Annotated in this window: 66 protein-coding genes, 1 other RNA gene and 3 pseudogenes (1 of these 70 cut by a window edge); 33 read left to right on the forward strand and 37 right to left on the reverse strand. The window is 59.9% G+C overall.

From position 1 onward, the window contains the following. From carB to grpE, 6 genes are all read right to left on the reverse strand, one after another. Positions 1-1,054 carry the 5' portion of a carbamoyl-phosphate synthase large subunit gene (carB, locus tag HX821_RS28500; protein WP_003212212.1) on the reverse strand. Its footprint begins 2,168 nt before the window's first position, so only the first 1,054 of its 3,222 coding nucleotides appear in the window; its start codon is at positions 1,052-1,054; the stop codon falls past the left edge of the window. Between the two features lie 105 nt (positions 1,055-1,159). Beyond that, positions 1,160-2,296, reverse strand: a complete 1,137-nt coding sequence (gene carA / locus HX821_RS28505; RefSeq protein ID WP_177037064.1) for a glutamine-hydrolyzing carbamoyl-phosphate synthase small subunit — start codon at positions 2,294-2,296, stop codon at positions 1,160-1,162. Positions 2,297-2,555: 259 nt separating this feature from the next. Further along, on the reverse strand, positions 2,556-3,362 hold the full coding sequence (gene dapB / locus HX821_RS28510) for a 4-hydroxy-tetrahydrodipicolinate reductase (protein WP_087693401.1): 807 nt from the start codon (positions 3,360-3,362) through the stop codon (positions 2,556-2,558). 10 nt (positions 3,363-3,372) lie between these two features. After that, complete coding sequence (gene dnaJ, locus HX821_RS28515; protein WP_003212219.1) at positions 3,373-4,497, reverse strand: molecular chaperone DnaJ; 1,125 nt, start codon at positions 4,495-4,497, stop codon at positions 3,373-3,375. Positions 4,498-4,813: 316 nt separating this feature from the next. Next, the gene (dnaK, locus tag HX821_RS28520; protein ID WP_003212222.1) at positions 4,814-6,730 is read right to left on the reverse strand and encodes a molecular chaperone DnaK; all 1,917 of its coding nucleotides are present in this window, start codon (positions 6,728-6,730) and stop codon (positions 4,814-4,816) included. Between the two features lie 102 nt (positions 6,731-6,832). Further along, the gene (gene grpE, locus HX821_RS28525) at positions 6,833-7,393 is read right to left on the reverse strand and encodes a nucleotide exchange factor GrpE (RefSeq protein ID WP_003212224.1); all 561 of its coding nucleotides are present in this window, start codon (positions 7,391-7,393) and stop codon (positions 6,833-6,835) included. A gap of 253 nt (positions 7,394-7,646) precedes the next feature. Between grpE and recN the strand changes: the two genes are divergently transcribed. Further along, positions 7,647-9,320: a DNA repair protein RecN gene (gene recN, locus HX821_RS28530; RefSeq protein ID WP_087693402.1), complete on the forward strand. Its 1,674-nt coding sequence runs from the start codon at positions 7,647-7,649 to the stop codon at positions 9,318-9,320. 97 nt (positions 9,321-9,417) lie between these two features. Here recN and fur read toward each other — a convergent pair whose 3' ends face one another. Further along, entirely contained in the window at positions 9,418-9,822 is a 405-nt protein-coding gene (gene fur, locus HX821_RS28535; RefSeq protein WP_003212228.1) for a ferric iron uptake transcriptional regulator, read from the reverse strand. Positions 9,823-9,920: 98 nt separating this feature from the next. On the opposite strand from fur, the gene HX821_RS28540 reads away from it, so the two are divergent. After that, entirely contained in the window at positions 9,921-10,448 is a 528-nt protein-coding gene (locus HX821_RS28540; protein ID WP_003212232.1) for an outer membrane protein assembly factor BamE, read from the forward strand. Positions 10,449-10,510: 62 nt separating this feature from the next. Here the strand turns inward: HX821_RS28540 and HX821_RS28545 are convergent, their stop codons facing one another. Together HX821_RS28545 and HX821_RS28550 are read right to left on the reverse strand one after the other, a co-directional pair. Further along, on the reverse strand, positions 10,511-10,825 hold the full coding sequence (locus tag HX821_RS28545) for an RnfH family protein (RefSeq protein ID WP_177009217.1): 315 nt from the start codon (positions 10,823-10,825) through the stop codon (positions 10,511-10,513). After that, positions 10,818-11,252 carry a type II toxin-antitoxin system RatA family toxin gene (locus HX821_RS28550; protein ID WP_177037066.1) on the reverse strand — a complete coding sequence of 145 codons (435 nt, stop codon included), beginning with the start codon at positions 11,250-11,252 and terminating at the stop codon, positions 10,818-10,820. The genes HX821_RS28545 and HX821_RS28550 overlap by 8 nt, the downstream gene beginning before the upstream one ends. A 168-nt stretch (positions 11,253-11,420) precedes the next feature. Here HX821_RS28550 and smpB point away from each other — a divergent pair, with 168 nt between their 5' ends. Then, positions 11,421-11,903: an SsrA-binding protein SmpB gene (gene smpB, locus HX821_RS28555; RefSeq protein WP_003212238.1), complete on the forward strand. Its 483-nt coding sequence runs from the start codon at positions 11,421-11,423 to the stop codon at positions 11,901-11,903. 55 nt (positions 11,904-11,958) lie between these two features. On the opposite strand, the gene HX821_RS28560 is transcribed toward smpB, so the two are convergent. Beyond that, a complete protein-coding gene (locus HX821_RS28560) occupies positions 11,959-12,726 on the reverse strand; it encodes an FCD domain-containing protein (protein WP_003212240.1) in 768 nt (255 codons plus the stop codon). Positions 12,727-12,987: 261 nt separating this feature from the next. On the opposite strand from HX821_RS28560, the gene HX821_RS28565 reads away from it, so the two are divergent. The 8 genes from HX821_RS28565 (at position 12,988) to HX821_RS28600 (ending at position 23,206) form a co-directional block, all read left to right on the forward strand. After that, positions 12,988-14,682: a lactate permease LctP family transporter gene (locus tag HX821_RS28565; RefSeq protein ID WP_134325713.1), complete on the forward strand. Its 1,695-nt coding sequence runs from the start codon at positions 12,988-12,990 to the stop codon at positions 14,680-14,682. Between the two features lie 70 nt (positions 14,683-14,752). Beyond that, positions 14,753-17,563 carry an FAD-binding and (Fe-S)-binding domain-containing protein gene (locus tag HX821_RS28570; protein ID WP_177037068.1) on the forward strand — a complete coding sequence of 937 codons (2,811 nt, stop codon included), beginning with the start codon at positions 14,753-14,755 and terminating at the stop codon, positions 17,561-17,563. A gap of 186 nt (positions 17,564-17,749) precedes the next feature. Continuing rightward, positions 17,750-18,034 carry a hypothetical protein gene (locus HX821_RS28575; RefSeq protein ID WP_003212250.1) on the forward strand — a complete coding sequence of 95 codons (285 nt, stop codon included), beginning with the start codon at positions 17,750-17,752 and terminating at the stop codon, positions 18,032-18,034. A gap of 102 nt (positions 18,035-18,136) precedes the next feature. Next, positions 18,137-18,530, forward strand: a transfer-messenger RNA (tmRNA) gene (gene ssrA / locus HX821_RS28580). Between the two features lie 187 nt (positions 18,531-18,717). Next, entirely contained in the window at positions 18,718-19,974 is a 1,257-nt protein-coding gene (locus HX821_RS28585) for an integrase domain-containing protein (RefSeq protein ID WP_177037070.1), read from the forward strand. Positions 19,975-20,920: 946 nt separating this feature from the next. Then, the gene (locus HX821_RS28590; RefSeq protein ID WP_177037072.1) at positions 20,921-21,901 is read left to right on the forward strand and encodes an integrase domain-containing protein; all 981 of its coding nucleotides are present in this window, start codon (positions 20,921-20,923) and stop codon (positions 21,899-21,901) included. Beyond that, positions 21,898-22,164 (forward strand): hypothetical protein, encoded by a 267-nt coding sequence (locus tag HX821_RS28595; protein WP_103308917.1) that lies wholly within the window; start codon positions 21,898-21,900, stop codon positions 22,162-22,164. The genes HX821_RS28590 and HX821_RS28595 overlap by 4 nt, the downstream gene beginning before the upstream one ends. 106 nt (positions 22,165-22,270) lie before the next feature. Continuing rightward, the gene (locus HX821_RS28600; RefSeq protein WP_177037074.1) at positions 22,271-23,206 is read left to right on the forward strand and encodes a restriction endonuclease; all 936 of its coding nucleotides are present in this window, start codon (positions 22,271-22,273) and stop codon (positions 23,204-23,206) included. Between the two features lie 149 nt (positions 23,207-23,355). Here HX821_RS28600 and HX821_RS28605 read toward each other — a convergent pair whose 3' ends face one another. From HX821_RS28605 to HX821_RS28620, 4 genes and pseudogenes are all read right to left on the reverse strand, one after another. Next, positions 23,356-24,630, reverse strand: coding sequence for a restriction endonuclease subunit S (locus HX821_RS28605; protein WP_177037076.1), 1,275 nt, complete (start codon positions 24,628-24,630; stop codon positions 23,356-23,358). Then, complete coding sequence (locus tag HX821_RS28610; RefSeq protein WP_177037079.1) at positions 24,623-26,257, reverse strand: class I SAM-dependent DNA methyltransferase; 1,635 nt, start codon at positions 26,255-26,257, stop codon at positions 24,623-24,625. Before HX821_RS28610 ends, HX821_RS28605 begins: the two co-directional genes overlap by 8 nt. Next, on the reverse strand, positions 26,251-29,361 hold the full coding sequence (locus HX821_RS28615) for a type I restriction endonuclease subunit R (protein WP_177037081.1): 3,111 nt from the start codon (positions 29,359-29,361) through the stop codon (positions 26,251-26,253). Before HX821_RS28615 ends, HX821_RS28610 begins: the two co-directional genes overlap by 7 nt. Before the next feature lie 16 nt (positions 29,362-29,377). Further along, positions 29,378-30,395, reverse strand: a pseudogene (locus HX821_RS28620) (Fic family protein). 488 nt (positions 30,396-30,883) lie between these two features. Between HX821_RS28620 and HX821_RS28625 the strand changes: the two are divergent. From HX821_RS28625 to HX821_RS28640, 4 genes are all read left to right on the forward strand, one after another. Continuing rightward, entirely contained in the window at positions 30,884-31,171 is a 288-nt protein-coding gene (locus HX821_RS28625; protein ID WP_177037083.1) for a DUF6124 family protein, read from the forward strand. 111 nt (positions 31,172-31,282) lie between these two features. Then, entirely contained in the window at positions 31,283-31,792 is a 510-nt protein-coding gene (locus HX821_RS28630) for a hypothetical protein (RefSeq protein ID WP_102370220.1), read from the forward strand. Next, entirely contained in the window at positions 31,789-32,337 is a 549-nt protein-coding gene (locus HX821_RS28635; protein ID WP_177037085.1) for a nucleotidyltransferase family protein, read from the forward strand. The genes HX821_RS28630 and HX821_RS28635 overlap by 4 nt, the downstream gene beginning before the upstream one ends. A gap of 111 nt (positions 32,338-32,448) precedes the next feature. Beyond that, positions 32,449-33,906: a glycosyltransferase family 39 protein gene (locus HX821_RS28640; RefSeq protein WP_177037088.1), complete on the forward strand. Its 1,458-nt coding sequence runs from the start codon at positions 32,449-32,451 to the stop codon at positions 33,904-33,906. A gap of 6 nt (positions 33,907-33,912) precedes the next feature. Here HX821_RS28640 and HX821_RS28645 read toward each other — a convergent pair whose 3' ends face one another. Continuing rightward, entirely contained in the window at positions 33,913-35,136 is a 1,224-nt protein-coding gene (locus tag HX821_RS28645; protein ID WP_177037089.1) for an OprD family porin, read from the reverse strand. Positions 35,137-35,308: 172 nt separating this feature from the next. Between HX821_RS28645 and HX821_RS28650 the strand changes: the two genes are divergently transcribed. The 6 genes and pseudogenes from HX821_RS28650 to HX821_RS32135 all read left to right on the forward strand — a co-directional run. Next, positions 35,309-36,205, forward strand: a complete 897-nt coding sequence (locus HX821_RS28650; RefSeq protein ID WP_177009231.1) for a LysR family transcriptional regulator — start codon at positions 35,309-35,311, stop codon at positions 36,203-36,205. A 108-nt stretch (positions 36,206-36,313) separates the two neighbouring features. Next, positions 36,314-37,753, forward strand: coding sequence for a YfcC family protein (locus tag HX821_RS28655; protein WP_177037090.1), 1,440 nt, complete (start codon positions 36,314-36,316; stop codon positions 37,751-37,753). Between the two features lie 19 nt (positions 37,754-37,772). Beyond that, positions 37,773-39,575, forward strand: coding sequence for a CocE/NonD family hydrolase (locus tag HX821_RS28660; protein ID WP_177037109.1), 1,803 nt, complete (start codon positions 37,773-37,775; stop codon positions 39,573-39,575). A 64-nt stretch (positions 39,576-39,639) separates the two neighbouring features. After that, entirely contained in the window at positions 39,640-45,384 is a 5,745-nt protein-coding gene (locus tag HX821_RS28665; RefSeq protein ID WP_177037091.1) for a membrane-targeted effector domain-containing toxin, read from the forward strand. A gap of 217 nt (positions 45,385-45,601) precedes the next feature. Continuing rightward, positions 45,602-46,633, forward strand: a pseudogene (locus HX821_RS32130) (methyl-accepting chemotaxis protein); the annotation flags it as partial. Between the two features lie 258 nt (positions 46,634-46,891). Continuing rightward, positions 46,892-47,488, forward strand: a pseudogene (locus HX821_RS32135) (methyl-accepting chemotaxis protein); the annotation flags it as partial. Between the two features lie 651 nt (positions 47,489-48,139). Here the strand turns inward: HX821_RS32135 and HX821_RS28675 are convergent. From HX821_RS28675 to HX821_RS28690, 4 genes are read right to left on the reverse strand one after another with little or no spacing between them, the layout of a single operon-like run. Further along, positions 48,140-48,508 (reverse strand): glyoxalase superfamily protein, encoded by a 369-nt coding sequence (locus tag HX821_RS28675; protein WP_177009234.1) that lies wholly within the window; start codon positions 48,506-48,508, stop codon positions 48,140-48,142. 29 nt (positions 48,509-48,537) lie between these two features. Further along, complete coding sequence (locus HX821_RS28680; protein ID WP_177037094.1) at positions 48,538-50,001, reverse strand: amidohydrolase family protein; 1,464 nt, start codon at positions 49,999-50,001, stop codon at positions 48,538-48,540. A 1-nt stretch (position 50,002) separates the two neighbouring features. Beyond that, positions 50,003-50,863, reverse strand: coding sequence for a MurR/RpiR family transcriptional regulator (locus HX821_RS28685; RefSeq protein ID WP_102604479.1), 861 nt, complete (start codon positions 50,861-50,863; stop codon positions 50,003-50,005). 15 nt (positions 50,864-50,878) lie between these two features. Continuing rightward, a complete protein-coding gene (locus tag HX821_RS28690) occupies positions 50,879-52,282 on the reverse strand; it encodes a gluconate:H+ symporter (RefSeq protein ID WP_017478510.1) in 1,404 nt (467 codons plus the stop codon). 193 nt (positions 52,283-52,475) lie between these two features. On the opposite strand from HX821_RS28690, the gene HX821_RS28695 reads away from it, so the two are divergent. Beyond that, positions 52,476-52,868 carry a lysozyme inhibitor LprI family protein gene (locus HX821_RS28695; protein WP_003212286.1) on the forward strand — a complete coding sequence of 131 codons (393 nt, stop codon included), beginning with the start codon at positions 52,476-52,478 and terminating at the stop codon, positions 52,866-52,868. Positions 52,869-52,997: 129 nt separating this feature from the next. On the opposite strand, the gene HX821_RS28700 is transcribed toward HX821_RS28695, so the two are convergent. The 5 genes from HX821_RS28700 to HX821_RS28720 form a co-directional block, all read right to left on the reverse strand. Beyond that, positions 52,998-54,443, reverse strand: coding sequence for a SulP family inorganic anion transporter (locus HX821_RS28700; RefSeq protein WP_087693438.1), 1,446 nt, complete (start codon positions 54,441-54,443; stop codon positions 52,998-53,000). A 207-nt stretch (positions 54,444-54,650) separates the two neighbouring features. Then, complete coding sequence (locus HX821_RS28705) at positions 54,651-55,544, reverse strand: NAD-dependent epimerase/dehydratase family protein (RefSeq protein WP_102605600.1); 894 nt, start codon at positions 55,542-55,544, stop codon at positions 54,651-54,653. Positions 55,545-55,648: 104 nt separating this feature from the next. After that, entirely contained in the window at positions 55,649-56,545 is an 897-nt protein-coding gene (locus HX821_RS28710) for a LysR family transcriptional regulator (protein ID WP_177037096.1), read from the reverse strand. Between the two features lie 41 nt (positions 56,546-56,586). Continuing rightward, complete coding sequence (locus HX821_RS28715) at positions 56,587-57,177, reverse strand: NAD(P)H-dependent oxidoreductase (protein WP_008436691.1); 591 nt, start codon at positions 57,175-57,177, stop codon at positions 56,587-56,589. A gap of 115 nt (positions 57,178-57,292) precedes the next feature. Continuing rightward, a complete protein-coding gene (locus HX821_RS28720) occupies positions 57,293-58,057 on the reverse strand; it encodes a sulfite exporter TauE/SafE family protein (protein ID WP_177037097.1) in 765 nt (254 codons plus the stop codon). Between the two features lie 190 nt (positions 58,058-58,247). Here HX821_RS28720 and HX821_RS28725 point away from each other — a divergent pair, with 190 nt between their 5' ends. Then, the gene (locus tag HX821_RS28725) at positions 58,248-59,144 is read left to right on the forward strand and encodes a LysR substrate-binding domain-containing protein (protein WP_177037099.1); all 897 of its coding nucleotides are present in this window, start codon (positions 58,248-58,250) and stop codon (positions 59,142-59,144) included. On the opposite strand, the gene HX821_RS28730 is transcribed toward HX821_RS28725, so the two are convergent. Beyond that, positions 59,090-60,496 carry an amino acid permease gene (locus tag HX821_RS28730; protein ID WP_087693446.1) on the reverse strand — a complete coding sequence of 469 codons (1,407 nt, stop codon included), beginning with the start codon at positions 60,494-60,496 and terminating at the stop codon, positions 59,090-59,092. The genes HX821_RS28725 and HX821_RS28730 overlap by 55 nt on opposite strands. 165 nt (positions 60,497-60,661) lie before the next feature. Then, on the reverse strand, positions 60,662-61,912 hold the full coding sequence (gene kynU, locus HX821_RS28735; RefSeq protein WP_134325689.1) for a kynureninase: 1,251 nt from the start codon (positions 61,910-61,912) through the stop codon (positions 60,662-60,664). A gap of 142 nt (positions 61,913-62,054) precedes the next feature. Between kynU and HX821_RS28740 the strand changes: the two genes are divergently transcribed. Continuing rightward, positions 62,055-62,528, forward strand: coding sequence for an Lrp/AsnC family transcriptional regulator (locus HX821_RS28740; protein ID WP_003212305.1), 474 nt, complete (start codon positions 62,055-62,057; stop codon positions 62,526-62,528). Between the two features lie 124 nt (positions 62,529-62,652). Here the strand turns inward: HX821_RS28740 and catA are convergent, their stop codons facing one another. The 3 genes from catA to HX821_RS28755 are packed head-to-tail and all read right to left on the reverse strand — an operon-like array spanning position 62,653 to position 65,056. Beyond that, complete coding sequence (gene catA / locus HX821_RS28745) at positions 62,653-63,582, reverse strand: catechol 1,2-dioxygenase (RefSeq protein WP_008436682.1); 930 nt, start codon at positions 63,580-63,582, stop codon at positions 62,653-62,655. A gap of 42 nt (positions 63,583-63,624) precedes the next feature. Further along, positions 63,625-63,915: a muconolactone Delta-isomerase gene (gene catC, locus HX821_RS28750; protein ID WP_003212310.1), complete on the reverse strand. Its 291-nt coding sequence runs from the start codon at positions 63,913-63,915 to the stop codon at positions 63,625-63,627. A 16-nt stretch (positions 63,916-63,931) separates the two neighbouring features. Further along, positions 63,932-65,056 (reverse strand): muconate cycloisomerase family protein, encoded by a 1,125-nt coding sequence (locus tag HX821_RS28755; protein ID WP_008436677.1) that lies wholly within the window; start codon positions 65,054-65,056, stop codon positions 63,932-63,934. Between the two features lie 114 nt (positions 65,057-65,170). Here HX821_RS28755 and HX821_RS28760 point away from each other — a divergent pair, with 114 nt between their 5' ends. Next, positions 65,171-66,046 (forward strand): LysR family transcriptional regulator, encoded by an 876-nt coding sequence (locus HX821_RS28760; protein WP_003212314.1) that lies wholly within the window; start codon positions 65,171-65,173, stop codon positions 66,044-66,046. Positions 66,047-66,185: 139 nt separating this feature from the next. On the opposite strand, the gene HX821_RS28765 is transcribed toward HX821_RS28760, so the two are convergent. After that, positions 66,186-67,184 carry a helix-turn-helix domain-containing protein gene (locus HX821_RS28765; RefSeq protein WP_008436676.1) on the reverse strand — a complete coding sequence of 333 codons (999 nt, stop codon included), beginning with the start codon at positions 67,182-67,184 and terminating at the stop codon, positions 66,186-66,188. A gap of 313 nt (positions 67,185-67,497) precedes the next feature. On the opposite strand from HX821_RS28765, the gene antA reads away from it, so the two are divergent. From antA to HX821_RS28785, 4 genes are all read left to right on the forward strand, one after another. Then, entirely contained in the window at positions 67,498-68,889 is a 1,392-nt protein-coding gene (gene antA, locus HX821_RS28770; protein WP_003212318.1) for an anthranilate 1,2-dioxygenase large subunit, read from the forward strand. Next, entirely contained in the window at positions 68,889-69,380 is a 492-nt protein-coding gene (gene antB, locus HX821_RS28775; RefSeq protein ID WP_102368034.1) for an anthranilate 1,2-dioxygenase small subunit, read from the forward strand. Before antA ends, antB begins: the two co-directional genes overlap by 1 nt. Before the next feature lie 170 nt (positions 69,381-69,550). Then, complete coding sequence (antC, locus tag HX821_RS28780; protein WP_177037101.1) at positions 69,551-70,558, forward strand: anthranilate 1,2-dioxygenase electron transfer component AntC; 1,008 nt, start codon at positions 69,551-69,553, stop codon at positions 70,556-70,558. A gap of 71 nt (positions 70,559-70,629) precedes the next feature. Next, entirely contained in the window at positions 70,630-72,030 is a 1,401-nt protein-coding gene (locus HX821_RS28785; protein ID WP_003212324.1) for an amino acid permease, read from the forward strand. Between the two features lie 177 nt (positions 72,031-72,207). Here HX821_RS28785 and kynA read toward each other — a convergent pair whose 3' ends face one another. Beyond that, the gene (kynA, locus tag HX821_RS28790; protein ID WP_008436669.1) at positions 72,208-73,065 is read right to left on the reverse strand and encodes a tryptophan 2,3-dioxygenase; all 858 of its coding nucleotides are present in this window, start codon (positions 73,063-73,065) and stop codon (positions 72,208-72,210) included. Next, positions 73,062-73,712 (reverse strand): arylformamidase, encoded by a 651-nt coding sequence (kynB, locus tag HX821_RS28795; protein ID WP_087693454.1) that lies wholly within the window; start codon positions 73,710-73,712, stop codon positions 73,062-73,064. Before kynB ends, kynA begins: the two co-directional genes overlap by 4 nt. 389 nt (positions 73,713-74,101) lie before the next feature. Here kynB and HX821_RS28800 point away from each other — a divergent pair, with 389 nt between their 5' ends. The 3 genes from HX821_RS28800 to HX821_RS28810 all read left to right on the forward strand — a co-directional run bounded on the left by HX821_RS28800 (position 74,102) and on the right by HX821_RS28810 (position 78,497). Next, positions 74,102-74,446, forward strand: a complete 345-nt coding sequence (locus HX821_RS28800) for a cupin domain-containing protein (protein ID WP_003212331.1) — start codon at positions 74,102-74,104, stop codon at positions 74,444-74,446. Between the two features lie 557 nt (positions 74,447-75,003). Beyond that, a complete protein-coding gene (locus HX821_RS28805; protein ID WP_003212332.1) occupies positions 75,004-75,204 on the forward strand; it encodes a hypothetical protein in 201 nt (66 codons plus the stop codon). Positions 75,205-75,443: 239 nt separating this feature from the next. Next, complete coding sequence (locus tag HX821_RS28810) at positions 75,444-78,497, forward strand: UDP-N-acetylmuramoyl-tripeptide--D-alanyl-D-alanine ligase (RefSeq protein WP_177037103.1); 3,054 nt, start codon at positions 75,444-75,446, stop codon at positions 78,495-78,497. Here HX821_RS28810 and HX821_RS28815 read toward each other — a convergent pair. The 5 genes from HX821_RS28815 to HX821_RS28835 all read right to left on the reverse strand — a co-directional run bounded on the left by HX821_RS28815 (position 78,494) and on the right by HX821_RS28835 (position 86,343). After that, positions 78,494-79,357: a S9 family peptidase gene (locus tag HX821_RS28815; protein WP_177037112.1), complete on the reverse strand. Its 864-nt coding sequence runs from the start codon at positions 79,355-79,357 to the stop codon at positions 78,494-78,496. The genes HX821_RS28810 and HX821_RS28815 overlap by 4 nt on opposite strands. Before the next feature lie 35 nt (positions 79,358-79,392). Then, positions 79,393-80,583 (reverse strand): HlyD family efflux transporter periplasmic adaptor subunit, encoded by a 1,191-nt coding sequence (locus HX821_RS28820; RefSeq protein ID WP_087693464.1) that lies wholly within the window; start codon positions 80,581-80,583, stop codon positions 79,393-79,395. 26 nt (positions 80,584-80,609) lie between these two features. After that, a complete protein-coding gene (locus HX821_RS28825) occupies positions 80,610-82,793 on the reverse strand; it encodes a type I secretion system permease/ATPase (RefSeq protein WP_177037106.1) in 2,184 nt (727 codons plus the stop codon). Beyond that, the gene (locus HX821_RS28830) at positions 82,790-84,187 is read right to left on the reverse strand and encodes a TolC family outer membrane protein (protein ID WP_173406114.1); all 1,398 of its coding nucleotides are present in this window, start codon (positions 84,185-84,187) and stop codon (positions 82,790-82,792) included. The genes HX821_RS28825 and HX821_RS28830 overlap by 4 nt, the downstream gene beginning before the upstream one ends. Before the next feature lie 182 nt (positions 84,188-84,369). Next, positions 84,370-86,343 carry a BapA/Bap/LapF family large adhesin gene (locus HX821_RS28835; RefSeq protein ID WP_238544250.1) on the reverse strand — a complete coding sequence of 658 codons (1,974 nt, stop codon included), beginning with the start codon at positions 86,341-86,343 and terminating at the stop codon, positions 84,370-84,372. On the opposite strand from HX821_RS28835, the gene HX821_RS28840 reads away from it, so the two are divergent. Then, a partial coding sequence (locus tag HX821_RS28840) for a hypothetical protein (RefSeq protein ID WP_177037107.1) occupies positions 86,293-86,949 on the forward strand: 657 nt, incomplete at its 3' end. The genes HX821_RS28835 and HX821_RS28840 overlap by 51 nt on opposite strands.

The raw sequence follows: 86,949 nt of genomic DNA on the forward strand, positions 1-86,949 counted from the left end.
TCGACGGCTCGAAGGAAGCCGGTGTTGCGCCGCCGGTGATTTCGTTCTGCAGCTCGTCCAGGGTGTAACCGATCGCCAGCTTGGCGGCGATGCGCGCAATCGGGAAGCCGGTAGCTTTCGATGCCAGCGCCGAAGAACGCGATACACGCGGGTTCATCTCGATCACAACCATGCGGCCAGTGTCCGGGCAGATGCCGAACTGGACGTTGGAGCCACCGGTTTCCACACCGATCTCACGCAGCACCGCCAAAGAGGCGTTACGCATGATCTGGTATTCCTTGTCCGTCAGGGTCTGTGCCGGCGCAACGGTGATCGAGTCACCGGTGTGCACGCCCATCGGGTCGAAGTTTTCGATCGAGCAGACGATGATGCAGTTGTCCTTCTTATCGCGGACAACCTCCATCTCATATTCTTTCCAGCCGATCAGGGATTCGTCGATCAGCAGCTCTTTGGTCGGAGACAGGTCCAGGCCGCGGGCGCAGATTTCTTCGAACTCTTCACGGTTGTAAGCGATACCGCCGCCGGTGCCGCCCATGGTGAAGGACGGACGGATGATGCACGGGAAGCCCAGGCGCTCCAGGACCGCGTTGGCCTCTTCCATGCTATGGGCGATACCGGAACGCGGGCAATCAAGGCCGATGGACTTCATGGCCTTGTCGAAACGCGAACGGTCTTCAGCCTTGTCGATGGTGTCGGCATTGGCGCCGATCATCTCTACGCCGAACTTCTCCAGGACGCCTTCGCGCTCCAGGTCCAGTGCGCAGTTCAGGGCAGTCTGGCCACCCATGGTTGGCAGCAGGGCGTCCGGACGCTCTTTCTCAATGATCTTGGCAACGGTCTGCCACTTGATCGGCTCGATGTAGGTGGCGTCGGCCATGTCCGGGTCGGTCATGATGGTGGCCGGGTTGGAGTTCACCAGGATGACGCGGTAGCCCTCTTCGCGCAGGGCCTTACAGGCCTGGGCGCCGGAGTAGTCGAATTCGCAGGCCTGGCCGATCACGATCGGGCCAGCGCCGAGAATCAGGATGCTTTTTATGTCTGTACGTTTTGGCATGGGTTTGTCACTCAAATCCGCAGGTCAGTCGGCAAGCCGTCTTGAACAATCTTTGAAGAGCCCGAGGGGGCCGCCGGTTTCCCGGGCCGCCCTCAGGCCGCTCAGTTAGCGTCGCTTGGCCATCTCATTGATGAAACGGTCGAACAGCGGCGCTACGTCGTTCGGGCCCGGGCTTGCTTCAGGGTGGCCCTGGAAGCTGAACGCGCTCTTGTCGGTGCGCTCGATACCTTGCAGGGAACCGTCGAACAGCGACTTGTGAATCGCCCGGACGTTGCCCGGCAGCGTCGCTTCATCCACCGCAAAACCGTGGTTCTGGCTGGTGATCATCACGACGCCAGTGTCCAGGTCCTGCACCGGGTGGTTGGCACCGTGGTGGCCGTGACCCATTTTCAGGGTCTTGGCGCCGGAAGCCAGGGCCAGCAGCTGGTGGCCGAGGCAGATGCCGAACACCGGGATCTCGGTTTCCAGCACTTCCTTGATCGCCTTGATGGCGTAGTCGCAAGGCTCCGGGTCACCCGGGCCGTTGGACAGGAACACGCCGTCCGGCTGCAGGGCCAGTACGTCGTTGGCCGGGGTCTGCGCAGGCACCACGGTCACGCGGCAACCGCGCTCGACCAGCATGCGCAGGATGTTGTGCTTGATACCGTAGTCGTAGGCCACGACGTGGTACGGCAGTTCGGAAGCTTCGATGGTCGCGTGGCTGTCGGTCTTCAAGTCCCAGACGGTGGAGCGCCACTCGTACGTTTCCTTGGTGCTGACGACTTTCGCCAGATCCATGCCTTTCAGGCCAGGGAAACCTTGGGCCGCTGCGATCGCTGCTTCTTCGGAGATGTTGTCACCGGCCATGATGCAGCCGTTCTGCGAGCCTTTTTCACGCAGGATACGTGTCAGGCGACGCGTATCGATACCGGAGATCGCCACAACGTTGTTGGCTTTCAGGTAATCGGACAGGGACATCGTGTTACGCCAGTTGCTCGCTACCAGTGGCAGGTCACGAATGACCAGGCCAGCCGACCAGACACGATCAGACTCGGCGTCTTCCGGTGTAGTACCGGTGTTGCCGATGTGCGGATAGGTCAGGGTAACGATCTGTTGGGCGTAGGAAGGATCAGTAAGGATTTCCTGATAGCCGGTCATGGCGGTGTTGAACACCACCTCTCCAACGGTCTGACCGTCGGCTCCAATGGCTTCGCCGCGAAAAATGCTGCCATCAGCAAGGGCGAGTATGGCTGGCTTAGTCAAGAAGACCTCCCGTAAATAAAGCCTGAAAGGGCGATCGCAGGTTGTAAAAAAGCGGAGTGACGTATGGACACGTCACCCCGCTTCTTCACTGAATTATTCTGCGCGCTTTTAGTGGACACACTAAAGCTGTAGCTTACAGAAAAAGGCTTTTTTGGTCCACCGCTAATGAGCCTTAAAGGCAGGGGAATGCGACAGGACGTCGCCTAGCGGGTAAAAACGGGGCCTCAGCATATTCCTGAGACCCCGTTTTAGCTACTTCTTAATGCAGGTCCAGCACGTCGCGCATGTCGTACAGGCCCGGCGCACGACCCTCAAGCCACAGCGCCGCACGCACAGCACCCTTGGCGAATGTCATGCGGCTAGACGCCTTGTGGGTGATCTCAAGACGCTCGCCCTCGGTTGCGAACAGCACGGTGTGATCGCCCACCACATCACCGCCGCGAACGGTGGCAAAACCGATGGTGTCGTGGGCGCGGGCACCGGTATGGCCTTCGCGGCCATACACCGCCACCTTCGACAGGTCACGACCCAGGGCATCGGCAATCGCCTCGCCCATACGCAATGCCGTACCGGACGGCGCATCGATCTTGTGCCGGTGATGAGTCTCGATGATCTCGATGTCAGCCTCATCACCCATCACCCGCGCCGCCATGTCGAGCAGCTTCAGCGACAGATTGACGCCGACGCTGAAATTGGCCGCGAACACGATTGGAATATCCTTGCCCGCCTCCACCAGCAGCTGCTTTTGCTCGGCGCTCAGGCCCGTTGTGCCGATCACCATGGCCTTGCCCGCCTTGCGGCAGAACGCCAGGTTTTTCAGCATCACGTCCGGCAGGGTGAAATCGATCAGCACGTCGAACTCGTCGGCAACCTGCTCCAGATTGCCGGACAACGAAACGCCGATCCGCCCCAGGGACGCCAACTCACCGGCGTCCGCACCAATCAAGGTGCTGCCGGGACGAACAATCGCCGCCGTCAGCCCGGAGGCCGGCGAGCGCGCCTGCACGGCCTCGACCAGGGTCTTGCCCATGCGCCCGGCAGCGCCCATCACCGCGATACGTCGCATACTCACTTCCTTACAGGTCGCCGAAGAAGCGCTTCACGCCTTCGAACCAGCCGGTGGTTTTTGGCGAATGAGTGTCATCGCCGGCCAGGGAGCTGCGGAATTCTTCCAGCAGTTCGCGCTGACGACGCCCCAGGTTCACCGGCGTCTCTACCGCCACACGGCACATCAGGTCACCAGCACCGCCACCGCGCACCGGCGCAACGCCTTTGCCACGGATACGGAACTGCTTGCCGGTCTGCGTACCCTCAGGGATCTTCAGCTTGACCCGACCGTCCAGCGTCGGAATCTCAAGCTCGCCACCCAGGGCCGCATCGACAAAGCTGATCGGCACTTCACAGAACAAATGCTTGCCGTCGCGCTGGAAGATCGAGTGCTCGCGCACATTGATCACCACGTACAGGTCGCCCGTCGGGCCGCCCTGAGTGCCCGCCTCGCCTTCGCCCGACAGACGAATGCGGTCGCCGGTATCAACACCCGCCGGCACTTTCACCGAGAGGGTCTTGTACTCTTCGACACGCCCTTCGCCGTGGCACGAGTCGCACGGATCGGAAATGATCTTGCCCTGGCCGTGGCAGCGCGGGCAGGTTTGCTGCACCGAGAAGAAGCCTTGCTGCATGCGTACCTGGCCGATACCGCCGCAAGTCGGGCAAGTGATCGGCGAGGAGCCTTTCTTGGCGCCCGAACCGTCGCACGGCTTGCAGTTGACCAGCGTCGGAACACGGATATTGACGCTGGTGCCGCGCACCGCTTCTTCCAGGTTCAGCTCCAGGGTGTAGCGCAGGTCGCTGCCACGCTGGGCACCGCCACGCTGGCCACCGCGGCCGCCGCCAAAGAAGTCGCTGAACACGTCGCCGAAAATATCGGAGAAGTTCTGCCCGCCGAAACCGGCACCGCCGCCACCCATGCTTGGGTCGACACCGGCATGGCCATACTGGTCGTAAGCGGCGCGCTTGTTCGGATCACACAGGCATTCGTAGGCCTCATTGGCCTCTTTGAACAGCTCTTCGGATTCTTTGCTATCCGGATTACGGTCCGGGTGGTGCTTCATCGCCAGGCGACGGTAAGCCTTTTTCAGGTCCGCCTCGCTGGAGCCACGCTCCACACCCAACACTTCGTAATAGTCACGCTTTGCCATAAGTCTTTGCACTCTTAAGGACGTCCGGCAAAACCCTCCTGAGCCTTGCCAAACTCGTTGAGCCCCAATACAGGCCCGGACCCAACTCACGTCAATTCAACGATCCTGGTCGTTACTGCTTTCAACCGGAAACCGGCCAAAAACGCGGTGACTGTCGTCCGGAAAGCAGGAGCATTCCCGATCACACCGCCAGCATCCGAGCGTTGTCGCATGCTGTAAAAATTCGCGTACCCCAGACACGCCAACGCGGGAGCAAGCTCCCGCGCGGCGACATCCTACCAGTCACCGCTTGTGAGCGGTCAACCGGGCGACCAAGTTACTTCTGGTCTTTGACTTCTTCGAACTCGGCATCGACAACATCGTCGTGCTTGGCTTCAGGTTCTGCCTGGTGTGCAGCACCATCAGCCGGCTGGCCTTGTTCGGCGTACATTTTCTGAGCCACTGGCGCAGAGACTTTCGACAGCTCTTCAACCTTGGCTTCGATAGCAGCCTTGTCGTCGCCTTTAACGGCGGCTTCCAGGGCAACTACTGCGGCTTCGATTGCAGTTTTCTCTTCGGCAGTCACTTTGTCGCCAGCGTCAGCGATCATTTTGCGAGTCGAGTGAACCAGTGCATCACCCTGGTTACGGGCAGCGGCCAGCTCTTCGAACTTGCGGTCTTCGTCAGCGTTGGCTTCAGCGTCACGGATCATCTGCTGGATTTCTTCCTCGGACAGACCCGAGTTAGCCTTGATCACGATCGACTGAGTCTTGCCGGTGGCCTTGTCTTTGGCGCCTACGTGCAGAATGCCGTTGGCGTCGATGTCGAAGGTCACTTCAATTTGCGGCACGCCACGTGGTGCTGGTGGAATCTCGGCCAGGTCGAACTTGCCCAGGGACTTGTTCTGACCGGCTTGCTTACGCTCACCTTGCAGCACGTGAATGGTCACGGCGCCCTGGTTGTCATCGGCAGTCGAGAACACTTGCGATTTCTTGGTAGGAATCGTGGTGTTTTTCTCGATCAGCGCAGTCATCACGCCGCCCATGGTTTCGATACCCAGGGTCAGCGGGCTTACGTCCAGCAGCAGAACGTCTTTCACGTCGCCGGCCAATACCGCGCCCTGGATGGCAGCACCCATGGCAACTGCTTCGTCCGGGTTCACGTCTTTACGCGCTTCTTTACCGAAGAACTCGGTCACCAGCTTCTGAACCAGTGGCATACGGGTCTGACCGCCCACCAGGATCACGTCGTTGATCGCGCCAACGTCGATACCCGAGTCTTTCAGCGCAATGCGGCAAGGCTCGATGGTGCGTTGAACCAGGTCTTCTACCAGCGCTTCCAGCTTGGCGCGGGAGATTTTCACGTTCAAGTGCTTAGGACCGGTAGCGTCTGCAGTGATGTACGGCAGGTTCACGTCGGTCGAATTGCTCGAAGACAGTTCGATCTTGGCTTTCTCAGCGGCTTCTTTCAGGCGCTGCATGGCCAGCGGGTCACCCTTGAGGTTCATGCCGCTTTCTTTCTTGAATTCGTCAACGAGGTAGTCGATCAGACGAATGTCAAAGTCTTCACCGCCCAGGAACGTGTCACCGTTGGTGGCCAACACTTCGAACTGGTGCTCGCCATCGACTTCAGCGATTTCGATCACGGAAACGTCGAAGGTACCGCCACCCAGGTCGTAAACGATCACAGTGTGGTCGCCCTTGGCCTTGTCCATACCGTAGGCCAGAGCGGCTGCGGTTGGTTCGTTGATGATACGTTTCACGTCCAGGCCAGCAATACGGCCGGCGTCTTTGGTCGCCTGGCGCTGGCTGTCGTTGAAGTAGGCCGGAACGGTGATCACCGCTTCAGTCACGGCTTCACCGAGGTAGTCTTCGGCGGTTTTCTTCATCTTTTTCAAGATTTCAGCCGAGATTTGTGGCGGCGACATTTTCTGGCCGTTCACTTCAACCCAGGCGTCACCGTTGTCAGCCTTGGCGATTTTGTACGGGACCATCTTGATGTCTTTCTGTACGACTTCTTCGTCGAACTTACGACCGATCAGACGCTTCACCGCGTACAGGGTGTTATGCGGATTGGTCACAGCTTGACGCTTGGCGGACTGGCCCACCAGGATTTCGCCGTCGTTGGCATAAGCCACGATGGACGGAGTGGTGCGTGCGCCTTCGGCGTTTTCAATAACTTTGGATACGCCGTTTTCCAGCACGGAGACGCAGGAGTTGGTAGTCCCCAGGTCGATACCGATAATTTTGCCCATGATTTACTCTCCCGAAACTTAGATTTTTTTGCCGCAGCAGTGGTGGCTAACTGCGGCAGTACTTAAACGCTTGACTTATAGATGGGGCCGTTACGACTTATTTCAAGCCTGCTCATCAATAGAAGGTGCAACCGGTGCAGGAGCCTTGCTCACCACAACCATTGCCGGGCGCAGCAAGCGACCGTTGAGCTGGTAACCCTTCTGGAACACCTTCAATACGCTGTTCGGCTCAAGATCAGCGTTTTCCTGCATCGCCATTGCCTGGTGATGCTCGGCATTGAACGGCTCGCCGCCTTGCGGATCGATGGCTTCCAGCTGATAACGCTTCAGGGTGTCCTGGAACATTTTCAGGGTCAGTTCGATCCCTTCGCGCATTGGGCGGATGTTTTCGTCGTCCGGGTTGGACAGCTCAAGGCCACGCTCCAGGCTGTCGATGATCGGCAACAGATCACCGGCAAATTTTTCCAGGGCGAATTTGTGAGCTTTTTCTACATCCTGCTCGGCGCGGCGGCGGACGTTCTGCAGATCGGCGGCAACACGCAACGATTGATCCTGTGCGCCTGCCAATTGCTCTTCGAGCACTTGCACACGAGCGGCCAGGTCTTCACCTGCGGCCTGGTTGGCGTCTGGATTTTGCGTATCCTGCGTCTGTTCGTCAGCCATAGATTTCTCCTTTCAAAATCATGCGCGAACTCGACTCGCGCTTCTGTTCCGGTATATGGGGCCACAATTTTCAGGTTCAAGGGTCGAGGCGTTACCAAAAGTCTTTCACTTGTCCTGGATCAATTCTTATCAATCATTCCCTGTTGCGCTTAAAAAGCGATTTATTCAAGCAAATCGGACTAAGCATCAGGATTGTCACCTTCAAACAAAACACTGTATAAATAACCAGACCTAAAGCCTGGGAGCGGCCGTCATGCTGGTGCACCTGTCCGTACATAACTACGCCATCGTTGAACATCTGGATCTTGAACTGGATCGCGGGATGAGCGTAATCACAGGCGAAACCGGCGCCGGCAAGTCGATCATGCTCGACGCTCTGGGCCTGACCCTGGGTGATCGCGCCGACAGCGGGGTGGTACGCCCGGGCGCCGACAAGGCCGACATCCTCGCCACCTTTGACCTGGCCGATATCCCGGAAGCCGAGGCCTGGCTTGCCGAGCGCGACCTTAACAATGAAGGCCCGTGCATCCTGCGCCGGGTGATCACGGCCGAAGGGCGCTCCCGCGGCTATATAAATGGCACGCCCTGCCCGCTCGGCGATTTGAAAGCCCTGGGCGAACTGCTGATCGATATCCACAGCCAGCATGAACACCAGTCCCTGCTGAAAACCGACACCCATCGCCGACTCCTCGACGAATACGCCGGTGCCACCGATCTTGCGCGCCAGGTGCAATTGGCTGCGCAGCGCTGGCGCCAGACCCGCCAGGAGCTGGAGCGCCTTTCCAACTCCGGCGATGAGCAGCGTGCCCGCCACCAATTGCTTAGCTACCAACTGGAAGAGCTGGAAAGCCTGGGGCTCGGCGAGACGGAACTGGAGCAACTGGAACAGGAACACAAGAACCTCACCAACGCCGAAACCCTGCTGGGCATCTGCCGACAAGTGGTGGAGCAGTGCAGCGAAAGTGATTCCGGCAATGTGCTCAACGCCCTGACTGCAAGCCTGAACCGACTATCCAGCGTGAATAACGCATCAGGCTCGCTGAACGAAGCCACCACCTTGCTGACCAGCGCGCAAATCCAGGTAGAAGAAGCCGTGGGCGAGCTGAACCGTTTCCTCGATCACTTCGATGCCGACCCAGCCCGCCTGCAGGATATAGAAGAGCGCCTGGACACCATCTACACCCTGGCGCGCAAACACCGGATCCAGCCGACCGAAGTCGCAACCATGCAGCAAAAGCTGCTGGATGAAATTGAAACCCTGAACGCCAACGACGAATCCATCGAGCGACTGGGTGAAGAGCTGGCGTCCTTTGCTCGTCATTATCACGAGAAAGCCCGAGAGCTCAGCGACCTGCGCCATCAGGCAGCGACCGGCCTGGCCAGTGCGGTAGAGCAGGAAATCCAGCGCCTGGGCATGCCCGGCGGGCGCTTCACCATCGAGTTGCACACCAACACCAGCAATGAACTGCTGCCCAACGGCCTTGAACAGGTAGAACTGCTGGTCAGCGCGAACCCGGGCCAGCCACTCAAGGCACTGGCAAAGGTAGCTTCCGGCGGCGAGCTGTCGCGGATCAGCCTGGCGATTCAGGTGATCACCGCCCAGACCTCTCGCGTGCCAACACTGGTATTCGATGAAGTGGACGTAGGGATCGGCGGCCCGACTGCCGAGATCGTGGGCCAGTTGCTGCGCCGGCTGGGCGATCGCGGCCAAGTACTGACCGTCACCCACTTGCCACAAGTAGCCGCCCAAGGGCATCAGCACTTGTTCGTGCACAAGGTGCGAGGCAGCGATGCGACCCATACCGCCGTGTCCAAGCTGAACAAGACTGAACGGGTAGAAGAAGTGGCGCGGATGCTCGGCGGCATCGACCTGACCAAGGAGTCCTTGGCCCACGCGAAAAAAATGGTGGTAACCGCGAAGGTCTGAAGCCTGGCTTACCGAGCACTTTTCTTTCTATAGAAAGCACGAAGGCGACCCTAGGGTCGCCTTCGATCGTTTCGCAGAGCGAATCTGCGTAGCTTTCTTACTTTTTCTTACGTATGTAGAGAACCAGATTGTGGTCCACCAAATCGAATCCATGCTGCTCAGCGATCATGTGCTGGAGCTTCTCGATTTCCGGACTGGTGAACTCGATAACCTCATTGGTATCCAGGTCAACCATGTGGTCGTGATGACCGCCGTCGGCCAGTTCGAACACTGCATGACCGCCGTCGAAATTATGACGAACCACCAGTCCTGCTGCTTCAAACTGGGTCAGAACACGGTAAACCGTGGCCAGGCCGACGTCCTCGTTAGACTCCATCAGCGCCTTGTATACATCCTCGGCACTCATGTGGCGCTGCTCAGCAGAATCGAGCATTTGTAGAATCTTGACTCGTGGCAGAGTCACTTTAAGACCGGCTTTGCGTAGTTCGCTATTTTCAACCATGGTTAGCTTTCTCGCGGATGCTGCTTCGCAGCTTCTCTTAATACGGGTATGATCGGCGTTTACGTTGTCCCAGCCAAGATAGTGGAAGTCGCCCACCGATGCAAAACACCAAGCTCTTGCTAACCAGTTTCACCTTTGTGGGACTGCTCGCACTCGCCGGTTGTTCATTCCCCGGGGTTTACAAAATCGACATCCAGCAGGGCAATGTCGTCACGCAGGACATGATAGACCAGTTACGCCCGGGAATGACCCGACGGCAAGTACGGTTTATCATGGGCAATCCCCTGCTGACCGACACATTCCATGCCGATCGCTGGGATTATCTCTATAGCATCCAACCTGGTGGCGGTGAACGCCAGCAGGAGCGGGTCAGTGTCATCTTCAATGGCAATGACCAGCTCGTCAGCCTGTCGGGGGACTTCAAACCGGGCGTAAGCCGCGATGAAGCCTTGCTGGGCAAGGACAACGGCACCACCGCTCCTGCGCCCGCGCAGAACGAGGAGAAGCCGAAGTCCGAAGTACCGGCCAAGCCTGGCTCGTTGCTGGACGAGATCCAGAAAGGCGTCGACGGCGTACAAACCGTTCCGGTGCCGACTCCAGAACCCCTGGATGCCAGCCCGCAATAAGTTTGCAGCGCTCGATAAAAAGCCCGGCATGCCGGGCTTTTTGTTGCCTGCTGTTTCGCAAGCTATGAATTCTGCTGCTTTGCCTTGGCAGCCTTGGCTGCACGCAAACGACGTATCTCCATCGGATCTGCCAGCAATGGCCGATAGATCTCGATTCGGTCTCCAGCCTGCACCACACGCACGTCAGCGTCTGCCACCACCTTGCCGAAAATCCCCAAGGGGCAATCCTGCAGATTCAGCTCCGGAAATTGCGCAGCCATCCCCGAGCCCAACACCGCGGCCCTGAGGGTTGAGCCCGGTGCTACTGCCAGGCTCATCAACACCTGGCGATCCACCGCGGCATACACCACCTCGATTTCAACCAATGGCTCAGCCATGCATTTGCTTGGCGCGCTGGCAAAACGCGTCCACCAGAGTATTCGCCGCCTGATTGAACAGTGGCCCCAGGGTGGCACGCACGATAGGGCCGGCATAGTCGAACGACAGGTCCAGGCTGATCTTGCAGGCTTTCTCGTTCAACGCCTTGAACACCCACACACCGTGCAACTGAGTGAACGGACCTTCTTCGAGATTCATCTCGATGGACTGCCCGGGCACCAGCGTGTTGCGCGTGACAAAGTGCTGGCTCAAGCCGCCCTTTGCCACCCCCACGCTGGCAACCATGTGCGCATCACTGCTCTCCAACACCTCGGCAGTCGAACACCAAGGCAGGAACTCCGGGTAACGCGCCACGTCGTTGACCAGGTCATAGAGCGCCTGTGCCGGATAAGGCAGCAGGGCCGAACGTTGAATATGCGTCGTCATGTGAGCGTTATTTCCACAGCTGAGCGGCAAACATCGCGAAAGGACAACAGGATTCGCGAAAGAAAAAAATCAAAAACCAGCCTGCATTGTCCGGGATTCATTCAACACGCTCAAGCACGCAGGTTGACCGTAGCCGACGCGCTCGCAACTCCCTATAATGCCGCCCCTATGGCTAAACAAAAGAAACACCCAACAGGGACCATCGCGCAAAATAAAAAGGCGCGACACGATTACTTCATCGAACATCGTTTCGAGGCTGGTCTGGTCCTGGCCGGCTGGGAAGTAAAAAGTCTTCGTGCCAGCAAGCTGCAGCTGGTCGACAGTTATGTGCTGCTCAAAGACGGCGAGGCATGGCTGCTCGGCAGTCATATCACGCCGCTGATGACCGCCAGCACCCACGTAATCGCCGACCCGGTGCGCACGCGCAAGCTGTTGCTCAATGCCCGCGAGCTGGAAAAGCTCCACGCCGCCGTGCAGCAAAAGGGCTACGCCTGTGTCTGCCTGTCGTGGTACTGGAGCAAGCACCTGGTCAAGTGCGAGATCGCACTGGGCAAGGGCAAGAAGGAATACGACAAGCGTGATACCGAGCGCGAGCGCGATTCCAACCGGGAATTGCAGCGTGCCGTGCGCAACAAGGGCAAGGAAGACTGACTTTCTTGTGACTTGATGTGGATGACGGAGCCCGCTCCCTCATCCACAGCATTTGCTACATCCCTTTGCGCCGTTCCGCCCGGGCCATGCGCTGAACCTCCTGCCGCACTTCCTCCAGAACTTCCTGCACATACAGCAGGTGACGTGTTGAGACTTCCCGTGCCTGCTCGGCACGCCCCTCGATAATCGCCAGGTAAAGGTCCCGGTGCTGATTGATCAGCATGTCGCGGGTCTCCGTACGCTGCTGGTACATGCCGCCAATGTTGGTCACCACGTTGCGCTTGAGCAGATCAAACAGGCCGCGAATGGTGTGCAGCAATACTGCATTATGGCTGGCCTCGGCGATGGCTAGGTGAAACCTCGCATCCGCCGCCCCCTCTTCCGCCCGACTCACTTCATCCGACCGCGTGTAGCAATCCTGCAACTCCTCGAACGCCGCGGTCAGTCGCTCGCGGTCCACCTCAGTGGCACGCAACGCTGCGTAATACGCGCACGAGGCCTCCAGGGTCTGGCGAAACTCCAGAAGATCACGCTGAGCCTCCGGATTATTTTCCAGCAGATGCAGCAGCGGATCACTGAAGGTTGAACCCAGCGACTCCACCACATAATTGCCACCACCCTGGCGACTGATCAGCAAACCTTTTGCCACCAGCTTCTGGATCGCCTCACGCAACGACGGACGCGACACCCCGAACTGCTCGGCCAGTGCGCGCTCGGCCGGCAAGCGCTCGCCCGACTTCAGCGTGCCCTCAAGGATCATGCCCTCAAGCTGCTCGACGATGTCATCAGACAAACGGCGCTGACGCACCTGATCAAACCCCATAACTCACTCTCCACCATCCCGACCACTCGCCGGGGCCCCTATTCTGGCCTATCGCCGCGTATCCGGCACCTATCAGAACGCCCTCGTTTAAGCCAATCAGCACCCACCAACCCCGACCTACGACCAAAGATTCACAAGCGGCAAATTGACACATCCCCCAGAAGGCTTTTAACCTAGCCAACGGTGATTGTAAATTGGTAATACCAATTACCCAAATCATCCAAGCAGTGCCTGACCAACAACAATTAGGGGCCACCCCATATGCAAACCTGGCAACAGCTCTACAGCCCGCTCGGCAGCCTCGGCCTGTCCGCACTGGCCGCCGTCATTCCCATCGTATTTTTCTTCCTGGCCCTGGCGGTGTTTCGCCTCAAAGGCCACGTTGCGGGCAGCATCACCCTGGCACTGTCGATCCTGGTGGCGATCTTTGCCTTCCAGATGCCGGTCGACATGGCGCTCGCCGCCGCCGGTTATGGCTTCGCCTACGGCCTATGGCCAATCGCCTGGATCATCGTCGCCGCCGTATTCCTGTACAAACTGACGGTCAAGAGCGGCCAGTTCGAAATCATCCGCAGCTCCGTGCTGTCGATTACCGACGACCAGCGCCTGCAAGTGCTGCTGATCGGCTTCTGCTTCGGCGCGTTCCTGGAAGGCGCCGCCGGTTTCGGTGCACCGGTGGCGATTACTGCCGCACTGCTGGTAGGCCTGGGTTTCAATCCGCTGTATGCCGCCGGCCTGTGCCTGATTGCCAACACCGCCCCCGTTGCGTTCGGCGCACTGGGGATTCCGATCATCGTGGCCGGGCAAGTGACCGGGATCGACGCGTTCAAGATCGGCGCCATGGCCGGTCGCCAATTGCCGCTGCTGTCGTTGTTCGTGCCGTTCTGGCTGGTGTTCATGATGGACGGGCTGCGCGGCGTCAAGGAAACCTGGCCTGCCGCGCTGGTTGCGGGCCTGAGCTTCGCCGTTACCCAGTTCTTCACCTCGAACTTCATCGGCCCGGAACTGCCGGACATCACCTCGGCCCTGGCCAGCCTGATTTCCCTGACCCTGTTCCTGAAAGTCTGGCAGCCCAAGCGCAGTGCCGGCGCGCAAATCGTTGGCGCAACGTCCGGCACTGCCGTCACTGCCAGCGCCGGTGGCTTTGGCCTGCCGCGCAACACCCTGGCTTCGCCTTACAGCCTGGGGGAAATTTTCAAGGCCTGGTCGCCGTTCCTGATCCTGACCGTGCTGGTCACCATCTGGACCCTCAAGCCCTTCAAGGCGATGTTCGCCGCCGGCGGCGCGATGTACAGCTCGGTATTCAACTTTGCGATCCCGCACCTGGATCAACTGGTGATCAAGGTTGCGCCCATCGTTGCCACCCCGACGGCAATCCCGGCGGTATTCAAGCTTGATCCGATTTCCGCGACCGGCACGGCGATTTTCTTCTCCGCCCTGGTTTCGATGCTGGTGCTGAAGATCGATTTCAAAACTGGTCTGACCACCTTGAAAGAAACCTTTTATGAGCTGCGCTGGCCGATCCTTTCCATCGGCATGGTGCTGGCCTTTGCCTTCGTCACCAACTATTCGGGCATGTCATCAACCATGGCCCTGGTGCTGGCGGCTACCGGCGCAGCATTCCCGTTCTTCTCGCCATTCCTTGGCTGGCTCGGGGTATTCCTGACGGGTTCTGATACTTCATCCAACGCCCTGTTCAGCTCGCTGCAAGCCACCACCGCGCACCAGATCGGCGTCAACGACACCTTGCTGGTAGCGGCGAACACCAGCGGCGGCGTGACCGGCAAGATGATCTCGCCGCAGTCGATTGCCGTGGCATGCGCCGCGACTGGCCTGGTGGGCAAGGAATCCGACCTGTTCCGCTTTACCCTCAAGCACAGCCTGTTTTTCGCGACGATCGTCGGGCTGATCACCTTGGCCCAGGCTTACTGGTTCACCGGTATGCTGGTGCACTAAGACCTGCACGCGATAGGGTAAGAACCGACGCCGGGCAGCGATTCCGGCGTCTGCTATTTCTGGAGGACCGATGAGCCTGCCTGCTGCTTTTCTGAGCGACGCCGCACAACTGATCCCGAAAGATCGTCGTTTCGACGATCCACTTTCCACCCTCGCCTTCGGCACCGACGCCAGCTTTTACCGACTGATCCCACAACTGGTGATCCGTGTCGAGTCGGAAGATGAGGTGGCGGCGCTGCTGCAACTGGCTCAACGCGATCGCGTGCCGGTGACCTTTCGTGCGGCGGGCACCAGCCTTTCCGGACAGGCCATCAGCGACTCGGTACTGATCGTGCTGGGGGACAATTGGAACGGGCGCGAGATTCGCGGCCAGGGCACACAAATTCGTCTGCAGCCCGGCGTGATCGGGGCGCAAGCCAACGCCTGGCTGGCGCCATTCGGGCGCAAAATCGGTCCGGATCCGGCGTCGATCAATGCCTGCAAAATTGGCGGCATCGTCGCCAACAATGCCAGCGGCATGTGCTGCGGCACGGCCCAGAATACCTACCACACCCTGGCGGGCATTCGCTTGGTGCTGGCCGACGGCAGCCGCCTGGACACGGAAGATCCGGCCAGTGTCGCGGCCTTTCGCCAACGCCATGGCGAGCTGCTTGACCGCCTGGCGGCACTCGGTCGAGAAACCCGGGCAAACGCTGAACTGGCTGCAAAAATCCGCCACAAATACCGTCTGAAAAATACCACCGGGTTGTCACTCAACGCCCTGGTGGATTTCGACAAGCCACTGGATATCCTCAGCCATTTGCTGGTCGGCTCCGAAGGCACCCTGGGCTTTATCAGCGCAGTGACCTACGACACGGTGATCGACCACCCGAACAAAGCCTCGGCCCTGATCGTGTTCCCGGATGTGGAAACCTGCTGCAACGCGGTGACCGTACTCAAAACCCAACCTGTTTCAGCGGTTGAACTACTGGACCGGCGCAGCATGCGTTCGGTGCAGGACAAACCCGGCATGCCGGCTTTCGTACAGCAGCTATCGGAAAATGCCTGCGCCCTGTTGATCGAATCCCGCGCCGCCTCGCCCTCATTGCTGCATGAGCAACTGGCGCTGATCATGGCTTCCCTGGCCAGCTTCCCAGTGGAGAAACAAGTCGACTTCACCGAAGACCCAGTGGAAAACGCCCGCCTGTGGGCGATCCGCAAAGACACCTTCCCCGCCGTGGGCGCCGTGCGTAAAACCGGCACCACCGTGATCATTGAAGACGTGACCTTCCCGGTGGAACAATTGGCCATCGGCGTCAATCGCCTGATCGAGCTGTTCGACAAACATCACTACGATGAAGCGATCCTTTTCGGACACGCCCTTGAAGGCAATCTGCACTTCGTCTTCACCCAAGGCTTCAACAGCGCGGAAGAAGTCGCACGCTACCAGGCGTTCATGGACGACGTCGCCCAGTTGGTGGCCGTGGAGTTTGGCGGCTCGCTGAAGGCCGAGCACGGTACCGGTCGCAACATGGCGCCCTTTGTCGAGCTGGAATGGGGCAGCGATGCCTACCAATTGATGTGGCAGCTCAAGCGCCTGCTCGACCCCAATGGCATTCTCAACCCGGACGTGGTGCTCAGCGAAGACCCGCAAATCCACCTCAAGCACCTCAAGCCCCTGCCTGCCGCCGACGAGCTTGTGGATAAGTGCATCGAGTGCGGCTTCTGCGAACCTGTATGCCCGTCGAAAGGACTGACCCTGAGCCCGCGCCAGCGCATTGTGATCTGGCGCGATATCCAGGCCAGGAAACGCGCCGGTATCGACACCACTGAACTGGAAGCGGCGTATCAATACCAGGGCATCGATACCTGCGCGGCCACCGGGCTTTGCGCCCAACGCTGCCCGGTAGGCATCAATACCGGCGACCTGGTGAAAAAGCTGCGCGGCCGCGACGCCGACCGTACGAAAACCGCCGAATGGTTGTCGACGCATTTCGCCACGGCACTGCAAGGTGCGCGCTTCACCCTGCACGTAGCCAACGGCGCGCGCATGCTGCTGGGCGCGCCGCGACTGGCGAAGCTCTCGGCCACGGTAACCCGGCTGTCCAAGGGGCAAATCCCCCAATGGACCAACGCCATGCCGCAACCGGAAAAGGCCATTCGCTTCAGCCCCGCCGTGAGCGATGAGCGACCCCGCGTGGTGTACCTCGCCGCCTGCGTATCACGCGCGATGGGCCCGGCAGCCGGCGACCACGAACAGATGTCGCTGTACGACAAAACCCGTGGCCTGCTGGAAAAAGCCGGTTATCAGGTAGTCTTCCCCGACAATCAGGACAACCTCTGCTGCGGCCAACCATTCGCATCCAAGGGCTACGCCGAACAAGCCGAACACAAACGCCAGGAACTGATCGGCGCCCTGCTCCACGCCAGCCGTGGCGGCCTCGACCCGATCTACTGCGACACCAGCCCGTGCACCCTGCGCCTGGTCCAGGACCTGGCCGAAACCCGGCTCGACCTCTACGACCCCGTGCGTTTTATCCGCACCCACCTGATGGACCGCCTCGACTTCACCCCCCAGGAAGCCCCGATCGCCGTGCACGTCACCTGCAGCACCCAACACCTGGGAGAGAGCCAGGCGCTGATCGACCTGGCCAGGCAGTGCAGCAAAAACGTGGTGATCCCCGAAGGCATTCATTGCTGCGGGTTTGCCGGCGACAAAGGCTTCACCACGCCAGAGCTGAACGCCCACTCACTGCGCAGCCTGAAGGACGCCGTGCAGTATTGCAGCGAGGGCATCTCCACCAGCCGTACGTGTGAGATTGGCCTGACACAACACGGTGGAATTGATTACCACGGCCTGGTGTACCTGGTGGATCGAGTAACCCAGGCGCGCGCCCACTAGGGCCGCCCTCTTTGGGTGCAAAACCTAATGATTTCGGGGTTTTTCGACTAATCCAGCGACAAAACAGAACCCCTGCGCGCCGGCGTAGTCATCTGCATAGGCCTCGACAAACGAGGCTCATCAGTGACCTCGCTGGCTGCACGGAAAACCGGCAGCATCGAGCCCTATTTGCACAAGGAGATACCCATGAAGCGTTCCGCTCTTGCTGGTTTGTTCATTACCGCTGCGATGCTGGCGTCCCCCGCGTTTGCGGCCGGAACAAAAGACGATCTGTGCCAAATCAACCTGGACAAAATCAACAACGGTAAAGCGTTGCTCGCCACCGACACCAGCGGCAAATCTGGCGAAATCGACACCGCCGTTTCCCAAGCCAAGGCAGCCCATGCGGCAGGCGATGACAAGAAATGCATCGAGATCACCTCCAAGGCCCTGCAAAGCCTGCAAGACACGGACAAAGGCGGCAATCAGTAACTCGCTGATTGCTCAGGCCAACCTTCGGGTTGGCCTTCTGTGACCGATTGACGTACACTGCACAGGCTTGTCACTCACTAAGAAACAACGAGTTATAAGCACGGGGCCGTTTAGGATTCGACGCCGGTTGCGAAACTTTAGGTGCATGCCGAGTTGGTAACAGAACTCGTAAATCCACTGTTGCAACTTCTTATAGTTGCCAATGACGAAACCTACGGGGAATACGCTCTCGCTGCGTAAGCAGCCTTAGCCCTTCCCTCCTGGTACCTTCGGGTCCAGCAATCATCAGGGGATGTCTGTAAACCCAAAGTGATTGTCATATAGAACAGAATCGCCGTGCAGTACGTTGTGGACGAAGCGGCTAAAACTTACACAACTCGCCCAAAGCACCCTGCCCTTCGGGTCGCTGAGGGTTAACTTAATAGAAACGGCTACGCATGTAGTACCGACAGCGGAGTACTGGCGGACGGGGGTTCAAATCCCCCCGGCTCCACCACTTCATCATCTAAAGACGTCCACGGACGTCTTTTTTTGTGCCTGCGATCCAGTAAATCCGCGGCCTCCAGCGCTTTTTCGGTCTTTTGAGAGTTTTTGAGTTCCAGCCATTCGGGTATTCCAGACAGTATTCCAGCTCATCCGGTGCTAATCTTTGGAATACCGAATCAGTGCCTGAGGACAATCTCATGCCGGCTCAAAATCTCCGCCTCTCCGATCGACAGCTCAAGGGAGTCAAACCCGCGTCCAAGGATTACGTCCTCACCGACGGTGACGGTTTGCAGCTCCGCGTACGCAGCAACGGCTCGTTGCTGTGGAATTTCAACTACCGCGAACCGGTGACCAAAAAGCGCATCAACATCGGCTTCGGGACCTACCCCGAACTGTCACTAGCGAATGCACGAAAGATGGCAGTCGATGCGCGCGAGCTGCTTGCACAGGGCATTGATCCGAAGGTGCAGCGCGATACGCTGAATGAGGCGAAGCGCGCAGAAACGGAACATACCTTCGAGAACGTGGCCACCGCCTGGTTCGAGCTTAAGAAAGACTCGGTCACCCCGGCCTACGCCGAGGACATCTGGCGGTCGCTCACGCTGCATGTGCTCCCCGACTTGAAAACGACACCACTGGTGAAAATCACCGCGCCGATGGTGATCGGATTACTGCGCCCTATCGAAGCGAAAGGCAGCCTGGAGACGGTCAAACGTCTTAGCCAGCGGCTTAACGAGATCATGACCTACGGGGTGAACTCCGGTCTGATCTTCGCCAACCCACTCAGCGGCATCAGGGCAGTATTCAAGAAGCCCAAGAAAGAGAATATGGCTGCGCTTCCGCCCGAAGAGCTCCCCGAACTCATGCTGGAGATCGCGAACGCCAGTATCAAACGCACCACCCGCTGCCTGATCGAATGGCAGCTGCACACGATGACTCGCCCCGCCGAGGCGGCGACTACTCGTTGGGCAGACATCGACTTCGAGAGGCGTGTTTGGACTATCCCACCGGAGCGGATGAAAAAACGCCGCCCTCACAGCATCCCGTTGAGTGATCACGCGGTCGCACTGTTGGAGTCACTGAGGACTCACAGCGGTCATCGCGAGTACGTCTTCCCGGCCGACAGAAATCCACGCACCCACGCCAATAGCCAGACCGCCAACATGGCGTTAAAACGTATGGGCTTCCAAGATCGGTTGGTCAGCCACGGCATGCGTTCGATGGCAAGCACCATCTTGAATGAACATGGCTGGGACCCGGAGCTCATCGAGGTGGCCCTGGCGCACGTCGACAAGGATGAGGTGCGGAGCGCCTACAACCGAGCCGACTACATCGAGCGACGGCGCCCGATGATGGCTTGGTGGAGTGAGTACATCCAGAAAGCCGCGACCGGCAGCATGCTCGCCTCTGCATACGGCCAAGCCAGAGACAAGAACGTGGTGCCGATCCGCTAGCGCTGTACAGGCTCAATAACGGTAGCAACAACAACTGAGCGCTCGAGATTCAGGGCAAGCAGTCTCGTTTATCCGCTTGTAAGCGCGGGTCCTTCCAAACAGGGCTGCAAAGCCGCCCTGTTTGGAAGGACCTCACTTTGAAAAACTAAAAGCCACGACGTTGTCCGGGGTTTACCACGGAATTCCATATGTGGATAACCTCACTCCAAGTCCAGAGTAACGCTGAATTTCGGCCCTTGACCGGATTTATTCACAAGCGTAGAACTGGCCGTGCAAGCGCTGTCGTTGACAGCACCCCAGGTGGCCCGAACCTTCAAGGTCACGCCGCTACCGCGGTGGTTCTCCCCTAATGGCGATTCGCGTCCGGCAGCTCGCCCGGTCACCTCCCCGGTGATGGATGCCTACTTCAGATCATGGCCCTCATGCGCCAGACGACTACTCCGCTGCCCTGCAGCAACCTATCCGCTTGGCCGAATCTTGCGCCAACCTGCGCCCGTCTCTTTCTCCTGGAAAGAGACGGGCGCTTCTAACACTGCTGCAGCCCACATCGCACTTGGCTTTGCGGCAACTCCCCTCGTGACAATTGGCGTGACAAACGCCGATGTCACCAGCAACAGCCATGCAGATGATGGTGCCGCGGACCACGGAATGGACTGTACCTGACTGACAGTCAGGCATGCCCCGGTCATCGCATCGCTGCTTTCACCCGGCTCAGGATCTCGCGGCACTGGTCTCGTCAGCCAATGCAGCCTCCACCCGCCCACCTGTAACGGTGCTCAGGAGACCAGATCATGAGATGCCCTTGCTCCCGGTCGTAAGGAGCCGCCAGTCCTGCGTGAGTGGACACCCCCACAGGCCGCAGGGGCCTTGATCCCTGATAACACTCAGCACTCTTGGCGGGAAGACGTGGGGTGAGGACGGGAGAACGAAACGTGAGGTGACCGACATGGCATTAGTGGGTAGGCGCGATGGTCGTAATTTCGGTTACGGCAGGCAGTTGAGCTATGCAGCACCGCAGGCGCTAAAAGATATGTTCGGCTGTGGCCACTACGGCACGGTTAAAGCGCACTGTGATCGGTGGCTGGCATTCGTGAAGTGGTGCCGCTCCGAACAGGGGCCCGGTATCAATGATGCGCGGCAGATTGATCGGAAGGTGTTGGCCGACTATGCGGCGTATCTTCGCGACGTGGTTAGGCGCGGTGACCTCGCCGTCAGCACCGCTCAAAACCGGCTCTCCAGCGTTAACAGGACCATGGCAGCGCTACGCGGTGATCAGTGCGTGAAGTTGCCCAATCCGAGCAAGGCGTTGGGTATGCAGCGCACCGGGGTTCGTCACACGATCCCGCAGGGCCAGGATCGCGAACAGGTTAAGCAGATCGTCGATGCGCTTTGCCGCCACCATCAGCTACGCGCCGCCGCTGTCGTCCTATTGGCGCGAGCCACCGGCATGCGCTTACGTGAGGCCATCTTGGCTGACCTGCCACGGTTGAGCCATGAGGCTAATGTCCTAGGCAGGATTAACATTCAGGATGGCACCAAAGGCGGTCGCGCCGGCGCCTCGGCACCAAGTTGGATTGCGGTGGACGACCATGTTCGAGGTGCACTTGGGTTTGCACGGCAGGTGTCACCTGCGGGTAGCCGCAACCTGATTGCACCAAACGAACGTTACCTGGAGGTTCTGCAAGAATTCGTCCGACCTGCGCAGGGCATCCTCCATGAGCACAACCTCAAAGGCTTTCATGAGCTACGAGCGGCGTACGCATGTGAGCGCTACGAGCACATAACCCAATACCCCGCGCCAATCAATGGCGGCCAATGCTGCCAGGTAGACAGGAACCTTGATCGAGAGGCCCGACGACAAATTAGCTATGAGCTGGGGCACGGGCGGATCGACGTGGTCGCTGCCTACATTGGAGGGTGCGCATGAGCAAGTCATTCGACATGGAGCTGTTCTTGTCTGCGGTGTTGACGGGCTCGCACGCAACTCGACAACGCCATGTACGACAGGCGAAAATCATTCAGGCTGAGATTGCAGAGCGCTGGCAGCGAGAAACGCCTTGGACTTGGCAGCGGAAGCATGTGATTTGGTTCCTAGAAAAGCGTCTAGCCCGGCGCAGCAATGCAACGCGGTATTACTACCTCCTAACCCTGCGACTGCTCGCTCGTCGCTTAGAAAAGTCATGGGTATGAATATGGTAGGCAGCGCGTTGAGATCAGCAATTTGGCTCACTAAGACAAAGCGCAGTCGCTGAGCTGCTACGTTGGACTAAGCCTCTCATCAGGAATAGAAAGAGCCATGTCAGTCCCGACCTACGACCAGTTCATAGAGCCCATCCTACGTTTTCTCGCCACACTCCCTGACGGTTCCTCCGCGAGCGAGGCTCACGAAGCCGCCGCCATGTCTCTTGGCCTGAGCGAGTCACAGCGGCAGGAGACCATCGCAAGTGGCCAGGCCACCTACAAGAATCGATCAGGCTGGGCGCATGATCGGCTAAAGCGTGCTGGCTACTCCAGCAGCGCCAAGCGTGGCTACTGGCAGCTGACCGACACCGGCCGCGCATTCGCCCAGGCCAACCCACCCCCGTTGAGCCCAGAGCAAGTCGAGCACCTAGCTGTGAACTTCATGAGCGTGAAGCTGAAGACAGCACCGGACGCCGCCTCGCTGGATGAAAGCAGCGACACGTCAGAGCCTATTGCCAAAGCCGGCCTCGCCACTAGCAGCCCGCAGGAGCGCCTAAACCAAGCCATCCTTGAGCTGCGCACCAGCGTCGCGGGAGACCTGCTGGACAATTTGCTGCAAGCCAGCCCTACGCGCTTCGAGCACATCGTACTCGACGTGCTGCACAGCCTGGGCTATGGCGCGAACCGGCAGGCTCTGCAACAAGTCGGCGGCAGTGGCGACGGTGGCATCGACGGCGTCATCTCACTGGACGCACTGGGGCTGGAAAAGGTCTACGTGCAGGCCAAGCGCTGGCAGAACACTGTCGGGCGTCCCGACCTGCAAGCGTTTTATGGCGCCCTGGCCGGGCAGAAAGCCAAACGCGGTGTATTCATTACCACCTCTGGCTTCACCGCCCAGGCCGTTGACTTCGCGCACTCGGTCGAGGGGCTGGTACTGGTCGACGGTAAACGCTTGGTAAACTTGATGCTCGACCACGAGGTGGGGGTCAGCTCGCAGCTTTGCAAAGTGCCCAGGCTCGATAGCGATTACTTCGACGAATCGCTCGTCTAAGCCGACGCTCGACAGCCCAAATCCATTGTAAGCAATTCATAGACCCCGTTACATGAAAAATCAAAAGAGGCAACTTCAAAAAATAGGGGACAAGATTTATTGCTCATCATCAAGCGCAGACCAAATAAAACTCTCCCGTTGTTGTTCCGTCATATTACTTTGACCTGGCCATTCATTAGCATAGGGAGAAGCCAGTCGCGAAGTCTTGCCAATCCAGCATTCTCTCTTTGGTTCATTATTATTGCTTTAATCATGGAGTCTAATTTTTCGCCAAGAGCCTTAGCCACTTCGAGATTGAACGGAACTGGAAAGCGCATCATGACACCTGGATTTACCCGTTTATGGCTGTTGGAGGTGCCCGTTGCTGATTGTGTACAGTGCGCGATAAATTGTGGCGACGTGGCCACCATGTACAGAAAGTTCTTGATATTACTACTTGGTGTTCGCCACACGACAAATTCCGTGGAACAAATCAAGCCCTCTTCTTCCATGGCGTAAATAACTCGGCTGAACCACGGATTCAGCTTTGAGACCAAAACATCACTATCTTTGACAGTGAATTTGTTACTCCCAATGGTTTCGCCAGCCTCAATTCCAAAGTTATTAGTGGCGTCATATACTGGGATACTAAAGTGCCTGAAGACCTTATCAGGATAGTTCGCTGGATTTACTGACTGACTGCTAACAGGAGTGATTTTCGACAACGTTGTGGCATCCCATCCCTCCGGGATTTCCCGCTTCAGAGTTTGGTTGTAGGCCATTTTGCCGCCGGAGGTCTTGTAGGGCTTGCCATTAATGTCAGGGAAGTCGAACTGAACAAACCAGTAGTCGTAAAGTGTTTTGACAATAGCTTCTAGCTCGGAGTTGATGCGATTGTTCGTCTTGATCTTGTCAGTAATTGCTTTTAGTGCTGCCGCAATATTGCTAGTATTTTCTAAAATAGGTATTTCTAGCGCTCTCAGATCCGGCAGACACAAATTGCTAACAGTCGAGCCGGTTCTGTCACTCTTCCTGATTTGTTTCTGCACAAATTCAGACTGTAGCGCAAAGAGCAAATATTGGCTCGATATTTTCTTTTGGTTGACTTTAAGCAACACCATGCGTTGGCCAAGGCAACATTCTAGACCAGCTGGGATTAAGCAAACCTCTCCCATTGGGGCCTCTCTAGTTATAATTATGTCGCCTGGTTCTGGCGCGGCTCTTTTAACCCTCTCTTTAAATGAAATTTGGTCTGTAAAGGACGGCGAGGACAGATCAAGCTCACCGCCCTTTATGTTAAAGTTTCTTATGACGATCGCACCTTCATCAGCCCACTTAGGGGTTGAGTGAGGGCAGTCCGTAATTGAAGTGCACAGATCATCTAATGGAATGGTTTTTCCTGGAAAACCTTTTAAATACGACGATACTGGATGACTATTACTCATACTTCAACCCCGCCAGCTGTTTCTTTATTTCAGCCTCCAGCTCATGTGACTGCCCAAATAGGCTTTCTAGATTTACGGTAAAGCTGTTCATCTTCTCGGCGAATTGATCTGGCGTGATATCAATATATTCAACCTTAACATCGAAATACTGACCTGCACTCAGACTGTAGTTTTTATCTTCGAGCTGCTCATAACTAACAGTCACGGAAAAATCTTCTACGGCCTCTCTGGAGTTAAAGGTATCGATAATGCACTGCTCTTCCTTCGGACTGAGAACGGTCCTCTGATTTTTACCGTCCTTGATTTTTCCGCCGAGATTAGACGCGTCAATCAGCACTACCTTGTCTTTGCTGCTGGCATCTATAAATAGAATGGAGACGTTTGTGCCGGTGGTAGCAAAAATATTGGAGGGCATGGATACCACACCGGCCAGCATCTTGTGTTCGACAAGATATTGTAAGATGCCCTTGTCGATACCTGATTTCGCGGAGATAAAGCCGGTGGGCACTACCACGGCAGCCTTTCCACCGGGCTTGAGCGAATAGATGATGTGCTGCAAGAACAACTGGTAGATTTCCATTTTGTCCGTTGCTTTCGGTTTTACCTTGGGAATACCGGCAAAGAAGCGTGACTTGTTTTCCTTGCTGTCCAACGCATCGCGAAAATCGCTGAAGTCCAGTTTAAAGGGAGGGTTGGAGACGATGTAATCAAATTTCTTCAGGTCTTTGCCATCACGGTGATAGGGGTGCAAGACGGTATTGCCCTGAATCACATTGGGGATGGAGTGCACTAGGTTGTTCAGAATCAAGTTCAACCGCAGCAGGCTGGAGGATTTTTGCGAAATATCCTGGGTATAAATGCTACAACGGTTTTCACCGATGGCATGTGCGACGTTCATCAGCAAGGTACCGGAACCTGCGGAGGGGTCGTATACGCTGACGTTGCGTACGTCGCTGCGGGTGCCCTCCGGCACCAAGATTTCCGCCATGATGCGCGCTACCGCATGGGGGGTGAAGTATTCGGCGTATTTGCCACCTGAGTTGCTGTTGTAATCCTTGATCAGGTATTCAAACAGGGTGGCATAGAAGTCAAATTTCTGAGTGAAAATACGCTCGAAGCTGAAGTCCACTAGCTTGTTGATAATGGCCCGGCAGAAATCATCACGCTTGGATTCGTCGGCAATGTACTGGCTCAGACGGTCAAACAGCACAACTTTTGTCCCGCGATCGGTTTTTACTGCGAACACGTCGTTGTTGCTGATGGCTATATCCAGCAGGGTATCGTCAAATAGCTTGGCGAAATCAGCGGTGGCCTGCCTATTGTAGAGGTAACCGATGAAGTGCACTGGTTTCAGCCGAGCCGTGTCACCGCCCATCCGCCGTTGCAGCATTTCCAGTTCGTTTTTTGGCATCTTTGCCAGTGCGTCCTCCAAGCTGGCTTCGGCAACCAAGATAGGTTTGATTCGTTTCGCCTCGTAGGCGAATTTGTCGTTGAGAAACTTGTACAGAAATGCTTGGGTGATGATCTTGAATTCGTTGCCATCATTGCCCAAACCATAGTTGGCGCAAATACTTTTCAGGCTGTCGATCAATGCCTTGGCTTTCTGTTGAAACTCAAACTCTACCACGAACGTGCTCCACTGTTGTATTCATTCAGGTATTCGGTGACGACCAAATGATTGATGTAATCTGAGGTGTCGGGGTTAAGTTGTATCTGTTGCTCATCCAGGAATCGGACTATGACTCGTGGCATCATTTGTCGCTCAAAGTAGTTTTCATTGAGCAATATCTGATGGTTATTCAGCGCCTGTTCGTCGGCGTCCTGTTTTACCCCGGTAAGTGCCGCAAATATTTTGCGTTCTGATTCATTTATGTCGTTTTTACTGTTTTGACGCTCTTGCAAGCGCTTATGGATGCGGGTGTATTTGGCATCGCCCAGATACTTCTGCCGGAGTTGGTTATTCTGGCGGTTTAGCTCTTTTACACGTACATGTATTTTTTCCAATGCGCCGATATTGGCGACCATTTCATCTTGGGTGACTTCGCTGAGGTTCTTTTTCTTGAACAAGCGTTCCAGCTCTTCCTTGAGACTGATGAACTGCGGGTCTTGCTGGTCAAAGTTGCTGGCCAGCGCCTCGCGGGTTTGGCGCAGGGTGTTCTTCAACTGGTCGGCCAGTACCAGTTCTTCTTCGCCGATCTTGATGAATTTGAAGATGACATCCTCAAGGGCGACATTCAGCAGGTTAGTGGTGTCCGCACCTTGCTCGATGCTTTCCTTGAGGTTGAGCATGTCCAGGTGGTTGCAGGTTTCCCGATACAGAATGTTCAGCTTGGCAAAATCCAGCTCATCAAGAGCGCCATACTCGCCTTGCAGGCGGATCAGGTTATAGAGGCTTCTGGCATTTTCCAGTGCCTTTTTCAGTGCCAGGATGGTGTGCCGATCTTGTATCTGGTTGATCTGGTCGGCAAAGACTTCGGCGTTTTCAATATCGAAGCGGAACAGCACATCTTTGATTTGCTCAATTTCCTGCTGAATTTCTTCGCGGGATTTGAACAGCTTGGAGTAGTGCTCCATTTCGTCGCCGAGTTCATCGTTCAACTCTTTTAGGTAGCGTTGGTTGGTTGCCTCGAACTCTTTGCTGATGTCGGCAAAGTCCACCACGTAGCCATAACGGAAATCCTTGTAGGTGCGGTTGACTCGGGTTAACGCCTGCAGCAGGTTGTGTTTGCGAATCACCCGGCCCAGATACAGCTTTTTCAGGCGCTTGGCATCAAAGCCGGTGAGGAGCATGTTGTAGACGAACAGGAGGTCTATTTTTCCTGCCTTGAAGTCTTCCACCCAGTCTTTGCGTTCTTCCTTGGTGCCGATGTCGTGCAGGATCAGCGCTGCGCTTTTGACCTTGTTATCCAGCCTGACTCTGGCGGCATAGCTGTTTGGTTTGGCGGCAGCAATCAGGATTTGTGCGGAGTCCTTGACTTCATAAGGTGCGCTGGAAGTTTGTGCATAGACCGCGTTGAAGATGTCGAACATCTGCTTGGCTTGTTCCGAGCTGTCGCAGATCACCAGGCCACCAATGCTGGCATCGTTAAGCGTGCCCCGGCTTTTTTCAAAGTCGGTGACGATGTAGTCCAGCATCGGCTCGACAAAACTTGCATGGGCATAGATGAGCTTGCGGTCTACGTCGCCCATTTTGACTTCCACGTCTTCCAGCGCCTGTTGCAGCACCATTTTGTAGTTAGTGGCGATCTCTTCCCGGATCAGGCGTAGCGTGTAACCGTCGGCAATGGAGGCGTTGTAATAGTATTTGTGGATGTAGCCGCCAAAAAGCGCCCGCGAGTTGTAGTCGTCGCCCAGCAGTGGTGTGCCGGTAAGACCGATCTTGATGGCGTTGGTGTCCGACTGGCCAAGGTTGGCAAGGAAACTGCCCGTCGGGTTGTAGCTGCGGTGTACTTCATCAAGAAAGTACACGCGCTGGATGGCGACGTCGTAGTCATTGGTCGAAACGACATCCGGGTCGTCCTTAAATTTCTGGATGTTGACCACGGTGATTTCCGGTTTGCCCGAATGGTTGTGGATCACCTGGGTTGCCTTGATGGCACGGGTAAAGGCTTCGCGCGAATCGATGGTGTAAACCGTCAGGCCGCGTGCGATGAATTCCCGCTGTGCTTGTTGTAGTAGATCAAGCCGATCGACGATGAAGTAGAACTTGGGAACGATCTGCCGCTTCTGAAAATGGTCGGTCAGAAAGCGAACGTTGTAGAAGGTCAGTGCGGTTTTGCCGCTGCCCTGGGTATGCCAGATAATCCCCTTCTTGATGCCGTTATCGAGTGTTCTTTCGATGGCCTTGGTGGCGAATAGCTGCGGGTAACGCATGATGTGCTTGTGCAGCCCGTCAGCCTCCGACACATAGGCGAGCGCGTAACGCAGGATAAATGCCAGCCGCTCTTTGCCAAGCAATGAGGTGCAGATACGGTTGGTTGGCCGGTTCGGATCTTTGTTGGTCTGGAACTCGGGATTGTTACGGATCACTTCGAGGTTGTTGTCTTTCAATACCCTGATCTCTTCCGCTTCCGGCAGCGGCTTGAGCAGGGCCGTCAGGTTCAGTACTTCTTCTTCGCGGAAGTAGTTGAAGACCGGCTTATGGTAGGAGCTGCTGGCATAGAAGGCACCTTGTACAGGCTCCGGGTCGCCGTCGTCGTACTCCATGTTGTTGGAGAAGATCATGAACTGGGTGGTGTTGGCAAAGCGTCTGAATTTGGGGTTTTGAAAGCGCTTGTTGATGCGATCACGCTCGGCCAGTATGCCTTCCCGATTGTTGGGCTTCTTCACCTCAATAAAGACCAGCGGAATGCCGTTGATCAGCAAGGTGATGTCTGGCCGGAATTCTTCATCGCCATTCTGGCAGGTCAGTTCCGTGACGACATGGAAGCTGTTGTTGTTGAAGTTTTCGAAATCAATCAGCCGGATATTGGAGCGAGCGCTCAGGCGTTCAAAGAAAGCGCGGCCGAGGTCTTCGTTATCCAGCAGCAGTTTGGTGTCTTCCAGCAGGCGATGCACATCATCCGGTTTGATGCCTGGGTTGATTTTGCTTATGGCGGCAAAAAAAAGCGTTGGGAAGATATTGGTATTCTGATCCCAGGTTTGATCCTTGAGTGACAGGTACTGATAGCCCAGCCGCATCAGATGGAGGATGACTGGGATTTTGACTCGGGTGTCTTCATTGAACTTCATGCTAAGTCCCTATTTTTTACGTCGTGCGACGCCATTTCGCGCCACGCCCTTTGCCAGTCGATTCGATCAACTCCTCCGATTTCATTGTCGGCAGCCCCAGCCGCACCACGTCCCGGCTGACGCCTGGGCAGGTTTCCTCGATCTCCGAAATAGAAAACAGCAGGGCTCGATCCAAGATTTCCGTGCGAACCCGGTGGCATTTGCTACCTCGAAAGCGCTCAATGGTGCCGACGCTCTTCAAACTCGCGGTAGGCCCGCAGCAGAGCTCACCAGAAGTAGTCGAGTCAGAGTTTGACGTCGTGTTGCCCTTGATGCCAGCCCTGTGAGCTTGCTTCCAGTGTCTGGTATAGCCTTCCTTGGCGTCCTCGAAGATGCGCTCTAGGCTGATATAGCGACCCACGGCGTAGTCGAGTTGGTAGAGCAGCACAGACTCAGCAAGCGAGAGATGCGGCCATTGCCGTCTTGGAAGGTGTAAATACATAGGAGGTCAAGTATCGCCAGCGGTATTGGCCCCAGTGGGTCGGCCAGGTGCTGATCCAGTGCGGTGGAGAGTACCGAGTCAAGTCGGCCACGGCCATCGGCGTCAAATGAGCGGCTACTGGCTGGACGCGCGGCCGTGACGTGCCGTCCGGAAGGTGTTCGATGATATCATTTTTTGGCGGCTTTCCAGCGTCCGCTGGGCAGCGGCATGCACCGATACATCATGCTGTGCAGTTACAGCGCCGCGCCTTCGTTGAAGGTCATGTGTGCGGCCGATTCGTGGATCAACGCCAGGGCATCGCGGTAGCCGGCGATCTGCTGTTCAAAGCGACTCTTCGGTGCTGCATTGCGGATCCAGAGACTTCAGTCGTGAGGACGCGACAACAACACCTTCCAATCGGTTGCATATCTTGCTGAATTCGACCAAGGCGATCTGGTGCAGGCCCTTGAGGGCTTCGGGGGACTGCGACGTATAACTGTTGCTTGCCCTGAAACTCTGTTACTGCCACCAAACCTGAGCACTCAATCTTCTCACTGGGGAGAAATGGTAGCACTGAAGCATTCCAGCTGGTATTCCAACCGATCACTATAACCAGAGTTTTTATATTAAAAACAATACATTACGGATTTAATTCAACTTACCCCGACACCAAATCCGAAGCACCGCCAAAACCCGCCTTGTGCGGGTTTTGTTGTTTCTGTTCTCCTGGAAACACACAGCAGATTAGCCCTTCGGATTTTTCCCGCAAGACATCGCGCCCTTGGTGAACTGGTGCTCATCAATCGACACGACTAGCCTTGAAACGTCGCTGCAAAATCAGCGACCGGGTTTAGCAGCTCGGTTAATATCAAGGCATGCAATGCCACCATCCGTTCAAGCGAAGCATCTTGCGTTCGCTAGTCCACGTTATGGCGGCTGTGCGTGGGGCACTTTCGAGTGCGCTGGGTTCCTTGATTCCTGGTCTGCTAACCCGCGTACAGTCGCCACCCTTTTCGTTTAGCAGCGATGTCTGGCGACTCCACCAATCAAGGAGTTGCAGTCATGAAAAAGCACAGCCCCAACCCTCCAAGCCCCAGCCAATCCGGCACGGATATCTTCTGTATCGCCCAAAACATCGACCCCGAAACCCTGCTCGTACAGGCCTGCGAAACCCTCGCCTCACTGAACGCGCTCACTACCGACCTGGCTTTCGAGTTCGATGGCGCCTTTCGCCATAAACTCCTGGCCACCCAGCAATTGAGCGTCCTGGGTGAGTTGCTGGTGACGCGCGCACTGGACATTCTTGCGCCAACGGCAGACTCAGAAGCTGCGGGAAGGACCGTTTCCTGACAGAAAACATGACGATCCGTTTGAGCCCCCCCAAAAGTAAGAAAAAGGTGAAGGTCTATTTTCTTTTAAAATAAACCCCACCTTTTTTGAAACATAAGGATGTGTGCCGCAGTGAACAAGAATTCCTACGCCTACCTGATACCTGTCGTGCTGGGCGTACAGCTTCTGTTGGCCGTGCTGTTTATATGGCAGTTCAGCATCTCACCGGCCATCCACTTCAAACCGGTCGCGGAGAAAGCCTGTTTATCCGTATCTCTCGTCCTGACCCTGGCTGCGTCCGTGATTGTCTGGCGGGTAAGAAAACCTCAGCTGCGGCTCGAAAAAAAATGGACACTGCTTAAGGCGTTTGCCGGGATGTTCATCCTATGCACGCTGTTCTCGGTGACGCTGTTTTCGTTGGCCATTTTATGTTCGGGCGGCACCCGCAGCAGCTATACAGCTCACTACGAATATTCGTCAGGCGGCAGTAAAAGCTGCAGCGGAATCACGGTCTTCGATGCTGAGCTGAATAATACGATTAAAATCTGCCGCCCCACGTGGATCGGTTATCGCGATGAAGTGAGGGTGGTGAAAGTCAGCAATGACCTGGGGATCGTTGTGAAAGAGGCCGTTATCCTTTGAGCGAGAAAGCCCTCCAGACCCTGATCAGCAGCGATGCCCAACGCTGGCACCTACTGGACATCGTCCGCTCCCTCGCCCTCCCCGACTGCTGGATCGGCGCCGGCTTCGTACGCAACGCGGTATGGGATCACCTGCACGGTCGCCCCCTATCACCACCGACCGGCGACGTCGACGTACTGTGGTTTGACGCCTCCTGTACCGACCCCAACGAAGACCGCCGCCTCGAAGCCCTGTTACACGCAGCCGAACCCTCCATCATCTGGTCCGTCAAAAACCAGGCCCGCATGCACCTGCGAAACGGCGACGCACCTTACCGCAACGCCAGCGACGCCATGCGCTTCTGGCCCGAGACCGCCACCGCAGTAGCCGTCAGGAGAACCGCAGAAGACCTATGCGAAGTTTCAACCCCTCTCGGCCTGGAAGACCTGTTCAATCTCCAACTCAAACCCACGCCCCGCTTCACCCAGGAAAAACACGCCATCTACCAACAACGCATCACCTCCAAACGCTGGCTAACCCACTGGCCATTGCTGAAACAATCCTGACCCTACAAAAACCTCACATTCATTCACGAATTATTAAGAATCGCCCTCGTATACTCGCCGATCGCCCGGGCCGTTCCCCCGAATGGCCCCCTGCCCCGGTAGCCAGAATCCATGACGCGTTCCGCTCCTCTGCTGCTCCTGCTCGCTGCGCTGTTGTTTTTCTTTGCCCTTGGCAATCACGAGTTGCAAGGCTCGACCGAGGCCCGTGTGGCCGGGATCGCCATGGCCATGCACCTGGATAACGACTGGGTGGTGCCGCGACTGTTCCGTGAACCCTTCCTGGAGAAACCGCCGCTGAGCCTGTGGCTCGACGCCGGGGCGATCCGGCTGTTTGGCGGTACCACTTGGGCAGTGCGCCTGGCGTCGGCGTTTGCCGGGCTGTTCAGCGTGATGCTGCTGTACGGGATGCTGCGCAAGTTTGGCCGGCCCAAGGCGCTGGCGTTTGTCGCGGGCCTGATGCTGGCGACCATGGCCAGTTACTGGAGCAATGTGCGCGGCGTCGGTGAGGATTCGCTGCTCACCCTCGGGGTTACCATGGCCCTGCTGGCGTTCTATCAGGCCAACCGCCCCGAGTCGGAGCGCGACCGTTCCAACCTGAGCACCTGGTTGCTGTTCACCTTTGGGATGGTCATCGCCACCTTGAGCAAAGGGGTTCTGGGCCTGGCCATGCCTGGCGTGGTGATCTTCGTCTATCTGGCCAGTACCAGCCTGATGGACAAACAATTCAAGCTGGGCGACTGGATCAAGCCCGGGCTGTTCACGCTGCTGGCGCTGGTGCCGCTGATGATCTGGCTGGGTTTCCTGTACCAGCGCGACGGGTTGCAGGGGGTACGTGAAGTGCTGCTGACCAATAGCGTCGGGCGCTTCAGCGGTTCGTTCGTCGAAGCCGGCCACTACGAGCCGTTCTATTACTACATCGTCAAATTGCCCGAAGCGTTTTTGCCGTGGAACATCCTGGTGTACCTGGGGCTGTGGCACTTCCGCAAAAGCCTGGTGCGCAACCGCTACCGGTTGTTTTTCAGCGTATGGCTGGTGGCGCAGTTCACCCTGCTGACGTTTGCCTCCAGCAAGCGCACGGTTTATCTGATGGCCTTGACGCCCGCCGCAGCAGTGCTGGCCGCCGAGTATGGCGGCGTGCTGCTGGGCTGGCTGAAAAGTCGTGGGCAGGTTTCACACGTTGCCGAACACGTTTATGAAAACCGACGGGGTCTGGTAGGTGGCTTCTTCACCGTGGTAGTGGCCTGCTACCTGATTGCAGCTTTCTGGTTCGCGCCCAAGGCCGATGTGCGCCAGTCGTTTGTGCCGGTAATCAGCCAGATCCAAGCGATGCAGGCGCAGGGCAAAGAGGTGGTGTTGTATCAGGCCAACGAGCGGATCGCCGGCGCCGGGGTGTTCTACATGCAGGGTTACTTGACGATCCTGCAGACGCCGGAGGAGCTCAAAAGTTACCTCGCGGCCAAGCCCGGCAACGTGGCCCTGGTGGACAATACTGACCGGCTGAACGTCCCGGTGAGGGTGGTCAAGGAGATGGCGATCAACCGTCAGCCGTACTATTTCGTCGAGCAGTAGGGCCTGTCACCACAGTGCCAGGTCGTACGTGAGGTAGATCCGGTAGTTGTCACGATCGCTCGCATAGGTCGAGCGATACGTGGCCTTGCGCAACTCGATGCCTACGCCTTTGAAGGTGCTGTCCTGGATCACGTAGCGCAGGTTGGTGTCCGACTCCCACTCACGGGCTTCGCGGCCCTTGAAGTCACCGTTCTGGCCCTTGTAGTAACGGGTCATGAAGGTCAGGCCCGGCAGCACGGCGGCAAAGTCGTAGTCATAACGCAGCATCCAGGTTTGCTCACCGGCCTGGATGAATTTGCCGACACCTGCGTTGCTGAAGGAATACACCGTCGACACGCTGGCGTAGGGCAACGCGGTATTGCCGGTGACTTTCTGATAACCCACGCCCAGCGCCTGCGGCCCTAGCCGGTAGGTGAACAACCCGCTGAACATGTCGCTGTCGACCTTGCCGTTGCGTGCCTCGCCCGCTTCGTTGCTGATGAAGTAACGCAAGTCGCTGGTCAGGCTGCCGGCACCCACTGGCTGTTTATGCACCAGGCCAAAGAACTGCTGGCGATAGAATTCACGCATTTCGCCGTAGTACCAGGTACCGCTTAGCTTGGGCGTGAAGGCATAGGTAGCGCCGGCAAAATCAAAGTCGCTGCCCTTTTTGCCGCTGTAGCCCTGGGGATAAATGTCCACGCTGTCGGTCGAGTTTCGCAGCTTGAACTTGTCCAGGTGCCCGGCGTGCACGTACAGGTTACGGACGCCGCTGTACTCGACTTGAGTGCCCTGGAATGTTTGTGGCAACAGCCGGCCATCGTTGTATACCAGCACTGGAATCTTCGGCAGCAGCGTGCCGGTTTTCACCACGGCTTCACCGATGCGCATCTTGGCGGTCACGCCCAGGCTTGAGAATTCGCTGGCCGCGCGGCCATCGTCGTGCACGGGCAATAAGCCGGTGCCAGCATGGGCGCGGCTGGAGTCGAGCCGGATCCCCGACAACCCCAGCGCATCGAGGCCGAAACCCACCGTGCCTTCGGTATAACCCGATTGCAGGTTGAGCAAAAAGCCCTGGGCCCACTCCTTGCGGTCCTCGCCGCCGTCGCGGTAACCGTCGTTGAAATAGTAATTGCGCAAGGTCAATTTTCCGTGGGAATCCTCCCAGAAACCCTGGGCCATCAGTGCCGGTGACAGGCTCGCCAGCAAGCCCGTGCACACCACTGCTCCCCTCGTGAAAAGCTCACGCATAACCGTCTCCCGAATGCCGTATTGTGATTTTTTATGGGCAGTTGCTGCCTGCGACACGCTGGACGGCGCCTCGCATTGCGGCGGACACTAACGGCTCCTCGAACGCCCGGCAACGTTATGCGAGAAGCGCATCAGGCTATGCGCAAAGCCCTCAAACCACAGGAAAATCACGGTGAATCTCAAGCAGCTCGAAGCCTTCAAGGCGATCATGTCCACCGGTTCGACCATCGGTGCGGCGACCCGCATGGGCCTGTCGCAATCGGCAGTCAGCCGGTTGTTGAGCCAGCTGGAAGAGGCATTGGGTTTCGCGTTGTTCCTGCGCAAAAAAGGCCGCTTGATGGCGACCCCGGAGGCTGAAGAACTGCTCGCCGAAGTGGCCGGCCTGGTCGACGGCATGCAGCGTATCCAGCGCCTGGCAGATGAGATGCGCGTGGGCCGTTCGCGCAAGAGCCTGATCAAGGTCGGGGTGCCCACCAGCATGACCCAGGAGCTGCTGCCGCGGATCGTCGCCGAGTTTCTCAAGGGCCGGGAAGACATCGTCGTCGAGCTGCTGACCGGTTCCTACGACATGATCGAACGGGCCGTGCTCGACCGCTCCGCCGACCTCGGTTTTGTGCGCTTGCCTACCGAGATTCCCGACTTCGAGATTGAACCGGTGCTGGAAACCGAAGGCGTGTGCGTGATGCCCGCTGACCATCCGCTGACCCGCCACGCCTGCATCGAAGTGCAACACTTGCGGGACGTGCCGCTGGTAATGCTGGGCCGGCAACGGGCCCTGCGGGCGGAGTTGAACCAGGTGTTTCGCGCAGCCAACCTGACGCCACAGGTGCGGGTGGAAGTGCACTCGGTGGGCGCCGCGTGCAGCTTTGTCGCCGAGGGGTTGGGGGTGTCGATCGTCAATGGTTTGCTGGCCAGCCACTTCATGCATTTGCCGATTGTGGCCCGCCCGTTTCGACCGGCATTGCCCTATGCATTCGGCCTGGCGTTTCGCGCGGATGAACCCAGGTCCAAGGTGGTGACGGCGTTTGCCGAGCACCTCAAGCACCGCCTGGCCGCACAAAACGCATAGCCCAACCCAGCCCGCGCATAACGTTGTCGCCGTTAAAACTTTGCCCTAGTGTCCACTCCACAAGTGTCACCCGACACAACAATAACAGCGCACACCGGGGCAACCAGCATGACCGAACCGCAGATCGTCCGTACCCACTCGCCCACTGAAACGCCGGTGGAAAAACCCGCGCAGCGCAAGCAGATCAACCCGGCCATCATTCTGTTGAGCATCGTGCTGCTGGCTGTCGCCTTCACCTACGCGGTGAACTCGGGCAAGTTCCAGCGCCAGAACGGCCTGGTGGTTCCGGGCTCCTATCAGGTGCTGGAAAAGCACGACTCCCTGGGCCAACTGTTCTCCCTCGAACCGCGCAAGGCCAGCGATATGGTCGCTCGGCCGGTATCGTTGGTCGAGGGCTTCATGGCCATTCCCCAAGGCATCGAAAAACGCGCCGCGCTGATTTTCATGGTGCTGTTCATCGGTGGGATGTTCGGCGTGTTGAACAAGGCCGGTGTGATTGATGCCGGTCTTGAACGCCTGCTGGGGCTGACCCGGGGCAATATCTACGTGCTGGTGCCCAGCCTGATGCTGGTGTTTTCCGCCGGCAGCACCTTCATGGGCCTGGCCAAGGAATTCATCCTGATCGTGCCGTTGATGGTGGCCATGGCCAACCGCCTGGGGCTGTCGAACCTGATCGGCCTGGCCATCGTGACCATCTCGGTGAAGATCGGCTACCTGGCCTCCATCTCCAACCCGGTGGCGTTGTCCGTGGCACAGCCGATGGTGGGGCTGCCGATTTTCAGCGGCCTGAGCATGCGCGTCCTGGCCTACTGCACGTTCCTGCTGGTGGGCATCGCGTTCGTACTGTGGAGTATCCGCAAGCACGGGTTTGATGCCAGCGCGCAGATCACCTTCGAACGCAAACCGCTGCCCCTGCGCCACCTCCTGAACCTGATCGTGCTGGGGGCCGGCATTGGTTTCCTGGTATACGCCTCGAACCGCTGGGAGTGGAAATACCACGAGCTGTCGGCGTTCTACCTGCTGCTGACCGTGGTGTTCAGCGTAATCGCCAGCCTGGGTGCCAGCACCGCCGCCAGCGCCTTTGTCGACGGCATGAAAAAGGTGCTGATCGCCGGTGTGTTGATCGGCCTGGCGACCGCCGTGGAAATCATCCTCAGCACCGGCCAGGTGCTCGACACCATCGTCAACAGCCTCGCCAATCTGGTGGGCGATCATGGCCCGGTGGTCTCGGCCTACGGCATGTTCTTCGCACAACTGGGGCTGGATGTACTGATCCCGTCCACCTCGGGGCAGGCGGCGGTGACCATGCCGATCTTCGGGCCGCTGGGACAGCTCTCCGGCGTCAGCCCGCAAACCACGGTGTTCGCGTTTTTGCTGGGCAACGGCCTGACCAACATGATCACCCCGACCTCCAGCGGCCTGCTGGTATTACTGGCCACCGCCAACGTCGGCTGGGGCCAGTGGGCACGCTACATCCTGCCGCTGTTTCTGATCTATGCGGTGCTGGCGATGGTGTTGTTGGCCATTGCCGTAGGCACCGGGTACTGAACCCATGAGTGTTTTTCCCATGCAGACGTTGCACAACCAGATGATCGCCATGCGCGACGGCATCCACCTGGCCACCGATATCTACTTGCCCCACGGTCCAGGCCCGTTTCCGGTGGTAATCGAACGCACCCCGTACGACAAGAGCAAACCATCGCGCTCGGAAATCCAGCTCGACGGCCAGCACATTTCCCGCGAGCAAATGGCCGCGCGGTTCGCAGCCCAGGGCTTTGTCGCGATCTTCCAGGATTGCCGCGGGCGCTACGCCTCCGAAGGCGTGTTCACCAAATACACCGCCGAGGGCGAAGACGGTTGCGACACCCTGGCCTGGATCGTCGAGCAGCCGTGGTGCAACGGCAAGATTGGCAGCATGGGCCTGTCCTACGCCGCCCACACGCAACTGGCGATGGCCTGCCTGCATCCGCCGGGCCTTGCCAGCATGGTGCTGGACAGCGGCGGCTTCGCCAACGCCTACCAATGCGGGATTCGCCAGGGCGGCGCGCTGGAGCTCAAGCAGGCCACCTGGGCGTTTCGCCAGGCCAAGGAAAGCCCGGCGGCACTGGCGGATCCGAAGATCCTCGAAGCCCTCGAACAGGAAGACATCCACCAGTGGTTCAAGCGCATGCCGTGGCACGCCGGGCAATCGCCCCTGCGGCATGTGCCGGAGTACGAAGCCTATCTGCTGGAGCAGTGGGCCCAGGGCGACTTCGGCCCGTACTGGCAAGCGCCGGGCATCTACGCCGAGGGGCATTACCACGATCTGCCGGATATCCCGGTGCTGTTCATGTCCAGTTGGTACGACGCCTATGTCAGTTCGACCCTCGCCAACTACGCGGCGTTTTGCGCCGGCAGTACGGCGCAGCATCAGTTGATCATGGGCCCTTGGCTGCATGGTGATCGCAACATCACTCACAGTGGCGATGCGCAATTTGGTGCGCCAGCGGCCTTCGACGGGCAGGTGGCGAAAGACTGGTTGAGCTGCCGCCTGGACTGGTTTGAACGCACCCTCAAGGGTTCGCCGCTGCCTGCACCCGCGGCGGTGAAGGTGTTCTTGATGGGCGGTGGCACCGGTGAGCGCGATCAACAGGGGCGCTTGCAACATGGCGGGCACTGGATCGACAGTCATCAATGGCCGCTACCGGATAGCCGGCAACTCACCCTGCACCTCACCGCACAACGCCAACTGCAACCTGAACCGCCGACCACCGAGGGCCAGCTCAGCTACTGCGCCGACCCGGCCGATCCGGTGCCGACCATCGGTGGCGCCCTGACCTCCGGCGCGCCGATTTTTGTCGGCGGCGCTTTCGACCAACGCGAGCGGGCGGACTTCTTCGGTACCCGTGGCGACCAGCGCCCCCTGGCCGAGCGCAGCGATGTCTTAAGCTTCCAGACCGAGCCACTCAGCCACGACCTGATCGTCGCAGGCCCGCTGCGCGTGGAACTGTGGATCGACAGCGATGCGCCCGACACCGACTTCACCGCCAAACTGGTCGACGTCTACCCGGACGGCTACGCCATGAACATCACCGACGGCATCCTGCGGGCCCGCTACCGAAACACCTGGGAGCACCCCACCCTGCTGACCCCGGGTGAGCGGGTCAAGGTGGTGATCGAACCCTTCGCCACCTGCAATCTGTTCCAGCGCGGCCACCGGTTGCGCCTCGACATCGCCAGCAGCAACTTCCCGCGCTTTGACGTCAACCCCAACAGCGGTGAAGCACCCGGCCAGGCAGAACATCCCAGGGTGGCGCGCAACACGCTACACCTGAGTACCGATTGCCCGTCACGCCTGATACTGACCGTGGTCGAGGCCTTGAGTAACTAACTACCGCCATCCACACGCCGAGACTGCGCACCCTCAGGGACCATTGACTCCCTGAGGACCGGCCATGCCCGCCCAGCCCCCGAACACATCACCACTTACCCCGGAACAACTGAACGGCTACCTGCTGCAAATCGGTCATCGTCTACAGATTTTCCCCAACGGCCACGCACCGGCAGCGCAGTCTTCTACCGAGTTGCTGGAGGTGCAGGCATTGCACGCCGCCCTGGCAGAAGAAAGCCGCTGGAGCCTGCAGAACGCACAGGTGCATTACACCGTCCCCGGCGACTGGCTGATCCAGGGCGAACCCGGCCGGTTGAACCGCACGCGCATCAGCCAGGCATTGCACAAGAAGCTGGCCGCCCTGGAAATCGAACGGCGGCCCAACGGCCATCTACGCAAGAACTGGATACTCGACAGCCACCAGCCGATGCTGGAGGCCGAGGCCAGGCTGAAGGTCAAGGATCGCCTGCTCAGCCCTGCCGACCAGCTGCTGGTGACGAATATCGTCAGCGGTCCCGAGCTGCGCCCGGGCATCCATCGCCTGACGTTTCGCTACCGCCAGCAGACCATCGAGTTCGCCGGGGTGTTCGTCCTCACCCGCAGCCAGACACCGGCCACCCACCTGGAGATCGAGGACGGCGATGTGTTGCTGTTCACCCCTTCCAGAGGCCTGGAGGCTTTCACCTCACTCAAACACCTGGATCGCACGTTGCAAGAGCGCATGAAGCAGGCGGCCTGGCGCCAGGAGCTGCTGCAACACTTGCCGCGCCGTTACCAGCACTTGCGCGCGGCAAGTATCTGGCCGCTGGTGCCAGAGCCTATCGACAGCCTCCCGCTGAACGAACACACCTACAATGCCCTGCAGGACAAACAACATCAGGACATCGCGTTTGCCCTTGGCCTGGACGGCCACCCCGCGCCGACAGACGTCGCCAGAATGACCCTCGAACTGGACCAGGCGCTGCGCTGCTCGCCTTGGGACCTGGCCTCGCGCCTGGAACTGCGCGCGCAACAGTTACTGGAAAAACTGCTGCACGAATCCGCTCCCGACTGGTACCGCAGCGCCAATGAGGCCCAGCGCAAAACCCTCGCCGAGCACCTGCGCACCTATGAACACCTCAGCCTGCAAGTGCTGGCGCTGCTCGGCCCGGCGGCCTCGCCCGAGGCCATGGCGCGCCTGCAATTGCTTGAGCACCTGGACGACGACCTGGATATCCAGGGCCTGATCCCCGAGCAACTGCAGATCAGCACCGAGCGCACCCTGAAGTCAGGCAACTCGTACAACCAGCACAACAACCTGGTGCAACTGGCGGTACGTGGCTTGCACCGTGGCGATGAACACGCCGGTTCCGAGTTTCTCAAGCACACCCAACTGACCTACGGCCAGCAGCCATTGCCGCCCGAGTTCCAGGACGTCACCCCGGCTTACCTCGCCGAGCTGCTGGCCAAGGTTCAACCAAGCCTGACCTTCGCCGAAGAACAAAAGCGCGCCCACAGTTTGCCCGCCGTACAGGAAGCCATGCAGCAGATGCTCGACAGCCGCCTGCACGCGCTGGCCTACAGTGCATCGTTGCAAAACCATATCAGCGCGGACGACTACGCACTGCTGCAAACCCTGAGTGAAGGCCCCTCGCCCACACTCACTGCCTGCTGCCTGTTCCTGCACAAGGCTCCGCTCAAGGACCTGTGGGTGCTGCGCCAGACCGATGCAACGGGCGCGGTCAAACGCTTGCTGCTGTGCACGCCACACGCGCCACGCGCCGAACAGTTCCAGGCCTTTGGCAGCGAGCGGGAATTGCAGGCGCATATCCTCGGCTGGAGCCAGGAGATAGCGTTCGCTCCCGGTTCGCGCAGCATGAAAGACTACCTGCTTGAACAGTTGGTCAGCCGGATCCGGCCCAAATACAGCGCGATGCTTTCCGCCCTGGGTTTTGCCCCGGCCAGCCTTGAGTATTTGATGATCAGTTTCGGCGCGCCCTCCACCTATGAAGCCTGCCTGGTGGAAATGAGTACCACGACGCTGGCCATGCAGGCCGATGAATACCTGCATCAGATGCCCAAGTGGCTGAGCCAGGCATCGGCAGCCGACCGACAGAAACTCGCCGACCTCAAGGAACAGGCACTGGGCGCGGCACAGGCCTACGCCGCAAGCCCGGGTAGCCCACAACAGTTTCCCGACTTCGACAGTTACTTGCACAAGGCGGCAAAAGCCGCCCTCAACCAACTGCTCGGCAACCCGATCCCGGCGGTAGACCCAAACCTCGTGGGCGTGATCACCCCGCGCGAACGCGTCAGCTACACCACGCTGTACCGCAACGGCTACGACGCCAGCCTGGGCTTTATCAACCCCGACGCCAGCACCACCGCGCAGTTCAAGGGACCGCCCGGCGTCGACCTGAGTCGACTCACCGCGCAAACGGTGAGCAACTCGGTCAGAGGCACCTGGATCGGTGACCGCTATGTCGCCGAGGTCGAGAAAACCCTGTTGGACCCGCAAGGCCCCCACTATGCATGGCGCCGCAATATGGCCCTGGAGGTTGCCCAACTGCACATGCACGTCGCTGCGCTTGAGTGCTGCCTGCAAGGCTGCCTGGCAACAAGCGACCTGGCCTGGCTGGAAAAAAGCATCGACAGCCTGGCCGATAACAGCGATGCCGTGCGCAATCGGTATCGGCTCTATCCCCTGCACATCAGCGGCCAAGTGATCGATGGCTGCTACCTGTTCCACCACGCCAACGACCTGCCCCTGCTCTACACCCCGCACGCACCGGATGGCATCGCCTTCAGGCCGCAACGGGAATTCAACGAACGCCTGAAAAACCTTGAAGGCATGGACACCTACTACATCAGCCGGGTCGCCAGCGTTGAGCGCGCGGCGTTCGAGCCGAGGTTGCATGCGTTGGTGGCCGGCCTGCCGGCACAGCTCAAGGGGGTGTATTCCAAGCCGGTGTTCGACGAAGTGCCTCGCACCGCACTGCCGCTGAAGAACCTGCATTACCACACCTACGACAAAAAGCTGCGTCACCGTATCGACGAAGTCAAAAGCACCACCACCGGGCGCTTGCAGATGATCATGGAGCTGGTCAGCGTGATCGGCGAAATCACCATTGCCGCGCTGACCGCGCCCTTCCCGACACTGAGCCTGGCCTTGGGCGGCTTGCTGGTGTTCAAGGATTCGATGCTCGCCCTGCATGCCTACAGCCGCAACGACACCGCCGCCGCGCTGGGACATTATCTGGGCGCGCTGCTCAATGCCGGCGGGACGTTGTTGACCGACCTGCGGCCCCTGCTGTTCGCCCCCGTCAAGCTCGCCCGTCCGCCGTTGCGCCATATTGCCCGGGTGACCAAGGACCAACAGGCCATGAGCTTGATCAAGCAACTGCAACCGCAGCCCCCATTGCCCCAGGGCATGCAGCCTGTGCTGTTTGCCGGCGACAGCCTGTGGGCCTCGCACACCCCGGACAGCCTGGGGCGATTCCTGTTGTTTCGCTACGACAACACCAGCGGGCAATTGCGCTCCACCGGCAAGCTGGTGAACCAGACGGTGGACGGCCAGTGGCAGCGCTCCGGTGTCATCGGTGGCATGCCTGGCCCGGAAAGGCTCGGGCAGCCCTATGAATTGTCGGAAAAGTTTCGCCGGGACGTAGCGGCCGTCATCGCCCCCGAGGACAGGTCGGCGCTGTTCCTGCAGATCGCCTACCTGGATCGAGACCTCAATACCCACAGCATCTGGATCTCGCGTCGGCAACTCGCCCCGGCACTCAAACAGCACCTGGACAATGTCAGGGCCCTGACGGATGACGCCGACGCGTTTTTTGCACGGTTGCCCGCCGTGGTTCCCCGGGCCGAAACCCTAAACCCGGCGCCAGACATTGCCCTGCGTGATTTGCTCAAGCTGCTGATCGATGACGCGCACCACCTGGTGGTAGGCGAGGCACCGTTTTCCACCGTGGCTAAACAGGTGCTGATCGAAAACATGCAGTACCTGCGCGAACTGAAAGTCACGGTTCTCTATATCGAGCCACTGTGGCGCGACATTCATCACCTGAAAACCCATTCAAGGTTTTCCAGTGGTCTCTCCAAACGGGCCGAGGGCCAGCTCAAATCCATCGACAAGGAAAATTACCGCGACCCCGAAGGGTTGTACGGCCACTGGATGCTGGTAAAGACCGCGCAACAGCACGGAATTGAGGTCAGACCGTTGAACGCCTCAAGCTCCTACGACCTGGAAAACACCCTGTGCCTGTTTGATTCACGCCCGGCCCCGATTCGCGCCAACCGGCTGACCAACTTTTACTCCCACACCCTCATCAACGACGACCAGGCGAAAAAACCGGGCGAACGCTGGATAGCGTTGGTTGATCAAAAACGCATGAGCACCTATCGCGGCACGCCGGGCCTGGCCGACCTGCAAAAGAGCATTGCCCTGCGGGTCGACGACGCCTTCGACCAACCCACCCGAGTCATCGCGGATGTGGCCGGCGGCATTCCCGGCGATGCCCTGGCCAAGGGCGACCTGAAGCTGTCGCTGCACACGGCACGCCAACCGGCGCCGCACCCGGGGCCCTCGGTGGAGCGCTCACACGCGCTACGGCCAACGCGCCCTCTGCCTGTTGAGGCGCCGCGCCACTTCAGCACCTTTGACCTGCCCCATGAACACCTGGGCCTGATCAGCGAGGAAATCACCTTGCCGATAGGCACGCGTGAAGCGCTCTTCGCCACCGCCTACAGGGAGACCGCCAGCAGCCGTCGCGCAGCGCAAACCACCTTCGACCAGACCCGCAAAAAACTTCAGGATCAGGCCCAGGCGTTTTTTACCGAACACACACCGCCTGCTCGGGGAGCACTGCCTGTGGTCGACCCGGCCCTGGATGAGGCGAAATTTATCGATCAACTGCTGGACACCGCCGATGGCCTGGTAGTCGGCGAAGCCCACGCCGGTACGTCGAGCAAAGGCTTCCTCAGCCGGCACATGGAATACCTGAAGGGCCCGCGAGAAGTAAAAACCCTGTACATGGAGCAACTCACCACCGAGCTGCATCAAGCCGACCTGGATATCGTCCACAGCCTGGGCTTTATGCCAGATGAACTGTGGAGCTACCTCAACGCATTGGACAAAGGCCACGGCGTACCGGCCGACAGCCCCTACGGTTTTGTCAGCCTGGTGCAGGTGGCGATGAAGCATAACGTGCGGATCCGCGCACTCGACTGTGTCGCCAGCTTGCGGGTGGACGGCATGCCCGCCTCCAGGACATCAATGTTCAACTACTTTGCAACCCAGGTGATCCGCGCCGATCAGCTTCAACAGGGGCCACACAAGTGGGTCGCGCTGGTGGGCGAAACGCACGCCAATACCCATCGCGGCGTACCGGGCATTGCCGAGCTCAACAACGGCATCAGTCTGCTGCTGGACGATGTGCCTCCCGGCTCGGCCAGTGGCTTTGTGCGTGAGCCCGCCAGCGTCCAGGCGCTGCCGCGCGAGCAGCAATGGCCACTGGTGCGCCACGACTTCAAGAAAAACGTCGAAGTCGCCGGTGCGCCATTGCCGCTACCTGCCACGCCCGCACCACCCCTCAGCCTCGAACAACGCCTGCGGCGCAAAGGCGACTATCTGCTTCAGCGCACCCTGGACGATGGGTTGGAGATGGTCCATAAAAACCGCGACGGCGTACTGGTCCACACCGCGTTGCAGCAGGATGCCAGGGGGCACTTCGTCAATCGCTGGAACCTGGATGACCGCCGTTTCAGCAGCAGGGAAGCGTTGATCGACATCATCACCACCAGCAAAAGAATGCGCCAAGTCCACTGATCCTCGCACCGCCCTCTGCATGAGGGCGGTGCGACCGCTCGTCGCTCACGTTCCATAAATCCTGCCCTCACGAAAAAACCGTTTCAGCTCTCGCCAGGGCTGCCGATACCTCCTGACTACCCATCGGCTGGTCGCTACTTCCAGCAACCGGATGTACCCGCAAATCTGTTCCTGGAGGAATGCGATGAATAGTTGGTTCGGCAACATCAGCGTCAACATGAAACTGGGCCTGGGCTTCGGCCTGGTACTGGTCCTCACCTCGATCCTCGCGCTCACCGGCTGGACCAGCCTGGGCGGCCTGATCGACCGCAGCAACTGGATGAGCGACATCACCCAGCTCAACGCTTCGCTGACCAAACTGCGCATCGTGCGCCTGCAATACATGTTGGCCAACGGCGACGAAGCCGTGGCGCAAAACGTGCAGACCAACCTCGACGGTTTTGTGGCCCAGCAACAGAAGCTGCTGGACAGCTTCAAGAGCCCGGACAACCTCAAGCTGCTCAATGAGCAAAAAGCGATCATCACCGCTTACCAGCAGTCCTTGAACAAAATGCGCGAGGCCTACCGCAACGGTAACGCCGCGCGCCAGGTCATGGGCGACAAGGCTGACATCGCCAATGCGCAGATCAGTGCCCTGGACGCCAGCGTGCGCCAGATGCCCGAGAGCACCGAGCGCTTTGCCCAGTTCGAGGCCGTGACCAGCGCCAAGGAACAGTTCCAGTTGGCCCGCTACGAAGTGCGCGGCTACACCGGTAACGTCAACGCCGAGACTGAAGCCCGCGCCGCCGCGCAGATCGAGAAAGCCATCGACGGTCTGAAAGGCCTGCACGCAGCGTTTGGCGCCAGCCAACAGCCTGCACTGACCGCCCTGGAAACCGCCCTCGGCGCCTATCGCAGCGCGGTGCAGAACTACAAGGCGGCCAACGCCAACATCGTCTCGGCCCGGGCAGAAATGACCACCCAGGGCACCGACATTGTCACCATCAGCGACAAGCTGTACGACATCCAGCTGCAACGCCGCGACGCCGAAAGCGCCCAGGCCCGCAGCCTGCAACTGATCAGCACATTGCTGGCCTTGCTGGTGGGCATCGTGGCTGCGTTGATCATCACCCGCCAGATCACCCGCCCACTGCGCGAGACCCTCGCCGTGGTGGAGCGCATCGCTTCCGGCGACCTGAGCCACAACATCCAGGTGACCCGCCGCGACGAACTCGGCGTGTTGCAGCAAGGCATCCAGCGCATGGGCACCACCCTGCGTGAACTGATCAGCGGCATCCGCGACGGCGTGACCCAGATCGCCAGCGCCGCCGAAGAGCTGTCGGCCGTGACCGAACAGACCAGTGCCGGGGTCAACAGCCAGAAGATCGAGACCGATCAAGTGGCCACCGCCATGCACGAAATGACTGCCACCGTGCAGGAAGTCGCACGCAACGCCGAACAAGCGTCCCAGGCTGCCTCGGCCGCCGACGGTGAAGCCCGTGCCGGTGACAAGGTGGTGGCCGAAGCCATCGCCCAGATCGAACGCCTGGCAGCTGAAGTGGCACGCTCCACCGACGCCATGACGCACCTGCAACAAGAGAGCAACAAGATCGGCAGCGTGATGGACGTGATCAAGGCCGTGGCCGAGCAGACCAACCTGCTGGCGCTCAACGCCGCCATCGAAGCAGCGCGTGCCGGTGAAGCCGGTCGCGGTTTTGCGGTGGTCGCCGATGAGGTGCGCGGCCTGGCCCAGCGCACCCAGAAATCCACCGAAGAAATCGAAGGCCTGGTGGCCGGTTTGCAGAACGGCACCCAGCAAGTGGCCGCCGTGATGAACAACAGCCGCAGCCTCACCGACAGCAGCGTCGAACTGACGCGCAAGGCCGGTGTGTCACTGGAAAACATCACCCGTACGGTGTCGAATATCCAGTCGATGAACCAGCAGATCGCCGCAGCCGCCGAGCAGCAGAGTGCCGTGGCGGAAGAGATCAGCCGCAGTATCGTGAATGTGCGGGACGTGTCGGAGCAGACGGCAGCGGCCAGTGACGAGACGGCCAAGTCGAGTGTGGAACTGGCGCGTTTGGGCGGGCAGTTGCAACAGATGGTCAGCCATTTCCGGGTGTAAATCCCAGGTACAAAAAAGCCGCCCCGGTCGAAACCGGGGCGGCCCACTTCTCAGACCTTAACGGTCATCAAAGCTGTCCCGCAGGAATTTCCACACGTGATAAACACGCAGGGAGTTCACTACGAGGTCCCACGTACGTCGTGCAAACTTGGACATACTCGGCCCTCCATCAGTTGGGCCTACCTCCAGCGCACTTACCGGAACACGTGAGCCTTCGGACGCAGGTCAATGCTTCCAGTGAGGCGGCCGGGCTTTGGGTCCTCCCGCATGAATCCGGCACGGATTACTAGCCCGTGGCGTTCGGTCCATAAATTCGCGCGCGTACCCAGCCCACCTACAAACGACATACACAGAACGGGGGCGATACTAACCAACATCCCGCTCAAAGGTGTGACCTGGGAGAACTAATCCACCGGTAACGCTCCAAGAATTTATTGCCAGTTTTTGCAGTCGTCCTTAAATAGCGTAGATCTCAAAGAACTGAAAACACCGAGTGTCACCAGGCCTTGCGTGATGCCTGAACCGACAGTAGTATCCGGTCAGCAGGTCAATGCTTCCGGTGAGGCGCAACCCCAGCCGCGAACTGGGATTGCAATAAAAAACCGCCCTACTAAGGCGGTTTTTTATTGCCTGCGATTTATGCGCGCAGCCTCATCTGCTGACTTCTTCAACAAACACCAACCGGTTCCCCGACGGGTCGCTGATGCTCATCTCGCGGCTGCCCCATGGCGTGTCTTCAATCCCCGGCTTGGCGTTGCGGTAATTCCTGGCCAGCAACTGTTGCTGGTACGCTTCCAACCCTTGAGCCTGAATCCGCACCGCCGCACCTGGCGTGCAATCGCCATGGTGCTCGGACAAGTGCAGCACGCAGTCCCCCAGCGACACCTGCAGGTACAGCGGAAAGTTGTCTTCAAACCGGTGCTGCCAATCGACCTTGAACCCCAGGAAGTCGACGTAGAACTCCAACGTTTTGGCCTCGTCGAAACTGCGCAAGATGGGGGTGACTTTTCCTAAGTGCATGGCGATTGCTCCGTGTTTGAGAGCGGCCACTATACGGCCGCAAACCCGTTTCGCAAATCCCCACTGCGCGCCAGGAATCGTCCGGGACGCTGCCCGTTGGCCTGCCCGTCGCTGTAGCTGAGCACGCCGTTGACCCACACACCGTCAATCCCTTCCGCCGCGCGCTGCGGCTCTTTGAAGTCCGCCACATCCCGCACCCGCAACGGATCAAACAGCACCAGATCGGCCCAGTGTCCTTCACGGATTTCACCGCGCTCGGCCAAGCCAAAGCGCGCTGCCGACAGTCCGGTCATCTTGTGCACGGCGGTGTGCAGCGGGAACAAGCCAAGGTCCCGGCTGAAATGCCCCAGTACCCGGGGAAACGCGCCCCACAGACGTGGATGAGGAAACGGATCTTCCGGCAAACCATCCGAGCCAATCATCGACAGCGGATGCGCCAGGATGCGCTGCACGTCGGTCTCGTCCATCCCGTAATACACCGCCCCGGCGGGTTGCAGGCGGCGGGCGGCGTCCATCAGCGGCACCGCCCACTCGGCGGCGATATCCTGCAGATCCCGCCCGCCCATTTCCGGATGCGGCGCAGACCAGGCGATGGTGATGCGAAACGCATCGGTGACTTGCTTGAGGTCCAGGGTCGAAGAGCTGGCCGCATACGGGTAGCAATCGCAGCCCACCGGGTGGGTCTTCGCCGCGTGTTCCAGCGAGGCCAACAACTGCGGACTGCGCCCCCAGTTACCGGCGCCCGCGCACTTGAGGTGGGAAATGATCACCGGCGCCTTGGCATGCCGGCCGATCAGAAAAGCCTCGTCCATCGCCTCCAGCACCGGTTCGAATTCGCTGCGCAAATGGGTGGTGTACACCGCGCCATACGCCGTCAGTTCTTCACTCAACTGCAGCACTTCATCGGTCTCGGCGTTGAAGGCGCTCGCGTATGCAAGCCCGGTGGATAAACCCAGGGCACCGTCCGCCAGACTCTCCTGCAACTGCACGCGCATCGCGGTGATTTCACCCGGCGTGGCGGTACGGTGCAGGTCGTCCATATGGTTGCTGCGCAGCGCGGTGTGGCCGATCAGCGCCGCCACATTGACGGCCGGGTGGGCATTTTCCACCGCCGCGCGGTAATCGCTGAACCGTGGGTAGGCAAAGGCCTCGGCGGTGCCCAGCAGGTTCATCGGGTCCGGCGGATCAGCCTGCAAGCTCACGGGCGAGGCGCTGATGCCGCAGTTGCCGACAATCACCGTGGTCACGCCCTGGCTCAGCTTGGGCAGCATCTGCGGGTGACGGATCACCACCGTGTCGTCGTGGGTGTGCACGTCGATAAACCCCGGCGCCAATACGCGCCCGGCAGCGTCGATTTCATGCTCGGCGCTGTCCCGGGACAGGTCGCCGATCTTCTCGATACGGCCCTCGTGCACTGCCACATCGGCGACATAGCCGGGGGTGTTGCTGCCATCAATGATCAGCGCCTGGCGGATCAGCGTGTGGTACTTCATCTCAATCTCCAAGCGGCAGGCTGTCAGGGCCGCCGCGATAATCGTCCAGGGCCAGCTTGATCCGTCGCAGGCGTTCCTGGTTGTCGTCCGGCATGGCCAAGGCCAGCTCGGTAGCGAGCACATCGATGGCCAACAGCATTCCGTAGCGCGCCGCCGTTGGCTTGTAGATAAAACTGGTTTCGGCCGGTTGCAGCGGCAGCAGCACGTCGGCCAACTGCGCCAGCGGTGAATCCGGCAGGGTGATGGCGATGATTTTTGCGCCGTAGTTGCGTGCCAGCGCCACCACGCCCAATACCTCCGGGGTGATGCCGGTCAGCGAGCAGACGATCAGCGCATGCTCCGGGCCCAGGGTGGCGGCGGTCACGCGCATCATCACCGGGTCGTGGCAGGCGTTGATCGCGTAGCCCAGGCGCACCAGGCGCACTTGCAACTCGTCGCTGCACAGGCTCGACGGCCCGCCCATGCCGAACGCGTGGATCATCCGCGCATTGCCCAGCAGGCTCACGGCGTCGACAAAACTGCGCTGGTTGAAACCGGACAGGTGCCGGCGCAACGTCGCCTCGATATCGCTGAGAATCTGCCGGTGAAACGCCGACTGCTCCGGCAGGCCCGCCGGGTCGAGGAAACGGCTGCCGACGCCGCTGGCCTGGGCCAGTTGCAGGCGCAGGTCACGCAGGTCGCGGCAGCCGACGCTGCGGGCAAAACGCGACAAGGTGGCGGTGCTGACCTCGGCCCGTTGGGACAATTCTTCCAGGCTGGCGGACGCTGCAAAGCCGACATCATCGAGCATCAGCCTGGCGATACGCCCTTCGCCGGCGCTGAAGGAATCCTGGCGGGCGCGGATCTGGTAGAGGATGTCCATCGGTTCGGCTCCGGGTTACAAGATGCAGGACAAACCATAAGTCAGACCGAAGGCGACCACCGAAATCAGGGTCTCCAGCACGGTCCAGGTCTTGAAGGTCTGGATCACCGTCATATTGAAGTATTCCTTGATCAGCCAGAAGCCGCCGTCGTTCACGTGGGAAAAGATTACCGAACCCGCGCCGGTGGCCAGCACCAGCAATTCCGGGTGTGGATAACCCAGGCCCATCGCAACCGGTGCGACCACGCCTGAGGCCGTGGTCATGGCCACGGTGGCCGAGCCGGTGGCGATGCGCATCAGCGCGGCGAACAGCCAGCCCATCACCAAAGGCGACAGGTTGAAAGCGTGGGCCAGGCCGAGGATTTCATTGGTGACCCCGGCGTCCACCAGAATCCGGTTCAAACCACCGCCCGCGCCCACCAGCAAGGTGATGCTGGCGGTCGGTGCCAGGCATTCGTTGGTGAACTTGAGGATCGATTCGCGGTTGAAACCCTGGGCCAGGCCCAGCGTCCAGAAGCTCACCAGGGTCGCCACCAGCAGCGCAATCACCGAGTTACCGATAAACAACAGGAACTGGTTAAAGGCGGTGCCCGGTGTGGAAATCAGGTTGGCCCAGCCGCCGATCATCATCAGCACAACCGGTAACAGGATGGTGCCCATGGTCAGGGCGAAACTCGGCAGGCGGGTGCGCGGCTCGCGGTCGATGAACTGGCGCTCCAGCGGGTTTTCCGCTGGCAGGTGAATGTGCGGCACGATGAACTTGGCGTACAGCGGGCCGGCAATGATCGCGGTGGGTATGCCGATCAAAATTGCATACAGCACCGTCTGCCCGACCGAGGCGTTATAGGCCAGCACCGCCATCATCGCCGCCGGATGCGGCGGCACCAGCGCATGCACCACCGACAAGCCGGCCACCATCGGCAGGCCGACCATCAGGATCGACACGCCCACCCGCCGCGCCACGGTAAACGCGATCGGCACCAGCAACACAAAACCGACCTCGAAAAACAGCGGCAGCCCCACCAGGAACGCGATACACACCATTGCCCAGTGCGCGTTACGCTCGCCGAACCGGTTGATCAGCGTGCGCGCCACCTGCTCGGCGCCACCGGACTCGGCCATCATCTTGCCGAGCATGGTACCCAGCGCGACCACCAGCGCAATATGCCCCAGCGTCTTGCCGACGCCGGCCTCGTAGGAGCCCATGATCGTGTCCGCCGGCATCCCGGCCAACAGCGCCAGGCCGATAGACACCAGGGTGATGACGATAAACGGGTTGAGCCGGTAACGCGCGATCAATACGATCAATGCAATGATGGCGATGGCGGCGTAGATCAACAGCCAATACCCCGGTGATGCGGCCATGCGGTACTCCTCGGAAAGGGTCACGTCGAATAGGTTGTGAAAGTCATAAATCATTACCGAGGTGCATTTTCAATTTTTATGAAAGTAATTTTCGCCCACAGACAAGCCCTGTCGCGCAGGGATATGCCCAGGGTCAGTGGATGAAAATTCGGGGGGCGTTCTTACATGAAGATCGCCGGGGCTGGAAACTCAACTGCGCAGGCCGAGTCTTAGACTGCACACCGACTCATGACCAGGAAAACCCAGAATGAATCGTAACCCCCTGCTTGTTCCTTTCGCCGCCGGCGCACTGTTGCTGGCCTTGTGCGGCACGGCTTCGGCCGACGAGAACCCGGCACTGAAAAAATGCATGGACGGTGCCAACACCACCGCCGACATGGTCGATTGCAACGCCAAGGAAACCAAGGTGCAGGACGCGCGCCTGAACACCGCCTACAAAACCGCGATGACCGCAATGGAAGGCAACCGCAAGCAGCAGCTGCAGGACGTACAACGCCAGTGGCTCAAGTTTCGCGATGCCAACTGCGGCTTCATCGGCTCGGCCACCGGCGGCACCATTGATCAGGTCAACGGCTCCGGCTGCGTGTTGGACATGACCCAGACCCGCGCCCAGGAACTGGAAAACCTGGTCGGACCATGATCGTTCCCACGCTCTGCGTGGGAACGCATCCTGTGACGCTCCGCGTCACGACTTTAGGAGCGGACGCGGAGCGTCCAAAGCGGCGTTCCCACGCAGAACGTGGGAACGATCATTGCGCTTAAACAACGGTCAGTCGTGCTGCACCCGGGCGCGCTTGAGCAGTTTGCGGCAGCGCTCGGACAGGTGCAGCACCCGCAAATGCTTGCCGGCCTTGGTGTAGCGCTCGCGCAAGGTCATCAACGCAGCAATCGCCGAATAGTCGACGAAGCTCAAGTGACGGCAATCCAGCGTCACCTGGGCCGGGTCGTTGGCCGGATCGAAGCGATTCAAAAACGGCGTGGTCGAGGCAAAAAACAGCGTGCCGTGCACCCGATAGAGTTTGCTGCCGTCCGCTTCCATGTGCTCATCCGCGTACAGCTCGCGCGCTTGCTGCCAGGCGAAGTTCAGCGCCGCAATCACAATCCCGCACAGCACCGCCGTCGCCAGGTCGGTGAACACGGTAATCACCGTCACCGCCATGATCACCAGCACGTCGTTGAGCGGCACCTTGTTGATCACCCGTAGGGACGCCCAGGCAAACGTCTGCTGGGACACCACAAACATCACCCCCACCAGCGCCGCCAGCGGAATGCGCTCGATCAGCGGTGACAGAAACAGAATGAACAGCAGGATCATCACCCCGGCAAATACCCCGGAGAAGCGCCCGCGCCCGCCGGAGCTGAGGTTGATCACGGTTTGTCCGATCATCGCGCAGCCGCCCATGCCGCCGAACAGGCCCGAGACCATGTTGGCGGCACCCAAGGCCACGCTTTCGCGGTCCGGGTAGCCGCGGGTTTCGGTGATTTCGTCGGTGAGGTTGAGGGTCAGCAGGGTTTCCAGCAGGCCGACCATGGCCATCAGGATCGCGTAGGGCGCGATGATGTGCAGGGTTTCGAGGGTCCAGGGAATCTGTGGCAGCGCGAAGGTCGGCAGGCCGCCGGCGATGTGGGCCATGTCGCCCAGAGTGCGGGTCGGCAGGCCGAGCAGGTACACCGCCAGGCCTACGCCGAGGATCGCCACCAGGGCTGGCGGTACGGCGCGGGTCAGGCGCGGCAGCAGGTAGACGATGGCCATGGTTGCCGCGACCAGCCCGGTCATCACGTACAGCGGCGTGCCGCTGAGCCAGGTGTCACCGCTCTTGAAATGCTCCAGCTGCGCCAAGGCAATGATGATCGCCAGGCCGTTGACGAACCCGAGCATCACCGGGTGCGGCACCATGCGCACCAGCTTGCCCAGGCGCAACAGGCCGAAGGCGACCATAATCAACCCGCCCAGTAATACCGTGGCCAACAGATACTGCACGCCGTGCTGCACCACCAGCGCGACGATCACCACCGCCATCGAGCCGGCGGCCCCGGAGACCATGCCAGGCCGGCCGCCGAACAGCGCGGTGAGGGTGCAGATGATGAATGCGCCGTAAAGGCCCATCAGCGGGTTGAGATGAGCCACCAGGGCAAAGGCGATGCATTCGGGCAGCAAGGCAAAAGACGTGGTGAGTCCGGCCAGGGCGTCGGCGCGCAGACGGGTGAGGTTCATTGAAGTACCGGGGAGTTGCGGGGGATTAGGCGGGGGATGGTACGGAATTGGGCGGGGTGGGGCTAGTGTTGGGTAAGACCGTTGGACCGAGTCGCCCCTTTTGCGAGCAAGCCCGCTCCCACATTTGACCGCATTCCAAAGTTGGAACTCGGTTAAGTGTGGGAGCGGGCTTGCTCGCGAAGAGCTCGCCTCGGTCTCAAGCGAACATCACACCATCTCGTTGCGAATCCACTCAACTACGGAGGTCCGCTTCGGCGCCCATCCCAGCAATTCCCGCGCATGCTTGCCGCGCACCCGGCTGTTGGAGCCCAGGCCATAGTTGGCCATTTCATAACCCCACTCGGCCTCGGCATCCGCCAATGGCCAGTCCTGTGGTTTACCCAGCTTCAGCGCTTCGGCAATCGCGGTGGTCATGTCGACAAACGCCGCTTCGCCACTCTCCACAAAGTAGAAAGTGCCCGGCACATTCTTTTCCAGCGCCAGCAGGTACAACGCAACCACGTCTTCAATGTGCACGTTGGACCAGATGTTCTGCCCGGTGCCCACATGCCGCACTACACCGCTTTTGCGTGCCTGCTTGAGCAAGCGTGGCAACTGCACGCTGTCGCGCTTGACGCCCAGGCTGTGACCGTAGATCAGGGTGTTGCAGATCACTGCCGAGTTCACGCCATCTTTGGCGGCAGCCAGGATCAGGTTGTCGATGGCCACGCGAGCAGCCTTGTCGACAGTCGGCGCCGGCAGGTTGTCTTCAAAGTAGATGACATCGCTGGACTTACCGCCCGACGCATCGCCGACGATGCTCGAACCGCTGGTGTGCAGGAAGGTTTTGTTGGAACCGCGCAGCGCGGCCAGCAAGGTTTCCACGGCGCCGCGATGGTCGCTGCTGGCGGCGTTGATCACCGCGTCAGCTTTCTTCGCCTGCTCGGTCAACAGCGCGCTGTCATCCAGCGTACCGATTACCGGCGTGATGCCCAGTGCCGTCATTTCCGCAGCCTGTTCGGTGCTGCGCACCAGGCCGGTGACGTTATGGCCGGCCTTGACCAGGCCAGTGGCGATGGAACCGCCGATAAAACCGGCAGCGCCGGTAATGAATACGTTCATGGAGGTGTCTCCCTGCGTGAGTAATTGATGGACTCAGTATTGCGGACCTATCCATTCCGAATAAGTCCGTATTGCCCAATTCAATCTTGCGCAGAGGTCACGAATCAGCTGGCGTAGCTGACCAGCTTGCCCTGGATAAAGTCCAGGAAGCACTGGATGCGCAAGGCCAATTGCGAGTTGCGGTAGTACACCGCATTGATCGGTTGACGATAGCCGCTGTTGAACTCGGCCAGCACCGGTATCAGGCGCCCGGTCTTGATGTCCTGGGCGGTCATGAAGTCCGATAAACAGGTGATGCCCTGCCCTTCCAGCGCCAGCTGGCGCAAGGTTTCACCGCTGGAAGCGGCAACGCCAGGCTGGATTTGCCAGCGATCGCCGTGCACATGGCGCAACGGCCAGTGGTTGAGGGTTTCGGTCTGGGTGAAGCCGAGCAACGTGTGTTCGGCCAGTTCGGCAACGGTCGTGGGCGTGCCGTGCTGTTCCAGATACACCGGGCTGGCGAGGATATGCAGCGGGCTGCAACCCAGTGAGCGGGCGTGCAACGTCGAGTCGGCCAGGGCGCCGATGCGAATCGCGATGTCGGTGCTCTGCTCCAGCAGGTCGATGATCAGGTCGTTGCTGTTCAGTTCCAGCTGGATATCCGGGTACAGGCCACGAAACTCGGCGATGTACGGCACGATCGCATGCAGCATGAACGGCGACGCCGCGTTGATCCGCAGGCGCCCCGACGGGGTTTGCTGGCGCGACGACAGGCGTTCTTCCAGGTCGTCCATCTGCTCGAGGATCACCTTGGCCCGCTCGAAGAAATACTTGCCCTCTTCGGTCAAGTCCATGCGCCGGGTGGTGCGGTTGATCAGGGTGGTGTCGAGCTTGGCTTCCAGGCGCGACAAAGTGCGGCTGACCGCCGACGGCGTCTGCCCGACCTGCTCGGCTGCGGCGGAAATCGACCCGCATTCAATCACGCAGACGAAGATCTGTAGCTCATCGGATCGGGCTTTCAACGTGAATCCTCTTTATAGCGGCTGCACGGATACTAGCCGCATTACAGACTCAGGTTAAACACCTGTGCCAGATGCTGTTCATAACGCGCCACGTCGGCTTCGATGGCCGGGCGTTTCATCACGTCCACGCAGAGGAAGGTCGGCAGGCCGGTCATGCCGAGGAACTCGTTGGCCTTGTGGAACGGGAAATACACCGCGTCCACGCCCTTGGCTTCGAAGAAGTCGGTGGGGTCGTCGAACGCTTGCTGAGGAGCGTTCCAGGTCAGGGACAGCATGTATTGCTTGCCCTGGATCAGGCCACCGCTGCCGTATTTCTGCGACGAGTCGGAGCGGGTGCGGCCGTCGCTGGCGTACAGGCTGCCATGGCCTTCGGTGAAGACTTCATCGATGTACTTCTTGACGATCCACGGGGCGCCCATCCACCAGCCGGGCATCTGGTAGATGATCACGTCGGCCCAGAGGAATTTGGCGACTTCTTCGGCCACGTCGTAGCCGGCGTCGATGTGGGTTTCCTTGACGTCGATGCCGCCACGGTCCAGTACCGCCAGGGCGGCTTCATGCAGGGTGCTGTTGTAGCGACCGTCGGAATGGGCGAATTTCTTACCGCCGTTGAGCAGGAGTACTTTTTTCATAGGGGATGCCTAAAGATTAAATGTCTGAAGGCAGGGTAACGGGGTCGGCGCTTTGGAATAAGCGTCCCGGCGGCAAAATACATTTGACCAAGGCGCACGAATCAACGGCATATTGTTAACCACTGATCAGCAGATGACCTCCCAGCGTGGCCATGCCGATAAAGAACACCCGCTTGAACAGCACGGCACTGATGCGCTGGCGCAGGGCCTGGCCCAGCCACATCCCGAGCAGCGCGGGAACCAGCGCCAACAACGAGGCGTTCAATTCACCGCCGCCCAGGCTGCCACGCCAGAACAGCCCGGCTGCCAGCGCCAGCGTCGACACGGTGAACGACAGCCCCAACGCTTGCACCAGCTGATCGCGGTTCAAGCCCAACGCTTGCAGATACGGCACCGCCGGTATCACGAACACCCCAGTGGCCGAGGTGATCACCCCGGTCAGCACGCCGCACAGCGGGCCCAGCCAACGCTCGGTGGCCGGGCTTACCTTGAACGTCGGCAGCAACAGCCCGCTCAAGGCATACACCAGCAGCGCGCCGCCCAACGCCCGCACCACCCAATGCCCGCCATCCATGCCCAGCCACACCGAGCCCAGCCCGGTGCCGAGGAAAATCAGCAGGAGCATCGGCCACAGGCGTTTGATCAACGCGCTCAGGTGACCGCCGAAGGCCAGTTGCCAGAGGTTGGTGACGGTGGACGGGATGATCAGCAACGCCGCAGCCTGCGCCGGCAACATAGCCAGGCCGAGCATGCCCATGGCGACGGTGGGCAGGCCCAGGCCGATGACGCCCTTGACCGTACCGGCCAGCAGGAAGGTGCCGACCACCAGCAATGTCAGGGCCGGGCCGAGGTTTTTGTAGAACGCGAGTAAGGTATTCATGGGTCGATTTTGCAGGTTTGGGTGATGTCTGAAAATTCGCCATATACTGAGGCAGCCTCTTGTTTTGCATGAGGCAGATGACCTCTTCGCGAGCAAGCCCGCTCCCACATTTTGAAAGGGTTCACAGATCTAAATGTGGGAGCGGGCTTGCTCGCGAAGAGGCCCGTACAGACACTGAGATCCCCAGCACATGCACTTTGACCTGATCGACCTGCGCCTGTACCTGCACATCCTCGACACCGGCAATATCACCGCCGGCGCCGGCCGCAGCCATTTGTCCCTGGCGGCGGCCAGTGCACGGATCCGGGCGATGGAAGCCTCCCTGGGCATCGAGTTTCTTGAACGTGGCCGCCGTGGCATCACCCCGACTGCTGCGGGCAAAGCCCTCGCCCGTCACGCCCGCCTGCTGTTGCAGCAAGCCGATCACCTGCAGCAAGACCTCGCGGAATACGCCAACGGCGTCAAGGGCCAGGTGCGCCTGCTGTGCAACACCACCGCCCTGAGCGAATACCTGCCGGAACTGTTGGCGGACTTTCTGCACGAGCACCCCAACCTCGACATCGACCTGCAGGAACTGCCAAGCCTGCGCATCACCCACGCCTTGCGCCAGGGCGCGGCAGACCTGGGAATTATTTCCGACGCAGTAGACACCCACGGCCTGCAAACCCTGCCCTTTCGCGACGACCCGCTGGTGCTGATCATGCCGCTGGATCACCCGCTGACCGGGCGCACCGTGAGTTTTATCGACAGCTTGCAGCACGACTACGTGGGCCTGGCCGCCGACAGCGCGCTGGCGGTGTACCTGGAGGAACAGGCATTGCACGCAGGCTTTCGCTTGCAGACACGCATCCGCGCTGATGGGTTTGACGGGCTGATTCGCATGGTCGCCCGGGGCGCCGGGCTGGGGATCGTGCCCCTGGCGGCGCTGGAACGCTGGCCGTTGGAGCGGCGCTTCAAGGCCCAACCCCTGAGCGAGGATTGGGCCTGTCGCAAACTGCTGTTATGCGCCCGCGAGTTCGAGCAATTGCCGGGTTATGCCAAAGCCTTGTTCGATGCCTTGGCCGCGCCCTTGCGGAAGAATACGTAGTACACCAGCGACAGAATCAGCAGGAACGGCACCCCGAACACCAGCGTCATCTTGAACGCATCGGTGAAGAACGTGGTGATCATCACCGCGCCCATCAGCACCAGGCCCAGCAGCGTGCTGTAGGGAAACAGCGCCAGCTGGAACGACAGCTTCGCCCCGCCGTGACGCTTGCGGTAGCGGCGGAAAAACAGGTGCGTGAGGAAGATCATGAACCAGGTGAAGATCGCGCCAAACATCGAGATCGCCATCATCAGGGTGAACGAGCTTTCCGGGTACACCACGTTCAGCAGGGTCGCCAGGGCAATGCCCGAGCTGGACAGCAACAAGGCGTTCAACGGGATCCCGCTCTTGCTCAAGGCGCCCATGGACTTGGGCGCAAAACCGGCGCGGGACAGGCTGAACATCATGCGGGTGGTGATGTAGAGCTGGCTGTTCATCGCCGACAGCGCAGCGATCAGGATCACGAAGTTCATCACCCCGGTGGCGCCGGGAATGCCGATGGTCTGCATCACCGTGACGAACGGGCTCTGGGCGTGGCCAGCCTGGTTCCACGGCACGATGGCCAACATCAGCGCCAGGGTCAGCAGGTAGAACACCACCAGCCGCACGATGGTCGCGCGGAAGGCTTTTTTCACCGCCTGCTCCGGGTCGGCCGCTTCACCGGCGGCCACCGCGATCATTTCCACGCTCAGGTAACTGAAGATCGAGACGATCACCGCGATCCACATGCCGCTCAACCCGTTCGGGAAAAAGCCGCCGTGGGCCGCGTAGTTCTGCACACCGTAATCCGGGTTGCCGGAGCCGAACACCACGTACACCGCGAGGATGATGAAGCCAACGATGGCGCTGATCTTGATCGTGGAGAACCAGTACTCGAAGTTGCCGAAGGTCTTGACGCTGATGGCGTTGAGCACGATCAACACGCTGGAGAACGAGACGATCCACACCCATTCCGGCACGTTGGCAAACCAGTACTTCATGTACATCGCCACCGCCGTGACCTCGGCGCCCACCGCCAGCACAATCGCCGCCCAGTACGCATAGCGCACCAGGAAACCGGCCAGCGGGCTGACGTAAAATTCGGCATACGCGCCGAAGGAGCCCGAGGTGGAATGCGCCACGGTCATCTCCGCCAGGCAGCCCATCAACAGCAAAGTGATCAGCGCACCGATGGCATAGCTGACCAGCACGCTGGGCCCGGCATAGCCGATGGCGTAGGCGCTGCCCATGAACAGCCCGGTGCCGATGGCGCCACCGATGGCGATCATGCTCATCTGGCCGGAAGTGAGCTGGCGCCTGAGGCCCAGTTCGCGATTGGTGATTTCGGCAAAGCCTTGGTCTGGCGTGGTCACGTGGCGTGCCCCTTTATTATTGTGATTGCACTGCTTTCTGGTTGAAACACTGTCCCCTGTGGGAGCGGGCTTGCTCGCGAATGCGGTGTGCCAGTCAATACATCAGAGACTGATAGACCGCATTCGCGAGCAAGCCCGCTCCCACATTTTTTGCTCTGCGTTTACTCAGGTGACGCTGTGGCGAACCTTGAACTGCGGCTGGTCCCAGGTTTTCTGATCGAGAATCTCACCCAGGATTTCCACCGCATCCCACACTTCAGCAAAGCTGGTGTACAGCGGGGTAAACCCGAAACGCATGATGCGCGGCTCACGATAATCACCAATCACGCCACGAGCGATCAAGGCCTGGATAACCGCATAGCCTTCCGGGTGTTCGAAGCTGACATGGCTACCCCGTCGGGCATGCTCACGCGGGGTGATCAGGGTCAGGTCGTGGGCGGCGCAACGGCTTTCCACCAACTCGATAAACAGGTCGGTCAACGCCAGGGATTTAGAGCGCAAGCTGGCCATATCGGTCTGGGCGAAAATATCCAGGCCACACTCCACCATCGCCAGCGAGGTAATCGGCTGGGTGCCGCACAGGTAGCGGGCGATGCCCTGGCTCGGGGCATAACGCGATTCCATGGCGAACTGTCGGGTATGCCCGAACCAGCCCGACAGCGGCTGCGTAACCACATCCACCAGCGCCGGGTTGACCCACACAAACGCCTGGGAGCCGGGCCCGCCGTTGAGGTATTTGTAAGTGCAACCAATCGCATAATCGGCACCGGCCTGATGCAGGTCGATCGGCACCGCGCCCGCCGAATGCGCCAGGTCCCAGATCGCCAGCGCGCCACATTCATGGCTCAAGGCAGTCTGGGCCTGCATGTCGTACATGTAGCCGGTCTTGTAGTTGACGTGGGTGAGCATCACCACGGCCGTGTCCTGGTCGATGGCTTTCGGCAGTTCGTCCGGGCTGTTGACCAGGCGCAGGGAGTAGCCCTGTTGCAGCAGTTCGGTGAGGCCTTCGGCGATGTACAGGTCGGTGGGGAAATTGCTCGCTTCGCTGACGATCACCTTGCGGCTTGGCGCGCGTTCGCGTTGCACGGTCAGCGCGGCGCTGAGCACTTTGAACAGGTTGATGGAGGTGGTATCGGTGATCACCACTTCACCGTCGCGGGCACCGATCAGCGGTGCCAGGCGATTGCCCAGGCGCTGGGACAGGTCGGCCCAGCCGGCACTGTTCCAGCTGCGAATCAGGCCATTGCCCCACTCCTCGGCGATCACCGCTTGCGCCCGCTCCAGTGCCGCTACCGGGCGCGCACCGAGGGAGTTGCCGTCGAGGTAGATGACCCCGGCCGGCAAGGCGAATTGGTTGCGCAATGGCGCCAGCGGATCCTGGGCGTCGAGGGTCAGGCAATGGGTGCGGGTGGTCATGGTCAGTCCTGTTGTTGTAGTAACAATGAGCCAAATAATGAACGAAGCTTTAGAGAATTTTCGTGCAAAGTGGTGGGCAACAGGCTAATTAAGCTGTAGGAAATTCGAATTTAACCCCCAAACACGCGGATTTATTCTAACCATGATTCTCGACGCCACCGACCTGCGCCTTCTGCATTTCCTGCAACAGGATGGCCGTATCAGTAACCAGGAACTGGCGGAGAAAGTCGCCCTGTCGCCGTCGGCCTGCCTGCGGCGTTTGCGCCTGCTGGAAAGCGAGGGAATCATCAGTGGTTATCGGGCGGTGTTGAACGCCGAGCAACTGGGGATCGAGCTGGAGGCCATCGTCCACCTGTCGTTACGCCAGGATGTGGAGGATTGGCACGAGACGTTTATCAAGAAGGTGCAGGGGTGGCCGGAGGTGGCCAGTGCGTATGTGATTACCGGGGCGAGCAATTATGTGCTGCGGGTGCAGGCGCGCAACCTCAAGCACTTTTCGGATTTCATTGTGAACCACCTGAACCGCACGGCGGGGGTGATGGATATTCGCTCGGAGATCGTGCTGCAGAAGATCAAGGATCGGGATGATCTGCTCGACCTGGTTGTTCGCAAGTAGGCCAAACGATACAGAGCCAATGTGGGAGCGGGCTTGCTCGCGAAGGCGGAGTGTCAGTCACCGGAAATATTGACTGATCCACCGCATTCGCGAGCAAGCCCGCTCCCACATTTTTTTACCGCGTTCAGTCTTCGAGGGCGCGCACTCGCTGCATGCGCTTCTGCTCTACCGGCGCCGCCGCAGGCTGCAACTCAAAGTCAAAATCAATCTGCGCAAACTGCCCTTCCACACCAAATTCCTTCGCCAGGTTTGCGTCCTCGCTGAAGCGAATTTCGGCGATCAACTCATCCCGCGTCGCATAGGCAAAATCATCATGCAGGTACGGATCATCCGACAGGTTGATCTGCGTGGTCAGGTGCCGATGGCCCGGCGCCGAGATGAAGAAGTGGATATGCGCCGGCCGCTGGCCATGGCGCCCCAACTGGTCCAGCAACTGCTGGGTCGGGCCGGTCGGCGGGCAGCCATACCCCGACGGCACGATGCTGCGAAAACGGTAGTTGCCCTGGGCATCGGTCTCGATTCGCCGACGCAGGTTGAACTCCGACTGCGTGCTGTCAAACCACGAATACGTACCACCGGTATTGGCCTGCCATACATCGACAATCGCCCCCGCCAACGGCTTGCCATTGGTGTCGCGCACCTGGCCCTGCATGAACAGCGGCACGCCCGGGTCCTGCCCGTCGTCCAGCCGCGCCTCGAACTTGGACAGCGGCGCACCGGCCACATACAGCGGGCCTTCGATGGTGCGCGGGGTGCCGCCGGATTTGCCGGCTTCCTCGTCTGCCGCGTCCATCAGCATGTCCAGGTAATGCTCCAGGCCCAACCCTGCCGCGAGCAAGCCGGCTTCCTGGTTTTTGCCCAGTTCGTTGAGGTAGTTGACCGCCTTCCAGAACTCTTCCGGGGTCACTTCCAGGTCTTCGATGATGTTCACCGTGTCCCGCAGGATCCGGTAGATCAGCGCCTTGGCCCGTGGGTTGCCGCCGTCGTTAAGGTTGCCGCTGGCTTCTTCGAGAAACTGTTGGGCGTGAGCAGTCTGGGAAAGTCGGATGGTCATGGTGCAATCCTCATCTTGTAATTATTAGGTGAAAAAACAGACTCAGCGATCATCCTCACGGATCGACGATGGATGCCGGCACAGGGCATTCACTTCGATGGCCATGTAAGGATAAAGCGGCAGTTGCATCAGCAGGTCATGCAGTTCCTGCACGCTGTCGACATCGAACACGCTGTAGTTGGCGTACAGCCCGGCGATGCGCCACAGGTGGCGCCATTTGCCTTGCTCCTGCAGCCGCTGGGAGAAGGCTTTTTCTTCAGCCTTGAGGCCGGCAGCGCGCTCGGGGTTCATGTCGACTGGCAGGTTCACGGTCATTTTTACGTGGAACAACATCGCAGGTGTCCTCTTGTTATTTATCGCGACGGAAGAACGCCAGGCGCTCTTCATCGATGGCCAGGCCCAGGCCCGGAGCGGTGGAGACATGCAGGTGGAAATCGCGGTACACCAGCGGCTCGGCGAGGATGTCTTCGGTGAGCAGCAGCGGGCCGAACAGCTCGGTGTCCCACGCCAGTTTGTTCAAGGTGAGAAAGGCATGGGCCGAGGCCAGGGTGCCGATACCGCCTTCAAGCATGGTGCCGCCGTACAGGCCGATACCCGCCGCTTCGGCAATCGCTGCGGTGCGCAATACCGCACGCGGCCCGCCGTTTTTGGCGATCTTCAGGGCGAACACCGAGGCCGCGCCTTCGCGGGCCAGGTTGAAGGCATCTTCCACGCATTCGATGGATTCGTCGGCCATGATCGGCGCCGGGCTCGACAGGTTGAGCCGCACCATGCCGCCGCGGTTGTTGCGCGAGATCGGTTGTTCGATCAGGTCGATGCCGTTGTCCCCCAGCACCTTGCAGGCGCGCAGGGCCACGGCTTCGTCCCAGGCCTGGTTGACGTCGACCCGCACACTGGCGCGGTCGCCCAGGGCTTTTTTGATCGCGATGACGTGGGCCAGGTCCTGGCTGACTTCACCGGCGCCGATCTTCAATTTGAAAATGCGGTGCCGGCGCAGGTCGAGCATCTTCTCGGCCTCGGCGATGTCTTTTTCGGTGTTGCCGCTGGCCAGGGTCCAGGCCACCGGCAAGGCGTCCCGCACACGGCCGCCGAGCAATTCGCTGACCGGCAGGTTCAGGCGTTTGCCGAGGGCATCGAGCAAGGCGCTTTCGATACCCGACTTGGCAAAGGTGTTGCCCCGGATGCTGCGCTCCAGGCGCAACATGGCGGCATTGATGTTGCTCGCGTCCTGGCCGAGCAGCAGCGGCGCGAAGTGCCGGTCGATGTTGATCTTGATGCTGTCGGGGCTTTCATTGCCGTAGCTCAGGCCACCGATGGTGGTGGATTCACCAATGCCTTCGATACCGTCGGCGCAGCGCACGCGGATGATCACCAGGGTCTGGTTCTGCATCGTGTGCATCGCCAGTTTGTGCGGGCGGATGGTAGGGAGATCGACGATGATGGTCTCGATCGACTCGATGGCGCAAATCGGCATGGCAATACCCGTTGGGTTCTTTATAGATTTGGCCTGATTCTGTTCCGGATCTCTGCTGGCTTCCAATATAGAATGAGTCTCGAACAATACCCTTAAGGTATGAATGGAGTCTTTATGGAACTGCGCCATCTGCGTTACTTCCAGGTGCTGGGGGAAACCCTCAACTTCACCCGCGCCGCCGAACGCCTGCACATTGCCCAGCCGCCGCTGAGCCGGCAGATCCAGCAACTGGAGGACGAACTGGGTGTGGTCCTGCTGGAGCGTGGGCGCCCGTTGCGCCTGACCGAAGCCGGGCGGTTTTTCTATGAGCACGCCAATGTGCTGCTGGAGCAACTGGGCAAGGTGTGTGACAACACCCGGCGCATCGGCCTTGGGCAGAAAACCTGGCTGGGCATCGGTTTTGCGCCGTCGACGCTGTACGGCGTGCTGCCGGAGTTGATTCGCCGGCTGCGCAGCCACGATGGCCTGGAGCTGGAGTTGGGCCTGTCGGAGATGACCACGCTGCAACAGGTCGAAGCCCTCAAGGCCGGGCGGATTGACGTGGGCTTCGGGCGGATTCGCATCGACGACCCGGCCATTGTGCAGCGGGTGTTGGTGGAGGACCGGTTGGTGGCGGTGTTGCCCGCCGGGCATCCCCTGCTGGGCGCCCCGGCCACCCTGGCGCAATTGGCCGCTGAACCCTTCGTGCTGTATCCCGGCAACCCGCGGCCGAGCTACGCCGACCATGTGATCGCGCTGTTCGATGCCCATGGCTTGAGCCTGAAGGTTTCGCAGTGGACCAACGAATTGCAGACCGCCATTGGTCTGGTCGGCGCAGGCATGGGCGTGACCCTGGTACCCGCCTCGGTGCAGGTGCTGCACCGCGCAGACATTGGCTATACGCCGGTGGTGGAGGCCACCGCCACGTCGCCGATCATTCTCAGCCGGCGGATCAATGACCAGTCGCCGGGGCTCAGTCATTGCCTGCAACTGGTGGAAGAGTTGATTTAAAAGAACACCACACATCCAATGTGGGAGCGGGCTTGCTCGCGAATGCGCAGTGTCAGTCACCGAATGAGTTGGCTGATGCACCGCATTCGCGAGCAAGCCCGCTCCCACAGTTGATCTCCGTTGTTTTTGAGTAAAGTGTTCACCCCCGCATGCGCCGGGCGTCGTTGCGCTGCAGCGTCTGGCTGGGGGATTCGTCGAACAGCTTGCGGTATTCGGCCGAGAATCGCCCCAGGTGGGTAAAGCCCCAGCCCAGGGCGATTTCGGAGATGGTGCGCGTGGAGCCATGTTCGAGGATTTGCTGGCGCACGGCACCCAGGCGGTATTTCTTCAGATAGGCCATGGGCGACAGGGCGAAGTATTTGCGGAAGGCATCGAACAGCTTGAAGCGCGACACGCCCGCCGCCGCCTCCAGATCCTCCAGGTGCACCGCTTCCCGGGCGTTGTCGTGGATGTACTGTCGGGCACGAATCAAATAGTGCGGCAGTTTCACCCCCAGCACGTCCCGCAGCTCTTCGGAATAGTTGTTCGGCTGGGCCAGGATCAGGCCCTTGATCAGCGAGCTTTCCAGGTCCCGGGTAAACGCCACCTGGTCATACAGCTCACTGCTGCGCTCCAGCTCGGCGATGAAATACCGCGCCATGCGCCACCACGACGCGGAAGCGCCGTCCACCGCGTCCATCGCCGACTCGAAGCGCAGCGGCGCTTCAATCGGCCGCTGCAGCAGGCCTTCCAGGGATTCGCTCATCGCCGCGCGGGTGATCACCACCTGCAACTTGCGGCAGTCGCCGGAGATCTCCAGCACCTGATGTTCGTTGGGCGAGATGATCACGCCCTGGTCACGGTTGGAGCTGAGCCGCACGCCGTTCTTGCTCAGTTCCTGCTCGCCCACCAGCGGCAGGGTCAGGCTGTAGCTGCTGAAGTGCTCGGCGTCTTCGATGTCGATGGTGACGTCGGTGCCGTATTCGATAATCCCCAGCGTCGTGGCGCGGGACTTGAACACATTGGCGCTGTGGTGAAAGCGGATGCGCTCCGGCGTCGCGGTTTGCAGGCGGTGCGGCCCGCAAATGCCGGACATCCAGCTGCAGGCGCCTTCAAGGTCGAAGCGCTCGATACGTATATCGCGTGTATTGCTACTCATCACGGGGCACCCACGGCAATTGTGGCCGGCGCGCTCTGACGGCGCGTCCTGGTAGATCGACAGCAAGTTTTGCGCCACGCCAGCGGGATCGCCACTGGGTGGATAGCAACCGTCGACTAAGTGGATAACAAGCAGACTTTTCCGACAATCGCCTTGCAAGACAGTAGCGCATTCCGCCACCGCCCTGCACCGCCGTGGGTATTTCGTGCCCAACTAAGTGGCCCACCTTCCCCCATTAACCGGATAGCCCGGTGCCCCGCCGCAGCCTCTTAATGGCTTACCCGTCTAGCCATTATCAAAAAAGGTGCCTCCCATGAGTGGTGCAAGAAGCGTCGAGCAGTGGAAAAGCTTTATCGAAGGCTGCCTGGACTTCCGTCCGGTGGATGAGGTGTTCCGCATCGCCCGGGACATGTTCACCGAGCCGGAGTTGTTCGAGCTGGAGATGGAACTGATCTTCGAAAAAAACTGGATCTATGCCTGTCATGAGAGCGAACTGGCCAACAAGCACGACTTCGTGACGATGCGCGCCGGGCGCCAGCCGATGATCATAACCCGCGACGGCGAAGGCCAGCTCAACGCGCTGATCAACGCCTGCCAGCACCGGGGCACCACCCTGACCCGAGTCGGCAAGGGCAACCAGTCCACGTTTACCTGCCCGTTCCATGCCTGGTGCTACAAGAGCGATGGCCGGCTGGTGAAGGTCAAGGCGCCGGGGGAATACCCGGAAGGCTTCGACAAGGCCACTCGCGGCCTGAAAAAAGCACGGATCGAGAGCTACAAGGGCTTCGTCTTCATCAGCCTCGACGTGAACGGCACCAACAGCCTGGAAGACTTCCTCGGCGACGCCAAAGTGTTCTTCGACATGATGGTCGCCCAATCGGCCACCGGTGAGCTGGAAGTGCTGCCGGGCAAGTCCGCCTACACCTACGACGGTAACTGGAAACTGCAAAACGAGAACGGCCTGGACGGTTATCACGTCAGCACCGTGCACTACAACTACGTGGCCACGGTGCAGCATCGCCAGCAGGTCAATACGGAAAACGGCACCGGCTCGGGCACGACACTGGACTACAGCAAGCTCGGCGCCGGCGACGCGAACACCGATGACGGCTGGTTCGCCTTCAACAATGGCCACAGCCTGTTGTTCAGCGACATGCCCAACCCCACCGTGCGTTCGGGCTACGCCACCATCATGCCGCGCCTGATCGAAGAACACGGCCAGCAAAAAGCCGAATGGATGATGCACCGCCTACGCAACCTGAACATCTACCCAAGCCTGTTCTTCCTCGACCAGATCAGCTCGCAGCTGCGGATCATCCGGCCCATCGCGTGGAACAAGACCGAAATCATCAGCCAGTGCCTGGGGGTGAAGAACGAGTCTGACGCCGACCGTGAAAACCGTATTCGCCAGTTCGAGGATTTCTTCAACGTCTCGGGCATGGGCACGCCGGATGACCTGGTGGAATTTCGCGAAGCCCAGCGCGGCTTCCAGGGCCGCCTGGAGCGCTGGAGCGATATTTCCCGTGGCAGCCACCGCTGGGAAACCGGGCCGACCCCCAATAGCGAATCCATCGGTATCCAGCCGGCGATGACCGGCACCGAATTCACCCACGAAGGGCTGTACGTCAACCAGCACCGCAACTGGCAGAAATTCCTGCTGGACGGGCTCGACCAGCAAGCCCTGAAACTGCGGGAGGTGGAATGATGAATGCGCAATTGCAGTACCGGATCGAGCAGTTTTTTTATCGTAAATCCGAGCTGTGCGATGCCCAGGACTGGGACGCCTACGTGCAGCTGTTCGACCCGCAGAGTGAATTCCACCTGCCGCAGTGGGATTCGGAACATGTCTACACCCGCGACCCGAAGCGCGAAATGTCGTTGATCTACTACGCCAACCGCTCGGGGCTGGAGGATCGGGTGTTTCGCCTGCGTACGGGCAAGGCTGCGTCGGCCACGCCGATGCCAAGGACGCTGCATTTGATCAACAACGTGCGGATTGCCGAGCAACCGGGCGGGCTGCTGGAAGTGAAGTTGAACTGGCACACGTTGTTCTATCGGCTGGCGACGTCGGAGCAGTTCTATGGCAGCGCCACCTACAGCCTCAAGCCCGATGGCGACAGTTGGTTGATCACCCGCAAGCACGCGCTGCTGCTCAACGACACCATCAACTCGGTGCTGGATTTCTATCACCTGTGACCTGATGCATTACACCTGTGGCGAGGGAGCTTGCTCCCGCTGGACCGGGTTGGCGCTCCAGTGCGTAGCGCCCCCGGCTTTTTGGGGCTGCTGCGCAGCCCAGCGGGAGCAAGCTCCCTCGCCACAGGTAAATCGCAGGCATAGAAAATCAAACTCGCGGAGTTCTGCGAATGAATCACAAAGTGGCCTTCAGTTTTGCCGACGGCAAGACCCTGTTTTTCCCGGTGGGCGCCAATGAGATCCTGTTGGATGCGGCGTTGCGCAACGGCATCAAGATCCCGCTCGACTGCCGCGAAGGCGTATGCGGCACCTGCCAGGGCCGCTGCGAGTCCGGCGACTACAGCCAGGACTACGTAGACGAGGAAGCCCTCTCCAGCCTCGACCTGCAACAACGCAAAATGCTCAGCTGCCAGACCCGGGTCCAATCCGATGCGGCGTTCTACTTCGATTTTGATTCCAGCCTGTGCAACGCGCCGGGGCCAGTACAAATCCGCAGTACGGTGAGCCAAGTGCAACAGGTCTCGGCCAGCACCGCGATCCTGCACCTGCAGCTTGAACACCCATTGGACTTTTTGCCGGGCCAATATGCCCGCCTGTCGATTCCCGGCACCGACAGTTGGCGCTCCTACTCTTTCGCCAACCGCCCGGGCAATCAGTTGCAGTTCCTGATCCGCCTGCTGCCCGATGGCGTGATGAGCAACTACATCCGCGAACGCTGCCAGGTCGGCGATGAACTGCTGCTGGAAGCGCCACTGGGCGCTTTCTACCTCAGGCACGTCACCCAACCGCTGGTGCTGGTTGCCGGCGGCACCGGCTTATCCGCGCTGCTGGGCATGCTCGATGACCTGGCCGCCAGCGGCTGCCAACAGCCGGTGCACCTGTATTACGGCGTGCGGGGTGCGGCAGATTTATGCGAGGCAACACGCATAAAAGCCTACGCCGATACGATCCCGGGGTTTCGCTACACCGAGGTACTCAGCGACCCACCTTCGGACTGGGCCGGCAAACGCGGCTACCTCACCGAGCATTTCGACCTGGCCGAATTGCGGGATCAATCGGCAGATATGTACGTCTGCGGCCCCCCTCCGATGGTCGAATCCATCAAACAATGGCTGCTGGATCAGGCACTTGATGGCGTTCAGCTGTATTACGAAAAGTTTACCGAGAGTAATATCTGACCCCTCAGCGGTTTGAGGGGCTGGTTCGGTGTGCGATCAACCCTGAAAAAAACAAGTAGAAGGGAATGTTAATGGCGGATGACATGGTTAACCCGGTGGGCCTCAAGCGTGGCCTGAAGAACCGGCATATTCAGCTGATTGCCTTGGGAGGGGCGATCGGGACCGGGCTGTTCCTCGGCTCGGCGGGCGTGCTCAAGTCGGCGGGGCCGTCGATGATCCTGGGCTATGCGGTAGCCGGGTTCATCGCGTTCCTGATCATGCGCCAGCTGGGCGAAATGATCGTCGAGGAACCGGTGGCCGGCTCCTTCAGCCACTTCGCCCACAAGTACTGGGGCGGTTACGCAGGCTTCCTCGCCGGCTGGAACTACTGGGTACTCTACGTGCTGGTGGGCATGGCCGAGCTGACAGCGGTGGGCAAGTACATCCAGTTCTGGTGGCCGGAAATTCCGACCTGGGTCAGTGCGGTGGTGTTCTTTGTGCTGGTCAACCTGATCAACACCCTCAACGTGAAGTTCTTCGGTGAGACCGAGTTCTGGTTCGCGATCATCAAGGTGGTGGCGATTGTCGGCATGATCGTGCTCGGCTGCTACCTGCTGTTCAGCGGCACCGGCGGCCCGCAGGCCTCGGTGAGTAACCTGTGGAGCCACGGCGGGTTCTTCCCGAATGGCGGCATGGGGCTGTTGATGTCCATGGCGTTCATCATGTTCTCGTTCGGCGGCCTGGAGCTGGTGGGTATTACCGCCGCCGAAGCCAGCGAACCCCGCAAGGTGATCCCGAAGGCGATCAACCAGGTGGTGTACCGGATCCTGATTTTCTACGTTGGCGCCCTTACCGTGCTGCTGTCGTTGTACCCATGGGACCAACTGCTGCAAACCCTCGGCGCGTCGGGCGATGCCTACAGCGGCAGTCCGTTCGTGCAGATCTTTTCCTTGATCGGTAACGACACCGCCGCCCACATCCTCAACTTCGTGGTCCTGACCGCGGCACTGTCGGTGTACAACAGCGGCGTGTACTGCAACAGCCGCATGCTGTTCGGCCTGGCCGAGCAAGGCGACGCGCCGAAAGCGCTGATGAAGTTGAACAAGCAAGGCGTGCCGCTGCGTGCCCTGGGCATCTCGGCCCTGGTGACGCTGCTGTGTGTGGTGATCAACTACGTCGCGCCGCATGACGCACTGGAGCTGTTGTTTGCGCTGGTGGTTGCCTCGTTGATGATCAACTGGGCGCTGATCAGCCTGACCCACATCAAGTTCCGCAAGGCCATGGGCGAGCAAGGCGTGGTGCCGTCGTTCAAGACCTTCTGGTTCCCGTTCAGCAACTACCTGTGCCTGGCGTTCATGCTGATGATCATCTGCGTGATGCTGGCGATTCCGGGCGTACGGGCGTCGGTGTATGCGATTCCGGTCTGGGTCGGGATTATCTATGTGGCGTACCGGTTGCGGTTGAACAACGCGAAGGCAGTAACAGCGCAATAACCCATGTGGGAGCGGGCTTGTGTGGGAGCGGGCTTGCTCGCGAAGGCGTCGTGTCAGTCACCTGATGTATTGACTGACACACCGCTTTCGCGAGCAAGCCCGCTCCCACATTTGGATCGTATTCCAAATGAAAAGCCCCGGTACTGATGAGTACCGGGGCTTTTTGTTGGGCCTTGATTACAGCGTGGAACGCACTCGCCACAGCTCGGGGAACAATACGGTGTCGAGCATCTTGCGCAGGTAGCCCACGCCTTCGGTGCCGCCCGTACCAGGCTGGAAGCCGATGATCCGCTCCACGGTGGTGACATGGCGGAAGCGCCACTGGCGGAAGGAATCTTCCAGGTCGATAAACTTTTCGGCCAATTGGTACAGGTCCCAATACCGGCTCGGATCGCGATAAACCTCGCGCCACGCCGCCTCCACGGAATCATCGTGAACCGTTGGCGCCGTCGGGTCGCGTTCGGCGCGCTTGGGGTCGATCGCCAGCCCGGCCTTGGTCATCAGGTTGATCGCCTCGTCATACAGCGACGGCGTGGCAATCGCCACCTGCAGCTCCTTCAACAACTCCGGCCGGTGGGCGTGAGGCCGCAACAGCGCCGCGCTTTTGTTGCCGAGGATGAATTCGATTTCCCGGTACTGGAACGACTGGAAACCCGACGACTGCCCCAGGTACGGGCGGATCGACTTGTACTCCGACGGCGTCATGGTCGCCAGTACCGCCCAGGCGTGCACCAACTGGTCAAAGATCCGCGACACCCGCGCCAGCATCTTGAACGCCGGCGGCAGCTCACCCAGGCGCACGTGTTCGCGGGCGGCCTTGAGTTCGTGGAGCATCAACTTCATCCACAGCTCCGAGGTCTGGTGCTGGATGATGAACAGCATCTCGTTGTGGTCCGGCGACAGCGGGTGCTGGGCGCTGAGCACTTTGCCCAGGTCCAGGTAGTCGCCGTAGCTCATGGACTCGGAAAAATTCAGCTCGGCGTTATGCCATTCTTCCGGCGGCTGGTAGTCAGGGGAGAAAGGACACTGGCTCATCGCGTGGGCTCCTTGAGCGGGCGGAGAATGGCTCGTACCGGGCTGGCATCGAGGTTGGCAAAACGCAGCGGCAGCGCGATCAACTCGTAATCGCCCTCCGGCACGTCGTCGAGGACGATGCCTTCGAGAATCGCCATGCCATGCCGGGCGACGGCGTTGTGGGAGTCCATGGTCTTGGACTGCTGCGGGTCCAGGGACGGTGTGTCGATACCGATCAGGCGCACACCGAGGCTGAACAGCAACTCGACCGTTTGCGGGGCGACGGCGGTGAAATTCGAATCCCAGGCATCCAGCGGCGCCTGTTGATAAGTGCGCAACAGTACACGCTCCGGGAGGTTTTCCAGGCGGCCTTCCAACTGATGCGGCTGCACCAGCGCGCCGCTGCCCAGGCAATGCAGCACCCGGCACGGGCCCATGTACACATCCAGAGACACTTCGCCAATCGGCGCGCCGTCCGCGCTGTAGTGCAACGGCGCGTCCACATGGGCGCCGGTGTGGGGCGACAGGGTGATGCGTCCGACATTCACCGGGCACTCGGGGCCGAACTGCCAGACCCGCTCTTCCTGAAACGGCGTATCACCCGGCCAGGTCGGGGTCGCGGTGCTCAAGGGCGGGCTGATGTCCCACCACGTTTTTATTGGATTCATCTCAAGGCTCTCGGTCGTTACTGGGGTGAATGATACGAGGGCTGGCTGTAAATATTCTTGCGAATTCCAGCGCAAAGCGGGAAATCTTTCGCACTTACTGCGAGGAAATGTCTGATTGGCGCACAGATATTTCGTACCGACTCAATCCTTCACACAACAAATATCCCCTGTGGGAGCCGGGCTTGCCGGCGATGAGGTCGGCACAGCGTGCCCTTCCATCGCCTGACACTCCGCCATCGCGGGCAAGCCCGGCTCCCACCGGGGTTGGCGGTGACTCACGGCTGTGCAAATGACTGCGCTTCTGGGCATCCCGATGTCGAGTCCAGACCACTGGCGGGCCGCCCAAGGCGATAGGGTTCGGACTTCCCTTCCACTGCCTCGGAATCATCATGTCCAAGCCAATCACCGTACTGCGCGACACCCATCCACTGCCGGTGCTGGACGCCTGCAAATGGGAAAAACTCGAAGGCGACCCGCACACCGTCAACCTCAACGCCTACACCAGCGAAGACGGCAGCAAGATCATGGGCACCTGGATCTGCACCCCCGGCAAATGGCGGGTGGAGTATGTGAAGTGGGAATACTGTCACTTCCAGGAAGGCTACTGCGTGATCACCCCGGACGGCCTGGAGCCGATCCATTTGCGGGCTGGGGATATCTTTGTGGTGGAGCCGGGGATGAAGGGGACGTGGGAAGTGGTCGAGACGGTGCGTAAGTATTTTGTGTTTGCCTGATCCCACCTCCTGGAAAGGGGTCGCCCTGGCCCCTTTTACCTCAACGACGACCGTCGCGCCCTTCTGATAAAAGCAGCACCTCCCTGCCCCTCTTCCAATAACAGTCGCTGTTATTCGTGACAACAACCCTTGATATTCGAAAACAATCAATTAGTATTTTGTGACAGAATATTGTGAGCGCCAAGTTCTTGAAAAAATCTCATGACGTAATGCGCAAAATACATAATCAAACTCACCAAACAGTACAACCACTACTTTAGTTATAGATAAGATTGACTTTTGACACCCCCTACACTTTGAGATAGCTTTCTTGCAACCGGTCTATACTCGAATCTCATAGCATTATAACCCGATGATAATAAGAGGTACGGAGAAGGTGCAGAACTTCACATAATCGCAACCTTCACTGCACATTGATGGAAAACGCGCAGCGATTTGAATTAGACTCCAATGAATCAGTTGATTACCCCATTGGTTTGTTCTAAGGACTCCACACGTCTTCCAGCACTTACTGCACGCGGCAGTCGAGACCGCGCTTTTGTAAAAGGATCAAGAAAATGCCTGAAAAAACAACACGTCTGACCATTCTCATCGACTTCCCGACCAAGCAGCGTCTGGAGTCGCTGTCCGAGGAAGTTGACCTTACTATTTCTCAGGTTATTCGCAAGCTGATTCGTGACCATCTCCAGCAATACGAGAGCCAAGTCCCGCCCTCCGTGCTGGAGCCGGAGAAAGAGGATTCATCGCTCTGCTCTTGATATATAAGCCTGGGTAATTTGCCTTTATAAAACTGTGCGGCATAACTTTCTGCTTATTTATCAGCTGGCGCGCAGTTTAATCATGAACACTGCGCGCCACCCCTCTCCAAGTTAAAAACTGGTGATGAACTATGCCTGTGAAACAGCAATGGCTTGCTTGTTATGCTCATCTAAGCAAAGAAATGAATGGGCCTGCTGTATCATCAGACACCGCGCAGCCCTGTACCTTGTTTTTCTCCATGAGCGACGGCACCCAGCGCGCGCATGTTTTTCATATCACGGCAGATAACTTCGAAGCCGCCTGGCAAACCGGTGTGCAGCGCTTGCAGGGAGCCTACGAACGAGACCGTGCGCAGTCAGGCAACATCGTCGAACGTTCATGGATACGCGTCGAATGCGCGATCAACGTAACCGCCATCACCTGGGCCGAACTCAATGCGCGCTTCAAGCGCCACAAGCGTAATTACTTCCGGCGCGGCATCGCCTTCGATGCGGCGCTGCACATCGCGATCACCGAACAGGAACTGAACGCCAACGCGATCCTGTATGGCGGCAACGCTATCAATCACGCGAGCTTCAATGCCGGCAATTTTTCGGTGTACGCCAGGCGCCGTTTTACCGGGCTCAATACAGCCGACCTGATCGCCACACTTGAACCCGAGACCCCCGTGTTCCTGTTCGACACCAAGGGCGTTTTTTGTGCCGAAGACGGCGTGCCCCACCCGCTGAACCCTGGCCCGACAGAAACCGGCTGGCGCACCCTCGCAGCGCTGGAGCCCGGCATGGTAAAGGCGAGCATCATCAGCGCCGCAAGCTACCTGAGCACTCAGGTGCAGGGCGGCGGCCAGTTCGTCTACGGCTACTTCCCGTGCTTTGACCGGGCGATAAAAAACTACAACACCCTGCGCCACGCCAGTACCACCTATTCGATGATCGAGGCCTGGGCACTGACCGGCGACGAGGCGCTTAAATCCGCCATCGACCGCTCGCTGGCCTACCTTACCCAGGAACTGATCAAGTCCTACGTGCTGCCCGACGGCAGTGTGGCGGCATATCTGCTGGACACCGGTGACGAGATCAAACTGGGCGGCAATGCCGTGTGTTTGTTGGCGCTGGTCAAATACAGCGAAGTCACCGGCACCCGCCACTACCTACCCGTGCTGGAAGCCCTGGCCAATGGCATGGCCTGGATGCAGGACGCGACCACCGGCGCCTTCGTGCACGTCTTGCATGGCCGTGACCTTACCGTCAAAGAGGCGTTCCGGATCATCTACTACGACGGCGAGGCCGCGTTCGGGTTGATCCGCCTCTACGGCCTCACCGGCGATGAGCGCTGGTTAACCGTGGTGGAAAAAGCCTTCGACTACTTCATCGAAAAACAGCACTGGCGCGAGCACGATCACTGGCTCAGCTATTGCGTGAACGAACTGACCCGCTACCGACCTGACGAAAAGTATTTCCGCTTCGGCCTGAATAACGTCGCCGGTTATCTGGGGTTCGTGCAACAGCGCATCACCACCTTTCCGACGCTACTGGAATTGATGATGGCTGCGCAGCAGATGCTCGAACGCATCGCCCAGCAAGCGCAATTGCGCCACCTGCTCACCGAGATCGACCTGCACGCGTTTTACCGCGCCCTGCATCATCGTGCGCGCTATCTGTTCAACGGGTATTTCTGGCCGGAAACGGCGATGTATTTCGCCAATCCTGCGCGCATTGCCGGCTCGTTTTTTATCCGTCACCACGCGTTCAGGGTGCGCATCGACGACGTGGAGCATTACCTCTCGGGGCTGATTGCCTACCACCGCTACCTGCTCGACGGCGCGCCGCAAGTGAGCCTGGCCCAGGACGCAGCGCCCCTCGGCTGGGTCTGGGACGCCAACACCCTGGCTCGGGTGACACACGGCACCTGGGCCAAACAGCCGCCGCCCGGTTGGTACACGTCGGGTTTGACGCCGTCCATGCAGTTTTTCAAACCCCAGCGCATGCTCAATCGGCACCCCAGCAAGGTGGGACCGAACGAAGTGCAGTCGGCGCTGCGCTGGGCCCAGGCCAGTCCTGAGCGGCGCCCCTCGGCGTTCTTGTGTGTAGACCCGACGCCCTACCTGGACAGCGGCCTGCCGGTGTTACAGGTCGCCGATACCAGCGAGGCCATGCTGCAAATGGGTCGATACGCCAGGCAGCAATTCACTGGCCAGGTGTTCGGCGTCACCGGCAGCTTCGGTAAAACCACCGTGGTCGCCATGCTCGGCCACGCCCTGAAACACTGGGGCGAAGTGGGCCACACCGAGGCCAACGCCAACCTGCCCCATGGGATCGCCTGGAACCTGGCGAGCATGCCCCGGCCGGCCGAATTCTGGGTACTGGAAATGGCCGTGGGCCGCATGCCGATTAACTCGGAGCTGGTGCGCCCACACATTGCTATCGTGACCGGGCTGGCTCCGGCGCACCTGGAATACCATGGCACCCTGGAAAACCTGGCGCGTAAAAAGAGCGCGATCTTCCGCTCGATGGCACCGGGTGGGCACGCGGTGCTGTGCCGCGATATGCCGCACTACGAGGTGTTCGCCCAGGCCGCCGAAGTCGCGCGCTTGCACGTGACCAGCTATGGCGAACACGCTGATGCCGATGTGCGCCTGCTCGACGTGTGCAGCGAGGCCGACCGGGTCTACGTCACCGCGCAACGTGACACGCAACGGCTGGATTTCAGCCTGAGTGCTCGCGGCCGACACATGGTGCTCAACGCACTGGGGGTGCTGGCGTCGCTGTTCGCCGCCGGGCTTGACGCCGACCAGGCACTGGAAGTGCTGACCGGCTTCCAACCGGTGGAAGGTCGCGGCAATATCCGCTCGATCAAATGCACCGACGGGCATTTCCAGCTGATCAACGATGCGTACAACGCCAACCCGGGCTCGATGGCTGCGGCCTTGCGCTCGATGGCCGACCTGCCCGTGGCCTCGCGGCACCGGGTAGTAGTGTTGGGCGACATGCTGGAGCTGGGCCCCGACGCCCAGCGCTACCACCTGGAACTGGCTGACTCGCTGCGCGCGGCGGCGCCCCGGCATTTGGTGCTGTGCGGGCCGCTGATGCATGAGGTGTACCGGGTGCTGCGCAGTGAGCTGTCAGTGCAGTGGTTCGAGGATGCCACGGCATTAGGCCAGGCGTTGGCGCGCCACCCCGGCCAGTGGTTCCAGGCGGGGGATTGGGTACTGGTGAAAAGCTCCGGTGGTACCGGGTTGTCGCAGATCTGTGATTGGCTGAACACGACCGAACAGGCGGTGCCGGCGGGTTAGCCCGCGCAGCCCGCTGCTGTCTTCAGGCCAATGTCATTGCGCAGTTGGTGAAACATCGCAGGCACACCCTGCGCCTTGACCAACTGCGCCTGATGCCCGGCGCGAATCAACGCCTGGTAAAAACGCTCCTGCAACACAAATGGGGTTACCTGGTCGTCCACGCTGCCAATCACGAACAACTGCCGCTCAGGCGCAACGGCAATGCCGGCCATGTGCTCCAAGGGATCGTAGGGGTGCAACAAACCATTGGTGTCGCGCCCCGGACGCGAAGGCAGGCCTTTGCTTTGACGCAACATCTGCGCGCGCTGCACCAGGGCAAACGCGCCGGAAGTCATCACTGCACACTTCACATCGGTACGACCCAAGGTCAACAACGCCGCGGCCACCGTGGCGCCGCCGCTGTGCCCCAGCAACACAAACTGCCCGATGCCGTAACGCTTGCGCAGCTCGTTGAGCGCAGCGTCCAGCACAATGAATTCCCGCGCCTGGCGCCGCTGCCCATGGTTGCCGCTGGAACCGTAGGTGCCAGGTCGCGCCACAATCACCACCGGTACGCCCGCACGCCAGCTCAGGGCCTTGGCCTGCCTGGCCTTGGCGGCCAGGGTATTGCCAAGGATCGACTCGGGCGAGCGGTGCATTTCCACGTTGCGGTCGCCATGAAACATCACGATCACCACGGGCGCACGGCTCAGCACCGCCCCGGAAAAATAGCGAATGCACTCATCGCCCCCGGCCAACTCGACCCAGAGTGCAGAGTCGACCTGGTTGCAGGTCGACTGGTCGGCCGGGGTGTTCCAAAGCAACGGTGTCGAACCCTCACTCAGGGCCCACGCGCCCGGCACGCCGGCCCACAACAGCATCCACCACAACGCAAACCTGGCCACAGCCACCTCGCCTAACGCTCGCGCAAGGCCTCCCGCGCACGGTTCATGGGCTTGATCAAATAGTCGAGCACGGTTTTCTGGCCGGTCTTGATATCCACCGAGGCAATCATCCCAGGCACAATCGAAAACGACTTGCCGGCCTTGTTTTTCAAGGTGTCAGCGTCGGTGCGGATGAACACTCGGTAGTAAAAAACTTCTGGCTTGACCTCGTCCTGGATAGTGTCCGGAGAAATGGTCACGACCTTGCCGTCCATGCCGCCATAAATGGCGTAGTCGTAGGCGGTGATCTTGACCTTGGCCACCTGGTCGGGATGGATAAAGGCGATGTCTCGCGGGGAGATACGCGCCTCGATCAACAACTGCTCATCCAGGGGCACAATCTGCATCAGGCGCCCGTTGGGCGGGATAACCCCGCCGATGGTGGTGACCTCGATCCCCTTGACGATACCGCGAACCGGCGAGCGCAGGGTCAGGCGGGTCACCGAGTCGGAGCGCCCGCGCATGACTGACGACAGCGTCTCGACGTCGGCATTGACCTTCGCCAGGTCCTCACCGGCCCGCACCATATACTCGGAGCGGGCCTGGGTCAGTTTCAACTCCAGCTCGGCCTTTTGGCGCTTGAGGCGCAACACCTCAACGTTGCTGGCGGCGCCGACCTTGGCCAGGTTTTCGGTGATTTCCAGCTCGCTACGCACCAGCCCGAGCGACGAACGCACGCCGGCCAATGATTCTTCGAGGCCCTTGCGCCGAGTGTTGAACAGGTCGGTTTCGGCGCGCACCAGTGCGGGGTAACGCTCAAGTTCCGGGGGGAACAGTAACGGTTTGCCGTCTACCTCGGCCTGCAAACGCGCGACGCTGGCCAGCGATGCCCGGTACTTGGCGGCACTTTCATCAAAGTTGGATTCGGTCTTGGTCGGGTCAAGCCTGGCCAACGTCTGGCCATTTTTGACGATATCGCCCTCCCCCACATTCAACTCCGTGACGATGCCGCCTTCCAGCGACTGGATGATTTGCTCACGCGAGGTCGGGATGACTTTGCCGCTGCCCGTCGAGACTTCGTCCACTTCAAAAAAGTAGGCCCAGGCACCAAATGCAATCAGCATGACAAACACCCAGCCCACCACGCGCGTGGCGCGCACCACGGTGCGTTCATCCACGCCGTCGTGGGTATGCCGGGCGCCTTCGTCTTCGGTGGCGAGCAGGGGTATGGTTTTCGGCGCAGGGCTTTTCACTGGGTTTTCCCCTTCGGTTTGGACAGGCGCGCAATCGCGTTGGCTTTGCTGTCATCGACGATGATCTGGCCGTTGTCGACCACGATCACCCGATTCACCAGGCTCAATACACTCATGCGGTGCGTGGCGATAATCAGCGTGCGATGGGCCGCCCAGCGGTCGAGGTTGTGGATCAACTGGCGCTCGGTCGCTTCATCCAGGGACGCGGTGGGCTCGTCGAGCAACACGATATGCGGCTGGCGAATCATCAGCCGCGACAGCAGCAGCGACTGACGCTGCCCGCCCGACAGGCCCAGGCCACCTTCCAGGATCATGTGGTCCAGGCCGTCGGCGAACTTGCCGATGAAGTCGTCCGCACCGGTCAGCGCCAGGGCCTGGAGGATTTCCTGATCGCTGGCATGCGGCGCCCCCATGATCAGGTTGTCGCGCAGCGTGCCGTGGAACAGCCGCGAGTTTTGTGTCATCAGCCCCACATCGCGGCGCACGTCGGCGGGGTCGATGTGGCTGAGGGCAACGCTATCCAGGCTGATAGTGCCGGCCTTGAGGTCGAGCATCCCGGCCAATGCCTGCAACAGCGTAGATTTACCCGCGCCGTTACGCCCCAGAATCGCGATGCGCTCGCCCGGCTGGATCTTCAGGTCGGCCACACGCAGCGCCGGCACGGGGGCATCGTCGGAATACTGGAATGTGGCCTGGCTCAGCGCGTATTGGCCTTTGATCACCGGCAGGTGCACGCGCTTGCTGCCCTCGGGATGGTCCACCGGCAACTCCATGATCCGGTTCAGGCCTTGCAGCGCAACCTTGGCCTGCTGCCAGCGCGTCAGCACCTGGGTGATCTGGGACATCGGCGCCATCATCCGCGACGCCAGGATCGACGCCGCGACAAGGCTACCGGTGGTCATGTCGCTGGCCATGACCATCGGCGCACCGAACACCACCACCACGGCAAACACCGAGCCCTGCACATTGTTGCTCCAGGCCACCAGTTTGTTGGTGAGCATGCGCAGGCGCAGGCTGGCGTCGCCGCAGGTGGCGTTGTAGTGATTCCATTGTTGCTGGAAGCGCTGTTCGGCCTGCAACGCCTTGATGTCGTCCAGGCCTTGTATGGTCTCCACCAGCATGGCGCTGCGCAACGAGCTTTCACGCATCGACTCATTCGCCAGTGCCGCGAGTTTTTTCTGCGCCAACAGCCCGGGCACTATCAGGAACAGCACAGCCACCATTGGCACCGCCACCAGCGGGCCGGCGATCAACCAGTAGATCACCAGAAACAGCAGGAAGAACGGCAGATCGGCCAGCGCCGTGGCGGTGCTGGAGGTGATCAGCTCACGCAGTTGCTCCAGCTCCTTGAGCTGCGAAATGAACGAGCCGGTGGACTTCGGCCGGGCGCTGTTACGCAAGCGAATGGCATGCCCGAACACCAGGTCGGAAACGCGCAGATCCGCGCGTTTGCCGAGCATGTCGGTGATGCGCACACGGGTGATGCGCATGATGAAATCAAACACCAGCGCCAGCATCACCCCGCCAAACAGCACATACAGGGTGGGCATGGATTCGGCCGGGATCACCCGGTCGTACACCTGCATCGAAAACAGTACCCCGGCCAACCCCAGCACGCTGGTGACCAGCGAAGCGAGCATCACATAGCCATAGGGCCGCAGGTCGCGCAGCACGATGTTTTTGAACCACGCCTTCTCGTAAGGCTTGATGTAGTCGTCCACACGCCGGTCACGCACTGCCGCCATGGGTCGCAGAATCACGCTCTTGCGCGCTTGCTCCAACAGGTCCTGGCGGGTGAGCCGGCTTTGCAGGCCGCCGTCGCCGCTGTAGGCGATGCCCAGGTTGTCGCCGTCGCCGAGGGTTTCGAGCACACCCACCTGGCCGTCGGCAAATTGCAGCACCACCGGTAATTGGCGCTGCATCAGCGTGGTTTCGCTGAAGTCGGCAATCACGCAGTTCAACCCCGCCTGGCGGGCCATCTGCCGTACCACCTCTTCCACCGAAGCGCCTTCGGTCCATTGTGCGGCGATGCGCACGCTTTGGGCCGAGCATTCCAGGCGGTAATGCCGGGCCACGCTCAGGACGGCCTCCAGCCACACTTCATAATCCACTGCGGGCGCCGGGTTCAGCGGGGTTTGTACTGCGTTGGTTTCGTCCGCAAGCATCACAGCATCATTCATGGCCGAATCTCCACACCTTGCAGGGTGCTGTTGTCCAGGTGGAACGCCGTGCGCAGTGCGCCCGTGTTGTAGAGGCAATCGATTTTCAGGCGGCGCAGGTCAGCGGCGGTGTTTTCCCGGTCCATGCGTGCCTGGTGAATTTCCTGCTCGGCATTCAGCAGGTCGAGCAACGGCCGTGTGCCCAGTTCGAGGTACTGCTGGCGATACAGGTCGCGGGTTTCGGAGATGCTGCGCTCACGAAAATCCAGGGTGGATAACCGCTGGCTGAGGCTTGAGATTTGATCCCGCGCTTCCAGCAACCCCTGGCGAACCGCAAGGCGCGCGGCGTCGTTGGCGGCATCGGCGGAACGCAGGGCCTGTTGCGCGGCGGATTTGCGGGCGGTGATTGCGCCGCCCTGGTACAGCGGCATTTTCACGTTGAGAAATACGCCATAACGGGTACGGTCGCGGCCGCCGGGGACGTTGCTGTCGTCGTTGTTGTCCAGGTAGTGCGTGATGGACGGGTCCAGCGACACGGTCGGCAACGCCTCGGCACGGGCTTGTGCAATCAGCGCCAGCGCATCGACACGCTGCGCCTGGGCGATCAGCAGGGTCGGCGTGACTGCCGTATCGGGTACCACGCCCACGCAGGATTGCTCCAGGCTTGCCGGAAAACCATTCGCCACGCTCACTGGCGCCTGCGACCCAAGCAGGCTGCTCAACGTGCTGCGCCAGCGATTGAATTGCGCGGTGAATTGCAGTTGCGTCGCCACCGAGGCCTCGACCCGCGAGCGGGCCTGGATCAGGTCCGAACGGGTGCTGGCGCCCATGTCGCTGCGCTTTTTGGCCAGCTCTGCAATCGCCGAAATGCCGTCGATTTGCTCGCGAGCCAGTTGCACCAGCAACTGCGAGCGCTGCAGTTCGATCACGGCGAACGAGGTATCGCGCGCCACCTGATCGATCGACAGCAACACCGACGCCTGGCTGGCACTGACCCGTGCCAGCGCACTGTCGACAGAACTTGAGACCTTGCCGAAGTCATAGAGCATCTGCGACGCCGACAACGAAAACGCACGGCTCTGGCCGTTGCCCCTCAGGCCGCTGTCGTAGCCGGAGTTGAAGCCACCGCTGACTTGCGGGTAATAACCGGAACGGGCGATGTTCACGTTCTCGTTTTGTTGGTACAGCTGGCCGATCGCCTCGGAAATTGCCGGGTGCCATTCCACCGCCAGTTGAATGGCGCGTGTCAGGTCAAGGTTGCTCGGTATGACGTGCTCGGGTGCCACCGGTGCGCTGACGCCCGTTGGCCCGCCGGGTAAATGTGTGCCCAGGTTGCTCGGGCTGATGATGTTGACGCGTTCTTCATCGTCGATATACGACGCTGCCATGACCGGCGCACGCTCGGGCGCGATCATTGCGACTGCCAGAATTACGGCAGACAGCTGCTTGGCCAAACTCTTTTGCCTCACTGCTAGTCACCTGACTGTTGTCAAACCTGATGAGTACAACAACGGACCGTGACTGACGTCACGGCCCATCGCTGCATTACCGTTGGTAGGGAAAACCGGGCCTTGCGGCCCGGCCGGCAGGGGTGGCGTTACACCACGCTGATGCCGCTCTGTACCCAGAGCTGATGGGTTTCATCTTCCGGACTGGTGTAGATCACGTACTCAAGACCGTTCTCTACCTGGGTCGCACCGGCGCTCCAGTCACCTGTCAGGTGCACGCTGTCCTGATCGTCGCCCTGGATCATCAAGCGATCCGACTCAGGCCCGGTGATGGACACCAGGTCTTCGAGGCTCAGGGTCAGGTCGACGGCGCTGACATCGTTCAGGTCGATGCTGTGCACCCCGCTGACTGTGCCAATCAGGTCGGTGAGGTTGATGGCTGCATCGCCGCCTTCCCACAACAACCCGTCTGCACCCGCGCCAGCATCGACATGGGTGAAGTCGGTGTCGTCGGCCACCACGGCATCGTGGTGATCGCCGTCAACGTTGGCGCCGTCATCCGCCGCCTGGTCCACCGCACTGTGGGCAGCGGCAATGCCGGCACCTTCAGTGGCTGGCGCACCCGGGTTGGCGTCGTCCCAGACCAGGTCGCGATCCGGCGAGTCGATGCGCACGTAGAGGTCGGCGGTGTCTTCCTGGCCGGTTGGCGTGGTGAGCTTGTAGGTGAATTTATCCACCTGGCCAATCTCGTCCAGCGTCAGCCCGGCATGCGGGGTGTAGACGTACTTACCATCGGCAAACACGGTCAATGTGCCGTGGTCACCGTTGATTTTCGTCCCCGTTTGCCCAGGAATCACATAGACCCCGTTGACCAGCACACTGAGTACCGTCAGCGGCGAACCGAGGACATCCGGCCCGGACAAGCTGTCGGACAGCAGGTTGCCAGTCGCATTGCTCATTGCACCGGTCACGAACTCCGTGAGGGAGGTGGTAGTGAGCTTCTGCGCAATGTGCAGCGCACTCAGCGACAGCACGGCACCGGTCGTCCCGGTCACGCGATAGGTCCCGGCATCCAACCCTTGGAACGTGTGGTTCGCCTGGGTAGTGGTCTGCTGCGTGACCCATTCGTTACCGATGAACTTCTGCAGATTGACGGTCGTGCCTGGCAACAACGCAATGCCGGTGACGGTGACGTTGATCGCAAGCTCTGCGGTCGTGCCCGTGGCAACGTTGATCTCGGCACCCGTCCCCGTACTGCTGCCGAGCAGTGCCAGGTTGTAGCTCAGGGTCGCCAGGTCGGCCTGGGTAACCAGGTTGACGATGTCGATCTGCGCCGAACCCAGGTCATCGTTGGCGACCGTGTTGATCACGCCGGGCGCAGATGGATCGGTAGCGCTCCAGTCCACGTTGACACTCGGGCTGTCGATACGCACATACAAGGTTGCCGAGGCCGAAGCACCGGCACCATTGACCAGGTGATACTCGAAGGCATCCACCTTGCCGATGCTGGCGACATCGCCGTTCGGGGTGTACTTGTACTCGCCGTTGGCGAAGATGGTCAGCTGACCATATTGGCCCTGCAGCACCGTGCCGGTGGTGGCGTCGGCATCGACGAATTCGCCGTTGACCTCGACCTGCACCTTCACTGGCCCGCCGGTTCCCGGTTCATCCGGTTTACCGCCAATGCCCGGGTCGGTGATGACGTTGCCGGTGACATCCGGCCCAGCTTCACCGGTGAAGTCGGTGAGGCTGTCATTGGTGACGCTCAACTTGGCCGTGGCCCCTGCACCAACGCTGACCAGGTTGGGGTCGAGCTTGAGGGTAAAGCGATACTGCCCGGCTTCCAGGCCTTCGATTTTGGCGCTGGAGCTTTGTCCGAACAGCCCCAACAGGTCGAGCAAGCCCGAACCGTTGCTGCCTTGCTGCACCGGCAACCATCCACCGGCACCGTCGCTCACTTCCAGCGTCGCAGTGAAGCCACCGCCCAACAGCGAGACCAGGTCGGCCTGGGCAAACTGCAGGTTCAGCGTTCCGCTGGAACCCTCGGCAACCGAGAACTCCTGCTGCTTGGTGTGATCGCCCAGAATGATGCCGCCGACACCCAACAGGGTGAACACGCGCATATCGGCCAGGCCGGTGTTGGATGTTACGGGTTTGATGGTTACTTCGCCGGTAGCGAGGTCGTCGAAGGCTTCGAGGTCGGCGTCGGCGTCGGCGTCCGCATCAGCATCCGCATCCGCATCCGCGTCAGCGTCAGCGTCAGCGTCAGCGTCAGCGTCAGCGTCAGCGTCAGCGTCAGCGTCAGCATCGGCATCGGCATCGGCATCGGCATCGGCGTCAGCATCCGCATCCGCATCCGCGTCGGCGTCGGCATCGGCATCGGCATCGGCATCAGCATCGGCGTCCGCATCAGCATCGGCATCGGCATCGGCATCAGCGTCGGCGTCGGCGTCGGCATCAGCGTCAGCGTCAGCGTCAGCGTCCGCATCGGCATCAGCATCCGCGTCCGCGTCCGCGTCGGCATCGGCATCCGCGTCAGCATCCGCATCGGCATCCGCGTCAGCATCCGCATCGGCATCCGCGTCAGCATCCGCATCAGCATCAGCATCAGCGTCAGCGTCGGCATCCGCGTCGGCATCCGCATCCGCATCAGCGTCAGCGTCCGCATCGGCATCGGCATCGGCATCCGCGTCAGCATCAGCATCAGCATCAGCGTCAGCGTCAGCGTC

Origin of the sequence: Pseudomonas sp. B6001, assembly GCF_013386015.1 — a bacterium.
Lineage (GTDB): Bacteria > Pseudomonadota > Gammaproteobacteria > Pseudomonadales > Pseudomonadaceae > Aquipseudomonas.

Excerpts from the sequence above, each read along its gene's own strand:
- dapB (WP_087693401.1), bottom strand. The coding sequence starts at position 3,362 with ATGCGACGTATCGCGGTGATGGGCGCTGCCGGGCGCATGGGCAAGACC.
- dnaJ (WP_003212219.1), bottom strand. The coding sequence starts at position 4,497 with ATGGCAAAGCGTGACTATTACGAAGTGTTGGGTGTGGAGCGTGGCTCC.
- dnaK (WP_003212222.1), bottom strand. The coding sequence starts at position 6,730 with ATGGGCAAAATTATCGGTATCGACCTGGGGACTACCAACTCCTGCGTC.
- grpE (WP_003212224.1), bottom strand. The coding sequence starts at position 7,393 with ATGGCTGACGAACAGACGCAGGATACGCAAAATCCAGACGCCAACCAG.
- recN (WP_087693402.1), top strand. The coding sequence starts at position 7,647 with ATGCTGGTGCACCTGTCCGTACATAACTACGCCATCGTTGAACATCTG.
- fur (WP_003212228.1), bottom strand. The coding sequence starts at position 9,822 with ATGGTTGAAAATAGCGAACTACGCAAAGCCGGTCTTAAAGTGACTCTG.
- HX821_RS28540 (WP_003212232.1), top strand. The coding sequence starts at position 9,921 with ATGCAAAACACCAAGCTCTTGCTAACCAGTTTCACCTTTGTGGGACTG.
- HX821_RS28545 (WP_177009217.1), bottom strand. The coding sequence starts at position 10,825 with ATGGCTGAGCCATTGGTTGAAATCGAGGTGGTGTATGCCGCGGTGGAT.
- HX821_RS28550 (WP_177037066.1), bottom strand. The coding sequence starts at position 11,252 with ATGACGACGCATATTCAACGTTCGGCCCTGCTGCCTTATCCGGCACAG.
- smpB (WP_003212238.1), top strand. The coding sequence starts at position 11,421 with ATGGCTAAACAAAAGAAACACCCAACAGGGACCATCGCGCAAAATAAA.
- HX821_RS28560 (WP_003212240.1), bottom strand. The coding sequence starts at position 12,726 with ATGGGGTTTGATCAGGTGCGTCAGCGCCGTTTGTCTGATGACATCGTC.
- HX821_RS28565 (WP_134325713.1), top strand. The coding sequence starts at position 12,988 with ATGCAAACCTGGCAACAGCTCTACAGCCCGCTCGGCAGCCTCGGCCTG.
- HX821_RS28570 (WP_177037068.1), top strand. The coding sequence starts at position 14,753 with ATGAGCCTGCCTGCTGCTTTTCTGAGCGACGCCGCACAACTGATCCCG.
- HX821_RS28575 (WP_003212250.1), top strand. The coding sequence starts at position 17,750 with ATGAAGCGTTCCGCTCTTGCTGGTTTGTTCATTACCGCTGCGATGCTG.
- HX821_RS28585 (WP_177037070.1), top strand. The coding sequence starts at position 18,718 with ATGCCGGCTCAAAATCTCCGCCTCTCCGATCGACAGCTCAAGGGAGTC.
- HX821_RS28590 (WP_177037072.1), top strand. The coding sequence starts at position 20,921 with ATGGCATTAGTGGGTAGGCGCGATGGTCGTAATTTCGGTTACGGCAGG.
- HX821_RS28595 (WP_103308917.1), top strand. The coding sequence starts at position 21,898 with ATGAGCAAGTCATTCGACATGGAGCTGTTCTTGTCTGCGGTGTTGACG.
- HX821_RS28600 (WP_177037074.1), top strand. The coding sequence starts at position 22,271 with ATGTCAGTCCCGACCTACGACCAGTTCATAGAGCCCATCCTACGTTTT.
- HX821_RS28605 (WP_177037076.1), bottom strand. The coding sequence starts at position 24,630 with ATGAGTAATAGTCATCCAGTATCGTCGTATTTAAAAGGTTTTCCAGGA.
- HX821_RS28615 (WP_177037081.1), bottom strand. The coding sequence starts at position 29,361 with ATGAAGTTCAATGAAGACACCCGAGTCAAAATCCCAGTCATCCTCCAT.
- HX821_RS28625 (WP_177037083.1), top strand. The coding sequence starts at position 30,884 with ATGAAAAAGCACAGCCCCAACCCTCCAAGCCCCAGCCAATCCGGCACG.
- HX821_RS28640 (WP_177037088.1), top strand. The coding sequence starts at position 32,449 with ATGACGCGTTCCGCTCCTCTGCTGCTCCTGCTCGCTGCGCTGTTGTTT.
- HX821_RS28645 (WP_177037089.1), bottom strand. The coding sequence starts at position 35,136 with ATGCGTGAGCTTTTCACGAGGGGAGCAGTGGTGTGCACGGGCTTGCTG.
- HX821_RS28655 (WP_177037090.1), top strand. The coding sequence starts at position 36,314 with ATGACCGAACCGCAGATCGTCCGTACCCACTCGCCCACTGAAACGCCG.
- HX821_RS28660 (WP_177037109.1), top strand. The coding sequence starts at position 37,773 with ATGCAGACGTTGCACAACCAGATGATCGCCATGCGCGACGGCATCCAC.
- HX821_RS28665 (WP_177037091.1), top strand. The coding sequence starts at position 39,640 with ATGCCCGCCCAGCCCCCGAACACATCACCACTTACCCCGGAACAACTG.
- HX821_RS28675 (WP_177009234.1), bottom strand. The coding sequence starts at position 48,508 with ATGCACTTAGGAAAAGTCACCCCCATCTTGCGCAGTTTCGACGAGGCC.
- HX821_RS28680 (WP_177037094.1), bottom strand. The coding sequence starts at position 50,001 with ATGAAGTACCACACGCTGATCCGCCAGGCGCTGATCATTGATGGCAGC.
- HX821_RS28685 (WP_102604479.1), bottom strand. The coding sequence starts at position 50,863 with ATGGACATCCTCTACCAGATCCGCGCCCGCCAGGATTCCTTCAGCGCC.
- HX821_RS28690 (WP_017478510.1), bottom strand. The coding sequence starts at position 52,282 with ATGATTTATGACTTTCACAACCTATTCGACGTGACCCTTTCCGAGGAG.
- HX821_RS28695 (WP_003212286.1), top strand. The coding sequence starts at position 52,476 with ATGAATCGTAACCCCCTGCTTGTTCCTTTCGCCGCCGGCGCACTGTTG.
- HX821_RS28700 (WP_087693438.1), bottom strand. The coding sequence starts at position 54,443 with ATGAACCTCACCCGTCTGCGCGCCGACGCCCTGGCCGGACTCACCACG.
- HX821_RS28705 (WP_102605600.1), bottom strand. The coding sequence starts at position 55,544 with ATGAACGTATTCATTACCGGCGCTGCCGGTTTTATCGGCGGTTCCATC.
- HX821_RS28715 (WP_008436691.1), bottom strand. The coding sequence starts at position 57,177 with ATGAAAAAAGTACTCCTGCTCAACGGCGGTAAGAAATTCGCCCATTCC.
- HX821_RS28720 (WP_177037097.1), bottom strand. The coding sequence starts at position 58,057 with ATGAATACCTTACTCGCGTTCTACAAAAACCTCGGCCCGGCCCTGACA.
- HX821_RS28725 (WP_177037099.1), top strand. The coding sequence starts at position 58,248 with ATGCACTTTGACCTGATCGACCTGCGCCTGTACCTGCACATCCTCGAC.
- kynU (WP_134325689.1), bottom strand. The coding sequence starts at position 61,912 with ATGACCACCCGCACCCATTGCCTGACCCTCGACGCCCAGGATCCGCTG.
- HX821_RS28740 (WP_003212305.1), top strand. The coding sequence starts at position 62,055 with ATGATTCTCGACGCCACCGACCTGCGCCTTCTGCATTTCCTGCAACAG.
- catA (WP_008436682.1), bottom strand. The coding sequence starts at position 63,582 with ATGACCATCCGACTTTCCCAGACTGCTCACGCCCAACAGTTTCTCGAA.
- catC (WP_003212310.1), bottom strand. The coding sequence starts at position 63,915 with ATGTTGTTCCACGTAAAAATGACCGTGAACCTGCCAGTCGACATGAAC.
- HX821_RS28755 (WP_008436677.1), bottom strand. The coding sequence starts at position 65,056 with ATGCCGATTTGCGCCATCGAGTCGATCGAGACCATCATCGTCGATCTC.
- HX821_RS28760 (WP_003212314.1), top strand. The coding sequence starts at position 65,171 with ATGGAACTGCGCCATCTGCGTTACTTCCAGGTGCTGGGGGAAACCCTC.
- HX821_RS28765 (WP_008436676.1), bottom strand. The coding sequence starts at position 67,184 with ATGAGTAGCAATACACGCGATATACGTATCGAGCGCTTCGACCTTGAA.
- antA (WP_003212318.1), top strand. The coding sequence starts at position 67,498 with ATGAGTGGTGCAAGAAGCGTCGAGCAGTGGAAAAGCTTTATCGAAGGC.
- antB (WP_102368034.1), top strand. The coding sequence starts at position 68,889 with ATGAATGCGCAATTGCAGTACCGGATCGAGCAGTTTTTTTATCGTAAA.
- antC (WP_177037101.1), top strand. The coding sequence starts at position 69,551 with ATGAATCACAAAGTGGCCTTCAGTTTTGCCGACGGCAAGACCCTGTTT.
- HX821_RS28785 (WP_003212324.1), top strand. The coding sequence starts at position 70,630 with ATGGCGGATGACATGGTTAACCCGGTGGGCCTCAAGCGTGGCCTGAAG.
- kynA (WP_008436669.1), bottom strand. The coding sequence starts at position 73,065 with ATGAGCCAGTGTCCTTTCTCCCCTGACTACCAGCCGCCGGAAGAATGG.
- kynB (WP_087693454.1), bottom strand. The coding sequence starts at position 73,712 with ATGAATCCAATAAAAACGTGGTGGGACATCAGCCCGCCCTTGAGCACC.
- HX821_RS28800 (WP_003212331.1), top strand. The coding sequence starts at position 74,102 with ATGTCCAAGCCAATCACCGTACTGCGCGACACCCATCCACTGCCGGTG.
- HX821_RS28805 (WP_003212332.1), top strand. The coding sequence starts at position 75,004 with ATGCCTGAAAAAACAACACGTCTGACCATTCTCATCGACTTCCCGACC.
- HX821_RS28810 (WP_177037103.1), top strand. The coding sequence starts at position 75,444 with ATGAGCGACGGCACCCAGCGCGCGCATGTTTTTCATATCACGGCAGAT.
- HX821_RS28815 (WP_177037112.1), bottom strand. The coding sequence starts at position 79,357 with ATGCTGTTGTGGGCCGGCGTGCCGGGCGCGTGGGCCCTGAGTGAGGGT.
- HX821_RS28825 (WP_177037106.1), bottom strand. The coding sequence starts at position 82,793 with ATGAATGATGCTGTGATGCTTGCGGACGAAACCAACGCAGTACAAACC.
- HX821_RS28830 (WP_173406114.1), bottom strand. The coding sequence starts at position 84,187 with ATGATCGCGCCCGAGCGTGCGCCGGTCATGGCAGCGTCGTATATCGAC.
- HX821_RS28835 (WP_238544250.1), bottom strand. The coding sequence starts at position 86,343 with ATGCGCGTGTTCACCCTGTTGGGTGTCGGCGGCATCATTCTGGGCGAT.